The organism is Sphaerisporangium album, from assembly GCF_003323745.1.
Lineage (GTDB): Bacteria > Actinomycetota > Actinomycetes > Streptosporangiales > Streptosporangiaceae > Sphaerisporangium > Sphaerisporangium album.
The window spans coordinates 213,424-328,766 of sequence record NZ_QOIL01000002.1; the positions used below are offsets into that span (position 1 = coordinate 213,424).

84 protein-coding genes (2 of these 84 only partly in view) are annotated in these 115,343 nt (G+C 70.8%); 31 read left to right on the forward strand and 53 right to left on the reverse strand.

The features are described from left to right. From DQ384_RS03585 to DQ384_RS03600, 4 genes are all read left to right on the forward strand, one after another. Positions 1-293 carry the final stretch of an amidohydrolase family protein gene (locus DQ384_RS03585; RefSeq protein WP_114027225.1) on the forward strand. Its footprint begins 916 nt before the window's first position, so only the last 293 of its 1,209 coding nucleotides appear in the window; its start codon lies off the left edge, out of view; the stop codon is at positions 291-293. A gap of 119 nt (positions 294-412) precedes the next feature. Further along, complete coding sequence (locus DQ384_RS03590; protein WP_114027226.1) at positions 413-1,315, forward strand: DegV family protein; 903 nt, start codon at positions 413-415, stop codon at positions 1,313-1,315. A gap of 960 nt (positions 1,316-2,275) precedes the next feature. Further along, positions 2,276-3,004, forward strand: coding sequence for a ComEA family DNA-binding protein (locus DQ384_RS40920; RefSeq protein ID WP_181870999.1), 729 nt, complete (start codon positions 2,276-2,278; stop codon positions 3,002-3,004). Between the two features lie 434 nt (positions 3,005-3,438). Next, positions 3,439-5,520, forward strand: coding sequence for a ComEC/Rec2 family competence protein (locus DQ384_RS03600; RefSeq protein WP_245966230.1), 2,082 nt, complete (start codon positions 3,439-3,441; stop codon positions 5,518-5,520). A 172-nt stretch (positions 5,521-5,692) separates the two neighbouring features. Here DQ384_RS03600 and DQ384_RS03605 read toward each other — a convergent pair whose 3' ends face one another. Further along, positions 5,693-7,078, reverse strand: coding sequence for a glycoside hydrolase family 6 protein (locus DQ384_RS03605; RefSeq protein WP_114027229.1), 1,386 nt, complete (start codon positions 7,076-7,078; stop codon positions 5,693-5,695). A gap of 390 nt (positions 7,079-7,468) precedes the next feature. Continuing rightward, entirely contained in the window at positions 7,469-7,627 is a 159-nt protein-coding gene (locus DQ384_RS40925; protein ID WP_181871000.1) for a hypothetical protein, read from the reverse strand. A 186-nt stretch (positions 7,628-7,813) separates the two neighbouring features. Between DQ384_RS40925 and holA the strand changes: the two genes are divergently transcribed. After that, complete coding sequence (holA, locus tag DQ384_RS03610) at positions 7,814-8,782, forward strand: DNA polymerase III subunit delta (protein ID WP_114027230.1); 969 nt, start codon at positions 7,814-7,816, stop codon at positions 8,780-8,782. 120 nt (positions 8,783-8,902) lie between these two features. Here the strand turns inward: holA and DQ384_RS03615 are convergent, their stop codons facing one another. The 10 genes from DQ384_RS03615 to DQ384_RS03655 form a co-directional block, all read right to left on the reverse strand. Continuing rightward, positions 8,903-9,313: a type II toxin-antitoxin system VapC family toxin gene (locus DQ384_RS03615; protein WP_114027231.1), complete on the reverse strand. Its 411-nt coding sequence runs from the start codon at positions 9,311-9,313 to the stop codon at positions 8,903-8,905. Beyond that, entirely contained in the window at positions 9,310-9,630 is a 321-nt protein-coding gene (locus DQ384_RS03620) for a type II toxin-antitoxin system Phd/YefM family antitoxin (RefSeq protein WP_114027232.1), read from the reverse strand. Before DQ384_RS03620 ends, DQ384_RS03615 begins: the two co-directional genes overlap by 4 nt. A 202-nt stretch (positions 9,631-9,832) precedes the next feature. Then, entirely contained in the window at positions 9,833-10,618 is a 786-nt protein-coding gene (locus tag DQ384_RS03625; RefSeq protein ID WP_245966231.1) for an ABC transporter ATP-binding protein, read from the reverse strand. Further along, positions 10,615-11,562: an ABC transporter ATP-binding protein gene (locus DQ384_RS03630; RefSeq protein WP_114027233.1), complete on the reverse strand. Its 948-nt coding sequence runs from the start codon at positions 11,560-11,562 to the stop codon at positions 10,615-10,617. Before DQ384_RS03630 ends, DQ384_RS03625 begins: the two co-directional genes overlap by 4 nt. A 15-nt stretch (positions 11,563-11,577) precedes the next feature. Beyond that, positions 11,578-14,298 (reverse strand): FtsX-like permease family protein, encoded by a 2,721-nt coding sequence (locus tag DQ384_RS03635; RefSeq protein ID WP_114027234.1) that lies wholly within the window; start codon positions 14,296-14,298, stop codon positions 11,578-11,580. Then, the gene (locus tag DQ384_RS03640) at positions 14,295-17,630 is read right to left on the reverse strand and encodes an ABC transporter permease (RefSeq protein WP_181871001.1); all 3,336 of its coding nucleotides are present in this window, start codon (positions 17,628-17,630) and stop codon (positions 14,295-14,297) included. The genes DQ384_RS03635 and DQ384_RS03640 overlap by 4 nt, the downstream gene beginning before the upstream one ends. A gap of 455 nt (positions 17,631-18,085) precedes the next feature. Beyond that, on the reverse strand, positions 18,086-18,274 hold the full coding sequence (locus DQ384_RS40235) for a hypothetical protein (protein ID WP_147268614.1): 189 nt from the start codon (positions 18,272-18,274) through the stop codon (positions 18,086-18,088). Between the two features lie 65 nt (positions 18,275-18,339). Beyond that, entirely contained in the window at positions 18,340-18,711 is a 372-nt protein-coding gene (locus DQ384_RS03645; protein ID WP_114027236.1) for a DUF6247 family protein, read from the reverse strand. 152 nt (positions 18,712-18,863) lie between these two features. Then, positions 18,864-19,271, reverse strand: a complete 408-nt coding sequence (locus DQ384_RS03650) for a hypothetical protein (RefSeq protein WP_114027237.1) — start codon at positions 19,269-19,271, stop codon at positions 18,864-18,866. 240 nt (positions 19,272-19,511) lie between these two features. After that, positions 19,512-19,973 (reverse strand): hypothetical protein, encoded by a 462-nt coding sequence (locus DQ384_RS03655; RefSeq protein ID WP_147268615.1) that lies wholly within the window; start codon positions 19,971-19,973, stop codon positions 19,512-19,514. A 59-nt stretch (positions 19,974-20,032) separates the two neighbouring features. Between DQ384_RS03655 and DQ384_RS03660 the strand changes: the two genes are divergently transcribed. The 3 genes from DQ384_RS03660 to DQ384_RS03670 all read left to right on the forward strand — a co-directional run bounded on the left by DQ384_RS03660 (position 20,033) and on the right by DQ384_RS03670 (position 23,216). Beyond that, complete coding sequence (locus DQ384_RS03660) at positions 20,033-20,941, forward strand: helix-turn-helix domain-containing protein (RefSeq protein ID WP_147268616.1); 909 nt, start codon at positions 20,033-20,035, stop codon at positions 20,939-20,941. After that, positions 20,929-21,132, forward strand: a complete 204-nt coding sequence (locus DQ384_RS03665) for a DUF397 domain-containing protein (RefSeq protein WP_114027240.1) — start codon at positions 20,929-20,931, stop codon at positions 21,130-21,132. Before DQ384_RS03660 ends, DQ384_RS03665 begins: the two co-directional genes overlap by 13 nt. Before the next feature lie 374 nt (positions 21,133-21,506). Then, positions 21,507-23,216: an ArnT family glycosyltransferase gene (locus tag DQ384_RS03670; RefSeq protein ID WP_114027241.1), complete on the forward strand. Its 1,710-nt coding sequence runs from the start codon at positions 21,507-21,509 to the stop codon at positions 23,214-23,216. A gap of 613 nt (positions 23,217-23,829) precedes the next feature. On the opposite strand, the gene DQ384_RS03675 is transcribed toward DQ384_RS03670, so the two are convergent. The 3 genes from DQ384_RS03675 to DQ384_RS40930 form a co-directional block, all read right to left on the reverse strand. Then, entirely contained in the window at positions 23,830-28,665 is a 4,836-nt protein-coding gene (locus DQ384_RS03675; protein WP_114027242.1) for a DNRLRE domain-containing protein, read from the reverse strand. Between the two features lie 146 nt (positions 28,666-28,811). Continuing rightward, positions 28,812-32,039, reverse strand: coding sequence for a tetratricopeptide repeat protein (locus tag DQ384_RS03680; RefSeq protein ID WP_181871002.1), 3,228 nt, complete (start codon positions 32,037-32,039; stop codon positions 28,812-28,814). A 230-nt stretch (positions 32,040-32,269) separates the two neighbouring features. After that, on the reverse strand, positions 32,270-32,407 hold the full coding sequence (locus tag DQ384_RS40930) for a hypothetical protein (RefSeq protein WP_181871003.1): 138 nt from the start codon (positions 32,405-32,407) through the stop codon (positions 32,270-32,272). 197 nt (positions 32,408-32,604) lie between these two features. Here DQ384_RS40930 and DQ384_RS03685 point away from each other — a divergent pair, with 197 nt between their 5' ends. Then, on the forward strand, positions 32,605-33,273 hold the full coding sequence (locus DQ384_RS03685) for an endonuclease V (protein ID WP_114027244.1): 669 nt from the start codon (positions 32,605-32,607) through the stop codon (positions 33,271-33,273). A 648-nt stretch (positions 33,274-33,921) separates the two neighbouring features. On the opposite strand, the gene DQ384_RS03690 is transcribed toward DQ384_RS03685, so the two are convergent. From DQ384_RS03690 to DQ384_RS03710, 6 genes are all read right to left on the reverse strand, one after another. Continuing rightward, a complete protein-coding gene (locus tag DQ384_RS03690; protein ID WP_114027245.1) occupies positions 33,922-34,266 on the reverse strand; it encodes an ankyrin repeat domain-containing protein in 345 nt (114 codons plus the stop codon). Between the two features lie 6 nt (positions 34,267-34,272). After that, the gene (locus DQ384_RS44070) at positions 34,273-34,389 is read right to left on the reverse strand and encodes a deaminase domain-containing protein (RefSeq protein ID WP_114027246.1); all 117 of its coding nucleotides are present in this window, start codon (positions 34,387-34,389) and stop codon (positions 34,273-34,275) included. A 492-nt stretch (positions 34,390-34,881) separates the two neighbouring features. After that, the gene (locus DQ384_RS03700) at positions 34,882-35,376 is read right to left on the reverse strand and encodes a hypothetical protein (protein ID WP_147268617.1); all 495 of its coding nucleotides are present in this window, start codon (positions 35,374-35,376) and stop codon (positions 34,882-34,884) included. Positions 35,377-36,597: 1,221 nt separating this feature from the next. Beyond that, positions 36,598-36,894 (reverse strand): hypothetical protein, encoded by a 297-nt coding sequence (locus tag DQ384_RS40240; protein ID WP_147268618.1) that lies wholly within the window; start codon positions 36,892-36,894, stop codon positions 36,598-36,600. A gap of 189 nt (positions 36,895-37,083) precedes the next feature. Next, positions 37,084-37,614, reverse strand: a complete 531-nt coding sequence (locus DQ384_RS03705) for a S1 RNA-binding domain-containing protein (protein WP_114027248.1) — start codon at positions 37,612-37,614, stop codon at positions 37,084-37,086. A 228-nt stretch (positions 37,615-37,842) separates the two neighbouring features. Then, complete coding sequence (locus DQ384_RS03710; RefSeq protein WP_147268619.1) at positions 37,843-46,203, reverse strand: DNRLRE domain-containing protein; 8,361 nt, start codon at positions 46,201-46,203, stop codon at positions 37,843-37,845. 1,443 nt (positions 46,204-47,646) lie between these two features. On the opposite strand from DQ384_RS03710, the gene DQ384_RS03715 reads away from it, so the two are divergent. Beyond that, complete coding sequence (locus DQ384_RS03715) at positions 47,647-48,978, forward strand: serine hydroxymethyltransferase (RefSeq protein ID WP_220182778.1); 1,332 nt, start codon at positions 47,647-47,649, stop codon at positions 48,976-48,978. After that, positions 48,975-52,775 (forward strand): non-ribosomal peptide synthetase, encoded by a 3,801-nt coding sequence (locus DQ384_RS03720; protein WP_114027250.1) that lies wholly within the window; start codon positions 48,975-48,977, stop codon positions 52,773-52,775. The genes DQ384_RS03715 and DQ384_RS03720 overlap by 4 nt, the downstream gene beginning before the upstream one ends. 85 nt (positions 52,776-52,860) lie before the next feature. On the opposite strand, the gene DQ384_RS03725 is transcribed toward DQ384_RS03720, so the two are convergent. Then, positions 52,861-54,282 carry a hypothetical protein gene (locus DQ384_RS03725; protein WP_114027251.1) on the reverse strand — a complete coding sequence of 474 codons (1,422 nt, stop codon included), beginning with the start codon at positions 54,280-54,282 and terminating at the stop codon, positions 52,861-52,863. 237 nt (positions 54,283-54,519) lie between these two features. Continuing rightward, the gene (gene rpsT / locus DQ384_RS03730; protein ID WP_114027252.1) at positions 54,520-54,792 is read right to left on the reverse strand and encodes a 30S ribosomal protein S20; all 273 of its coding nucleotides are present in this window, start codon (positions 54,790-54,792) and stop codon (positions 54,520-54,522) included. A gap of 370 nt (positions 54,793-55,162) precedes the next feature. Here rpsT and lepA point away from each other — a divergent pair, with 370 nt between their 5' ends. After that, positions 55,163-56,992 (forward strand): translation elongation factor 4, encoded by a 1,830-nt coding sequence (lepA, locus tag DQ384_RS03735; protein WP_114027253.1) that lies wholly within the window; start codon positions 55,163-55,165, stop codon positions 56,990-56,992. Then, positions 56,993-58,210, forward strand: coding sequence for a radical SAM family heme chaperone HemW (gene hemW / locus DQ384_RS03740; protein WP_114027254.1), 1,218 nt, complete (start codon positions 56,993-56,995; stop codon positions 58,208-58,210). Positions 58,211-58,285: 75 nt separating this feature from the next. On the opposite strand, the gene DQ384_RS03745 is transcribed toward hemW, so the two are convergent. Next, on the reverse strand, positions 58,286-58,585 hold the full coding sequence (locus DQ384_RS03745; RefSeq protein WP_114027491.1) for a DUF4870 domain-containing protein: 300 nt from the start codon (positions 58,583-58,585) through the stop codon (positions 58,286-58,288). Between the two features lie 251 nt (positions 58,586-58,836). Between DQ384_RS03745 and DQ384_RS43525 the strand changes: the two genes are divergently transcribed. Continuing rightward, entirely contained in the window at positions 58,837-59,208 is a 372-nt protein-coding gene (locus DQ384_RS43525; protein WP_181871005.1) for a hypothetical protein, read from the forward strand. 5 nt (positions 59,209-59,213) lie between these two features. Here DQ384_RS43525 and DQ384_RS03750 read toward each other — a convergent pair whose 3' ends face one another. Further along, positions 59,214-60,038 (reverse strand): DUF3097 domain-containing protein, encoded by an 825-nt coding sequence (locus tag DQ384_RS03750; RefSeq protein ID WP_114027255.1) that lies wholly within the window; start codon positions 60,036-60,038, stop codon positions 59,214-59,216. A gap of 21 nt (positions 60,039-60,059) precedes the next feature. Next, on the reverse strand, positions 60,060-61,043 hold the full coding sequence (locus tag DQ384_RS40940; RefSeq protein WP_181871006.1) for a hypothetical protein: 984 nt from the start codon (positions 61,041-61,043) through the stop codon (positions 60,060-60,062). 183 nt (positions 61,044-61,226) lie between these two features. On the opposite strand from DQ384_RS40940, the gene hrcA reads away from it, so the two are divergent. The 3 genes from hrcA to DQ384_RS03775 all read left to right on the forward strand — a co-directional run bounded on the left by hrcA (position 61,227) and on the right by DQ384_RS03775 (position 64,200). Then, positions 61,227-62,237, forward strand: coding sequence for a heat-inducible transcriptional repressor HrcA (gene hrcA / locus DQ384_RS03765; protein WP_114027492.1), 1,011 nt, complete (start codon positions 61,227-61,229; stop codon positions 62,235-62,237). Beyond that, entirely contained in the window at positions 62,238-63,377 is a 1,140-nt protein-coding gene (dnaJ, locus tag DQ384_RS03770; protein WP_114027257.1) for a molecular chaperone DnaJ, read from the forward strand. A gap of 85 nt (positions 63,378-63,462) precedes the next feature. Beyond that, on the forward strand, positions 63,463-64,200 hold the full coding sequence (locus DQ384_RS03775; protein WP_114027258.1) for a 16S rRNA (uracil(1498)-N(3))-methyltransferase: 738 nt from the start codon (positions 63,463-63,465) through the stop codon (positions 64,198-64,200). A 79-nt stretch (positions 64,201-64,279) separates the two neighbouring features. On the opposite strand, the gene DQ384_RS40245 is transcribed toward DQ384_RS03775, so the two are convergent. Together DQ384_RS40245 and DQ384_RS03785 are read right to left on the reverse strand one after the other, a co-directional pair. Further along, on the reverse strand, positions 64,280-65,032 hold the full coding sequence (locus DQ384_RS40245; protein ID WP_147268620.1) for a hypothetical protein: 753 nt from the start codon (positions 65,030-65,032) through the stop codon (positions 64,280-64,282). Continuing rightward, positions 65,029-65,508, reverse strand: coding sequence for a SigE family RNA polymerase sigma factor (locus DQ384_RS03785; RefSeq protein WP_114027493.1), 480 nt, complete (start codon positions 65,506-65,508; stop codon positions 65,029-65,031). The genes DQ384_RS40245 and DQ384_RS03785 overlap by 4 nt, the downstream gene beginning before the upstream one ends. Before the next feature lie 273 nt (positions 65,509-65,781). Between DQ384_RS03785 and DQ384_RS03790 the strand changes: the two genes are divergently transcribed. From DQ384_RS03790 to DQ384_RS03805, 4 genes are all read left to right on the forward strand, one after another. Beyond that, positions 65,782-66,126 (forward strand): histidine triad nucleotide-binding protein, encoded by a 345-nt coding sequence (locus tag DQ384_RS03790; protein ID WP_114027260.1) that lies wholly within the window; start codon positions 65,782-65,784, stop codon positions 66,124-66,126. 313 nt (positions 66,127-66,439) lie between these two features. Then, a complete protein-coding gene (locus DQ384_RS03795; protein WP_245966260.1) occupies positions 66,440-67,396 on the forward strand; it encodes a PhoH family protein in 957 nt (318 codons plus the stop codon). A gap of 6 nt (positions 67,397-67,402) precedes the next feature. Continuing rightward, a complete protein-coding gene (gene ybeY, locus DQ384_RS03800; protein ID WP_114027262.1) occupies positions 67,403-67,882 on the forward strand; it encodes an rRNA maturation RNase YbeY in 480 nt (159 codons plus the stop codon). Beyond that, a complete protein-coding gene (locus DQ384_RS03805) occupies positions 67,879-69,201 on the forward strand; it encodes a hemolysin family protein (protein ID WP_114027494.1) in 1,323 nt (440 codons plus the stop codon). Before ybeY ends, DQ384_RS03805 begins: the two co-directional genes overlap by 4 nt. A gap of 372 nt (positions 69,202-69,573) precedes the next feature. Here the strand turns inward: DQ384_RS03805 and DQ384_RS03810 are convergent, their stop codons facing one another. The 5 genes from DQ384_RS03810 to eccB form a co-directional block, all read right to left on the reverse strand. Continuing rightward, positions 69,574-70,956 carry a WXG100-like domain-containing protein gene (locus DQ384_RS03810; protein ID WP_114027263.1) on the reverse strand — a complete coding sequence of 461 codons (1,383 nt, stop codon included), beginning with the start codon at positions 70,954-70,956 and terminating at the stop codon, positions 69,574-69,576. A 54-nt stretch (positions 70,957-71,010) separates the two neighbouring features. Then, positions 71,011-71,397 carry a hypothetical protein gene (locus tag DQ384_RS03815; protein ID WP_114027264.1) on the reverse strand — a complete coding sequence of 129 codons (387 nt, stop codon included), beginning with the start codon at positions 71,395-71,397 and terminating at the stop codon, positions 71,011-71,013. 74 nt (positions 71,398-71,471) lie between these two features. After that, positions 71,472-71,786: a WXG100 family type VII secretion target gene (locus DQ384_RS03820; RefSeq protein ID WP_114027265.1), complete on the reverse strand. Its 315-nt coding sequence runs from the start codon at positions 71,784-71,786 to the stop codon at positions 71,472-71,474. A 53-nt stretch (positions 71,787-71,839) separates the two neighbouring features. Then, positions 71,840-72,154: a WXG100 family type VII secretion target gene (locus tag DQ384_RS03825; protein ID WP_181871007.1), complete on the reverse strand. Its 315-nt coding sequence runs from the start codon at positions 72,152-72,154 to the stop codon at positions 71,840-71,842. Positions 72,155-72,349: 195 nt separating this feature from the next. Next, positions 72,350-73,786 (reverse strand): type VII secretion protein EccB, encoded by a 1,437-nt coding sequence (gene eccB, locus DQ384_RS03830; protein WP_114027267.1) that lies wholly within the window; start codon positions 73,784-73,786, stop codon positions 72,350-72,352. 126 nt (positions 73,787-73,912) lie between these two features. Here eccB and DQ384_RS03835 point away from each other — a divergent pair, with 126 nt between their 5' ends. Continuing rightward, positions 73,913-75,199, forward strand: coding sequence for a hypothetical protein (locus tag DQ384_RS03835; protein WP_114027268.1), 1,287 nt, complete (start codon positions 73,913-73,915; stop codon positions 75,197-75,199). 31 nt (positions 75,200-75,230) lie between these two features. Continuing rightward, positions 75,231-75,980: a WXG100 family type VII secretion target gene (locus tag DQ384_RS03840; RefSeq protein ID WP_114027269.1), complete on the forward strand. Its 750-nt coding sequence runs from the start codon at positions 75,231-75,233 to the stop codon at positions 75,978-75,980. Positions 75,981-76,004: 24 nt separating this feature from the next. Here the strand turns inward: DQ384_RS03840 and DQ384_RS03845 are convergent, their stop codons facing one another. Further along, the gene (locus tag DQ384_RS03845; RefSeq protein WP_114027270.1) at positions 76,005-76,448 is read right to left on the reverse strand and encodes a YbaB/EbfC family nucleoid-associated protein; all 444 of its coding nucleotides are present in this window, start codon (positions 76,446-76,448) and stop codon (positions 76,005-76,007) included. A 201-nt stretch (positions 76,449-76,649) separates the two neighbouring features. Between DQ384_RS03845 and DQ384_RS03850 the strand changes: the two genes are divergently transcribed. The 3 genes from DQ384_RS03850 to DQ384_RS03860 all read left to right on the forward strand — a co-directional run bounded on the left by DQ384_RS03850 (position 76,650) and on the right by DQ384_RS03860 (position 78,353). Then, positions 76,650-76,952: a hypothetical protein gene (locus tag DQ384_RS03850; RefSeq protein WP_114027271.1), complete on the forward strand. Its 303-nt coding sequence runs from the start codon at positions 76,650-76,652 to the stop codon at positions 76,950-76,952. A 125-nt stretch (positions 76,953-77,077) separates the two neighbouring features. Then, a complete protein-coding gene (locus tag DQ384_RS03855) occupies positions 77,078-77,869 on the forward strand; it encodes a hypothetical protein (protein WP_147268622.1) in 792 nt (263 codons plus the stop codon). A gap of 85 nt (positions 77,870-77,954) precedes the next feature. Then, the gene (locus DQ384_RS03860; RefSeq protein ID WP_114027273.1) at positions 77,955-78,353 is read left to right on the forward strand and encodes a YbaB/EbfC family nucleoid-associated protein; all 399 of its coding nucleotides are present in this window, start codon (positions 77,955-77,957) and stop codon (positions 78,351-78,353) included. A gap of 86 nt (positions 78,354-78,439) precedes the next feature. On the opposite strand, the gene eccD is transcribed toward DQ384_RS03860, so the two are convergent. Then, entirely contained in the window at positions 78,440-79,957 is a 1,518-nt protein-coding gene (eccD, locus tag DQ384_RS03865; protein ID WP_245966232.1) for a type VII secretion integral membrane protein EccD, read from the reverse strand. Positions 79,958-80,186: 229 nt separating this feature from the next. Here eccD and eccCa point away from each other — a divergent pair, with 229 nt between their 5' ends. The 3 genes from eccCa (at position 80,187) to DQ384_RS03880 (ending at position 85,937) form a co-directional block, all read left to right on the forward strand. Then, positions 80,187-84,170: a type VII secretion protein EccCa gene (gene eccCa / locus DQ384_RS03870; protein ID WP_114027274.1), complete on the forward strand. Its 3,984-nt coding sequence runs from the start codon at positions 80,187-80,189 to the stop codon at positions 84,168-84,170. 332 nt (positions 84,171-84,502) lie between these two features. Continuing rightward, on the forward strand, positions 84,503-84,820 hold the full coding sequence (locus DQ384_RS03875; protein ID WP_147268623.1) for a hypothetical protein: 318 nt from the start codon (positions 84,503-84,505) through the stop codon (positions 84,818-84,820). A gap of 40 nt (positions 84,821-84,860) precedes the next feature. After that, a complete protein-coding gene (locus DQ384_RS03880) occupies positions 84,861-85,937 on the forward strand; it encodes a transglycosylase SLT domain-containing protein (RefSeq protein ID WP_245966261.1) in 1,077 nt (358 codons plus the stop codon). A 149-nt stretch (positions 85,938-86,086) separates the two neighbouring features. Here DQ384_RS03880 and DQ384_RS03885 read toward each other — a convergent pair whose 3' ends face one another. From DQ384_RS03885 to DQ384_RS03940, 12 genes are all read right to left on the reverse strand, one after another. Next, a complete protein-coding gene (locus DQ384_RS03885) occupies positions 86,087-86,848 on the reverse strand; it encodes a hypothetical protein (RefSeq protein ID WP_147268624.1) in 762 nt (253 codons plus the stop codon). Between the two features lie 136 nt (positions 86,849-86,984). Further along, positions 86,985-87,590: a hypothetical protein gene (locus DQ384_RS03890; RefSeq protein ID WP_114027278.1), complete on the reverse strand. Its 606-nt coding sequence runs from the start codon at positions 87,588-87,590 to the stop codon at positions 86,985-86,987. Between the two features lie 297 nt (positions 87,591-87,887). After that, complete coding sequence (locus DQ384_RS03895) at positions 87,888-88,412, reverse strand: hypothetical protein (protein WP_114027279.1); 525 nt, start codon at positions 88,410-88,412, stop codon at positions 87,888-87,890. A gap of 150 nt (positions 88,413-88,562) precedes the next feature. Further along, the gene (locus tag DQ384_RS03900; protein WP_114027280.1) at positions 88,563-97,511 is read right to left on the reverse strand and encodes a WXG100-like domain-containing protein; all 8,949 of its coding nucleotides are present in this window, start codon (positions 97,509-97,511) and stop codon (positions 88,563-88,565) included. Positions 97,512-97,625: 114 nt separating this feature from the next. Further along, on the reverse strand, positions 97,626-97,985 hold the full coding sequence (locus DQ384_RS03905; RefSeq protein ID WP_147268625.1) for a hypothetical protein: 360 nt from the start codon (positions 97,983-97,985) through the stop codon (positions 97,626-97,628). A 5-nt stretch (positions 97,986-97,990) separates the two neighbouring features. Further along, entirely contained in the window at positions 97,991-98,404 is a 414-nt protein-coding gene (locus tag DQ384_RS03910; RefSeq protein ID WP_114027282.1) for a YbaB/EbfC family nucleoid-associated protein, read from the reverse strand. 186 nt (positions 98,405-98,590) lie between these two features. Continuing rightward, positions 98,591-99,109 (reverse strand): hypothetical protein, encoded by a 519-nt coding sequence (locus DQ384_RS40945; RefSeq protein ID WP_181871008.1) that lies wholly within the window; start codon positions 99,107-99,109, stop codon positions 98,591-98,593. Further along, entirely contained in the window at positions 99,106-100,146 is a 1,041-nt protein-coding gene (locus DQ384_RS03920) for an SseB family protein (RefSeq protein ID WP_114027496.1), read from the reverse strand. The genes DQ384_RS40945 and DQ384_RS03920 overlap by 4 nt, the downstream gene beginning before the upstream one ends. Positions 100,147-100,255: 109 nt before the next feature. Further along, complete coding sequence (locus DQ384_RS03925) at positions 100,256-102,787, reverse strand: serine/threonine protein kinase (RefSeq protein WP_181871009.1); 2,532 nt, start codon at positions 102,785-102,787, stop codon at positions 100,256-100,258. Between the two features lie 271 nt (positions 102,788-103,058). Continuing rightward, positions 103,059-103,970 (reverse strand): GTPase Era, encoded by a 912-nt coding sequence (gene era / locus DQ384_RS03930; protein ID WP_245966233.1) that lies wholly within the window; start codon positions 103,968-103,970, stop codon positions 103,059-103,061. 17 nt (positions 103,971-103,987) lie between these two features. Further along, positions 103,988-104,326: a cytidine/deoxycytidylate deaminase family protein gene (locus tag DQ384_RS03935; protein WP_114027497.1), complete on the reverse strand. Its 339-nt coding sequence runs from the start codon at positions 104,324-104,326 to the stop codon at positions 103,988-103,990. Between the two features lie 10 nt (positions 104,327-104,336). After that, positions 104,337-104,963 (reverse strand): hypothetical protein, encoded by a 627-nt coding sequence (locus tag DQ384_RS03940; protein ID WP_147268626.1) that lies wholly within the window; start codon positions 104,961-104,963, stop codon positions 104,337-104,339. 201 nt (positions 104,964-105,164) lie between these two features. Here DQ384_RS03940 and mycP point away from each other — a divergent pair, with 201 nt between their 5' ends. Next, the gene (gene mycP / locus DQ384_RS03945; protein WP_114027286.1) at positions 105,165-106,322 is read left to right on the forward strand and encodes a type VII secretion-associated serine protease mycosin; all 1,158 of its coding nucleotides are present in this window, start codon (positions 105,165-105,167) and stop codon (positions 106,320-106,322) included. Between the two features lie 204 nt (positions 106,323-106,526). Here the strand turns inward: mycP and DQ384_RS03950 are convergent, their stop codons facing one another. Further along, a complete protein-coding gene (locus DQ384_RS03950; protein ID WP_181871010.1) occupies positions 106,527-107,261 on the reverse strand; it encodes an RICIN domain-containing protein in 735 nt (244 codons plus the stop codon). Positions 107,262-107,755: 494 nt separating this feature from the next. After that, the gene (locus DQ384_RS03960) at positions 107,756-108,316 is read right to left on the reverse strand and encodes a hypothetical protein (protein WP_147268627.1); all 561 of its coding nucleotides are present in this window, start codon (positions 108,314-108,316) and stop codon (positions 107,756-107,758) included. A gap of 83 nt (positions 108,317-108,399) precedes the next feature. Here DQ384_RS03960 and DQ384_RS03965 point away from each other — a divergent pair, with 83 nt between their 5' ends. Beyond that, on the forward strand, positions 108,400-111,405 hold the full coding sequence (locus tag DQ384_RS03965) for an AfsR/SARP family transcriptional regulator (protein WP_181871011.1): 3,006 nt from the start codon (positions 108,400-108,402) through the stop codon (positions 111,403-111,405). A gap of 100 nt (positions 111,406-111,505) precedes the next feature. On the opposite strand, the gene DQ384_RS03970 is transcribed toward DQ384_RS03965, so the two are convergent. The 4 genes in view from DQ384_RS03970 to DQ384_RS03985 are tightly spaced (at most 55 nt apart) and all read right to left on the reverse strand, a layout consistent with a single transcriptional unit that may run on beyond the window. Next, positions 111,506-112,306 carry an urease accessory protein UreD gene (locus DQ384_RS03970; protein WP_245966234.1) on the reverse strand — a complete coding sequence of 267 codons (801 nt, stop codon included), beginning with the start codon at positions 112,304-112,306 and terminating at the stop codon, positions 111,506-111,508. A gap of 55 nt (positions 112,307-112,361) precedes the next feature. Further along, the gene (gene ureG / locus DQ384_RS03975) at positions 112,362-113,063 is read right to left on the reverse strand and encodes an urease accessory protein UreG (protein ID WP_114027291.1); all 702 of its coding nucleotides are present in this window, start codon (positions 113,061-113,063) and stop codon (positions 112,362-112,364) included. Next, positions 113,053-113,754, reverse strand: coding sequence for an urease accessory protein UreF (locus DQ384_RS03980; protein ID WP_114027292.1), 702 nt, complete (start codon positions 113,752-113,754; stop codon positions 113,053-113,055). The genes ureG and DQ384_RS03980 overlap by 11 nt, the downstream gene beginning before the upstream one ends. Before the next feature lie 39 nt (positions 113,755-113,793). Next, positions 113,794-115,343: the 3' portion of an urease subunit alpha gene (locus DQ384_RS03985; protein ID WP_114027293.1), read on the reverse strand. It continues 175 nt past the right edge of the window; 1,550 of the gene's 1,725 nt are visible here — the last part of the coding sequence; its start codon lies beyond the right edge, outside the window; it ends in the stop codon at positions 113,794-113,796.

Genomic DNA, 115,343 nt, shown 5'->3' on the forward strand with positions numbered 1-115,343 from the left:
AGGGCGTCACGGTCGCCCTCGGCAGCGACCACAACCCCGGCCACTGCGGCATCACCTCGATGTCGCTGGTCATCAGCCTCGCGGTCGCCGCGTTCGGCATCAGCGTCGGCGACGCCCTCCGGGCCGCCACCCTCGGCGGCGCCACCGTCCTCGGCGCTCCGGACCGCGGCGTCCTCGCCCCGGGCCGCCTGGCCGACATCGTCCAGTGGGACGCCGACCACGAGGGCGCCTTCGCCTGGGGCTTCGGCCTGAAGCCCCGCCGCGTCTGGCGCGGCGGCACCCCCGTCCAGTAGCAAGGTCTTCAAGCACGACAACGGGAGGATCGCCTCCCCCTCCGACGCAGTGCTCGTCTCCGATCGGCGCCGACGCGCAGCCCCGGCTCAGGCGTGACACTGCCGGGTACCCTTCGCTCATGTCGCATGCGGTCGCCGTGGTCACCGATTCCACCGCCTACCTCGACCCGGCGGAGACCGAGCGGCTCGGGATCACCGTGGTTCCCCTCCAGGTCGTCGTCGGCGGGCGCACCCTGGACGATGTCGTCCAGATCGACGCCGAGGCGGTCGCCAAGGCCCTGCGGGCGTGGTCGCCGGTTTCCACCTCCGGCCCATCCCCGCAGCGCTTCATGGACGCCTACGAACGCGCCGCCGCGCGCGGGGCCACGGACGTGGTGTCCGTCCACCTTTCCGGGAAGATGTCCGGCACGGCCGACTCGGCGCGCATCGCCGCGCGGGAGTCCGTCATCCCCGTCGAGATCGTGGACAGCGGGTCTCTCGCGATGGGCCTCGGCTTCCCTGTGCTGGCCGCCGTGGACGCCGCGCGCCGGGGAGCCCGGCGTACGGAGGTCGCCGCCGCCGCGCGCGCCTGCGCCCAGGCGACGAAAACCTTCTTCTACGTGGACACGCTCGAACACCTGCGGCGCAGCGGGCGCCTCGGGTCGGCGGCCGGGCTGCTCGGGTCCGCGCTCTCCGTCAAACCGCTGCTGCACATCTCCGACGGGACGATCGTGCCCCTGGAGAAGGTACGGACGTCCGGGCGGGCGATCGCCCGGCTGGAGGAGCTCGCCGTACGGGCGGCGGGCGACGCGCCGGTCGACGTCGCGGTGCACCACCTCGTCGCGCCCGGCCGCGCGGCGACGCTCGCGGAGCACCTCGCCGAGCGCATTCCCGGCCTGGTGAGGCTCCGTGTGGCCCAGGTCGGCGCGGTCGTCGGCGTCCACGCCGGCCCCGGCATGCTGGGGGTCACGATCACCCCTTCCTTGCCGGAGATGCCCCTTGACGCCCAGTCCGAGCCCGGTTCCGCACCCCGGGCCCACTGACCTGAGCGCCCCACCGCATGTCTCCCGGACGTGCCGGTCCCTCGGCGGCGAACGTGCGGCAGATAGGGCGTGAATAGAAAGGGGTTTCCATCCCCGTGCGGAAAGGGGCTCTGACCCCGCGCCGCCTCGTACGCGACGAAGCCGGCAGGGACGCTCGTTTCCCGCCCCTACCCAGGCATATCGCGGAATGCGATCACCCCTGGTCCGCCGGACCCGCCCCCTAGTACCCCTGACGCCCCCACCACTCACCCCAACGCCCGCCCCCCCAGAGCCCCCAGACGCCGCTCCCCGGACATGCCGCCTTCCGAATGGATCAACGCGATACAGATAGCCCGGGGATAGAAGCCGGACGTCCGCCAAACGGGTGTTATGCACGCTGAGTAGCCAAAAGCGAGGTATTGGCACTTCTCAACCGCTGTCATCAAGTCTCAGGTGAAGTGTCAAGGTATGCCCGGCCTCGCGCCGACTACCCCCATCCCTCTGGCGCTGTCCCAACCATCAGCCCACCGGCCGCCGTCCCAGCGCTGTGCAGGCCGATTCGGTTATCCACAGAATGGCGTTCGGCGCGTCGGGCCACCTGTCCGCCCGCATAACGTCCCGCTCGTGCGAACAGCCGGCAGGCCCTCCGAACGCGAATCCGGTGAGACCCGGCTCCGCGCGCTGACCCCTCTCGACCGGCCATGGCGACCACGTCCGCATGCCAGTGCAGACCATCCATCACCTGCGGGGGAGGACATGGGACACCCATCCGGCGCACCCGCCACGAACCTGGCCGGGGCGGGCGAATACGTCCGCATACGTCGAGCAGACCTGTGGCCAGGCCATGACGATGCCGTCTCGGAAGACGGCGGATGGGCCGGGAGGAGCGAGGAGAGCTCGGGAGATCCGAGTGACCCGGCGACCCCGGGAAATCATGCCCCATCAAGTCGCCTGCGTTCTGAGCCGCTGCCATTCCGGTCCTTGCGCATCCGGGTGAGCGACGCGCTGGCCCAGTGCGCGCCGCTGCTCGATCCGGGCCGTCCGGGCCTGCGGGTGCTGGCGGCTCTGGGGTTGCTGGCAGCGCTCGTCGGCGGTATCTACGCATGGCGCTCACGCCCGTCCGCCGAGCCGGTGATCCCGCCGCTCCCCGTCGCCGGTTCCACCGTCTCCACGAATAGATCAGACCTCGCCGCTGGATCAGGTCTCCCGGCGGGAACCACAGCACCCGTCCCGCCGGGAGCACCCGCTCCGCCTGGCCCGCTCGCCACGCCGCAACCCACCGCACAGGTCATCGTCCATGTCACCGGGAAGGTCAGGAGGCCCGGCGTCGTGATGCTCCCGAGTGGCTCGCGGGTCGCCGACGCGGTCAAGGCGGCCGGGGGCGCCAAGTCCGGCGAGGCGGGGCAGCTCAACCTGGCCCGGAAGGTCATCGACGGCGAGCAGATCGTCGTCGGTGCTCCGCGCGGCGCCACGGTCGTGACGGCTCCGGTTCCGATCCCGGGCTCCGAGACTCCGGCCGAGGTACTCGACCTCAACGCCGCCACTCCAAGCCAACTGGAAACCCTCCCCGGCGTCGGTGAAGTCCTCGCCGCCCGCATCGTGGAGTACCGCCAGTCCCACGCCGGCTTCCGCACCGTGGCCCAACTGCGCGAGGTGACGGGCATAGGCGAAAGAAAATTCGCAGGCCTACGCGACAGGGTCCGCGTATGAGCCGCGCTCCTTCTCCCGTAACGCCAGGTCGGCGCCCAGGTATGGACTCCGCTCAGACCGGGAAGGTGCCGCATCCTTCCGCGGCCTCGGAGCAGGAAACCGGAGCGCGCCGGATCGGTGACCTGCGACTGGCGGCGCCGGCCCTCGCCGTCTGGGCCACATCGCTTTCCCTCCTCACCTGCTCCGCGCGTACGAGCCTGATCACGGCGCTCTGCGCCGCGACGGCCATGGCCGTGATCGCACTCCGGCACCGAATCGCCCGAATCCTGCGGTCCGCCAAGCTCAACCAGGCCCTCACCGCGGCCGGGAGGGGGGAGTCCGACCGGGCTGGTGGCTGTCGGGGGTGGGGCAATACGGCAGTTGCCGTTCTGGGGTGTGTCGTCGCGGCGGCGGGGGCCGTGGGGGTGCGCGTCCATGCGGTCGCCACTGGACCGGTGGCCGAACTCGCCGGCAGACGCGCGCCGGTGACGGTGGAGGTCGCGATCACCGACGATCCGAAGATCCTGCCCGGTCACCGGGGGACGGTCCGGCGTGATCGGGTGATCGTGGAGGGCTCGGTCGAAGTACTGGAGGACGCTTCCGGGGCGAGGTTCAGGACGAAGGCCCCCATCGTCATGTTCGCCAACGGGCCGGGATGGAGCACGCTTCTACCGAGCCAGCGCGTCCGAGTCCAGGGCAGGCTCGGCCCGGCCGAGCCGGGCACCCTCACGACCGCCGTGCTCCTGGCGGCGACCACGCCGAAGGTCCTGAGCGGGCCGTCCACACCTCAGCGCCTCGCGGCCGGCCTGCGCGCGGGGCTGAGACAGGCGGCGGGCGTACTCCCACCGGCCGAACGCGGGCTGCTTCCGGGCTTGGTGGTCGGCGACCTCTCGCTCATGGACGAGCAGGTGAAACGCGACCTCACCACAGCGGGACTGAGCCACCTGACGGCCGTCTCGGGGGCGAACCTGGCGGTCATCGCCGGGGCGGTGATCGCGCTGGGCAGGGTGGCCGGGCTGCCGCTCGCCGGCAGGGCCGCCCTCGCGATCATCGGCATGCTGTGCTTCGCCGTGGTCGCCCGGCCCTCGCCGAGCGTCCTGCGCGCCTTGGTCATGGGCTCGGTGGCGGCCGTGGCACTCGGAACGGGGCGATCGCGGGACGGCCTGGCGGCTCTCTCCGCGACGGTGCTCGCGCTGATCCTCTTCGACCCCGGACTGGCGCGAGAGTACGGCTTCGCGCTGTCGGTGTTCGCCACCGGGGGCATCCTCGTGCTGGCTCCACGCTGGCGTGACCGTATGGCCCGGCGGATTCCCTTCATGGCCGCCGAGGCGATAGCCGTGCCGTGCGCGGCCCAGGCGGCGGTGACGCCGTTGCTCGTCCTGATGTCCGGCGCGCTCGAGCCGGTGGCGGTCCCGGCCAACCTCCTCGCCGGTCCGGCCGTGCCGCCGGCGACGGTCCTGGGCTTCGCCGCCGCGGTGGTGGCACCGGTCAGCGACGAGGCGGCGAGCTGGTTGGTCCGGCCCGCCGGGTACGCCGTGGGCTGGATCATCCTGGTGGCACGCCAGGCCGCCGGCCTCCCCGCGGCGACCGTGTCGTGGCCCGGGGGGGCGATAGGCCTGCTCCTGCTCGTCGTCGCGGCTCTGACGTGCTGGTTCGTTCTCCGGCGCGCGGCGTGGCGTCTGGTGGTGGTGGCCGTCGCGGCCGGTGTGCTGGTCGCCGCGCTGGTGGTGCGCCCCGTCGTGGCCTCGTGGCCGCCCAAGGGGTGGTTGCTCGTGTCCTGCGACGTCGGCCAGGGGGACGCGCTCGTCCTCGCCGCGGGGGCGGCGCGGGCGATCGTGATCGACACAGGACCGGACCCGGCGCTCGTGGACAGATGTCTTCGGGACCTAGGCGTCGAGCAGGTGCCGTTGCTGATCCTCACGCATCCCCACTTCGATCACGTCGGCGGGCTCGACGGGGTGTTCCGAGGACGCAAGGTGGGCGCCGTGCTGGTCAGCCCGGGGGAGCGGCCACGCCAGGAAAGCGCACGGGTCTCCGCCGACCTGCGAGGCCGACGCGTACCCGAATGGGTCGCCTCTCCGGGCATGACGTGGAGCCTCGGCCCGGTCGCGCTGACCGTCCTCGGCCCGTCGGATGGGGCGGTCTCGGCAGGCCCGGGGGAGGGATCGATGGCCAACAACGCCAGCGTCGTCCTGCACGCCCGCTGGGCCGCCGGCTCCGCCCTGCTCTGCGGTGACGTCGAGACCGAAGCCCAGGACGCGCTGCTACGGCAGGGCATCCCGAGCGCTCAGATAATCAAGGTCCCCCACCACGGCTCCGCGAGGCAGGACCCGTCCTTCCTGGCAGCCCCCGGAGCCGGCGCCGCCCTGATCAGCGTAGGAAAGGACAACGACTACGGCCACCCCGCCCCTCTCACGCTCACCCGCCTACGCGCCCTGGGCATCCGCGTCTACCGCACCGACACCCAAGGCGACCTGGCCGTCATCTCCGACAAGGACCACCTGTTCGTCGTCCCCCGATCGTCGGGGCCGCCCTAGGGATCGGGGTGATTCGGGCTCCAGGGCCGGCTTTCAAGGGACGGGCCGATCCCACCGGCTACATCCGCGCGGTCGCGGCCCGCCCGGGGGTGATATCCCCGAGCGGTGCCTTGCCTTGGATGTAGCCGGTGGGGTCAGCGGCGGTGGGTCGGGAAGAGGTGCAGGTGATCGGTCAGGAAGAGGTGCAGGTGAGGGATGCCGGGTTCGTGTTCGTTGAGGGGGCGGTGGCGAGGAAGCCGAAGGTCGCCGTCGCGTTGGAGGCGAGGGTGCCGTTCCAGCTCAGGTTGGTGACGGTGATGTTGCTGCCGCTGGCCGACAGGGTGCCGTTCCACAGTTGAGAGATCGTCTGGCCGCTGGGGAAGGTCCACTGGACTCTCCACCCGTTCGTGGTGGCACTGCCGACGTTCTTCACGGTGACCTCGCCCTGGAAGCCGCCCTGCCACTGGCTGACCACCTTGTAGGTCGCCGTGCAGCCCGAACCGGTGGGGGTCGGTGTGGGAGTCGGCGTCGGTGTAGGCGTGGGGGTGGGGGTCGGGGTCGGCGTGGGAGTCGGGGTGGGAGTGGGCGTCGGGGTCGGGTTGGGGCCGCCGGTGGGCGGCGGGGCGGCGACGGCCAGGTCGTAGGCGCGCTGGGGGACGAACTGGCCGGCGGGGCCGATGCAGCCGTCGGACTCGCCCGGAGGCTTCACCCACAGGTACGCGTCGATCGCCGCGTCGCCGGTGTTCGTCGTGCTCCAGAAGCCGGTCGCGCGTCCCGCCGGGTCGCACCACTCGCTGCCGGACGGGCCGTTGCCGTTGCGGCTGGTGTCGATGACCGCGTGCAGCCTGGACACGCCGGTCGCGGCGATGACGCTCTTCGCGTACGACACCAGGCCGGGGGTGGCGCGGTAGTTCGAGGTGTTGACGGCGATGCCGTCGGCGCTGTTGGCGACGTCCGCGCCGTTCAGCCGGGACGCGGCCTCGGACGCGGAGAGCCATGCGTCGTGGCCGATGTCGAAGTACACCTTGACCTGGGAAGACGTCGCCTTGAACTTCTTCCCGGCGTACGCCATGGAGGCCTTCACCTCGGCCTGCTGGGACGAGTTCATGCAGTTGGTCATGATCGCCAGCGCGTCCGGCTCAAGGATGATGGTCGCCGGCCGGCCGCCGAGACCGGCCGCGATCTGGTCGATCCAGGCCCGGTAGGACGGGTGGTCGGGCGCGCCGCCCGCGCTCGCGCCGCCGCAGTCACGGTTCGGCATGTCATAGACCACCACGATCGGGATCTTCCCGGCGCTCGCCGCCGCACCGACGTACGCGTCGACCTGGGCGCGCACGGTCGTGGGGTTGTAGCTGGCGTACCATCGGCCCTGGGGGACAGCGGCGATACGGTCTCTGATCACGGCGGCGCGACTGTCGCCGGGGTTGGCGGCAACCCACTTGGCGGCGTTGGTCTGCGGATCCACGTAGAAGGCGGAATCGGCGGCTTGGGCGGCGGACGAGCTGAAGACGACCGCCCCTGTTGCCGCAGTGGCGGCCGCCATGATGACGGCCGCGATCAACGGCCTCTTTCGCGACATGTGATACTCCGTCCGGGGGAATGGGAGCGCTCCCACCAATTCCTTGGATCGTAGGTATCCGCCGCCTGTCTCAGAAGGGCACCGGTCGGCCGGAAGCCCTGCGAAGTCCATAACCGCAGGCGAAGGCGGGTCGGCAACCCTCCTCGCCGGTGAAACTTTCACGCAGGGACGTCCGGGCGCGTGAGATCAGCGCCTCGTCCGCGGGGCGCCCGTGGTGGGATCACCGGCCGGCGTTCGTCGAGCGGTGTGCTGTACGCCTGCCGAGCGACAGTGGCGCGCGCCGCCTGACAGGGGCGGTCACGTTCGCTGAGCGGTGGGTGGTGCGCGCCCGAACCAGATAGGCGTCAGGGCGGTCGGGCCTCAGGGCGGTGCGGAGGCCGTCGGTCGTCGTCAGCGCGTGGCGGTGACGGGGCGGCGGGCGTGGAACTCGGTGTCCAGGTCGGCGGCGTAGACCGAACGGCAGCACTCGGCGCAGCGGAAGAGGATGGGGCCGTCGTCGAGAGTCGCCCCGCAGCGGGGGCAGTCGTGGCGCCGCGGGTAGTTCGTCATAGTGGGTTTCACCTCCTGTTTCGTCCTCATGGCTTAAGACTTCCCGAGCATACCTGCAGTTGGATTGCCGGTTACTTGCAATCTGACTTCCAGTAACCTCCTGTGACAACTGCGCAGAACGGGGCCAAAGGGATTGTCCGGTGCACGGATTGCCGTCCGGGCGCGTGGACGTGGCATGCTGCTCGCATGGCGACCGACCCAGCCCCTGTGACGCTCGTGATCGGCGACGAGGAACTCCTCGCCGATCGCGCGGTGAGCGAGGTGATCGCGGCGGCGCGCGCGTCCGATCCGGAGACCAAGGTGCACGATCTGTTCGGCGCCAAGGTGGAGCCGGGCGAGCTGACCCGCCTGACGTCCCCGTCCCTGTTCGGTGACCGCTCGGTCGTGGTGTTCCGCTCCGCGCAGGATCTCGGCAAGGACGTCGTGGCCGAGGTCGTCGCCTACACCAAATCGCCATCCGAGGACGCCGTCGTGGTCCTGGTGCATCCCGGCGGCGTCAAGGGCAAGGCCCTGGTGGACGGCGTCAAGAAGGCCGGGGCCGCGGTCGTGACGGTCTCCAAGCTGACCAAGATGGGTGAGCGGCTGGACTTCATCAAGCGCGAGATGCGGGCCGCCGGCCGTTCGATCGGCTCGGACGCGGCCCAGGCGCTGCTGGACGCCGTGGGCAACGACCTTCGCGAGCTGGCGGCCGCGTGCGGCCAGCTCGCCTTCGACACCCCGGGCAAGGCGGTCGACGAGGCGGCGGTAGCCCGCTACTACCGGGGCCGTGCGGAGGTCAACGGCTTCGCGGTCGCCGACAGCGCGTTGGAGGGGCGGCTCGCCGAGGCCCTCGAACAGCTCCGGTGGGCGCTGTCGACGGGCGTCGCGCCCGTGCTGATCGTCAGCGCGCTCGCCGGTGGCGTCCGGTCGCTGGCCAAGGTCGGCAGCGCGCCCCGCGGCCTGCGCGGCGGCCGTCTGGCGAGCCACGTCGGCATGCCCCCGTGGAAGGTCGACCGCGTGTCGCGCCAGCTCAACGGCTGGGGGCCCGAGGGCATCGCCCGCGCCATGCAGGCCGTCGCGGTGGCCGACGAGCAGGTCAAGGGCGGCGGCACCGACCCCGCGTACGCCCTGGAGCGCACGGTCCAGCTGATCATCGCCAACCGAACGGGCCGCTGACCGTCCAGCGGGACAGGTGACTCGCGGAGCACGGAATCGATCCGCCCAAGTGATCAATTCTCCTGGGCGTTCAGCCGGTGTGCCCGCCCCTGTCGGAGGCCGGCATCCTCCACGGCTGCCTCATCGCGGCCGTGTGACAGGGACCACGGTGAGCATATGGTCCAGGCCTTTGAAATCCTTGGGGTTGCAGGTGTAAAGGGGAAGCCGGTTCGCGATGGCCACACAGGCGATCATCAGGTCCGCGGTTCGGGGGCGGGGTTTCCGGCCGGAGGAGATGACGGCGGTCCACAACTGGCCATACTCGCGGGCGGCGGTGTCGTCGAAGGGCAGGGGGTCGAACTCTGCCTCGGCGGTCTGAAGGATCTTCATCCGCTGGGCGAGCTCGTGTGCCCCCGTGGCCACCAGCACGCCGACCGACAGCTCTGCGGTGGTGATGGCACTGATCATCATCTCGTCGGGCAGCTCGTCAGGGTCGATTCCGGCGCGCAGGATGAGGATGTTGGTATCGAGCAACCCTTGAGTGGGGGTCATTCCCCGTCCTCTGCGAACTCGCCTCTGCCGTAGGCGCGATCGTAAGGGTCGTAGAGGTCGTCATTGACATGGTGGTCCATGTCCTCGCGGTACTTCCGGTCGTCCAGGCGCGGCATGCCGCGGGACACGGCGGCGAACTCGGCCCGCGAGACGGCCCGGCGCCGACGGCGGATGGGGACCAGATCGCCGATGTGGTGGCCGTTACGTGTGACGGCGTACCGCTCTCCGCGTTCCAGTCCGTCCATGATCTCCGCTGACCGGTTGCGCAGGTCGCGCTGGGAGATTTGGTGGGAGTCGTCGGGTTCAGGAGTGCTCACCTAACGACTCTACCTCTCCGTGCTACCTGGTGCTACCCGGTAGCACGCACTGTCTGGTGCGCTCTCCACGACGTGCATCGGGCGAGCCACCGTACGGCGGCGCCGGATTCGCCGTACCGCTTCCCTCCACCCGGGCGCCAGACGAGAAGGAGTTAGGCGAGCGGGGGAGAAGGGGACGCGGCGATCGTGAGTGGACAGCGCGCTAGGCAGGAGCGGGGGCCGGGGTCGCCGAGGTGGTGGTGAGGGTGCCGTCGTGGAGTTCGAGGACGGTGTCGGCCAGGGAGATCAGGTTGGGGTCGTGGGTGGCCACCAGGGCTGTGACGCCCTCGCTGCGCACGACCGCCCGGATCAGTTCCATGATCTGCCGGCCGGTGCCCGAGTCGAGCTGCCCGGTCGGCTCGTCGGCGATCAGCAGCCGGGGCCGGTTGGCCAGCGCCCGCGCCACCGCGACGCGCTGCTGCTGACCTCCCGACAGCTCGTACGGGCGCTGGTTGACGTGCTTCTCCAGCCCGACCATGGCCAGGAGCATGCGGATGCGCTGCTCGCGTTCGGCGACGGGGGTGCGGGTGAGGCGCATGGGCACGCCGACGTTCTCGGCCGCCGAGAGCACGGGGATGAGCCCGAACGACTGGAAGATGAACCCGATCACGTCGCGCCGCAGCTCCAGCAGCCCCGCCTCCGGCAGATCGGTCACCACGCGCCCGTCCACGAGCACCCGTCCGGCGTCGGGACGGTCCAGCCCGCCGATCTGGTTGAGCAGGGTGGTCTTGCCCGAGCCCGAGCGTCCCCTGATCGCGATCAGCTGCCCGGGGTACGCCGCGAACGAGACGTCGCGCAGGGCCACGACCTCCTTGGGCCCGGTCCGGTAGACCTTGCGAAGCCCCTCGACCACGACCAGCGGCTCACCCGCGAAGGCGGCGTCCTCCGCCACGTCGGTCATACCGCGTTCGTCGGGCCCCTCCAGGGGGCCGGTCTCGTGCTCGTTCACTCCGCGTCCTCCGACGACCGTGGCTTGTCCGGCCATACCCCGATATGGTCGCGCTCCAGTTCCAGCCGGACGCGGCGTTCCATGTTCAGCGCGCTGGTGAAGTCCCGGGGAAGCTGCAGGCGGCCCACGCGGTCGAGCACGGCGTACTCTTCGGCGATGATCCCGCCGTCGGTGCCCTCGCGGCGCAGGGTCTCGCTGCTCGTACGCCCGTCGCGGATGCCGACCGTCCGGTCCACCTGCTCCGACACCAGCGGGTCGTGCGTGACGACCACGGCCGTGACGCCGAGCTCGCGGTTGGCGCTGCGCAGCGCGGCGAAGACCTGCTCGGAGTTCTCGCTGTCCAGCTCGCCGGTCGGCTCGTCGGCGAGGATGACCTCCGGGGAGTTGGCGAGCGCGACGGCGATGGCGACGCGCTGCTGCTCGCCGCCGGACATCTGGCCGGGCCTGCGGTCGGCGCAGTTCGCCACGCCGAGCAGTTCCAGCAGCTCGTCCGCGTCGGCCGCCTGGTCGCGGTTGCCGGCCAGCTTGACGGGCAGCCGTACGTTCTCGCGGGCGGTGAGGTACGGCAGCAGGTTGCGCGCGGTCTGCTGCCAGATGAACCCCACGACCTGGCGCCGGTAGCGCAGCCGGTCCTTGGCGGTCATGGACAGCAGGTCGGTCCCGGCGACGCGCGCGAGCCCGGCGGTCGGCACGTCCAGCCCGGACAGCACGTTGAGCAGCGTGGACTTGCCCGACCCCGAGGCGCCGACGATGGCGATCAGCTCACCCTTGTCGATCAGCAGGTCGAGGCCCTGGAGGGCGACGACCTCGACGCCCTCGGTCTTGTAGATGCGAACGAGGTTGTCGCACAGGATGTGCGCGTGCTCACCGAAGACGGGCTGCCCCTTGCCGGCGCGCGCCTCCAGCTCCGAGAGCGTCGGTGTGTTCGCGGTCGATGTGTTCACAGTCGGCGTGTTCAATCAGTCACCCACTCGCAGGATCGAGCCGAGGGATCGGCGTCGGCCGGCCACGGCATGGACGAACGCCCCGGCGAGGGCTACGGCGGCGAGGCCGGTGGCCAGCAGGATCGGCGTGGTCGGATCGAGCCGGTACTCGCCCATGGCGATGTCGCCGGCGTAGGCGCGCAGGTCGATGCCGGGGCCGAGAGCCGAAGGGAGGGCGAGGCCGAGGACGAGCCCGGCGCACGCGGTGATCAGGATCAGCGGGGCGATCTCCAGGACGGTCAGGTTGGCCGCCTGGCGTTCGGACAGGCCGAGTGTGCGCAGGAAGGAGAGCGCGCGGGTGCGCTCGGCGGCGCCGACGACCAGCGCGATGATGACGGTGAGCAGCGCGTACACGGTCATCGCGATCGTGACGACCAGGAAGCCGGCCTTGATCGTGCCGGTCAGCGGCGTCTTGGTCACGTGGTCCAAGGCCCGCTCGAACGTCTCGACGTAGATCTGGGGGACGTTCCCCGTCGCGTTCAGCAGCGCGGTCGCGTCGATTCCGCCGCCGCCGGGCTTGTCCGCGCCGAGCAGCAGCATGTTCGTGTACGTACGGGCCCCGGCCCGCTGGGAGGCGTCGTACGGGACGATGATCAGGTTGCTCTCGGCGAAGCTGACGCCGGGCAGCCCTCCGGTGATCACGCCCTTCTTGACGATCTTCATCCGGACGTGCCAGCCGATCTCGAACGTGCTCAGGTTCGCCAGATCGGGGGAGACGAGCGCGGGGATGGCCGGGCCGGCCGCGCCCCCGGCCAGGTGAGGCACGGTGAGCGGGGTGTCGGTGACGATCTCGCGGTAGGCGTCGAGGTCCACGGCCACGACGGTCGCGGTCCGACCGCCGAACCCGATCTGCGCCGTCCCCTTGTCCGCCGGCACCACGGCCCGCACCCCCGGGGTGCGGCGCACCTTCTCGATCACGCCGGCGGGCAGCTCGGCCGCGCTTTCGATCCGGGCGTCCGCGCCCGCGGACTGCCAGGCGGCCACCCGCTGCGTGGTGTCCAGCGTCCCGCCGACCACCGCCCCGTACACGGACACGGCGAGCGCGGGCAGCAGGATCACGACGGGCAGCGCGGTCACCGAACGGGCGCGGGCGGCCAGCGTGAGCCCGACGAACGGGACGGCGGGGCGCGCCCGGGCGGCCAGCCACACCACCGCGCGCAGCGGGTACGGGTAGCAGCGCAGGGTCAGGAGCGCGGCGGCCAGGGTGAGCGCGGCCGGCACCAGCATGAGGAACGGGTCGGCCCCGAGCGTGTTCACCTCGGTCGTCAGGCCGCGCGTCCGCAGCAGGTAGGCCCCGACCAGGGCGAGGACGATCACGAGTAGTTCGAGCATCGTCCTGCGGGGCGACCGGCGGCGGGCGACCACGTCCTCGCGGCGCTCCCGCAGCGGCGTGCGGTGGGCGAGGGCGACGCGGACCGCGGCGAACCCGACGGCGAAGGCGCCGATGAGCAGCGGGCCGAGGTGGACGGTCAGCGTGACCGGGCCGGGCAGCAGGTAGGACAGCCCGTAGCCGACGACGATCGCCGGGAAGGTGGCGAGCGCGACGGTCCCGGCCGTCGTCCGCACCACCTGCCCGAGCGAGGCGCCGCGGGCCCGCATCAGGGACAGGGCGGGGCGCATCCGCTCGGTCAGCAACTGGACGGACAGCGCCATGACCCCGGCCGCGACGACCAGCAGCCCGCCCATGACGAGGATCATCAGCGTCTGCGCGGTGGCGAGCCGCTTGAGGAATTCCCGCAGCAGCTCGCGCAGCCCGCTGTCGAGCTGGAACGGCGCGAACCCGGCGACCTGCGCGTAGCTGTTGATCGAACGTCCGACCAGGCCGCGGATGGCCTGTTCGTACTCGTCCACGCCCCTGATCAGGTCCGGCGCGTTGCGCGCGTTGATGGCCGTGGGGGACAGGCCGATGATCCAGTTGTACCGGAGGTCGCGGTCGCTGCCGCTGAGCCGTTCCATCGAGCTGACGTCGAGGAGCGCGGTGATGTGGTGTTCCTCGACGTCCGACCCGGCCACGCGCCGGACGGTGACCTGCACCGCGTCGAGGTTGTGGTCCCAGTACCGGTCGGTCGGCACCACCGGCTCGAACAGCGCGGTGACGCGGGCGAGCGAGGGATGGCTGTTGCCCAGTATCAGGGTGGTGCCCACGGGGATGCGCATCATGTCGGACGCGCGCTTGGCCAGGGCGATGTCGAACCGCGTGACGTCGACCAGATCGGGGTGGCCGGGGACGGACGCCAGGGTGTCGGGCGGGCCGGGCGGCGTGCCCTCCACGTACCGGATGCGCCGGTCCGCCCCGGACAACCAGCCCACGTCGACGAACTGCAGCGGAACCGGATCGGACCCGATGCGGCCGGCCACCGGCGTCCCGACCGTCTTCGCCGAGTAGTGGCTGTCGTTGCCGGGGCTCGTGTCGAGGACGGGCGTGAGCGACGGGGGGATGATCGCCCGCCACTGCGCGTCCCTGCCGCGGAAGTCGCCCTCGCGCGCCAGGCGCTGGCTGTGCAAGCGCGGTATCAGCCGGATGGCCAGGTCGGTCTGGTTCGCGGAGGCGTCGTCGATGACCAGGTGCAGCGCGTCGTCGTACGCGAGCTCGAACCCGCGCGGCAGCCCCGCGACGAGCAGCGCGGTGCCCAGGGACAGCAGCGCCAGCACGGCCGCCGCGCCCCGGTAGACCTTGAGCGGGAGCAGTGGGCTCATCGATCCTCCCCGATGCGTAGGGCGCGGCCGAGGCCCTGGCGGCGCAGCGACCGGGCCAGGCCCGCGACGATCCCGAACAGGACCGCGCCGAGCGCGACCAGCATCGCCAGCGTCGCCGGCCAGGGGATGTCGAGCAGCACGCCCGGGGTCACCGCCGCCGCCTGGCCGGTGAGCACGATGTGCGGGACGACCAGCGCCGCGACGCCGACGGCCAGCAGCGTGCCGCCCACGAGCGAGAGGCCGATGAGGAACGCCTGCTCGACGGCCAGCAGGCCGAAGATCTGCCGGAAGCTCAGGCCGAGCGCCCGCAGGATCGCGAACTCCGAGATCCGCTCCCGCGCCGCGACGGCCGCGTTCACCAGGAAGCCGAGCGCCGCGAAGATCAACGCGGCGACGAAGCCCAGGATCAGCGCGCCCTGGAGCCCGCTGGCGAGGGGATCGTCCCGGAACCGCCGGGTCAGCGAGTCCAGGTCCACGACGGTCTGGTCCCATTCGGGATGGTGGGAAAGCTCGGTCACGGCCGCCGCCGGGTCGCCGTCGCGGGCGGACATCCACCACTCGCCGGGCGTGCGGGGCTCGCGCGCGGAGGCGAGGTCCCGGGCGAGCAGGCTGGGCAGGTCGGCGAGGACCGCGGGCGCGCCGGGCGCGGTTCCGGGCATGGCCTGGACGATCGCGGCGACGCCGACCGTGACGGGCTGGCCGTCCAGCGTCAGCACCCCGTTCCTGCCCGCGGTCAGCTTCTCCTTGGCCGCGATGTCAGCGGTGACCACCACCGGCAGGGGCTTGAAGACGGACGCGGCCTGCGCGGGGGACGGTTCGTCCATCGCGGTGACCGGCTGGAACAGGTCGTGGTTGGCGACCCCCTCCGGCGCCGCGAGCAGGGCCACGAACTTCTGGTCCGGCGCCGGGTCCTGCGTCGTCGGCTTGGGCACGGTCAGCGTGAAGAGCGTGCCGCCCGTGGTGACCTGCTCCCCCGTGGTCGCGTCCTCGCCCTCGCTGCCGCGCACGCCGTGGCCCCACTGCACGCCGCCGGGCATCGCGACCGTGGCGCCGGAGTCGGTGACCGGCGGCGCGACGGCGAGCGTGAAGCCGTCCTGGACGGCGACCGGCACCCGCAGCACGAACCCGCGGATCGCCAGCGGGTGGCTCAGCTCGCCGGCGCGGCCCGCGAGCGCGCTCAGGTCGGCGGCGACCTGGTGCGGACGCCCGTCCGGCACGAGCGGCGCCAGCGTCACCTGGCGCTGCGCGCCGAGCGCGTCCGACACGACCATGCCCAGGTGGAAGTCGTCGCCGGGCCGGAGGGTCGTGGTGGCGCCCAGACTCAGGGTCGCGTCCATCGTGAGCTTGGCCGGGGTGCCGGGCAGCGGGACGGCGCGCACGTCCGGGCGTCCGGCCGCCACCCGCTCCGCCAGCGTGTTCAGCGGGTCGGTCGTCAGGTCGGGGCGGAGCATGAGCACCTGGGACAGCTTGCTCGCGTCGGTGGCCAGCAGCGTGCCGGTGCCGCCGGAGAACGTCGCCGAGCCGCGGTACACGGGGCTGATCGCGGTGATCCCCGGCAGGGCGGCGTACGTCGCGCCCCGGCCGAGCGGGCCCAGCTCGCCGGACTCGACCGGCCCCGAAACGCGCAGGTCGGCCGCCGCCTGGTGACGGGCCTGGTCGAGCTGGGACGCGCGCCACGTCGACGCGGTGGCCATCGAGACCACGCCGATCGCCACCGCCATCGTGAGCAGCAGGGCCGGGCCGGAGTAGCGCATCGGACGCCGGCTGACCTGCCACGCTCCTAGCGCGGGGGCGAGACCGGGCCGGCGCGAGGTGTACCGCTCGGCGATCCGTGAGACGCGCGGCACCAGGCGCAGGCCCAGCATGCCGCCGCACAGCAGCGCCAGCGCGGGGCCCGTGACGATCAGCGGGTCGATGCCGAGGTCGCCCCCCGCCGTCGCCGTCACCGGCGCGCCGTAGTGCTGGAGCTGCCAGATCGCCAGCGCCGCCACCACCAGCAGCCCGATGTCGCCGCCCGCCCGTTGCAGCAGGCCCTGCTTCTCGCCCCGGCCGCGCGCCGACTGCTCCTCGACGTACGTCCTTCGCCCGCCGCGCAGCGCGGGCAGCGCGAGCAGGACGGCGCAGGCCAGCGCCACCGAACCCGACACGGCGAAGGTCGTGAGGCCGGGCTCGGGCGCGATGCGCACCCCGGCGGCCTGGATCCAGGGCAGCGCGTTGATCAGCGACAGCAGGGGAGGCGCGAGGAACGGCGCGACCAGCGCGCAGGGCACGGCCACCAGCAGCGCCTCGGTCGCCGTCAGCATGGCCAGCCGCAGGCTGCCCGCGCCGCGCGAGCGCAGCAGCGCGACCTCCATGCGGCGGTGGTCGGCCAGCAGGCGCGCGGTCAGGATCAGCGCGTACGCGGCCAGCAGCAGCAGTTGCAGCACCGGGACCAGCATCGTCGAGCGGGCGACCAGCGCCGCCTGGTCGAGCTGGGTCAGCATGTCCGGCAGGCGGCTGAAGGTGCCGCAGGACGGGCAGTCGCGCTTCAGATCGTCCCCGAGGGCGGCCACCGACGCGGCGAACGGGCGCAGGCGCTCCTGCCGCAGGTCGCGAAGGTCCGGGACGGACGTCCAGCTCACCGTGACGCTCGTCGAGGCGAACCGGGCGAGGAACGTCTCCTTGGGCACCATCAGCGGGCCGTACGTCGTGTAGTCTCCGCGCTCCACGCCCCGGCGCAGCAGCTCCTCGCCCTCCCAGCGATCGGCGTACGGGTCGTCGAGCTGGAAGATCCCGGTGAGGACCGCCTGGACGGGCTTGTGGTCGAGGCGCCCGATCATGGTGAACGGCCGGCCCGGGGTGAGGCCCATCGTCTGGGCGACGGACTGGGACGCGGTGAACTCCACCGTCCCTGTCGTCGCCGCCTGGGGCCACCGGCCGGTGACGAGATGCGCCTGGCCGTCCAGCCCCTTGTAGGTGCCGAAGCGGGTGAGCTCGGGATGGCCCAGCCGTTCCTGCCCGGGCAGCGCGTAGGAGTCCGAACGGGCGCTCAGCGTCACGGTGTTCGGCACGACTTGGCCGCCGCTCTTCCCGAGCGCGTCGAGCCTGGTCAGGACCGCCTTCTCGATGCCGCCGAAGGTGTCCTTCTGGATCGGCACGGTGATCTTCGTGGCGGTGGCCGAGGTGGGCGCGGTCTCCATCGCCCGCCGCACGCCCACGTCGGCGACCGAGGACGCGTACATGGTGAGCGCGACGAGCGTGGTGGTCGCGAGGAGAATCGATCCCAACGCGGCGAGCAGCAGAAGGGGCTCGCTGAACGCACGCCGCAGCACCAGAGGTGTCCGCCCCCGCATGGCTCGCCTCCCCGCCGCCTATCCCGTTTCGGCCACCCTAGTTAGCGGCACCGACAATGGAAGAGCCCGGGAATCACGGTGATGCAGCCGATACGCAGCGGAAACTGACGTGTGATATCGAAATCGTGACATTTCCGCTTTGTGTGATCGGGTGTTACCGGCTGTCATGAGCGGCGGGTGGATCCCCCGTCGCGCCGCGCTACCGCGAGTGGCGCGCGATCGCAGGTTCCGTCACCCCCGGCCTGGTCACCGGCCTCCTCGCAGGGGCATCGGCCGTTTGTCCGGCAACGCTGTTGAGGCGGGGCGGTTGCCCCCTGTGACCCTTCCGATGCGCGAGGGGCCAGGTCAGTGCCGACGTGGAGTGGGCGCTGCGACGCGTAGGAAAATAGTCGGGGCAACGCGAATATCGGCTGGTGTCCGCACAAGTCGTTTCGCCGGAAACCGGGTGACGGCGGTTAGCCGTACCACGCCACTTGAATGATTTCCACCTGACGCCGGTACTCCACGATCAGATATGTGACCATCCCCGCTCCGGCATCGCCGAACGTGCGTGTGCGCATGGGGGCATCGGGGCGTTCGCGCACGAAAGGGTGACCGTTCCACGGGGCGACCTGAAGAAACACCGTTACTTCGTGGAACGCCACGAGTCCTCGGCTGGGAGAGCCGCGATCTGATCTTCTACCTGCTTGCCATGACCGACCGTGTACATCTACCGGTCCAGCCTCACGCCGAGTTCAGCCGCGCGCTCGTCGATGACGTCCCGCAGTGGCCTGCCTGGGATGTACTCGCCGCTCTCGATCTGATCCTGGAGACGGGCCGCCTGATCCAAGAGGTCTTCATACTCCCCGCTCGCCTTCATTCTGGCCATATGCCACCAGTGAGCGAGCAGCTCGTTGACGGGACCAAGGTCCAGCTCTTCGGTGGCCTTGGCCATCGCCTGCCTGAAGTCCTTGTCGAAGTAGGTCCGATCAGCGTGAGGCAGGCACGCGCGGATGTTACGCGGGCTTCGATCGCTGTCCAGGGACTTCACGATCTGCTCGGGCGTCCGCGTGACGGAGGACTCGTAGTGCTCGGCGTTCATCTGTCACCCTCCTTGCTCTGCGGTCGGCCTCCCGCTGCCGGGGGTAGGGCAGAGGTACGTCATCACCCGAGCTTAGCGGTCCGTCATGCGCCTATCAGAGCGTACGCGGCTCTGATAGGGACGGGCGGCGGCGATTGGGGTGGGACGCCACATCATCCGGACTCGAGAGGGGGGCGTCGTGGGCGTTCGGGCCGGGTCGCGTGACGCGGTTCTGATTCGCTCCGGGTCAGCAGGGTGAGCCAGTGGATCACCTCGGAGATCTGGGAGATCGGGAACTGGAAGATCGGTCGGTCGCCGGAGGGGGTGACCAGGAAGGCCGTGCCCCAGAACCTCACGCGTATGGTGACCTTGGCCTGGCCTCTGCCGTTCGCGTCGTAGACGATCAGTTCGGTGGGGGCGTACGCGCGGCTGGGCGGGATGGTCTGGGTGCCGATGGCCAGCCGCATTCTTTTGTAGATGCGGCTGCGGATGCCGTCGCCGGCCAGGTGACGGTGCAGGACGCCGAGGAGCTTGGCGTCCTCGTCGGCGCGCTTTTCCGAGACGGCGTCAGGGGTGTTCATCGATGTCGGCCCATTCTTGGTCGGTGAGTGGGGATAGTCCGAGCGCCTCTGCCGTTTCGCTGAGTTCCTCACGGTCCAGGCCTCTGGCGCGCATCGCGCGGGCGGCGCGCCTCCACGCCTGCTCGAACTCCGCCTCCCGGCGTGCTTTCTCGTGGGAAGCGCCTCGGCGGTGAATTTCCGCGTCCGGGAACGGGCGCCGGACGGCCCGGCGGAAAGGCGGCGGACAATGGCGAGAGCGCATCATGCGGGCCCGGCGACGCCCTGATTTCCGGGAACGGTGGCACTCAGGGTGGGCGGAAGCTCCCAGCCGTCGCGGACCGTCGAGAGCATGCGCAGGATCGCCGCCGAGTGCGGGTGACCGTGGAAGGTCTCGGCGAACCGGCAGGCCACCCGGCGTGCGACGGACACCGGGTCCCGCACCGGGCCCCAGGCGTAGAGCTTGCGCCCGGGGGAGGAGTATCGCCCGGACCACCACCAGTACCCGAGTTCGCCGTCCGTCCAGACGATGAGGTCGGCCCATACCGATACCAGGGCGACGCCCTTTCCCGCGTTGACGTCCGTGCGGATATGAAAGGCCGCCAGCGTCCGCTGAAGCGTTTCCGCCGCTTCAAAAGAAAAATCACCCCTTTCGGTGGGATGTCCGGATTTTCGGGCTTGCGTGATGGTCGTGGATGCGATTACCTGTGGCATGCGGGACACCATTTCCTTGCCGGTTCTTGATTCGCCTCTCCAAGAGTGCTCCCGGGCCCTACTGTCCGTAAGTGAAAAGGGGCGTCCTCGTTGTCATCGCGAGGTTGCCGCAGGTTGTTTTCCGTTGCATTCCGTTGCGTGGAGGGAGCAAGGTGCCGCGACCGCAGACGACCAACCCCGAGACCTCGCCGGCCGCCCGTTTCGGCTACGAGCTGCGCAGACTCCGCATGGAGGTGCGCATGACCCAGTCCCAGCTCGGCCGCAAACTCGGCTACACGGGAGCCGCGATGGGCGCGATAGAAAGGGGGCTACGACTGCCGCAGCAACGAGAACTCGTCGAACAATGCGACGAGGCCCTCGGCGTCAACGGCGCCCTGATCCAGGTCTGGGAACAGTGCCGCATGGACGGCAACCAGCGCTGGTTCTACCCATGGCTGGAGGTGGAGCAGCAGGCGCAGGTGTTGCGGGCCTGGCAGCCGACCCTCGTACTGGGACTACTTCAGACGGAGGATTACGCGAGAGCCGTGTTCCGTGGAGAGCCGGGGATCACGAAAGACAAGATCGATAGGAGCGTCGCGGCTAGACTTGAGCGACAAACCCTCTTTGAGGGCGAGAACCCGCCCATGTTTTGGGCTGTGCTGGACGAGGCGGTTCTCCAGCGGCCTGTCGGGGGTTATGCCGTCATGCGAGCGCAATTAGCGCACCTCTTGGCTATGGCCGATCGTCCATGTATCACGATCCAGATAGTGCCAATAGCGGCAGACTGCACCGCAGGATTGGGGGGAGGCTTCTTCCTCGCGCAGCTACGTGACGGTCGTGAGGTCGCCTACCTCGAGTCTGTCACTAAAGGCCAAGTGGTCGCCCAGACCAAGGAAGTCCGCGGCATCCAAGCCCGGTACGAAGAGATTCGAGCCACCGCACTTCCACGCGACGGCTCGCTTAAAATGATCAAGGAGTGGATGGAGCGATGGACGACCTGATGAAGGTGAAGTGGGTCAAGTCCTCCTATTCAACCAGTAGCGGTGGTGAATGCCTGGAGTTGGCTGTGCTGCACGGCGATGGCGTGGCGATCCGTGACAGCAAGCGCTCGAACGGTCCGGTGCTGCGCGTCCCTGCTACCGCGTGGGCCGCGTTCCGTACCAGCCTCAAGGCCGATGAGCTGAACGTCTGACCTGGTGACGAGTGGGACCCGCGCTCCCGGTTCGGGTCCCGCCGACAACCGGAAGCGCCGGCCTACGCAGGCCGGACCGGTTCTCGCTGGTCTGGCCTGCTCCGCCGGGATCACGTGATGATCAGTGCGAGATCAAGGCGTGCAGTACACGTGTGTCGCGGGCGGCCCCTGCCACAAGGTCAGGTCCGGGACCACTTCTGGTTACTGCCACCGTGGCAGCTCCACGAGATCCACAATCGGCGACGCCACAGAGCCAGGGATGCGGACCCCGGTCGAATACGAGATGCTTCACCAGAACTCCCAGCTGGCAGGAGAGCCAACCAAGCCGACTCCACGAAACCCGAGGCACATCAGATGGAGATAGAACAGCCTTGATGGAGCCTGAGATCACAACCCCGGACTTCGGCACCGGACGCAGTCTCCCGCAGCGGTTCGGGGACGAGCTGCAGGTGAGCCGCTCGTCGATCCAGGAGGCCCCGCGCGGGCTGGGGGGCATGGGGGCGTCGCTCGACGACACGCCTGCCGACGTCGCACCCGATGCCACCAGGGCCGATCGCCGACGTGCCTGGGTGTGCCGAGCCGTCCTCGGCCTCATCATGGTGGTGCAGGCACTGCTGTCGACGCGGCTGCACAACACCGCGTTCATGGACGAGGCGCTGTACATCTACGCCGGCCACGCGGAGTTCGCGCACCTCTTGCACGGGGCTTCGGTGAACTCCTCGTATAGCAGCACCTTCTCGGGTTCACCCGTGCTGTATCCCCTGCTCGCGGGGGCCATGGACTCTCTGGGCGGCCTGACCGGGGCACGCGCCCTGAGCCTGGTCTTCATGCTCGGCTGCACAGGCTTGCTCTATTCGCTGACCCGCCGCCTCTTCAACGAGCGCGTGGGCCTGTTCGCGGCCGTCCTCTTCGTGGCCTCTCAGTCCACGATCGTGCTGGGTTGGTTCGCGACCTTCGACTCCGCGGCCCTGTTCCTGCTGGCTTTCGCCGCGTGGGTCGTGGTACGCACCGACCGGGCCAATCCGTTCACGGTCCTTTTCGCCGCACCGATCCTGGTCCTCGCCTTCTGCACCAAGTACGCCGCCGGACTCTTCATCCCCACGGTCGTCGTCCTGGCCGTCATCGTCGCCTGGCCCCATCGGGGCGCCCGCGCGCTCTGGCGCGGGGTGTTGCTGTCAGCCGCCGTGGCAGCCATCGGTGGCACGTTGCTGTACGGCAGTTCCCTCCTGTCGGGCATCCAGTTCACCACCACCTCCCGGGCTCACGGCACCAGCTCCACGAGCGCGCTGATCGACGTGTCCGCCGACTGGATAGGATTGGCCTTCGCCCTGGCGTGCTGGGGGGCGCTGTCCTACGTGTGGCGCGGCCGGATCGGCGAGGTCACCTCCGCGGCCCGGAAGGCCACCGGCGAAGAGCCGGGCAGGGTCTGGCGTGCGATGCTGAGCCTCCTGCTCTGTGGAACGGGTCTGCTGGCCCCGGCCTACCAGATGCACTTGTCGACCTCCGTGTCCCTCCACAAGCACGTCGGGTTCGGCCTCTTCTTCTTCGCACCGCTGGCCGGGCTGGGTCTCTCCAGGATCGTCGGCCCGTATTTCCACCGCACCGCGATCGGCGTCGGCCTCCTGATCGTCCGCACCGCGATCGGCCTGCTGTTCATCGTGCTCGCGCTCTCCAATGGCATAGAGCAGTCCCAGTGGCGCTACGCGACCTGGCCGGACTCGACGCGCCTCGTCAACCTGCTCCGCCCGCACGTGAACAGCCAGGGCCGGTACCTCTCGGACATCGCGCAGGTGCCCACCTACTACTTCCGGGACATCACCAAATGGAATCAGTGGACGGGCACCTACCACCTCAACTACACCGACACCAAGGGCGTGAAGCACACCGGTGCAGGCGCCTTCGCGGCAGCCATCGACGACGGCCGCTACAACTTCGTGGTGCTGCAGAAGCCCGGAGTCTCGAAGTTCGATCCGGCCATCGCGAAGGCCCTGGCGACTAGCGCCAAGTACCGCCTCTACGCGGAGCTGCCCTTCACCACCACCTTCGGGGATGGCTCCTACCAGGTCTGGACGAGGACGTCCTGAGCCCGGCTTATGGGCGGGAGGCTCGTTCGTAGCCGCCGACGCCGACCACCAGTCCCCGCTCAAGACGCTCGACGCTCTCGGCCTGGACCCATGCGACCTGCGATACCTCCGCCCCGCACACGTGTAGATCATGACGCGCAGGTCGCTGCCCGCCACGGTCAGCACGTCGCAGTCCAGCGCCAGGGGCCGACCTGTGGATGATCGATGCTCCCCCGGGAGGCTCCACATCAGGGGAGGCATCGCTGGTTCGCCCAGGTGTCCGGCCGCCCCCACCGACCTGGTGGGGGCGGATCCGCCGCTGGCTGGCCGCCAGTCGAAGCAGGCCGGAACAGTCCCCACTGTTCCGGCCTGTTCCGCGTTGACCACCTGGAAGCACAGGTAGTTGTTTCCGCCCCGAGTGGATGGCGTTCTGCCGGAGTCTCAAGTCCGGTGAGCTGACCGCCTGACCTCGAATGTCGGCGGGACCGGTGCCCCTGTGACGGGTCCCGCCGACAACCATCGACCACCGCTTTACGCCGTCTCACCGGAACCCCCTGCAAGGCGGGCGCTGGTCGGTCGATGCTCCGATCGGGTGCCGGCCCGGATCCGACCGAAGATCCGGGCCGGCGGCCATCTATTGGAGATTGACCCAGAACCTGTCGGTTCTCAGCATTCTGTTGTTCGAGAGCCAGACCCTCAGCACGTCGCCGAAGCCCCCGTTCTGGTCAGGGTCGATGGGCTTCACCGAGAAGTTGTGACGAGGATTCGCCAGGTGTGCCCCTTCGCCTGTCAATGCGAAAGGAAATTCGTCGCACTCACGGCCCGCCCTCTTTGCCTTAGAATATTCCGCTACGCACACCGCTTTCGCCACTCCTCGATTGCCCTCTGGATCGGAAGAGTATTTGGCGCGGGAGAGCGGACGTGCCGGACTTCCGCCGGGGATGTTCTTGGGCTCCGTTATGTCTGGGAATGAGCGACCGCCGGGGCGGGGGGCGGTCGAGTTCCCGCCGTTGGTGAGCGCCTCGTTCACGTGGTCGTAGACTTCGTTGACACGAACGTTCTTGGCGTTGATGTCGTTCTTGCCGAAGGTCAACGCGGGAATGGCGTTCATGACGACGCATCCTCCCTCACCGGGCGCACCGTTGACCTTGTTGTGGTAGTTGATGAGGGGTGACCTGTCGCACCGGACCGTCCAGGTCTTAGTGCCAGAGCTCGACGACGTCTTTCCTCTGAGGTCGACGAAGGTCAGCCTGTTGGTGAAGTCGCAGCTACCGATCTTGTTCGCGCCGTCGGCGCGTGAGGTGGTGTACTTCTCGGTGAAGTGCCAATCCTGTGTGCTGGTCTCCCAGGTGATCAGATTGAACATGCCCGTCATCCCGGTGCTGGAAGTCTTTCTGCACTCTCCCATGCCTCCGGTGGCAGGGTCGACCACTGTGGGGTTGGAGAACTTGAACTGGGCGTTGAACAGTTCTCCTGAACGCTGGGTCACGAAGATGTGGGCTGACACTTCTATGGTCCGAGTGTTCTGGTCGGTGATTATTCGCACCAGCTTGGTGCCGGCCGCGTGACCCTTGTTCTGGCCGTCTACTTCCACGTCGGCGACCCAGCCTCCGCGATAGCAGTACGCGAAGCGGTTCCTCATGTATTCGTTCCGCTTGACGTTCGCGAGGCATTCGCTGTAACTCACGCGCTTCGCGTTGTCCGCCCCCAGCGGAAGTACTCTCCTGAGTCGCTGGGCGACACTCTCGGACTCGGCGGCCGACGCGGGCGAGGCGACCGCGTCCCTCTCGCCCGAACCGACGGTCAGGGACCGCCACTCCGACCATGCTCCGGAGGAGGCACCGACGGTGGCACGGGCACGCCAGCGGGTCGTCCACCCCTTCTTGAGCTTGCCCGCGGGGACTCGCACGTCGGTCGCGGATCCCGAGGGAACGCCGCTGACGGTCGTGGTCCAGATGACGCCTGTTCCCGCGGAGTTCTTCCCGGGCGCATGGGCCACTTCGATCCGCACCGCGGACGGGCGTCCCAGCTTGTCGTCGACGTTGACGATCAGGTGCGGCTCCGTGGTGGAGGTGACCGTCTGCCCGTCGCGGACGTCCTCGCCGCGTACGCGGAGCCTGCTCACGCCAGGCGTCGCGTCGGCGACCTCTTGGGAGACCGTCGCCGGCTGGGACGCGGCGCCGGTGAACGCGCCCCCGAAGGACCAGGAGTAGGGCGTCATGGTGTTTCCGGTGGCGTCCTTCGCGCCACTGACCTGAGCCTGGTACCACGACCACAGCGACGCGGAGGCCGTGAAGGTCAGCACCGTGCCATCGGCGCTCATCGTCGTGGTGCCGGTGACCGGCGTTCCCATCAACATGTCGGTCAGGGTCAGCCGGGCTCCGGTCACCGGCTCGCTGAAGCGTGCCGTCACCACGCGGCTGGAACCGGTCGTCCCGCCGTTGGGCGGGTTCACCGTGACCACCGTGGGGGGTGTGGTGTCCCCTGCCGGAGGGGTGGGACTCGGCGTGGGTGACGGGCTCGGGGGGGTGGTCGTTCCGGGCTCGGTGTAGGTCACCGTCAGGACCGGCCGTTGCGCTGTGACGGTGCTGCGGGAGGAGGTGAAGCCGCGTTCGTACTCGGGGGCCGAATTCGACTCGTCGACGCCGCGCAGCAGCAGACCCTGGTTGGCCTCTCCACCGGCCCAGGCCTGGGCGATGCCGGTCATCGTCCAGTTCCACATCACGTCGGGTCCGCCGCAGCCGGCGGGGTCGGTGGCGACGGCCTCGCCGGCGGCCGTGGCGGTGGGCTGGTTGGACCAGCGGAGGGTTCCCGCGCTCCAGGCCGTGGTGAGCCGCTGTGCCTTGATCCCTGAGTTGCCGGCGCCGCAGCCGTAGCTCTCGTTGTTCCACAGCTGCAGCTTGGCCTCGGTGATGTTCTTGCCCGCCAGCGCGCTGGTGTCGAACTTCAGGTAGGCCCGCTCAAGGACCGGAGGGTCGTAGTCCCAGGCACCTGCCCAGAGCGTGTCGCCTGTGGAGTTCAACGAACCCATGTTGTCGAGCCACAGGTCGGTCTGCGCGGGCAGTGAGACCGTGCGCGTCACCGGTGGCGTGCTCGGGCTCGGGCTGGGAGTCGGTGTCGGGCTGAGAGTGGGGGTCGGTGTCGGGGTCGGGGTCGGGGTGATCGTGGGGCTGGGCGTGGGAGTGGGGCTTGGGCTGGGTCCCGCCCCTAGGTCGGGCCCGAGGAGCTTCAGTTCGTCGGCGTGCAGGGTGACCGGGGCGGCGGGGTCGGCCGGGAACGTCAACCGGAGCCGTGCCGTCGTGGCTTCGTAGGGCGGGAACTCCTGGACCTCGACGGAACTCCACGTATCGCGTGCCAGGGTTTGGCTTGACATGTCGGAGCTGATCAGCGTGCCCGAGCCGTCGAACCAGTCGATCCCGTACTGGACGCCCACGTCCGCCCCGACGGGGTAGAACCAGCCGGTCGCTCCGTGGAGGTAATTCGGGTTCACCGCTATGCCCTGCTCGGACAGCACGGTGACTTCCGTCGCGTCGGCCGCGGGGACGACCTTCGCCGAGGACACCCCGCTCGTCTCGTGCGCCCTCTCGGACGATGTGTCGAGCGTTCCCCCGTTCACCGTCCAAGGGCCGGTCGTGCTCTCGAAGAAGGGATTCTCGTTGAGGATCTTGTCGGGTGTCTTGTAGGTGGGCACGGGATTCGGAACCGGAGGTGGTTCCGTCGAGTCGTCGAACTCCGGTTCGAACCCTGCCTCGATCTCCTCGTCGGTCAGCCCTTCGGGAAGGTAGGCGTCCATCAGGGGAAGGTCGACGGACGTACCGTCGGCCATCGCCTGCGCCAGCGCCTGCTCGGGGGTGACCGAACGCCCGGGAACCGCTGCTTCGTCCGAATAGGTGTTCTGGGCCGCCCAGGCCTTGGCCTCCGCATGGGGCAGGGGCGGCGGCACAGGTTGGTCGGCGGGGAACTCGCGAATCGTCGCGATCACTTCGGCGGGCTCGTACTGGACGAACAGGATCGGCTCGTGATCCGGCATGTTGCGGTCGTGCGAGCCGCCTTCCTGGGAGCGGAACTGCCGCCAGTTGATGATCGTGGTCTCGCTGGGGGCCATGAGGACGAGACCGTGATCCGGCTCGCCGTTCGCCCAGGACTGGACGATCTGCTCGATGGAGTAAATCAGTTCACCGGTGCTGCACCCGGTCGTGTCGCTGTAGGCGGCCTTGTTCGCGTCCTGACCGGTCGTCGTCCACGTGGGCTGCCGGGTCCACGACAACATGGTGGGGTCCCAGCTGGAGGTGAGCTTCCTGGCCACGGTACCCGAGCCGACCTCCAGACCGCAGTTCTTGGCGCTGCCCGCCGGGGCGCCCGAGCGGTAGTTCCACAGCATCAGATCCGAGTTGAGGATCTTCGCCTGGTCCAGCGTCGGCGTGCCGGTGACGTTGAAGCGAAGGTAGATGCGCGCGATGTCGGCACTGGTCTGCGTGGTACCGACCCGCAACCAGGTGTCGGTGAGGTGGTTCAGCCCCGGGTCGTTCTTGTTCACCCACGCGTCGTTGGCGAGGCCCGCGCCGACGTACTCACTGGCGACCGCCATGGTCACCGGGTAGGTCACCGAAGGATCGGCCAGAAACGCGGCGTCCGGCTGGAGGACGAGTCTGGTCGCGCCGTCCGTGTGCTCGACGGTGGCGTCGACCGTACCGGTCTTCCCGGAATCCGGAGACCTTTCGGCCATCGCGTCGACGGCCCGCACGGTGATCGGGCCCGACTCCGGCTTTCCCGATCGCGACAGCAGTTGCTGCTCGCCGTCGCTGCCCTTGCCGTACTTCATCCCCTTGGGCAACAGCATGGGAAGCTCGACCCGCAGGCGCCCCTCGGGGCGTTCGCGGAGTACGACCTTCTGGGTGAACCCGTCGGCCTCGGCGTGGACGACCAGGTCGGCGCCCTTGGCCACGGCGTCGCGATACACCGCCTGGTCACCGGACAGAACTGGCGCGGGCAACTTCTTGCCCCAGGCGAACCCGGCCGTCGAGTCTTCGTCCTTGGCCGAGACCAGGGTCCTCGACCCCTTGCCCCCGAACTCCAGCGGAGATTTGACCCGTTTGGCCACCAGCTTTCCGTCCTGGGAGACGATCGTGGTGTCGATCGGCTCCCAGACGTCGGCGCCGTCCTTCCCCACCGACTTCACCTGGATGGGCGTGGTGTGGAGTTCGGCGTGCAGCGTCCTGCCGTCAGTGTTGGCCCAGACCTTCGCGTTCTCGGTGAACAGCGAGGGAACCTCGACCCGCTGACCTGTCGCGCGGGCCCTCTTCCTCGCGGCCTCCAGTGGCGTGTCCGTGCCCGGTCGCTGCTTCTCCGGCACCTCAGGGGCGCTGGACGGCCGCGTCGGCGCCGGTTCGGCGTCGGCGGCGGTACCGGGCTGGAAGACGGCGGATGTCACCAGAGCCGCCGCGAGAACCCGGGCGAGCCGTCTACGCATGGATCTTCCCGCGAGGACCGGTGGTGCGGTCTTTCATTCGTGCCTCTTTCTCGATTCACGTCCCAATCGCCGCGCAGAGGCGACGACCTCAATGTCGGGGACGCCGGTGGAAACCGAGTGGAAGCCGCGTCATCGGCGGGCGGAGGTCAGTGGGGCGGTGCCCCAGGAGCGTCCTCGGCCGGCTGTGACAGCCCGCGCAGCTTCGCGCGGACCTCCTCGGCGTCGGAGTGACCGAGATCGTCAAGGATGACCAGCGCGTCCCGCCATGCCTGGGAAGCCGCGTCGGGCGCGCCGGCCGCGTGGTGCGCGTCGCCCAGGTGGATCAGCGTCTCCGCCTCGCCGTACCGGTCGCCGCCCTGACGGTAGTGCTCCAGGCTGCGGCGATAGCAGGTGACGGCCTCGTCATGGTCGCCGAGGTGGTGGTGGGCGTAGCCGAGGCTGTCCCAGGCGCGGGCCTCGCCGGGGCTGTTCCCGAGCGCCTGGTGCAGGGTCAGCGCCTCCTGGCAGTGGGCGATCGCGATCTCGTACCGTCCCAGCCGGACGTAGTCCCAGCCCACGGCGTTGAGGGCCCGGCCCTGCCCGCTCTTGTGGCCGGCCGCGCGGAACAGCTCCAGTGCGCGCAGGTCGTGCTCCAACGCCTGGTCGCGCCGGTCGAGGCACTCGCAGACCCAGCCGAGGTTGATGTGGGTGTGCGCCTGGCCCACCGGATCGCCCAGTTCCCGGTACAGGGCGAGCGCGCGCGTCAGGTGCGCGTACGCCGCGTCGTGCTCGCCGACCTGGGTGAGCGCGATGGCCAGATCCCGCCCGCTCTGCGCCTTCGCACGCGGGTCGTCGAGCCGCTCCGCTGCGTCGTGGGCCGCCACCTGGGTGGTCACGAGGTCGCGCCAGCGTCCCTGCCGGTTGAGGAAGGTGGTGAGCGTCCAGGCGAGCTGCCAGGTGTGGGTTTCCAGGCCGATGGACGAGGCCCAGGGCACGGCGGCCAGAAGCGTGGCGTGCTCGGTGGTGAACCACGCGAGCGCCTCGTGTTCGTCCGTGATCCGCGTGGGGGTGACGCCCGCGGCGGGCGGGGCGAGCTCGATCGGGTCGCGGTGCGGCCACAGCAGACGCTCGGCACTGTGGGCGGTGTGCAGGTAGTGGTCGAGCAGTCGGCGCCGGGCGGCTCGCCGCTCCTGATCGGGGTCGGTCCTGGCCAGCTCGCCGGCGTAGGCCCGCAGCAGGTCGTGGAGCGCGTACCGTCCGGGACGGTGTTCGCTGACGAGGTGGAACCTGGCCAGCTCGGCCAGCAGGGGACGGATCCGCGCGATCGGCGCACCGGCGAGGCCGGCGGCGACGTCGGCGTCGACATCGGTGCCGAGATGCAGGCCGAGTAAGCGGAACAGGCGCGCGGCATCCGCGCTGACGGCTCGGTACGACCAGGAGAACACCGCGCGGATGTCGGCCGGGTCGTCCCCCGCGCTGAGGGCCCCGAGGTCGGCCTCGATGTCGCGCAGCTCGTCGGCAAAGGTGCGCAGGAGGAAGGTGGGGTGTACGGCGGCGCGGGCGGCGACGATGGACAGCGCCAGCGGCAGCCGGGCGCACCGGGCGATGATCTCCCCGACCGCGTCCGGCTCGGCCCGCACCCGGTCCCCGCCGAGCCGGTGGACGACCAGTTCCTCCGCCTCGGCGGGCGACAGCAGGTCGAGCGTGAGCGGATGCGCGCCCTGGGTGACGATCAGGCTGGGCAACTGGTTGCGGCTCGTCACGATCACCGCGCACCCCGGCGCGCCGGGCAGCAGCGCACGGACGTGACCGTCATCGCGGGCGTTGTCCAGCACGACCAGGACCCGGCGGCCGGTCAGCCGTTCGCGGTACTGGGCGCGCTGCGCCGGCACGCTGTCGGGGATCCGCTCCGGCGGCACGCCCAGCGCCTCCAAAATGGTGCGAAGCGCCTCCTCGGGCGTCATCACCGTGCCGGAGGGGTCGAAGCCCCGCAGGTCGATGTGAATCTGCCCGTCCGGGAAACGATCGGCGACGGCGTGCGCCACCCGGAGGGCGAAGCTCGTCTTCCCCACGCCCGGCAGGCCGGTCACCACCAGCACCCCGCGCCGCGACTGGTCAGGGCCGCACAGCCGGCGCACGGCCTCGCGTATGGCGTCAGCACGGCCGACGAACCAGAGCGGGTTGGGCGGGGGTGGCAGGGGCGGCAGCGGTGACCTGGCGGCCATGCGCGCACTCCCGGTGGGCATCTCCCTGCGCAGCACAAGCCGCTGCAACTCGCGCAGCTCCGGCGAGTCGATGCCGCGCCGGCCGAGCAGGGACAGCCCGTCCCGGCACACCTCGGCCCCCTCGACGACTCGTCCCTGCGCGTACAGGGCCCGGACCAGCCCGGCCCGCAGTCCCTCGTCGTACGGCTCCGCGGCCACGGCGGACGCCAGACCGGCCGCCGCCTCGACGTGGCGGCCGAGGTCCGACAGCGCCTCGGCGTGGGCGAGCCAGGCCGCCCGGCGCAGCATCTCCAGCCGTGCCCGTTGCGGCAGCGCGTACGCGCGATCCGCCACGTCGGCGAAGGCCGGGCCGCGCCACAGGGCCAGCCCCTCGGTCAGGATGTCCGCCGCGCGCCGCGCGTCCCTCTCGCCACTCGCATCCAGCAGCCTCCGGGCCTCGGCGCAGGCCCGTTCGAAGCGGCGCGCGTCGATCGCGTCGTCGTCCACGTCCAGCCGGTACCCGATGCCGGGTCCGCCGCCCACCGAGACGATCACCCGGTCCGCGCCGTCCGGTTCCAGCGCCCGGCGCAGGTGGGACACGTGGCTGCGCAGGGTGGCCGGCGATCTCTCGGGCCTCGGAGAGGAGCCCAGCAGTTCCGCCAGCCGCGACGCCGGCACCGCCCTCCCGCTCTCCAGCAACAGCAGTGTGAGGAGCTCCACCAGCCGGGGCCCGAGCCGTATCGGTCGCCCGTCGCGCTCGACCCGCAACGGGCCCAGGACGGCGAACCGCAGGGCGGAGAGGCGCCGCGGGACGACGGGCGGTTCGTGTGGCGGGACGCGGGGGCCGTGCCGGGCGTGGTCCTCATCCCGGGGCACCCGCCTGGCGTCCGCGTCCTGCGGTCCGGCCGCCGCTGGTGAGCCGGCGCCGTCGTCCGTACGCGGCTGCCGACCGGCGCGGTTGGCCCAGAACAGTGCCCGGCCCGCGGCGGTGAACTGCTCCCGTTCTTCGCCCGCGAGCCCCAGGGCCGTCGCGAGCCGCTCGACGGTGCCAGGGCGGGGGCCGCGTCCCCGGTCGCGCTCCATCTCGCCGACCGTGCGGGAGCTGATGCCCGCGAGCTCGGCCAGAGCCTGCTGCGTGAGCTGGCGGCGAAGCCTGTGAGCACGTAACAACGCGCCGTAAGCAGCCCTCACGGGCCGCCACCTCCCCGTGATCATCCCGCGAGACGGCACATTACGGCCGCCTCAACGTCAGGGTCAACGTCCGGTCCGGCATCCGGACGAGCTTCCTGATCCGGCGCCGGTCGCGGGGTTTCGGGCGCGAGGGGCCGAAACCGGTCACGGTTATGTCCCGCGGACGGGCAGGCGCCGGAAAGGTCACGGCCGGCTCGGTTGTGACAGACAGGCCACGGGTGCCGCGGGGGTCAGTCGCGGCCGGGGAAGGCCTTGGGTGCGGCTGTGGCGGTAATGTGGATCTCCTCGCGCAGAGCGCGGTCGGCTCCCGCTGGGATGCCGTCGGCGACGTCCAGGCCGCACCGCGGAGCGCATGGAGTGCGCTTCATTCCTGGATCGTCTGAGTGATCCCGTTCGAAAGCATGATCCGGCCTCAGGTCACGAAGATCCACCTCCGCGAGGCTAAGGCCCTCCTCTCGGGGAGATCAACGCGATTTCCGCTCCGTCCGTGGGCGGGTGCGGCCTGAGCCCGGTCCACGGCGGCGTCCTGAGCCGGCCCACGGGGGAGGCTCGTTATGCTCCCCGGGTGCGAGTGCGGCGGCTTCATGACTGGCCCGCGACGGTTCCGGAGGCGCGGGCCGTGCAGGAGGAGTTGCGGGGGCTGGTGGATCTCGCCGGGCCGGGGCCGGAGGAGCCGGAGCTCGTGGCGGGGGTGGACGTCGGGTACTCGCCCGAGGACGACCGGCTGGTCGCGGCCGTGGTGGTGCTGCGGGCCGGGACGCTCGACGTGGTGGAAGAGGTCGCCGTCTCGGGGCGGGTGCGGTTCCCGTACGTACCGGGGCTTTTCGCGTTCCGGGAGCTTCCCACGCTCGTCGAGGCCCTGGAGCGGCTCACGGTGACCCCGGACCTGCTCGTCTGCGATGGGTACGGGCTCGCGCACCCGTACAGGTTCGGGCTCGCCTGCCATCTCGGAATCCTGACGGACCTGCCGACGATCGGCGTCGGGAAGACGGCCTTCGTCGGCGCCTGCGAGCCGCCCGGGCCGGAGCGTGGCGCGTGGTCCGCCATTACCGATGGCGGCGAAACAATAGGCAGAGCCCTCAGAACGCGGCGGGACACCAAGCCGGTCCACGTCTCCCAGGGGCATCGGATCAGCCTTTCCAACGCCTGCCGTCAAGTGTTGGAACTGGCTCCGCGCTACCGAATCCCCGAGCCGATCCGGCAGGCCGACCGGCTCTCCCGCCGCGATATTTGAGAGGCGACGGGGGCGGCCGTACCGGGTCGCGGCGAACCCGTGGCGACCGCGCGGAGCCCTGTCGCCATCGGGCCCGGCGGGTGCCCTGTGCCTGGGGCAGGAGAAAACGCGTGCCATTTCCGCCCTGGTTTGTCCTAGTTCGACCAGGTCGAGACGCTCGGCGATCGAGCCGGCCAAGGAGATCTTCGGCGCGCGGTACGCGAACGTGCAGTCGCTTCATCCATTCCTCACCCCCGTTTCGCGTCCAAATGTAAAACGACCTGGGCTTCTCCGATGGTTGCCTGGCTTCGTGGTCTCCTCGCCGGCGTCACGGCTCGGTACTCGGCGTCTCCTGCCGGAAACCGGCGTGGAGCCCTCCGCCGAGCGGTGCCGGAACGCGCACCGCCATGGCCGGAAGGCTCCACATCGGGGACTCATCACTGGTTCGCCCGGGCATCCGGCAGGTCCTCCCGCCGGCCGTGCGTCAGAGCGTCACGAAGTTCCCAAGGCTGGAGAGCTTTTCGCCTTCGCGGGACCGACTATTCCGCAGTCCGTCCAAGCTCCGCGGCCCTGGTGAGGGGGGTACCACGCATCTGGCGTGGTACCGTCGGCCGCTGAGACGACCGCAAGCCGAAGGCGGCAACTATGTCTGCTGTCTCCCGGCTACGATCAAGCGCCGATCGGCCCTTCCGGGTGACTGCGAAGCCACTGCTCGATCAGGCTGGTAGCCAACCAATGCCGTCGCACGAAGGCCATGTGTTCGGCGGTAACGCCACGCCCCCCTTCAGATCGGCGCCTTGGATCGGCCCCTCGGGCGAGCAGATATGCCGTCGTATCGACGTGAAGCGGATCTCCGGATTGATTGTGGCCATCGATTTCGACGTCGATCGCGTGATGTAGCAAGGTCAGACCATGGTGCTCCTCGTGGATGTCGGCTCCGGCATCGAGCAGCTCACGCAGAGCATCGAGATCCGACAGCTCGACTGCTAGATGTGCGGGACTCATGTCTGTCATGGAGTACTACCTACCATGTGTCACGATCAGGTTGATGTTGGAAAAGGCGTCTCTGAACTGCCAGATCACGAATTTGCATGAGTCGCAGGGCGTCCGCTCCGTGTGTAGCGTGATGGTTCCCAATTATCGCCGAAAATGGCCCCAGTTGGTTTGCAATGTAGTTCAGTAACTAAACTCGGGTACCGTAAACTCGATTTTCCCACCCATAGCACAGGGGATGAATCGATATGGGTTCCCGTGCGTACCTACTTCCAGGACGGCGCCCGGACGAATGAAACGATCCTGGTCTGATGGAGACTCGATCTCCTGAGATGATCGAGTCATGGCACGTCCGCCCCCCGAACCTGCTGAGCGTCGCGAGCGTCTCTAGCCGGTACAGGGAGACGAGTCGTTGCATCAAGCGCAACACCGCGCACTCTCGCCCTTCGTCCGCTGTGGAAGAGCCAGGGCTGCCCACGGCTCACCAATGAGCTATCCATATCGAACTCAAAACCTACCCGTCTGCACTTCCGACAGCGAAACATGGATGTGCCGCGAGCGTAGACGTCCTCGTACGTCCACGAACGAGCCGACGTCGTTTACGAGTGGTTTGCGTGGACGATCCAACTGACCATCTCATGGGATCAAACGCGCTCTCAGCCGTTCGCCGGCGTACACCCGGCTTTCGGAAACCCAGTCCGCAGACGCCAGCCAGGCGACCACACGCACCTCCAGGCATTGCACAAGATTCTCGTCGCCATGCCGCAGAAGGTCTTCCAGAACGGCGTAGCAGCGCTCGACCTCCTTCTCGTCCCTTCGTTCGAGGGCCGGATGAAAAACCCCCCACCAGTAAACCCGCGAGACGAGTTCGTACGTTCCGGCTTCAACTTCTTTCAGGGGAACTTCAAGCTCGGCCGCCTCCTCAGTCTCTTCTTCTGCGATCGTCTGGAGTAGCCCCCTTGCCTCAGGCAGGTGGTCCCAGAGATATGTGCGGAAGCTGTCGAACGCAACGATCGGCACTTGCCCCTCGATTCGCTTGGCGTGATGGCGAACAGCTCCGGGGGCCGGGAAGATGTGATCACCCCGGCCCCGGAGGCAGCGCACGTGAATCTCGGTGGTATAACGCTGCATCGGGGGTGGCGGTGTGCACGGCGCGGGCGCCGGTGACCACCAGTACGGTCGGGACCCATAACAACGGCGGTTCCCAACAGCAGCGCGCAGGCGTGCACCCCCGGTCAGTGTGGAAGTGGCCTTTGGACCATGTGCCACACGGTGCGACGTTCTTGGACATCCCGATTCGCAATGTCAAGGCTCACTGCCCCCCAAGGTGAATCATGTCCTGTCAAGGCAACCGTAGACCCCACCGGGGGTCCCGGCGGAGTCTGGGGATCGCGGCCATCTGCCAACTCGGCATACTTGTCGAATTGGCGACAAGTCAAATATGCATCATTCGTCCTGATTTCTTGCATGAGCGTCGATAGTCGACCTCCATCGCACCTGAGATCATCGCGCGAACCTGCGCCACGACGCTTTCCACTTATGCCCCTACCTTGAGAAGAGCACCTGCACGTTAGTATATGCTCCCGGACTCCCGACTGCTTTCGTTACGATCACGTTAGTGAACCCGTATCGAGTCGCCATCTTACCGGTGAAGGTGCTTGCGGCTGCCTGGTAAGCGACATGCCTGAATGAATACTGTTGTACTCTTTGTTCTCTGCGAAACCGCTGCCCCCCCGGACGTAATCCGGCGGGGCCGTTGGCTATCCTCTAATGATCAGGACGGACTCCTGCTGTGGAACGCCCGACACGTCGTATTGAGGATCTCTGGGGTGCAACCAGATACTGTAGCTGAGGCACGCCACGAGGCCGTCGCCACTATCTGACTTTAGCGCCAAGCAACGAACCCGTGAAGCATGAGATTCCTGCACTTCCGAGAATATCAACATCTCCTCAGTCTGTGCGGGTTCTGCGTTGGTGATGGTTAGCGACCGATATACCGCTTTAGCTTCATTCCGACGACGCCATAGAATATCACCTCCAGAACGTCGCTCGCGGAGGCTTGGTCGACACTTCGCAGGTTAAGCTCCGAATGGGTCACAGTGTATCGCCACGGTCGGAACTTTCGATTGAACGAGATGGGTAGGCTCGCTGTTGGCTGTGGCCCTTCCTCGGGGAGCGAATGGGTTCGCAACGGGACGTCCGTTTCTATAGAAGGTCACGCGTGACCAAGCGCTTGGGGTTGTCCTGGATGAAGCTTAGCTCCCAATCTCAGGACGAACTAGGGGTTATATGATAAATCGAGATCAAGCAAGGCGGTCGGCGGAGGAGTTCATGAGGCTAAATATCGAGCCATCAGCAGGTAACGTCAACTATTTCGTCTTTCCTAAGCTCGATATCTGAGTATTCGTCGTCCTCAGGAGCGTAACCACAGTGCTCACACCCCTGGCTGATCCCTTCCGTGAAAACATGGGGAAGTCCAAGGGTCCCGATCTCGGGGTAACCCGGCACGCCCCACTCGACCGTGGATCCGATTTCGTATCGCGCCATGGTCGATGAGGCGTACTTGAACTGAATCCACCAGTAATCCTCTACCCCACACCGAGGGCAGACGGTTTTTGTCTTCGGTCGTACGAGGTTGAACAGACCCATCGGTGATCCTCGCGGTTACGACAACAGTGCGTGCTCGACAGGATGACAGGTCCGCCCCGACGGTGGACGCCTGTGGGCTCCAGTAGCCCTGGCAGGGCAGAAAGGCCGTCGACTGCCCGAAGCGCTGGCCCAGACATCACCAATCTGAGCCTGCCCTAGCCGGCCATCTTTTGAACGGGGATATTTGTCTCACGGAAATTGCAACCCAACCCTGCGTTTGTCGACGTTGATGCCAGCGACCCGGACAATGATCTCGTCACCTATCTTCGGTGCTTGTCTTGGCATTCCGGCACCATCTCTTGTGAATTCGGATGCGGGAATCAAGCCTTCCACATCTTTGTCGACTCTGACGAAAACGCCGATCGGGGTCAGTTTGGTGACGTGGCCATGGAGAATGTTGCCAAGCTGAGTGCGAGCGAACACCTGAAACGGATCCGGCTGCAGACTTTTAAGCGATAGCCAGATCTGGGCGCGCTCCAGGTCTATATTCAAAATGGTGACGGTAACCTCCTGCCCCACATGCACGACTTCGGAAGGGTGGTCTATGCGACTCCAGGATAGTTGCGGAACACTTATCAGCCCTTCTGCGGCGCCGAGATCCACGAACGCACCGAAGTCTGCTATCGAGGAGACCACGCCCTTGATCACCTGGCCGGCATCCAGCTTTTCCAGGAAGTCTCTCTCGGTACCACTATTTCCCTCTACATCCATGGAGCTCATCCTCGCTTCCTGTCCGCATCGGCGTTACATCAACGGATGATCCTGGCATGAGGCATGGCGATCGCCAAGATCTCTTATATCGTACGCCGCATGTGACGGTCACCGCATGACCTGGGACGCATACTGTGCAACCCGCTACCATGCGGCGACCGTCGGCGTTTGTTTCGAACTATGACCTCAGCTTGCCGGAGACAACGAATGCCTCAAGAATCGTTGTACACAGCCGTCCTACCAGGTGTATCCTTCATAGTAATTTATCCATCTCGATCTGGCGATATATGAGTTGAAGCGAAGTATTTCACTTCGAGGAATGATCCACTGATATTCGCCCGGCTTGTTGTCGTGCGTGGTCCGATATATCGCGGGAGGGAACGCCTTCAGGAATCCCGGCTTCATGGTATATTCATAGTAGCCATCTTCATAACGCGCCTGACCCGCATATTGCTGTACGACTTTCTCGCTGTCGCCCAGATATGCGGTTCCCGGATGGCGTCCATTGTCCGGGTGATTGCCTGGATTCAGCCCCATTGCCTCCTGCGCCTTATTTCCCTTATGCGGCGCTCGGTAGATTTTGTATTCGCCGTCATCATCTTCATCGTTGACGACCTTGGGAGATTCTGGGGCGGACTCACAACCGGTCGCGGTAGGCGTATCGCCACATGTCATCGTCAGAATGGTGAGGAGCGATCCGGCGAAGCCCAGAATCGAGCCGAGGATACGCCCAGCCGGCCCGGGTTCTACCGGTGCAGGTACTGGCGCTGTTACCGGATTGGGTAGCTTCGGGGCTACAACCGGAGGTTGGGCGTAACCGTTCGCAGGTCCCCGGCTAGGGACGGCTTGGTAAGTACCGCCGTAGCCGTTCTTGTCGCGGGACGGCAGGCCGGCCTGCTTGCGGGCGATCGCGTTGTTCTTACTGACGCAGTCAGGCGATGTTGGTGAACATCCGTAGGGGTCGTGGCCGTCGAGTTCGATGCCGGTGATGGGGTTGCCGCCGGTGAAGGCGTAGCGGTTGGCGGTCCAGGGGTCGAGGCCGAGGGAGAGGTCGTTGAGGGCGCCGTTGTAGGTGTCGAGGGTGAGGAAGCGGTTGAGGGTTGGGCTGTAGTCGCGGAAGCCCATGTCGTAGGTGGCGGTGGAGTTGTCCCAGCGTTTGGCGTTGAACCGGTAGGGGTTGTATTCGTCTTTGGCGGTGGGGTCGATGGGGTCGGGTTTGTCGACGCCGGTGAAGAGTTTGTCGTCGTTGGTGCCGTAGGCGGTGTAGCCGTAGGTGGCGCGGGTGTCGCCGTTTTCCTTGGTGACCTGTTCGACGTCGGTGTGGGGGTTGTAGCCGTAGTAGGACGACTCTTCGGTGTTGTCGGCGTTGACCTTCACCTGGGAGAGGCGTTCGCCCCAGGCGCTGTACTGGAAGGACTTGGTGAGTTTGCCGGCGACCTCTTCGTCCAGGACCTCGCCGGACAGGCCGAGGTAGGAGTAGGTGGTGGTCTTGGCTGCGGCGGTGCCGTCTTTTTCGGTTTTGCTGGTGGTGCGGTCCAGCGGGTCGTAGGTGTATTTGGTGACCGTGCTGGTGGCGCCGTCGGAGTTGAGCTTGTCGTGCCGGATGATGTGGTCGAAGCCGTCGTAGGTGTACTTTTCGAGGGCTTTGCCGCCGCCGGTGATCTGGCGCAGCCGGCCGTAGGGGTCGTAGGTGTAGGTCGCCGTGGCGCCGCCGGCGATCGAGGTCATCAGGCGGTTGCGGTCGAAGGTGAACTGGGTGCGGACGCCCTTGACGGTCTGGTCGTAGACGTTGCTGTTGGGGTCGTGGCTGTAGGTTTCGGTCTCCGCGGCGCCGCCGCCCACCGGGGTCTTGACCGTCTTCGAGATGCGGTCGCGGGGGTCGTAGGTGTAGTCGTAGATGTTCTCCAGGTAGGCGCCGGGGTTGTCGGCGTTCTGGAGTTTGGCCTGGTCGCGGGAGCGGTTGAGGTTGCCCTGGTAGTTGATGGTGTGTTCGGAGACCACCGTGGCGTTGGGCTTCTTCTCGATGGAGTGGCGCAGCAGGCCGTCGAGGAAGTAGTCGTAGGTGACGGTGTTGCCGTTGGCCTTGGTCTCGGTGAGTCGTTCGGCCTTGGGCGTGTAGCTGTAGCCGGTGGTCTTGGGGTTGGCGTCGGTGGCCGACTTGGCGTTGGTGACGGTGTCGACCAGGTCACGTACGTCGTAGCCGTAGGTGGCAACGGTCTTGTCGTGGGTGCGCTTGGTGGGTGCGCTGTTTTCGTTGTAGTCGTAGGTTGTGGTGTTCTTGACGACCGCGTTGAGCTTTTCGAGGATCTTCTGGACCTGGTTGAGGCCGGTGTAGGAGATGTCCCAGGTGTCGATCTTCGCGTTGGGTGAGTGGTCGAGGATCTGGGTGAGGTTGGCGTTGGGGTCGTAGGAGTACTCGAAGTCCTTCTTCTCGGTGTCGGTGTCGGCGCTGTTGTCGCGGACCAGCTTGACGCTGTCGGCCGCCACGGTGCCGTTGGCCTGGTCGGTCAACGTGATGCTGTGGGTGTTGCCCTCGGCGAAGGTGTAGCTGCCCAGTTCGACCCACTGGCCGGCGTTCTTGGTCTGGTCCACGGTGGCGGTGGACTGCCCGCCGTCGTAGGTGACGGTGTACTTGGCGTCGGTGGCGTTCGCCCCGGAGGAATAGCGGACGTAGGCCTTGTAGGTGCCCGCCCGCGGTGTGGTGAGCGTCCAGGTGGCGGCTGAGGTGCCGGTGCCCGCGGGGGCGGTGGCGTAGTCGTAGCCGGTGTAGCCCGACCCGGTGGAGGCGGTGGCCCAGGTGCCGGTGAAGGTGACCTGCCCGGTGTCGGAGTTGTCGCCCAGGACGACGTCCAGGCCGAGCGGGGTGCCGTTGTCGGCGTGGGTCTTGAGTTTCCCGTCGGGGTAGTAGGACCAGATCAGCGCCCGCTGGGAGGATCCGCCCGCGGAGGTGATGGTGCGGTTGGTCTGCTGGCCGAGCGGGTTGTAGTCGTAGCTGGTGGAGATGTCCCACGGGTCGGTGGTGGTCTTGGACCAGCCGTTGTCCCAGTACGACATCGTCGTCACGTTGCGGACGGTCTGGCCGTGGGAGGGCGGCTGCGAGATCTGCTTCAGCCGGGACACCGGGTCGTAGGTGTAGGTGACCTTGTCGGGGGTGTTGTAGACCGGGTCGTCGGGGTCGAAGGGGTGGATCTGCTCGATCTGCCGGTTGAGCTTGTCGTACTTGGTCTCGGCGATGAAGTCGGCCGGGTCGTCGGTGGTCTCCACACCGCGCGGGGTGATGACCTTGGTGCGGTTGCCCACCTGGTCGTAGACGAACTGGGTGGTGGTGTACTTGACCACCCCGCCGGTCTCCGAGTGGGGCACCTGGGTCTGGACCACGGCGCCGCGCTTGTCGAGCCCGATCAGGGTCTTGTTGCCGTCCTGATCAGTGGCGCCCTCCACGAGGCCGTCCAGGTCGTAGTCGGTGACCGTCTGGTATCCGGCGGCGTCCTTGACGTGGGTGAGGCGGTGGTCGCGGTCGTAGGTGTAGATCGCGGTGTAGTCGGCGGTGTCGGCGGTGGCGTTCTTACGCGGGTCGACGACCTTGACGGTGTTGCCGACGTTGTCGTAGCTGTAGGTGATCTTCTTCTGGTCGGCGTTGACGACGTCGGTCAGCTGGTAGATCGGGTCGTACACATACGAGGTGACGAAGTCGGCCGGGTCGGAGGCGGTGAGGTTGCCCTTGGGCTCGGTCTGCGTCTTGAGGTTGCCGGCCAGGTCGTAGGTGAAGGACGCCTTGCGCTCGGGCCCGCCGGGGGTGTCCTTGGGCAGCAGCGACCAGGTGAGCTGATCGGCCTGGTCGTAGAGCGCCGTGGAGACGGCCCCGTTGGGGGCGGTCATCTGGGTGATGTTGTCGTTGGCGTCGTAGACCGGTGGCGGGGTGGTGATGAAGACGCCGGCGGCCTGGTCCTTGGGGACCTTGTTCTCCAGCGGCCGTTTGAAGATGTCGTAGCTCTGGGTGGCCTTCTTCCCCAGCGCGTCGGTGACCGACAGCACGTCGCCGCGCACGTCGTAGGCGGTGGTGGTGATGTTGTCGTAGGCGTCGGTGATCGTCTGCGGATACCCCGTGGGGTGGTAACCGCCGTACTTGGTGGGGTTGCCGTTGGCGTCGGTCGACTTGGTGAGCTGGCCGAAGCCGTCGTAGTCGTAGGAGGTTGTGTAGTCCCCGGCGGCGGGTGAGGCGACGCCGAGCGGGTCGGTGACCGTCTTGAGGTTCCCGGCCGCGTCGTAGCCGAACTGCCAGGCACGACCCTCCGGGCTGCTCTTGCCGGTGAGATCGGCGACGTACCCGTTGAGGAAGCTCTGGTACGTCAGCGTGGTGGGAGCGGTGCCGTTGGCGTTGGCCTCGGCGTCCTTCAGTTCCAGCGGGTAACCGGTCTTCTGGTCGAAATTCCAGGTCGCATACGCGCCGTTGGCCTCGGTCAGCTTGGTGACGTTGTGGTCGGGGTCCCACTCCAGCGCCGTGGTCTCGTTCTTTGCGTTGGTGATCGACTCGGGGCGGCCGTAGGCGTCCAGCACGTACTTGGTGGCGTGCTGCAACGGGTCGGTGACCGTCGCCTCGATCTTGCCGCCCTGCGGGCCGTCGGGGTCGACGTAGTCGAAGTGGGTGACCCCCGACAGCCGGTCGGTCAGGTCCTGGATCTTCCACTTGTCCTTGGGATCGACCGGCGCCTCGTAGTACTTCAGCGCGGTGGCGTTGCCGCGCGGGTCGGTGACCTTGACCAGTTTGACGTTCTTGTTGCCCTGGGTGGCGTCATAGGCGAATTTGAACGTCTTGGCCTGCGCGTCGCCCGCGCCGTCGACCATCCTGGCCATCAGGCCCTTCACGGTGTACGCGAAGGTCATCTTCCGGCCTGCGATGTCGGTGACGGACTCGACCTGGTCGATGATGTGCGGGTTGGTCAGCTTGGTGTCGTCGACCGGGTCCCAGGTGTTGTCGTCGATGTAGGTGTAGTCCTGGCCCTTCTGGTAATAGGTCAGGCTCAACGTCCTGCGGCCGGCCGCGTCGGTGATGTACTGCAGGAACTTGGTCGGCTTGTTGCTGGACTTGCGGCGTTCGTAGGTGAACGACATGGTGTTGCCGTTGTTGTCCACGATCGCCGACTGGAAGCCCTCGTCGTCGAAGAAGAACTGCGTGCGGTCGGGCTTGGTGAACACCCACTGCCGCGAGGGATCGCGCGAGATTCGGCCCGCGTTACCCGGGTCGGCGACCCGCTGCAGGTACAGGTGCACCCCACGCGGGTGGGTGTAGTCGCAGGTGGCCGGGGTGCAGTCCTGGGCCGATCCACCGTCCGGAGTGTGCAGCGTCCACACGTGCGTTGTGCCGTCCCCGTCGGTCAGCCGCACCTGGGACGGCCAGGTCTGGCCCGGCGGGTGGAAGTACACCTGCGAACCCAGCCGCTGCAACGTCGAGGTCTGCAACGACCAGCCGTACCCCATCGAGGAGGCCGAGGTGTCCAGGCTGTTGTAGGTGGTGCGGACGAAGGTCTGCGCGCCGCGGGAGGGGTTGGAGTAGGCGTTGTACCCCCACACCACGTTGCCCGCGTACGGGTTCACCAGCGCGGTGGAGCCGGCGCCGGTGTTCTTGCCGGTGTAGGAGTAGAACTTCTCCGACCCCAGCAGGTCGGAGGTGGGGGAATCGAGGCGGATCTGCTGGGGCAGCTGCGGCAACTGGTGGGTGGCGGACTTCCAGTTGTTGGTGGAGGTGTCCTGTACGTCCCATACCAGATCGACGGCCTCGGCCCTGTTGCCCGCGTTGGACAGGGTGGCGGGGGCCTTGATCTGCGCGGTGACCGCGACCGTCTCGCCCGGGGCCAGGTTGGCGGGCAGCATCGTCTTGACCTGGTTGGAGCTGGTCGACACATCGGTGCCGTCGGGCAGCTTCCAGAAGTACGACAGCGCGGTGGAGGCGGCCGACCAGGTCTGGGTCGTGGTGTTGGTCACCGCCACCGTCACCGTCCCAGTGGCGCCGACCTCCAGCCGATCGGGTGTTCCCGGCGCGTAGAAGGACGAGGAACCGGAGGTCTTCTCGGCGTACGTCACCCGCAGCCGGGGCCGCAGCACGCTCTCACCGTCGGCCTCCGTCGCCAGGAACTGGGCCGACTGCTTGGCCGTGCCGGCCTCGTTGGCCACCTTCACCAGCAGGCCGAAGTTGGACGCCGGGGTGGTGGTCCACGCCTTGGCCGCGCCGGTCACCGTCCACTTGCGCCAGCCCGGCTGCGCGCTCACCCCGCTCACCGACCCGAGCACGGCGGTGTCGAAATCGCCGCCGGCGGTGGTCCACGAGGCGGTACCGTCGGACTTGGCCCAGGTGGCGGCCTCGGTGAACGCCCTGGTCAGCTTGTGGGCATTGAACGTGGCCCCTGAGCCGGAGGCGTTCACCCCCCACAGCGACAGCGTCGCCTCGCTGATCTGCGCATCCGCCGGTACCTGGGTGGCGTAGTCGTCGAACTTCACCACAGCGCGGGTGTTGGCCAGCGTGGTGGCGGTGTTGCCCACCTGCACCCACTTCTGCCCGGTCACCACGTCATGCGCCGCCGAAGGCTCACCGGACGACAGCGTGGTGTCGGCCGAACCGTACAAAATCGTGGAGATCTGGCCAGGCCGGGGCAGGATGACCCGCTGGGACTGGGAGACCACCTCCCGGCCGTCCTTCAGCTTCACCACGATCCAGTAGGTCGCCTCGTGAACGTAGGACGGGTCGGCCACCGCCTCGGGGTCGCCACCACCGGTGGTGTCGGTGTAGGAGGTCACCTGCGGCGCCAGCGGCGCCACCAGCGTGTCCACCACACCGCCGGTCGCCGGCACCTGACACCCGGTCGGGCATTCACGGTGCACCTGGTATTCGACGATGTCGTCCGAGGCGTCATTGGGAGTGGGGTCGACGTACGGGGTCCACGACAGCCGGCCGCCGGTCGCGGTGGCGGTGGTGACCGGCTTGAGCACCACGCCCGGGTTGCCGTAGGTGATCACCAGTTTCGGGATGTTGACCGTCTCGCCGGTCATCCCGTCCCCGCCGTACACATCCTGGGACGCCTCGTACACCGGACCCGCGATCGCCCCGGCCGAGCCCTCGTCGGCGGCCTTGAGCAAGATGCCGTTCATCGGCGCCTCGATCGAGGACATCCACCCGTTGACGATGGCCGTGACGTCGAAGGAGTGCCACCGCGACAGCTCCCCTGGCCGGCGGACCACCGAGGAGGCCACCGTGGGAGAGAACGCTGGCTGGGTGTTCCAGTTCACCAGCCACGAATCCCACGGCGCGGTGATCTCATGGGCCTCGACCGTCACGGGGCCGGCCTCACCCAGCGCCTGATCGAAGTAGGTCTCAAGCCGTGCCTGATCCACCACGGTGCCGATCGGCACCTCGTCATTGCCGATGTTGAAGTACAGCAACGCCCGGTTGACCCCGGTGGCCGAGATCTTCCCGACCGGGAGCTTCCAGGAGGAGTCGTAGTTGGTCGTCTTGGCGGCCGAGTTCACATAGGTGTCCGACGCCTCCAGCTCTTCGGGCTGGATCCTGATCGTCGGGTCGACCACCACCGGCCACTTTCGGTCCGCGGCGGCCAGCCAGCCCGCGTCCGGGGTCAGCGTGACCGTGACCTCGGCGCCCTTCTGCTCCACCTTCTGCACGACCGCGTCGGAGTATTTCCTGCCGTACGGAGAGGTGGCGTCGGCCGTCGCGTCGACCATGAACGGCTTGGGCATGGTGAACGCCGGGCGATCCGCACCATGCGGGACGAACGCGATCGATCCATCGGCCTGGGCCTGCGCGCTCACGCCACCGGTGCCGACCGTGAAGGCGTACGACGTCCCGGCCGCCGGGGGCTTGGACAGCACCAGGTACTCCTTCACCCCCTCCGAGGTGAGCTTGTACACCACATCGACGCCGTCCCACACGCCGTGATAGGTCACCGTCGACCCGGCCACCTCGGGCGTGACCTGCCGGGCCTGTCCGGCCACTCCCAGCGTCAGCCGCCGGTCACCGGCCCTGACCTCGGCCAGCCTGCCGGTGCTGTCACCGAACCGGGAGGAGAACCCCGTCCTGTCGTTACCGAGGCCGAACCCCTCGTCGGCGACCGTGTCGATCCGGGTGTCGATGTCCTGCCACTTACCGGCGGAATCCCGGTAGTACATCGGCGTGGAGGACACCTCGGCCTGCAGCCGGCCGTCCTCGAGCTCGAACACCCGGCGCTGCGCCGAGCGTTTGCCCGTCAGCTCTTTAACCCGCTTACCCGGCGGCCTGGCTTTCTGCGGGGTGGGCGAGCCGCCGCGTCCGGGCAGGACGATGGCGGCGTCGCCCGGGCGTATCTCGCCCTTGGGGTCGCCGGTGAACAGTCCGGTGAGCCCGTCGGACAGCCAGCGGGCCAGCCGGGTCACGATCCCCGGCTCTTGCGCGGAGCCGGTGTTCTGGGCGTAGGCGGGGACGGCCGGGGCCATGGAGGCCAGCAGCATCAAGCTGACGGTGATCGCGACGGCCCGGCCCGCCTTGAGGCGTTTACGGACCGGACGCGGCGGGGGCTGGGGTAGAGGGCTGCGTTCAGGGAGAGACTCGCGCACGGGCACTCCGCTCACAGAGAGGCGAAAGACGGCAAATCGCCCCAATCACGCCAGAGGCCGCACCCACGGTCAAGATCAACGCAGCGTGATCATGGCCCCATTCGAACACGTGATCCCATGGCGGCCGAGTCGCCTGCTAGCTGTGCACCCTCACGGGAGTAACTAGAGTCGATAACAGTGAGTCAAAATCACCGTCAGTTATATCCGCTGCTCGCACGTGTTGTGTCGTTACTGAATTGTGATCCGTTGTGGAGCGTCCTTGTCATCGGCAATGAGAATTCAACTCCACGGAACCACGATTTTCGCGCCGAATCACGGGAGTTCTCGGCCTTGACGGCAGGGGTTTTTCGTCTCCCTCCTTTCGGCGGATCCGCAGGGCCGTCGAACGGAACGTCACATTCCCGATCCGCAGAGTACGTGAAGGGTGCGGGTCCGGGTGTTACCGCCATGCCACAGCGCCGCGCCGAGGAGGGCGACCGTGAATCGTGAATGCGGCCGATATGTTTCGCGAGAACGCGAAGCCCTCGCCCGGGCGCGGAATGTCACGTACCCGATGCATCGGGTGTTGGGAGACCACACCCGTCAGTCGTGAGACGAGAATTCACGGGTCGGACACCGCCTTCGTGGTGGTCTCTCAGAGTGCGGCGGCTCCGTCCTCCGATCCCGCCGAGGTTTCGCCCGCCTCGGCCGGGAGCAGTTGCGGGGTTCGGAGATCAGGCCGCCGGTGAACGGTGTGCATACTAATCAACGGATGTCGCAGGCGGGTTTACCTTGCCGCCGTTGAACACGGTGGGAGGCCTGGCGGTCCACGTCTCGCTGGGCGTCGAATCGGCCTTTCCAATGCCTGCGCTCAAGTGCTGGAACCGGCTCCATGCCATCGAATCCCCGAGCCGATCCGGCCGGTTGACCGGCTCTCCCGTCGCGATATTGGGGAGGGCGGACGGTCCTGCGGTGCCGGGTCGCGGCGGACCCGTGGCGGGCCGCGCGGGGCCCTGTCGTCCTAGGGCTCGGCGGATACCGTGTGCCCAGACCGAGAGAGAACCGCACGTCAGCGCGACTCGCTGGAGCCGGGACCCGCGCCGCGGTGGTGTGGCAGGGCGGAGGCGTGTCCGAGGTCGTCCGGGTGGGGACTCAAAGGCGACCGGCGTATTACAAAAAAACACCGCATTCCAACCGCCCGTTCTGGCGTCCGCCGCGTAGTCTTTTCTCATGGCCGTGGACCGAAACTCATTTCGTTTCCACCGCCGACGCTGTCAATACAAGAGACGATTAATTGTCAGTGCGAGAAATGATGAGGTGCAGGAGATGGCCGGTCAGTTGAACACCGCCGCCGTGGAAACGGCGCGTACGCGTGCCGTTTCCGCCGACGCTGTGGACGCGGGGAACGCGCCGGACGTGTTACCCGGGTCGGTGAGCGAGCAGGCGGAGCTGCTGCGGATCGGCATGGACTCCTTACGCCACGAAGACCCCGCGCTCGCCGTGCTGCTGGACGCCGAGGTCGGCCAGCAGGCGACCACGCTCGCCATGATCGCCTCGGCGAGCGTCGCGGACCTGTCGGTCCTCGCCGCCGGTGGGGCGGTGTTGTCGAACCTGACCGTCGAGGGGTACCCGGGTGCGCGTTATCACCCTGGTTCGTCCCAGTTCGACCAGGTCGAGACGCTGGCGATCGAGCGGGCCAAGGAGCTCTTCGGCGCGCGGTACGCGAACGTGCAGCCGCACTCCTGCTCGTCGGCCAACCTCGCCGTCCTCGCCGCGCTGCTGCCGCCGGGCGGCACGCTGCTCGCCCTCGACCTCGACTCCGGCGGCCATCTCACCCACGGGTCGCGGGCGTCGGTGACCGGGCGTCACTACAACGCCGTGCACTACGGCCTCGCCCCCTCCGGATACATCGACTATGACCAGGTCGCGGAGCTGGCCCTCGAACACCGGCCGACGGTCCTGATCGCCGGCGCCAGCGCCTACCCGCGCACGCTGGACTACGCCCGGTTCCGTGAGATCGCCGACTCCGTCGGGGCGTACCTGCTGGCGGACATCTCGCACATCGCGGGCCTGGTGGTCGCCGGAGAGCACCCGAGCCCGATCGACCTCGCCCACGTCACGACGACGAGCACGTACAAGCAGCTCGCGGGGCCACGCGGCGGCCTGATCCTCAGCGGCAGGGACGCCGGCTCGCCGGGCCCAGACGGCCGCACGCCGCTGGGACGGCTGATGCAGCGGGCCATCTTCCCACAGTCCCAGGGCACGCCCAGCCCGGCGACGATCGCCGCGATGGCCCGGGCCTTCGCCCTCGCCTCCGGCCCCGACTTCCGGCGGACGGCGCGGCTGATCGTCCAGGACGCCCAGGCGCTCGCCGCCGAGCTGTCCAGGCTCGGCTACAGCGTCCTGACCGGCGGCACCGACAACCACATGGTGGTGATCGACCTCGTCGAGCGCGGGCTGACCGGGGTGATCGCCGAGCGCGCCCTGGAGGAGTGCGGGATCCTCGCCAACCGCAACCGCGTCCCCGGCGACGTCAAGCCGCCGCTGGTCACCAGCGGCCTGCGGCTCGGCACCAACATCCTCGCCCAGCGCGGCATGGGGCCGGACGAGATGCGCGACTGCGCCCGCCTCCTGCACGCCGTGCTGACGGCCACTGACGCCCTGTCCGACAGCGCGTACCGCATCGACCCCGCGCGGGCCGCCGAGGTCCGCGCGGAGGTCAGGAGGCTGTGCGTCCGGTATCCCCTGCCCTTCGACGGCCGCGCCGACGCCTACACCCCGGGAGCCGCCAAGTGAGCCTCGATTTCCACGCCGACATCCTGGACACCCAGGACACCGCCCCCTCGGACTGGCCGCCGGTGTTGGTGCCGGCGGACCGGCCGCGCCGCCCGGCCGCGTCGTCCCGCCGCACGGCCGTGGAGCACGCCGGCCTCGGCGTACGGACGCCGTACGGGGGAGCGATCGGGGAAGACGTGCTGGTCGCGGGGTTCGCGGCGCTGTTGTACCGCTACACGGGCCAGGACCGCGTGAGCATGGACCGTGTCACGGACAAGGGCGGTGCGGAGCGGCTGCGTTTCCGGGTCTCCGGCGCGTCCACGCTTCGGGAGCTGGCGGACGGCGGCGAGGCCGTGTACGTCCCCGAGGGCGAGGCCGGCCCCGTAGGCTTCGCCGCCTCCGGGGAGCCGTCCGACCGGTCCTACGAGCTCCAGCTGGTCGTACACCCCGGCGAGGACCGGCTGGAGCTCCACTACGACACCGCGCTCTTCGACCAGGCCACGGCCGCGCGGCTACTCGGCCACTACCGGACGCTCGTCCAGGACGCCACCGCGTCCCCGGACCGCCCCGTCGCCCGGCTGCGGCTGCTCACCGACGCCGAGCTGCGGCGCACGCTCGTGGAATGGAACGCCACGCGGACGGACCTGCCGTACGACGTCTGCCTGCACGAGGTGTTCGAGACGCAGGCGGCGAGGGCGCCCGGCGCCGTCGCGGTCGTGAGCGGCGTGGAGCGGTGGACGTACGGGCAGGTCAACGCCGCGGCCAACCGCCTCGCCCACCACCTGCGCGCGCTGGGCGTCGGCCCGGACGTGCGGGTGGGCCTGTGCCTGGACCGCTCGCCCGGCCTCCTGGTGGCGGTGCTCGGCATCCTGAAGGCGGGCGGCGCGTACGTCCCGCTCGATCCTGACTACCCCACTCTGCGCATCGCGACCATGGTCGCCGGCACCTCGTGCGCCGTGATGATCAGCCGCGAGGCGCTGACCGCGAACCTCCCCGGCGCGGGCGAAGGGGACGGCACCCGGCTGGTGCTGCTCGACCGTGACGCCGAGGCCCTGGCGGCTCGGCCCGACCACGACCCGGCCCCGATCGCCGGGCCCGAGAACCTGTGCTACATCATCCACACCTCCGGATCGACCGGCGAGCCCAAGCCGATCGCGCTGCGCCACCGCGGAGTGATGAACAACATCGCCGACCTCAACACCCGGTTCCAGGTCGGCCCGGGGGACTCGGTGCTGGCCCTGTCCTCGCCGAGCTTCGACATGTCCGTGTACGAGTTCCTCGGGATGACCGCGGCGGGCGGCACCGTCGTGATCCCCGACCCGGGACGCACCAAGGACCCCGCGCACTGGGCCGAACTGCTCGCCTCCGAGAACGTCACCGTCTGGAACTCCGCCCCCGCCCTGCTGGTGCTGCTGGCCGACCAGATGGAGCAGACCCGTGCCGAGCCGCTGCCGCGCCTGCGGCTGGCCCTGCTCGGCGGCGACTGGGTGCCGGTGCCGCTCTTCGACCGGGTGCGCGCCTTCGCGCCCGCGCTGCGCTTCATCGTGATGGGCGGCGCCACCGAGGCGTCCATCCACTCGACGATCTACGAGGTGGAGGCGACCGGCCCGGACTGGACGAGCATCCCGTACGGGCGGCCGATGGCCAACCAGCGCACGTACATCCTCGACGATGCCCTGCAGCCGGTGCCGCCGGGAGTGCCGGGGGAGTTGTACCTGGCCGGGATCGGCCTCGCCCGCGGCTACCTGGACCAGCCCGAGCGCACCGCCGAGCGGTTCACCGAGTGGTCGTACGGCGAGGTGACCGGCGAGCGTCTCTACCGCACCGGGGACCTGGCCAGGTTCGGCGCGGACGGCCTCATCGAGCTGCTCGGCCGGGTGGACTTCCAGGTCAAGATCAACGGTCTGCGCGTGGAGCTCGGCGAGATCGAGGCCGTCCTGCGCTCCCACCCATGGGTGCGGCAGACGGCGGTGGCCGCCCGCGAGGGGCGGCTCGTCGCCTACATCGTCCCCGAAGACCAGCCCCCCGGTACGGACGAACTACGCGATCTCGTGGCGGAACGGCTGCCGGACTACATGGTCCCCACGGCGTTCGTGACGATGGAGCGCCTGCCGCTCACACCCAACGGCAAGCTGGACCGCAAGGGGCTGCCCGAGCCGGAGGTCACCGGCGCCGCGTACCGGGAGCCGCGCTCCCCCCAGGAGAAGATCCTCGCCGGCGTCTACGCGGACGTCCTCGGCGTGGACCGGGTCGGCCTCGACGACGACTTCGTGGCGTTGGGCGGCGACAGCATCCGCTCCATCCAGGTCGTGACGCGGGCCCGGGCACTCGGCGTCGAGGTGAGCGCCCGGCAGGTCCTCCAGGCCCGGACCGTCGCCGAACTCGCCCTCGCCGCGACCGGCGCGGACGCCACCCTGGACGCCCCCGGAGACGCCTCGCAGCCGCTGATCACGGTCAGCGAGGAGGACATGGAGTACTGGAGCCAGGACCACCCGCGCATCTCGGACGTGTGGCCGCTGACCCCGCTGCAGACCGGCATGCTCTTCGAATCGACGCTCAACGACACCGGCCACGACGCCTACCTGCTGCAGTCGATCTACCACCTCTCCGGCGAGGTGGACGCGGCCCGGATGCGGGCGGCGGGTCAGGCCCTGCTGGAGCGGCACCCCAACCTGCGCGCGGCCTTCGTCGCCGACGAGATCGGCGACACGGTGGCGATCGTGGTGGACGGTGTCGCGCTGCCCTGGCGGGAGGTCGACCTCGGCCACCTCCCCGAGGGCGACCGCGACGAGGCGTTCCGGCGGTTCCTCGCCGAGGACCAGACCGTGCGCTTCGACCCGGAGACCCCGCCGCTGCTGCGCATGACCCTGGTCACGCTCGGCCCCGGGCGGGCGGAACTCGTCCTCACCATCCACCACGTGCTCATCGACGGCTGGTCGGAGCAGGTGGTGGGGCGTGACCTGCTGCGCCTGTACGCGGCCGGCGGGGACGCCTCCGCGCTGCCGCCCGCCCGCGGATACCGGGACTTCCTGGTGTGGCTGTCCCGGCAGGATCGCGAGGGGAGCGCCCGGGTCTGGGCCGGCGAGCTCGCGGGCCTGGACGGGCCCACGATCCTGGTCCCGGCGGGCGCGTCCCCCGGAGCGGGCGAGGGCATCGGGGAGGTCTTCCTGACACTGTCGCCGGAGGAGTCCAAGCTCCTGGCAGGGTGCTGCGCGGAGCTGGGCGTCACGGCGAACACCGTGGTGCAGGGGGCGTGGGCCGTCCTGCTCTCGGCGCTGACCGGCCGCGAGGACGTCGTGTTCGGCGCCGTCGTCTCCGGCAGGCCGGGGGCGCTGGCGGGCGTGGAGTCGATGGTCGGGCTGTTCATCAACACCATCCCGGTACGGGTGCGTCTCGGGCCGGACGGCACGGTCGCCCAGCTGCTGACCGGCCTACGGGATCGGCAGACCGCGCTCCTCGACCATCACCACCACAGCCTGAGCGAGATCTACCAGGCCGCGCGGGTCGAGGCGCTGTTCGACACGCTGGTCGCCTTCCAGTCCTACCTGTGGAACCGCGACGGCGACGCCGAGGCCACCGGGGCGGCGGGGATCGAGCTCACCGGCCCCGAATCGGTCGGCGGCAACAGCTACCCGGTGACCCTGGTCGCGGAGGCGGACCGGGTGATCCTGCAGTACCAGCGCCACCTGCTCGACCGGGCCACGGCCGAGGACATCGCGGCCGGGTTCCACGCGGTCCTGGCCCAGATGGTCTCCGACCCCGGCGGGCGTGTCGGGGGGGTGCCCGAGCAGGCGGGCGTGAAGGCCAGGGAGGCATAGGGCCGGTGACCCTCGGGCCGTCACGGTCTCACGCGGCGCCGGACGAGCCACCGGAGGTGATGCGGGCCCGATGTCCAGGCCCGTATCACCTCGGTGGCGTCTCAGCCTGGACGGGCACGTCCCCACCACGGGCACGCCTCGGCACCTTGATCACGGCGAGGACGCCCGCCGAGGCCGTCATGATCCCCAGGACGATGGACAGGCCCGTCGCCACGGAGTAATAGTCCAGCCGTCCGGCGCTCCACGCGTAGAAGGGGATCATGATGGCGTAGTAGGAGACGAACGCGGAGGCCGTCCCGATCGCCCACACCCGCAAAGGTGTCCGGTCTCGCAGGGTGCTCAGAATCACGCCGCTCACGCCGGCGGGGATCAGGATCACGGCGAAGAGCACGGCGAACGGGTTGAAGAGGAGCGGCGTGTCCGTCCCCTGGCAGAACGACCAGACTCCTGCCCACAGCGTCGTCGCGGCCAGGGCGAAGCCGACCCTTCGCACACCGCAGGTGAGCGCCACCAGCCCCGCCGCGAGTGCCGCGAGCAGGGCCGTCAGGGGGATGGAGCGGTCATATCTCCCCGGCGCGAGGGGCACCGCGGCCGAGGAGTCGAACCCCGCCGCCGCCCAGCCCAGCCGGTGCCAGGCACCCGCGGTGTCGCGCAGGGCGATCCCGTCCGCGCCGTTGGCGACGACCACGACGTACCCGCCTGAGATCTTTCCGGTCGCGATGCCCAACGATGCGACGACCTCGGCGTCCTCGGGGTGCTCAGGGTGCTCAGATTCGTGAGCCTTCACCAGCCGGTCCTGGTCGCCGGGAGAGACCTCCCACGCCGTCACCCAACGGCCCTCCCGGGACTCCTCGACCTTGAGCCTGCCGGGGACGATCCGGTAACAGAGGTCCGGCCGGCCGGGCACGCAGGCCGCCGTCCTCGCGATACGCGGCACCGGGACGGGCCAGGCCGACCACGACTTCCCGCCGTCGTTGGAGGCGTACCCCGCCCCGCCGCGGGTCGCCACGATGATCGTGCCGTCGAGCACGTCGGCCGCGTAGGTGCTGTTCGGTTTGTAGGGGTCCATCTGACCGGTCGCCGTCACGGCCAGCACGATGAAGGGGATCACGACCACGGCCCGGGTCCGCCGCGCCGCCCGCGGGTCGGGATGGGTGAAGATCCACCAGGCCGCGTACAGGGCGGGCAGGGCGAGGAGGTCGGTCGGATCGGCCAGGACCTGGGAGGGGCCCCAGGCGAGGGTCCAGGCCTGCGAGGCGAGGGCGGCGCTGGTCACGGTGGTCTTGACGAGCGTGAACGCCGCGCCGGTGACCAGAATGGACGTGCGGGGGAGGCGGATCAGCAGATTGAGCAGGGGCGGGGCGGCGATCAGCCCGGCGACGTCGCTGAGCTTCCCGGTCACCACGCCCGGCCACATCGGCTTGAACAGGTGGTCGTTGACCAGCAGGACCAGGGCGGCGACGACGGTCAGGGGGTGACCGATCCAGGCCAGGGCCGAATACCTCATATCCACAGAGATGAGGGGAGATCACACCTTGTTCGTGCCGATTCGCGTTCGTGATGAATCCGCTGTGCGGCTTCACCTGGGCACGGCCGGTGGGGGCTCCGGACGTCACCCGCGGCCCGCGTCACCTGTCGCGCCAGGGGCTGACCCTCTGTACGCGGGCTCGTCGGGGCTTTGGTGCTGAGGGCGGCATGGCAAAACGCCGCGTCCTCGGAGGGCGCGGCGTTTGTGCGTCTGAAACTACTTGGCGGCCGTGAGGCCGGCGGCGCGCTTGGCGATGGCGGACTTGCGGTTGGCCGCCTGGTTCTTGTGGATGACGCCCTTGCTGACGGCCTTGTCGAGCTGACGCGAGGCGGCGCGCATGAGCACGGCGGCCTCTTCCACGTTGCCCTGCTCGGCGGCCTGGCGGAACTTGCGGACCGCCGTCTTGAGGGACGACTTTACGGCCTTGTTACGCAGCCGGGCCTTCTCGTTCTGCCGGTTGCGCTTGATCTGGGACTTGATGTTCGCCACGAAGAAGCCTCGGTAATGTCGGTCGGTTGGTGGGCGCGCGGGCAGAGAGGGCGCGCCACACGCAGAGGAACAGGCTACCAACATGCCAGGTGCGCCCTCAAATCGGAGATCCGGGGGAGCATGGCACACGCCTGCACCATTATCTTAACCCCAGCGACGAGCTTGTCGCTCTTGATGGCCGGTAAACTGGGGAGGAAGCGCGGTTCGTACGAGCATGCCGTCGAGGCCAGGTGGCCCACATGGTATGCGTCCGCGCTGCTCTGTTGTCCGGGGTGACGCTCCCAGGGTGAACCGCCTGGGCGTGTCGCGACGGACATCGGCTGGCCCGCCAGCCGCCTGATCATCGTCAACCCTGCCGAAACGGACACCGGTGCGCACCCAGCCTGGCCAGACCGACCCCGCGTTGATCCGCAACTTCTGCATCATCGCGCACATCGACCACGGCAAGTCCACGCTTGCCGACCGGATGTTGCAGCTCACCGGTGTGGTCGACGCCCGGCAGATGCGCGCGCAGTACCTCGACCGCATGGACATCGAGCGTGAGCGCGGCATCACCATCAAGTCCCAGGCCGTGCGGCTGCCGTGGGACGGCCACGTCCTCAACATGATCGACACGCCCGGCCACGTCGACTTCACCTACGAGGTCTCCCGGTCGCTGGAGGCCTGCGAGGGCGCCGTCCTGCTGGTGGACGCGGCGCAGGGCATCGAGGCGCAGACCCTGGCGAACCTGTACCTCGCCATGAACGCCGACCTGACCATCATCCCGGTGCTCAACAAGATCGACCTGCCCGCCGCCCAGCCGGACAAGTACGCCGAGGAGCTCGCCCACCTGATCGGCTGCGAGCCCTCAGACGTCCTGCGCGTGTCGGGCAAGACCGGCGAGGGCGTCGGCGCCCTGCTCGACCAGGTCGTCAAGCTGATCCCGGCCCCCGTCGGAAACGCCGACGCCCCCGCCCGGGCTCTGATCTTCGACTCGGTGTACGACACCTACCGGGGCGTGGTCACCTACGTCCGTGTGGTGGACGGGCAGCTTTCCAAGCGCGAGCGCACGATCATGATGTCCACCGGCGCGGCGCACGAGACGCTGGAGATCGGCGTCATCTCGCCCGAGCCGGTGCCCTCCCCCTCGCTCGGGGTCGGCGAGGTCGGCTACCTGATCACCGGTGTGAAGGACGTCCGCCAGGCCCGCGTGGGCGACACGGTCACCTCGGTCGTCCGCCCGGCGCGGGAGGCGCTCGGCGGCTACGACCACCCGAGGCCGATGGTGTACTCCGGTCTGTATCCGATCGACGGCGACGACTATCCCGAGCTGCGCGAGGCCCTGGACAAGCTGCGCCTCAACGACGCGGCCCTGGTGTACGAGCCGGAGACGTCGGCGGCGCTCGGCTTCGGCTTCCGCTGTGGCTTCCTCGGCCTGCTGCACATGGAGATCGTCCGCGAGCGGCTGGAGCGCGAGTTCAACCTGTCGCTCATCTCCACCGCCCCCAACGTCATCTACCGGGTCGTCATGGAGGACGGCAAGGAGATCGTCGTCACCAACCCCTCCGAGTTCCCGGCCGGCAAGATCGCCGAGATCCACGAGCCGGTGGTGAAGGCGACGCTGCTGTCCCCGTCCGACCACATCGGCGCGATCATGGAGCTGTGCCAGGGCCGCCGCGGCTCGCTGCTCGGCATGGACTACCTGTCGGAGGACCGGGTCGAGATCCGCTACACCCTGCCGCTCGCCGAGATCATCTTCGACTTCTTCGACCAGCTCAAGTCGCGCACCCGCGGGTACGCCTCGCTGGACTACGAGCCCGCGGGCGAGCAGGACGCGGACCTGGTCAAGGTCGACATCCTGCTCCAGGGCGAGGCCGTCGACGCGTTCAGCGCGATCGTCCACCGCGAGAAGGCGTACGCCTACGGCGTCGAGATGGCCAAGAAGCTCAAGGAGCTGATTCCCCGGCAGCAGTTCGAGGTGCCGATCCAGGCGGCGATCGGCGCGCGGGTCATCGCCCGCGAGAACATCCGCGCCATGCGCAAGGACGTCCTCGCCAAGTGCTACGGCGGTGACATCAGCCGTAAGCGCAAGCTGCTGGAGAAGCAGAAGGAGGGCAAGAAGCGGATGAAGATGGTGGGACGCGTGGAGGTCCCCCAAGAGGCCTTCGTCGCCGCCCTGTCGACGGAGAACTCCAGCGCCGACAAGCCCACGAAGAAATAGATGCCTTCAGTACTTCTTGACGGCGATCCCGTTCCCGCGTCGGGTGAGTTGCCCGCGAGCGCCCTCGAGGGGCTCGGGACGCGGCCGTTCGGGTTCTACGTCCACGTGCCCTTCTGCGCGACGCGGTGCGGGTACTGCGACTTCAACACCTACACCGCCGCCGAGCTCGGCCCCGGCGCCTCGCGCGCCGACTACGCCCGCACGGCCGTCGAGGAGGTACGGCTCGCGCGCCGCGTGCTCGGGGACGCCGAGCTGCCCGTCCAGACCGTCTTCTTCGGCGGGGGCACGCCCACCCTGCTGGAGGCGGGCGACCTGGTGAGCGTCCTGCGCGCCATCGACTCCGAGTTCGGGCTCGCCCCGGGCGCCGAGGTCACCACCGAGGCCAACCCCGAGTCCGTCGACCCGGCCTCCCTGGAACGGCTGCGCGCCGGGGGATTCACCCGCGTCAGCTTCGGCATGCAAAGCGCCAGCGCGCACGTGCTGGCCGTCCTCGACCGGCGCCACACCCCCGGCCGCCCCGCCGAGGCCGTACGGGAGGCCCGCGCGGCCGGGTTCGGCCACGTCAACCTGGACCTGATCTACAGCACGCCGGGGGAGACCGACGACGACTGGCGGGCCTCGCTGGCGGCGGCGATCGAGGCCGGCCCCGACCACGTGTCGGCCTACTCGCTCATCGTCGAGGACGGCACCCGGCTGGCCGCGCGGATCCGCAGGGGCGAGCTGCCCATGCCGGACGACGATGTGGCCGCCGACCGTTACCTCATCGCCGACGCCATGCTGGCCGAGGCGGGGTTCTCCTGGTACGAGGTCTCGAACTGGGCGGTCTCCGAGGACGCGCGCTGCCGTCACAACCTGCTCTACTGGACCGGCGGCGACTGGTGGGGCGTCGGCCCCGGCGCGCACGGCCACGTGGGCGGCACCCGCTGGTGGAACGTCAAGCACCCCGCCGCGTACGCCGCGCGCCTGAGCGAGGGGGTCTCGCCCGCCCACGCCCGCGAGGTCCTGACCGCCGAGGACCGGCACGTCGAGCGGCTGATGCTGCAGCTGCGGCTCGACACGGGGTTCCCGCTGGACGAGATCCACCGGGACGCCCGCCCGGCCGTGGCCCGCGCCCTCGGCGACGGCCTGCTCGACCCCGGCCCGTTCAGGGGGGGCCGCGCCGTGCTCACGCTCAAGGGACGCCTGCTGGCGGACGCGCTGATCCGCGACCTGACCTGACGGGCCTGCCCTGGCGGGGCTGACCGGATCGGCCCTGGACAGGTCCCGGATCGGCCGCGGTCGGCCCGCCGGCGTTCAGCTGACGAAACGGATGTTCAGGGCGTAGCGGAAGTTCGCGCCCTGGTTGGCGGCGACCGCGCCCATGATCGTCATGATCAGCGAGCCGACCCACAGCAGCGGAATCAGCACGAACCCGATCATCGCCAAGGCCAGCACCAGGCACACGAAGTAGGCGATGATCAGGGTGAGCTGGAAGTTCAGCGCCTCGGCGGCCTGGTCGCGCACGTACGGGGCCTCGTCCTTCTTGACCATGTACAGCACCAGAGGGCCGATGAACGAGGTCAGCAGGCCCAGCAGGTGGGCGAGCATCGCCATGGTGGTGTCGTCGGATCCGGGCCGGGGGCCGAACCGCCCGCGCACGTGGACCGGGGCGGGGTAGCCCGGCCGCCCGTAACCGCCGGGGCCGTATCCGGGGCTGTATCCGGAGCCGGGGCCGTATCCGGGCTGTCCGTATCCGGGCGCCTGTCCGGGGTGCCGGCGCCGTAGCCAGGGTGCCCGAACTGCGGCCCGTGCCCGGCCTTGCCGTACGCGGGGCCGTATCCGGGCTCCCCGTATCCGGCCTGCCCATGCCCCGCCTGCCCGTGGCCGGGACCGTAACCGGCATCCCCGTACCCCTGCGGCCCGTACTCGGGTTGCCCCTGTCCCTGCCGCGCGTGACCCTGCTGCCCGTACCCCGATGGCCCCTGCCCCGGCTGCCCGTACGGCGCCTGTCCGTACGACGCCTGCCCGTACCCGCCCTGGCCCGCGTCGCCAGGGGGCGCGTCCTGCGGGCGGCCGTACTGGTCGTACGCGCCGTACCGCCCCTGCCAAGCCTGCCCACCGTAGTGGCCCTGCTCCCCGTACTGCCCCTGCGGGGAAGACGGCCCCTGGCTCCCGTACTGCTGCCGTTGTCCCCGCCCCTGGTCGCCGGGAGCGCCGGAGGGACGGTCGTACGGTGACTCGGTCATGGGAGCTCCTCGGTGGTCACGAAGTCGATGAGTTCCTCGACGCGCCCGAGGAGCTCGGGCTCGAGGTCGGTGTAGCTGTGGACGGAGCCCAGGATGCGCCGCCACGCCTCCGAGGGCTCCACGCGCCAGCCGAGGGCGTCGATCACGCCCTCCTTCCACGGGACGCCGCGCGGCACCACCGGCCAGGCCGGGATGCCGACGGCCGACGGCTTCACGGCCTGCCAGATGTCCACGAAGGGGTGCCCGACGACGAGCACGTGCGGCGAGGTCACCTGGGCGGCGATGCGGCTCTCCTTGGACCCGGCGACCAGGTGGTCGACCAGCACACCGAGCCGGCGGCCCGGGCCGGGGCCGAACTCGCCGGCGATCGCGGGCAGGTCGTCGACGCCTTCGAGGTACTCGACGACGACCCCCTCCACGCGCAGGTCGTGGCCCCAGATCTTCTCGACGAGGGCCGCGTCGTGGACGCCCTCGACGTAGATGCGGCTCTCCTTGGCGACCCGCGCCTTCAGCCCGGCGACGGCGATCGACCCGGACGCGCTGCGCGCCGGCCCCTTGGCGGCGGAGGCGGGGGCCGGGCGTACGAGCGTGACCGCCTTGCCCTCCAGCAGGAAGGCCGCGGGGGCGAGCGGGAACACCCGGCGCCGCCCGAAGCGGTCCTCCAGCGTCACGGCCTCCTTGTCACAGGCGACCACCGCGCCGCAGAAGCCCTCGTCCGCGTCCTCGACCACGAGCCCGGGGTCGGCGGGGATCTGAGGGATCTTCCCGCGCAGGGGCCTGCGCCAGTCTCCGGCGAGCACGTCGCGTCCGTAGTCCCGCATACCTGGGCACGCTAGCAAAGTTCACACGCCGTACGGCGTGCCCTGGGACCACGTGCCGCCCTGGGTACTCGCCGCGAGATGCCTGCGGGCACGGCGGCGGCGCACGAACACCACGATCGTGACGACGAACGCGAGCAGGAAGCCCGCGGTCGGGATCAGGAACGCCATCAGCGCGCCTCCGGCAACGGTGCCGACGCTGGCGACGAGACCCTTGCCGACGCCGAAGACGACCTGGCCCCCCTGCGACCGGCAACTGATCTCATAAGTCCCCGCCGCGGGGACGGCGATGTCGAACATGCCCTCCCAGGTGCGCCCGTTGGCCGTGACGGTCTGGTGGAGGCTCACGTTGGAGAGCTTCACCGGCTGCCCCGAGGAGTCCTGGGCGAGGCAGGTCACGTTGGCCGGGCCGGAGGACGAGGCGTACAGCACGGGCTTGTCGGCCGGGTCGAGGGGGGCGGTGACCTTGCCGCCGCTCGGGAAGACGTGCGCGGGCGCGGCCTGGTCGATGGTCTTGGTCAGGGTGCCGAAGCCGATGGCGATGCCCGCGACGAGGCTCGCGATCGCGACGAGCCAGGCGAACAGGATCCACCGGCGGCGCGGCCGGATGTCGGAGGAGGGGAGACGGGAGGGACCCCCGCCCGCGCCCGGCGCCCCGTACGCGGGACCGCCCTGCGGCGGGCCGTACGGGGGACCGCCCTGCGGTGGGCTGTACCCGGGACCACCCGGCGGTGTGCCATGTCCGGGACCAGGTGCGCCAGGTCCGGGACCAGGTGGGCGATGTCCGGGACCGCCGGCCGGAGAGCCGTAGCCCGGGCCGCCCGGGGGAGGCCCGTACCCGGGGCCGCCCTGCGGCGGGCCGCCGTGCCCCGGTCCGCCCAGAGGAGGGCTTCCCGGGGGGCCGTACGCGCCGGGCGGCGGGCCAGGGGGTGGCCCCGGTCGTTCTGGGGTGCCCTGGCGCGGGACCCAGGGGTTCGGCTCGCTTGGGCGGGGGTCGTTCTGGCTCATGATCCCAGTGTGGACGACGGGGCTTGTCATCAGATAGCAAGTGGCTTGTCGCTGACCGGGTGAGGTCGTGGCGCGGAGTTATCGCACGCCGACGGCAGGAGCCGTACACTTGGCACTCAGGAACATAGAGTGCCAGCCAACCCGTTTGCGCGGGCACCCACGCGAGGCAGGGAGGTGAGCACGTTGCTCGATGAGCGTAAGCTGGCCGTCCTGCGCGCCGTCGTCGAGGACTACGTGTCCACCAACGAGCCGGTCGGGTCGAAGGCGTTGGCCGAGCGCCACAATCTGGGCGTCTCCCCGGCCACCGTCCGCAACGACATGGCCGTGCTCGAAGAGCAGGGGTACATCACGCAGCCGCACACCAGCGCGGGCCGCGTGCCGACCGACAAGGGCTACCGGCTGTTCGTCGACCGGCTGTCGCAGATCAAACCACTCTCGGCCGCCGAGCGGCGGGCGATCGAGACGTTCCTGGCGGGCGCCGTCGACCTGGACGACGTGGTGACCCGCACGGTGCGCCTGCTGGCCCAGCTCACGCGCCAGGTGGCCGTGGTGCAATACCCCTCGCTCACGCGCTCGACGGTCCGCCACGTCGAGCTGGTGCCGCTCGCCGAGCGGCGCATCATGCTCGTCCTGATCACCAACACCGGGCGGGTGGAGCAGAGGGTCGTCGAGCTCCCGGAGGTCGTCGGGGACGACCGCATCGCGCATCTGCGGGCGCTTCTCAACGCCTCGCTCGACGGGTGCGGGCTCGGCCGCGTGCCGGAGACGGTGGCCGATCTCCCCGATCGCCTTCCCGAGGAAGACCGACCGGTTGCGGCCACTATCCTGTCGGTGTTGCTGGAGACTCTGGTCGACCGCCACGACGAGAAGGTGATCTTCGCCGGGGCCGCCAACCTCGCGGGCGACTTCAGTGTCGGCCTGCGCGAGGTGCTGGAGGCCCTGGAGGAGCAGGTCGTGCTCATGCGGCTGCTCGGCGAGGCGGGCGATCACTCCGCGCTGATGGTGCGCATCGGCTCGGAGAACCCGTACTCGGGTCTTCACGGCACCTCGATCGTCGCCGCCGGTTACGGTTCGGGCGACAACGAACTGGCTCGGCTCGGAGTGCTGGGCCCGACGCGAATGGACTACCCCGTGACAATGGGAGCGGTGCGCGCGGTGGCGCGCTATGTCGGCCAGATCCTGGCGGGGTCCTAGGTGGCCCGCGACTATTACGGCATCCTCGGGGTCCGCCGTGACGCCAGCCAGGACGAGATCAAGAAGGCCTATCGCCGGCTCGCCCGGGAGCTCCACCCGGACATAAACCCCGACCCCGAGACGCAGGAGCGGTTCAAGGAGATCAACCAGGCGTACGAGGTCCTGTCGGACCCGAACAAGCGCCAGATGTTCGATCTCGGGGCCGATCCGATCGGCGCGGGCGCGGGCGCCGGGGCCGCGGGCGCCGGGTTCGGTGCGGGGTTCCCGTTCAGCGACATCATGGACGCGTTCTTCGGGGGCGCGGGCGGGTCGCGGGGCCCGCGGTCCCGGGCCAGGCGCGGGCGCAACGCGACGATCCGCGTCGAGCTCGACCTGTCGGAGTCCGCGTTCGGCACCACGCGCGAGCTGGTGGTCGACACCGCCGTGCTGTGCACCGTCTGCCAGGGGTCGGGCGCCGCGCCGGGCACCCACCCCGACACGTGCGACATGTGCCACGGGCGTGGCGAGGTCTCGCAGGTCACCCGGTCGTTCCTCGGCCAGGTGATGACCGCGCGGCCGTGCCCCCAGTGCGGCGGCTTCGGCTCGATCATCCAGCACCCTTGCCAGGAGTGCTCCGGCGACGGGCGCGTGCGCACCCGCCGGACGATCAAGGTCCGCATCCCGGCCGGCGTCGAGGACGGCACGCACATCCAGCTCGCCGGCGAGGGCGAGGTCGGTCCCGGCGGCGGCCCGCCCGGCGACCTTTTCCTGGAGATCGTCGAGCGCCCCCACCAGATCTTCGAGCGCCACGGCGACGACCTGCACTGCACGGTGCAGATCCCGATGACGGCGGCCGCCCTCGGCACGATCCTCACGGTCGAGACGCTGGACGGCGCCGAAGAGATCGACGTGCGGCCCGGCACCCAGTCCGGGCAGGTCATCCCGCTGTACAACCGGGGCGTCCAGCGGCTCAACGAGACCGGCAGGGGAGACCTGCTGATCCACGTGAACGTCGAGACCCCCACGCGTCTCGACCCCGCCCAGGAGGAGCTGCTCCGCGAGCTGTCCAAGCTGCGCGGCGAGGAACGTCCCCCCGGCAAGTTCGCCCCGGGGCAGCAGGGCTTCTTCTCCCGGCTGAGGGACGCGTTCAACGGCCGCTGACCGCGCCTGACGAGGTGGCCTCCGCCGCGCGCGGAGGCCCCGCGAGCGGTTCGCCAAGGCGGGGGCGCCTGGCTAAGGTTTCCGGGTGAGCGTCCCCGTCTTCCTCGCCGACGATCTGCCCGGCCTGTCCGGTGATCAGATCACGCTGGCCGGCCCCGAGGGGCGCCATGCCGCGACCGTGCGCAGGCTGCGCGCCGGGGAGCGCGTCGACCTGACCGACGGCAGGGGAGCGGTCGCCGAGTGCGTCGTGCGCGAGGTCGTCGGCAAGGACGCGCTGCGGCTGGACGTGCTGGCGCGCCGGGCCGTCCCGCCGCCCGAGCCGCGCCTGATCGTCGTCCAGGGCCTGCCCAAGGGCGACCGGGGCGAGCTGGCGGTCGAGATGATGACCGAGGCCGGGGTGGACGTGATCGTCCCCTGGGCCGCGGCGCGCTGCGTGACGCAGTGGAAGGGCGAGCGCGCGGGCAAGGCGCTGGCCCGCTGGAGGGCGACGGCCAGGGAGGCCGGCAAGCAGGCCAGGCGCTTTCACCTGCCGGAGGTCGCCGAGCAGGCCACCACCGCCGGCGTCGTGCGGCTGATCAAGGAGGCCGCCGCCGCGGCCGTGCTGCACGAGGAGGCCGCCGAGCCTCTGGCACGGCTGGACCTGCCGGCGTCAGGGGACATCGTGACGGTCGTCGGCCCCGAGGGCGGCATCACGGACCAGGAGATCGCCCTGTTCAGGGACGCGGGCGCCACCGCGGCGCTACTCGGCCCGACCGTCCTGCGCACTTCGACGGCCGGAGTCGCCGCCGCCGCGGTCCTGCTGGCCCGCACCGGCCGCTGGTAGACCGCCCCCGCGCCTCCGTACGGGGCCCAGGAGGGCCGTACGGAGGCACACGGGTTGATCGGACCGCGTTCGAGTCCGCTTAAGCCGTCGGGCTCTGGGTCGTCGGCACCTCGGCGGAGCTCTCCTGAGTCGACTGCGGGGTGGCCGTCGGAGGAGGGCTCGCGGTCGGGGTCGGCGTGCAGCCCGAGCAGGGGTCCGGGGTCGTGCTGGCCGTCGGTGTGGGCTGCGGGTTGGGCTGCGTCTTGGTCGGCGTGGGCGTCGGGGTGGGCGTGGGCGTGGGCTTCTGCGACGGCTTCGGTCCGGTGCTCTCGTCCGGCGCCGAACCGGTCGGGGACGCGGACGGGACGCACGGGGTGCCCGACTCCGCCGCCTCCGGCTGGGAGGGGCTCGGGACCGTAGTCGCGCAGTCGTTGCCGGGAGTCGGCTGCGGCGTCGTCTTCGCCGTCGTGGACGACGCCGCCGAGGGCGTCGTCCCAGGCACGGCGTTCTGCACGCCGCCGGGCGTCGTGCGGGCGGGTGTCCCCGGCCGCTGGGTGCTCGAGTCGTCGGGCGGCGCGGTGCTGTCCCCCACCTGGACGATGGGGTGCTGGTCAGGGGTGAACTGCGCGCGCAGGTTCGGCACGACCATCACCACGGTGGCGGCCACCAGGACCGCGCCGAGCGCGGACGCGCCGGCTCGCCACCAAAAGACACCTCGCAGGCCTCGCATGCCGCCGTGCTCGATGCGGGTGCGAATGATGCCCAGTCCTTCTGCGGACGGGACGACAGACTCCGCCTCCGCGCGCAAGACACGGCGCAGAAGCTCGCCGTACTCGTCGGGGGCCTCGGTCATGACAATTGCTCCAGTACAGTGCGTAGTGCGGCCATTCCGCGGGCTGTGTGGCTTTTCACCGCACCCTTGCTGATGCGCATGGCATCAGCGATCTCCGCCTCCGAGAGGTCGCCGTAATAACGCAGCACCAGGGCTTCACGCTGCCTGGTCGGCAGCCCGCGCAGCGCCTCGATCACGGCGGTCCGCTCGAGGGCGCCGATGGCGCCGTTCTCCGCGCTCGGCGCGTCGGGCATGCCCTTGGGGGCGTACTTCTCCACGACGGCACGGTGGCGCAGCACGGAACGCGATCGGTTGACGACCGATTGGCGCAGGTAGGCGAGTGCCTTGTCGGGGTCGCGCAGGCGACGCCACGCCCCATGAAGGGCGACGAAGGCGTCCTGCACGACTTCCTCCGCGGTCGCGGTATCGCGTACCAACAGCACGGCAAGACGCACGAGCGACCGATAGTGGGCGCTGTAAAGCGCCGTAACGGCCATGTCGGCGTCCCACCCGACGGGCACCGCCCCCAGCGACCTTTCGGCCACGAGGGTCTCGGTGGTCACATCAGTTGGACGCACGGCCTTCCCAGAGGGTTTACGCTCTGCCGGTTCTTTAGGGGGCATGACCCAGTTGTGTCCTCGCCGGTGGCCTCGCCGACATTGAACGCTGTCTGCGGCTGAAGTGTCGCACACCAACCCTAGCCGGGAGGATCTTTTGACGGGGCCTCGTCGGTATTACCGATTGGCAACAGAGGTGACTACCATTCCGGCGTGACAGACTGCCTGTTCTGCAAGATCGTGAGCGGGGACATCCCGGCCACGATCGTCCACCAGACCGACCGCACGGTGGCCTTCAGGGACGTGAACCCGCAGGCCCCGACCCATGTGCTCGTGATCCCCAAGGGGCACTACGAGAACGCGGCGGCCCTCGCGGCGGCGGACGACGGGCTCGCCGACGAGGTCCTGAAGGCGGCCCACGCGGTCGCCGTCCAGGAGGGCGTCGCCGAGGACGGCTACCGCCTGGTCTTCAACACCGGGCCCCAGGCCGGCCAGACGGTGTTCCATGTGCACGGGCACGTGCTGGGGGGCCGTTCGATGCACTGGCCTCCGGGCTGATCCGCGCGAGGTGGGTGGGCGCGCACCTGTCCTGCGGGAAGGGCGCGTCCCGGATACCATAGGTGTGGTCGGCGGCGCGGTCGGGCCGGGTAGGAGACGGCATCACGGTCATCCGGGCGCGGCGGGCACACCATTTCGACCCGCGACACAAGCACATCCAGACCGGGAGGCGAGCAGGCCGTAAGGGCCGCCCATGTCCGAGTCACATGAAAACCGCAGCGCCACTCGTAACGGCGCACAGACCAGCGAACCGCCGCGAAGCAAGGGCCCGTCCCGTACGCAGGCCAAAGTCGTGATCCCGGACGAGCAGTCCATGGTGACCATCCTCGGCTCCCGCGATGAGCTGCTGCGGGTCATCGAGGGCGCCTTCCGGGCGGACGTCCACGTACGCGGCAACGAGATCACCATCAGCGGAAGCCCCGAAGAGAGCAGCCTGGTCGTACGGCTGTTCGAAGAGATGGTCGAGCTCGTCCGGTCGGGAGCCCAGCTCACCACCGACGCGGTCGAGCGCAGCATCGCGATGCTGCGCATGAGCTCGGGCCGTCCCGCCGACGTGCTCTCCCTCGACATCCTGTCCTCGCGCGGGCGCACGATCCGCCCGAAGACGGTGAACCAGAAGCGCTACGTCGACGCGATCGACAAGCACACCATCGTGTTCGGCATCGGCCCCGCGGGCACGGGCAAGACCTACCTGGCCATGGCCAAGGCCGTGAAGGCCCTGCAGGCCAAGGAGGTCAACCGCATCATCCTGACCCGGCCGGCGGTCGAGGCGGGTGAGCGGCTCGGCTTCCTGCCCGGCACGCTGTACGAGAAGATCGACCCCTACCTGCGCCCGCTCTACGACGCCCTGCACGACATGCTCGACCCCGACTCGATCCCGCGCCTGATGGCGGCGGGCACGATCGAGGTGGCCCCGCTCGCCTACATGCGCGGGCGCACGCTCAACGACGCCTTCATCATCCTGGACGAGGCCCAGAACACCTCGCCCGAGCAGATGAAGATGTTCCTCACGCGCCTGGGCTTCGGGGCGAAGATCGTCGTCACCGGCGACGTCACGCAGATCGACCTTCCGGGCGGGACACAAAGCGGTCTTAAGGTCGTCCAGGATATCCTGGAGGGCATTCCGGACATTCACTTCAGCAGGCTGACGAGCGCGGACGTCGTCCGGCACAAGCTGGTGAGCGACATCATCGACGCCTACAGCCGTCACGATCTCGCGAACGCCGAGCCTCACGCCATCAAGGGCGGCAAACGCCCACGGGAGAGATAGAACACGATGAGTATAGAGGTGGCCAACGAGTCGGGCGTCGAGGTCGACGAGTCCTCGCTCGCCAAGCTGGCCGGTCATGTGCTCGGGCGCATGGGCATCCACCCCCTGGCCGAGCTCTCCATCCTCATCGTGGACGAGGCGGCGATGTCCCAGTTGCACGAGAAGTGGATGGGCGAGCCCGGACCGACGGACGTGCTCGCCTTCCCGATGGACGAGTTGCGGCCGAGCCCCGGCGGCTCCCGCCAGGAGGGCGACGCCCAGCTCGACCCCGCGCTCCTCGGCGACGTGGTGCTCTGCCCGCAGGTCGCGGCCAAGCAGGCCACGGAGGCCGGCCACAGCACCCGCGAGGAGCTCGAACTTCTCTGCACCCACGGCATCCTGCACCTCCTCGGCTACGACCACGCCGAGCCGGAGGAGCACGCGGAGATGTTCGGTCTTCAGGGCGAGTTGCTGGACGCGTGGCGGGAGGTGCGGCGGGAGCCGTGAGTTCCCCCAGCGGGTGGCTGCTGTCGGCCGCCCTTCTGATCGTCATCGGCGGCCTGCTGGCCAGCGCGGAGACGGCCCTGGCGCGCATCTCGCGGGTGCGCGCCGAGGAGTTCGCGCGTAAGGGACGGCGCGGTGCGCAGCGCCTCCAGGCGATCGTCGCCGATCCGCCCCGCTACCTCAACCTGCTGCTGCTGCTCAGGCTGAGCTGCGAGCTGATCGCCACGGTGATCGCCACGCTGCTGTTCATCGACTGGCTCGGCGACGAGGGCCAGGCGTACGCGGTGGCGGCCGGCGTCATGATCGTGATCAGCTACGTCATCGTCGGCGTCTCGCCGCGCACCCTCGGCCGCCAGCACGCCGAGCCCATCGCGCTGGCCAGCGCGCCCATCGTTTACGGCCTGACGCGCATCTTCGGGCCGCTTCCCAAGCTGCTGATCCTGCTCGGCAACGCGCTGACGCCCGGCAGGGGCTTCCGCGACGGCCCGTTCACCTCCGAGGCCGAGCTACGCGACCTGGTGGACCTGGCCGAGGAGCGCCGGGTCATCGAGCCCGACGAGCGGCAGATGATCCACTCGGTGTTCGAGCTGGGCGACACGCTGGTCCGCGAGGTGATGGTCCCGCGCACCGACATGGTGTTCATCGAGCGCGGGAAGACCCTGTCGCAGGCGCTCTCGCTGGCCCTGCGCAGTGGCTTCTCGCGCATCCCGGTGGTCGGCGAGAACGAGGACGACGTGGTGGGCATCGCCTACCTCAAGGACATCGTCCGCCGCGTCCACGAGGCCAACGGCGGCGGCGACACCGAGAGCGAGAAGGTCGGCTCGCTCATGCGCCCGGCCACGTACGTGCCGGAGAGCAAGCCGATCGACGAGCTGATGCGCGAGATGCAGGCGCGGCAGATCCACCTCGCGATCGTCATCGACGAGTACGGCGGCACGGCCGGGCTGGTCACGATCGAGGACGTCCTGGAGGAGATCGTCGGCGAGATCGCCGACGAGTACGACCAGGAGGCCCCGCGCGTGGAGTGGCTCGGTGACGGCGGCGTCCGGGTGACCGCCCGGCTCTCCGTCGACGAGCTGGGCGAGCTGTTCGACGTCGAGCTGGACGTCGAGGACGTCGACACGGTCGGCGGCCTGCTGGCCCACGCCCTCGGCCGGGTGCCCATCGCCGGCTCCCGCGCCACCGTGGACGGCCTCAGCCTGACCGCCGAGAGCACCGCGGGCCGCCGCAACCGCATCAGCACGGTCGTGGTCCACCGGGTGCCCTCGGAGGAGGAGCTCGCGGAGGCGTCGGAGAACGTCTCCGAGACCTCCGGCACCTAGTCCATCCGCGCCCATCCGCTTGCCGACACCCGCCGCGCCCTGCGGCGGGTGTCGTCGTTATTGATGCGTTGTCGCCCTCTATCGGCGTCTATGGGGATATATGGCAAGCGTTCTTTAAGTGGCTTGCAAGTGAGGGGTGGCACCTTTGTCTCAGGCGCCCACCGGCTCGGGGCGCCGGTAAGGGGAGGGTCGGTTCGCCGGGGAGGGGTTCGCGGCGGGCCGGCTAGGGCCGGGGGGATGCGTGACGGGCCCTGGTCGGTGGGGGACCGGCCGGGGCGCGCCACGCTAAAAGGGTGCCTCACCCTCGCTGGGCGGGTGAGGCACCCTTTTGGGCTTTCTGCCCGGTTCGCGCTACGGCGCGTCGCGGGACGGTCAGGCGATCACTCCGGGGGCGACGGGGCCGTCGCCGCCCCAGACGCTCTCGTCCTCGGTCAGCCAGGTGGAGCGTTCGCGTTCCTGGTTGCCGTCGGCGCCGCCGCCGCCCATCGGCATGAACGGCATGCCGCCCATGGGACCGGCCCCGGGGGCGCGACCGGCCAGGGCCTGGCCCGCGGCTCCGAGCCCGCCCGCGCCCCCGTACGACGTGCCGCCGCCGAGGCCCGAGCCGGGCCCTGTCCCGAGCGGCCCCGTCCCGAGCGGCCCCGTGCCGTAGGGACCCGTGTAGCCCGAGGTCGGGACGTTCACCCCCGGCGGTGTGGTCAGGCCGTTCGGGAGCCCGGTGGGGTTGCCGAGCCCCGGAGGAGTGTTGAGCTGGGTGGTGCCGGGCGGCAGGTTCGCCGGGTTGTTCATGCCCGCCAGGTCGGTGCCCCGCGGGTCGCCCGGGTTGAGCCCGGGAGGTTGCCCGGTGTTCGTGCCCGACCCCGGCGGGAGGCCGCCGCCGGGGAGGTCCGTCCCGCCGGTGCCCGTCCCCGGCGGCGGGCCGGAGCCGTCGCCGGGCGGCTGTCCGATGCCGCCCGGTCCCGTCCCGCCCGGCCCGGTGCCGGGGTCCGAGGAGCCGGGAACGCCCGACCCACCCGGGTACAGGACGTTGCCGTTCTTCCCGCCGCCGGTCAGGTCGCCGCCCGGGTACTTGTCGCCGAACGACGAGCCGTCGCCGTTGTATCCGCCTCCGCTGAACGGCGAGCCCGTGTACGGGTCGCCCTTCGGGTAGTTGACCGGGTCGATGGGAGGCGGAACGGGTGGCCCCGGAGCGGGCAGGACCGTCGTGACCTCCACCGGCAGCCCGTTGTAGACCGTCGTGATGTGCTTGTTCAGCTCTTCGAGGTGCTTGCGGGCCTTCTCGTTGTCGGTCTCGGTCTCGCCCGTGAAGGCCCCGACGATCATGGTCACCGGCGAGATCGTCTTGACGTTCTCGGGGATGTCGTCGTCGAAGGTGAAGGTGCCGCTGTCGGGCAGGTTCGCCTTGGCCTTGCGCAGCTCGTCGGCGTAGAGGTTGTGGGCCGCGCCGACCTGCCGCGCGCGCTCCGAGAGCTCGCGGGCGGACGCGTGCAGCAGCCGCAGCGCCTCCTGGGCCTGCTTGGACGACGCGTCCTTCCAGTCCCCGGCCATCGAACCGGCGACGGACTCGATCAGGTTCACGGTGTCGCCCAGCACTTCGGCCGCCCGGATGTAGGCGCCGCCCGCCGTGGAGATCCCGTCCGGCTCGGTGTTCTCCAGCTTCTTGCGCACGCTCTCGACGCCGCCGTAGGTGCCCGAGTCCCCGCGCGGCGACGTTGTTCCGGCCTTCACCGGCTGGATGTCGCTGATTCGCTCCATTTCGACCTATCGCCTCGCTGTCGATCGCGTCGTCCGGCCGCCGGTCGCGGCGGCTCACACGTCGGTGGTGCTCGCCTGCTCGGCCTTGCCGATGTTGGCGAAGGCCGCTTTGGTGGCCTCCACCGCGGCCTCGTACTGCAGTATCAGCTTGTCGTAGCTCGTCGTGATCGCCGAGTGTCCCTTGCCGAAGACGACGGCGAGCTGCTGCGCCGCGTCCCATTCCCCGACGTGCTGGGCCGTGACCTGCCCGTACGCCTTGAGATGCACGGACGTCCCGGCCTCGCGGCCCTTGAGCCGCTGGACGTCGTCCTCGAGCGCCTTGATCAGGTTCTTCACCCGGGGGTGGTGGACGTCGACCCCGTCCTTGACGTCCAGCCCGGGCCACTTCGGATCGATCTCGAACCCGTTGTAGACGAAGCCGCTCTCTCCATGGCCGCTCATCTGGATCCCCTTGGGTTCCGCGACCGCCCCCGTGCGGGGCGGTCCTGGGCGTGCGATTACGTCGGGTGCCCGCGTCACTTGCCGTCGAACATGGCGACGTTGGCCCTCTCGGCCAGCGAGAAGTTCTCGTGGCCCTGCTCGATCACGGCGCCGAGCTGCTGGAGCAGGGCGGCCATGCGTCCCGAGGCGGCGTCCCACTGGGCGCGAGCCGCCCAGTACGCGCTGCGCGCGTCGCCCTCCCACTCGCCGAGCAGGCGGTCGAGGTCGCCCTCGAGATCCTGGAGGGTGCCTTCCATGGCCTGCCACTGGCGGGCGAAGTCCTGGCGCCCGGTGGTCATGGTTCCGAAATTGACCAGCGTGCGGTCGATGTCGTTGTTGATGCCAGCCATGATGTTCTCCGTTCGTGGAGGACCGGTTCGGGTCGGAGGTTCCGTCGGGCGGCTCAGACGTTGATGTTGGCGGTGAGCCGGTGGGCGGCCGCGGCCCCCGCGTCTTCCGTCACGCGGTACCTGGCCTCCGTCGCGTGGAGCTTCCTGGCGAGCTCCTGCAGCTCGCGCAGCACGACGCCGAGCTCGGTGTTCCACTGGTTGTACACGGTCTCGAACGCCATGCCGGACTGGCCGCCCCAGCCCGCGCGCAGGTCCGCCACGTGGCCCTGGAGCTGGGACTGGATGCTGCCGATGAGCGTGTGCGCCGCCTCGGTCTTCTTGGCGGACTCGACGATCTGGGGGAGATTCGCTGCGGTCTGCGGGGCCATGGTTACCTCCATGGAGTACGGCCTGGCCATGGTCGCGGCGGCCCGCAATGCGGCAGACGCATCGTCGTGCCCCCGCGATGCTGATCAGTTGAAACATTAGGATCAAACACCACACAGTGGCCATTGGTCGCGTTGCGAGTCAGTAACGGTTTTCCGTACGCCTGCCTCACAATCGTCCGCATTATGTACGCGGCGTCAGGGCTTCACCGCGTCCACCTGGGTGACCGGCACGGGCGTCCGCGCGGCGGCCGGGTCGAGGACGGGACCCTCCGGGATCAGATGCAGCAGGTGGGCCGGCAGCGGCGCGACCACGCCGGCGTCGTAGCCGAGCTTGGGCAGCAGGTCGGCCGACGCCAGGGCGAACCTGCGCCCCTGGTCGGTGACCAGCGAGTAGTTCTGGACGGCGCCGAGCTGGCCCTCCCCTGGTAGCAGCCCCGCGAGGACCGCGCCGCCCGGCGGCAGCAGCACCTGGTCGAAGTGGTCCTGGTCGGAGCCCGCCGTCGGCGGCATCGGCATCCGCATGCGGCCGCCGATGGTCAGCCGCGCCCGCGTGGAGCCCTTCTGCGTGTCGGAGTAGACCGCGCACAGCGGCGCCGACGGGTCCGGTGTGGCGATCTTCGGCATCGTCGCGGGCAGGCCCGGCCTCGCCAGCGACGTGCGGGAGGGCGCGACCCCGTTGACGTGCGCGGCGTCGGTCTCGATCGCCCGCACGGTCTTCCCGCCGTAGGCGGCCTTGCTGGACGGATCCTGGAGCAGCAGCGTGGCCTGCGCCTCGGAGATCGGGGCCAGCCCGTCGGTGAGCAGCACGTACCAGCGCGACTCCCCGCCGGTGACCCCGCGCACCGTGTAGACCCGGCCGGCCGCCGACGGGGCGCCGTCCGGCCCGCGCACCCTGCGCCCCAGGCCGGGGATCTTCGGCCCGCGGAAGTCGGGGCCGATGGGGAGCGCGTTGAGCCAGCTCGCCGGCACCTGGCGGGGCCGCTCTGCGGTCAGGGCGCGCACCCCCGCGTCCGAGACCCGCATGCGGCGGTCGGCGAGGATCACCCAGGCCTGCTGGCCGTCGTCGGCGATCATCGCGTCACCCCCGAAGGGCCTGCCGCCGACGTCCATGCCGCCCACCAGCGACACGTACGGCCTGCGGGCGCCGCCGGCCTCCGCGGCCTCGGCCACGCAGGCCGACCAGGGCCCGCGGACGAGCTTCTCGGGCGCGGGCAGGGAGGCGGGCGCGCCCGGGATGCCCACCAGCGTCCCCCGCGAGAAGCCCGCCAGCGACGCCGACGACACCGTGCGGACGGTCACGTCCTGGCTGTCCAGCAGAAGACGGGCCGACGTGTAGTTGGCGACCGGGATGAGCTTGGCCTCCTGCGCGCTGTACACGTACGTCGCGCCGGTCTCCTCCTCGACGATCAGCGTCCCCGGCGCGGTGAGCGCGGTGGCGCCGCCCGGCCGCATCAGCCCCCAGATGCCGAACGCGGCCGTCACCAGGACCGCCAGCAGGACGCCGCAGAACATCGCCACGTTGTGGCGCCGCATGGGCGACTCGGGCACGTCGGGCTCGCCCTGGAGCAGCGCCATGCCGAGGCGCTGCATCATCAGCCGGTGCGCCTGGTAGAGATCACGACGGGTCTGCATGCCACCTCTGCCTTGCCTGGCGGATCACGGCCGCCAGCATAGAGCCGTTATGTACGCTCGGAAGAGCGCTGAGCTAGTCTGCACTTCCACCGATCAAGACCTTGCCGGTACGGAACGGGGGACGCTGTGAGCGGCGAACGGAGCATAGAAGCGCTGCTGAACGGGGACGATCCGGCGTCGGCCGCCTCCGGCGGATTCGACGCGGCCACCGCGGGCACCGTCACCGGCGGCCCGTACGCCGTGCAGGCAGACGCAGGTCAGGCCGACCTCGGCGGCGCGGGGCTTCACGGGGGTCCTTTCTCGCCCGGTGGTCCGGGCGGTCCCTTCGGCGGAGGTCCGCAGAGCCTGTCCGACGGGAATCCGGACGGCTCGTTCGGCGGGGGCCTGGTCGTCCCCGTCGATCCGGGGAACCCTCTCGCGACGGGCGGCGACCTCGGCGTTCCGCTCGGCGTGGTCCCGCCCGGCGGCGGGGACGGCGGGCCGCTCTTCCAGGTGACGGGGCCCTCGTTTCCCGAGACGCGTGACCTGACGTTCCCGGACGGGGACGGCTCCGGGCCGGATATCAGCGGTCCTGGGCCGATCGATCCTTTCGTCCCGCAGTGGTCGCAGGTGGGGCAGCCGCACGGGACGGACCCCGGCGATCCGGGTCAGCCGGGCGATCCTGGGCAGCCAGGGGAGCCCTACGTGCCGGGGGAGCCGCACGATCCGCAGATCCCCGACCCGAACGTGCCGGACCCGAACATCCCCGGCGGGCCGGGCATCCCCGACCCCAACCTCCCCGGGCAGCCCGACCCGACCATCCCGGGCGTTCCCGACCCCAACGATCCCGGGCAGTCCGACCCGACGATTCCCCCCATCCCCGACCCGAACGTCCCAGGTCAGACGGACCCCACGATCCCCCAGAGCCAGGATCCGAACCTGCCCGGCGCCCTCGACCCGATGGGCTCCGGCGGCGGCGCGGGGCTCCCGTCCGTCTCGGACCTGCCCGGCGCCGGCGGGATGCCGTCGGGCGGCGGCGCGCCGTCAGGGGGCGGCGGAGGCGGCATGCCCGCGTTCCCGTCGGGTCCCGCGACGCCGGCGGTGCCCGGCCAGGTGCCGGGGGCCCCCAAGAACCCGGGGGAGACCCGCAAGGCCGACCCCGGAGCCCTGCGCGACCTCGGCAACACCATCGACACGAGCGCCGGCGGCAAGATGGACGGCTCGAAGCAGAAGACCAGCCAGATCCACGTCGGGTTCCCCGCGTTCGGGGTGATCGGGCTCGGCATCGCGGGCGCGCACGACCAGGTCCGCGAGAGCGCCACCGGCTACCTCCAGCAGGGCCGCGACACGCTCACCCAGTGGAAGGACATGCTGCACACCTCGGCCAAGTACTGGACCCTGGCCGAGGAAGCCAGCTCGACCAAGGGGAAGTGACCTCAGGTGATCGCATGACGGAGGCCCGTCCATGAGCTACGAGAACGGCACCACGCTGCACACCATCGGGCTCGCCGGGATCGGCGCGTTCTCGGTGCTCAACCCCCGGGGATGGCCGATCTTCCTCATGGCGGGCGCGTCGCTGTCCAACCCCGGCGGCATGGACAAGGCCGCCAAGGACTGGCACAGCGTCGCGTCCGACTTCGACGTCCTCGTCACCGAGCTGACGAACCTCACCAAGAGCGTGCCGGACGACAAGTGGACGGCCGAGGACCGCAAGGCGTTCGAGACCAGCGTCGCCGCCTTCAAGACCGAGCTCAAGAAGAGCGGCGAGGTGCACGACGGCGTCGGCGACAGCATGCAGGGCATGGCCACGCTGTACTACGCGTTCGCCGTGGTCGTGTTCACCGTGGGCGGCATCCTGCTGGCGCTGATGGCCGCCGTGGCCGCCGCGATGGCCACCGGCGTCGGCGCAGCTCCCGCCCAGGCCGCCGCCGGCGCCATCGCCACGGGGCTTCAGAAGGTCGTGGAGCTCGCGCAGAAGAAGAAGCTGCTCGCGCTCGGCGTCGCGTCGGGGCTCATGTACGCCGTCTACATGTGGAACCAGGGCAAGCAGAGCGACCTCCAGCAGAAGGGCATGAACGCCACCGGCGGCGGCCAGCCGATGTTCACGCAGGTCGCGACCCTGAACCTGACCACCGGCGATGGCGGCGTCCCCGGCCTCCCGAACGGCACCGTGCCCGGCTACCCCGGTTACCCCACCGTTCCCGGCCACAAGTAGGCGGGTTGCCGGTCCGTCAGGAGGTCAGAGGTCGAGGCGGCGGCGGACGCGGTTCAGCTCGCCCATGACGTCGTCGAAGACGCGGTTGTAGGCCGCCTCGGCCTCCTTGGCGCCGGCGAGGGCGGCGTCCGGGTCGTTGAGGAGCCTCATGGGGTTCTCCTCCGCGCCGAAGACCTCCTCCATGACCTCGTTGGTGCGGACGCCCAGGTCCTGCGCCGCCAGGCGGGTGACCGTCTTGATCAGTTCGGCGAGGTCGGTGGAGGCCAGGCGCATGGCGCGGGGGTTGAGCTCCAGCTCGCGCAGGCCTTCGGCGCCGTACTCGACCGTGACCAGCCGGTCCTTGTCCTGGGCGCGGCCGACGAGCTCGGGCAGGCGGCGCTGCAACTCCGCCATGCGGGCGAACTGCTGCTGGGCTCCGCTGAGCAGCTTCTCCACATCGATGTTCGCGAAGTCGCCGAACTCGGTCATCTGATCTTCAGCCTCCCCTGGGCCGGGCCTGACATCGAGCGACCCTACAGCCGCACCTGCCGTCAGCGCCGTGCGTGAACGGTGATCATCGGCCGTATTTCCGATCATCTAGATAAAGGTGAACATACGGGACGTAACTCCTGGGGACGCGGCGAATCCTGGTAAGAACTTCACCGCGGGATGTCGGAGCATGGAGGCGGCATGGGGCAGGAGCGGTACGTCACCTCGGCGGCGATCGAGAGCATCATCAAGGAGATCAACGAAGACGTGATCCCCGCCGTCAAGCAGTGGCGTGCCCTGGTCGACACCACCGTCGTCGGCTTTCCCGGCTGGGGGGCGCTGGGCGAGCCGCTGATCGGCCTGCGCTACCGGGACGTCCAGAACGACGTGCGCGAGAAGCTCGGCGAGGCGATCACGGTCCTGGAGACCTGGAACCGGCAGCTCGACACGGCCCGGGGCAACTGGAGGGCCGCCGAGGACGCCTCCACCACCGTTTACGTCTGACCGCGCGCCGGCACGTCACCGCGCGCCGTCGGACCGGCGTCGTAGTCCAGCACCGTCCGGCCGGCACCGTCCCGCCGGCACCCGTCGATTCGGGCACGTCAGCGTCAACAGGGGGAATCCGAGCCATGCCGAGTAGCGCGTACGGCCCGTCTCTGCGGATGGCCGGTGGCAGCGCGGCGTCCGTGCTCAATGACCTGCGCAAGGCCGCCCTGCTGTCGCGCCCGCTCACCGTCGGCGTCGCCATCGCCTCGACCGCCATCGCCAACGTCCCCGGCATGGCCGACGCGTACAACAACTGGGAGTCGATCCACTCCCGCCTGGACACGGCGAACAAGAGCTTCGCCCGCAACCTCGGCGACAAGGGCAAAGAGGGCTGGATCGCCGCCGACCACGACGCGTTCGTCGACGCGGTCGAGCGCTACCAGGAGGCGCTGGAAAGCCTGCGCGGATACGTCAAGAACATCGCGGGCATCGTCGACGAGCTGGGCGACGCCTACCGGGCCTACTGGCTGGCCCTGGCCAGGGTGGTCGCGGTACTGCTCGCCGGCGTCGCCATCGCCGCCGCGATGCTGGCCACGCCGTACGCCGCCGCGGGGTACGCCCGGCTCCAGGCGCTCGGGCAACTCGCCACGCAGGTGATCGCCGTCGCCACGAGCATGCTCGGCAAGGTCGTGTCGGCCGTGGCGGGCGGCATGTCGGTGTACTTCGCCGGCAAGGCGCTGGTCCAGATGTACAACCTCCAGCCCACGGGCGACGCCAAGGTCGACTTCAGCAAGGCGGTGATCGACACCACGGGCCTGCCGCCGTTCCAGCAGCCGCCCGCCACGCCTCCCGGACGTCCTCCCGCTCCGCCGCCGTCGGGCGGTTTCGAGTGGCGGGAGCCCAAGGTCGGCAAGCCCGAGCCCTACCACCCCTGAGACGGCCCGAGATCCCGTGAGATCTCGCGCCGGAGACCCCGTGAGATCCAGCATCCCCCACTGCGCCAGCTAAGGAGCGGCCCGCGTGTTCGACCCCGGCGACTTCCAGCTCGACGACCTCGACCGCGTCGCCGAGCAGAGCAGGCAAGCCGTCCAGCGCCTGAGCGGGGTCCTCGGCGAGCTGAAGACGATCAGGGGCGTCGGCGAGGCGGCCGACGGGCTGATCGCGGCGGTCGTGGACGGGGGCGGGCAGATCCAGGAGGTCACGCTCGACCCGCGCGCCATGCGGCTGGACAGCCGTTCGATCGCGCAGGCCGTCACCGAGGCCGTGCGGGCGGCCCAGCAGGACGCGCGCCGGCGCAACGACGAGCTTCTGCGCGACGCGATGGGCGGGGACCTCGCCTTCGACCCGCAGAACCTCGACGGCGTCCAGTCATGGCTGCAGGACGCCGCCCGCTCGATGAAGGACTCCTGGCCTCACTAGGGCGCCGTCCGCGGACGCGCACCGGGACGGCGCGCGGCTCGCCCGGCGTCACGGCCGCCGGGCGGCCCGCTGAGAAGTCCCGCGCGTCAGCCGGCCAGGCCGCGCACCCAGCTGTAGACGTCCAGTACGCCGAGCGCCAGCGGGAACATGGCCGCGATCAGCACGAACTCCACGATGTCCCCCGCGCGGCCCCAGAAGGGCGTCGGGCGGCGCTGGGGGAGGAACAGGCCCATGCCCGCCCCGATCGCCCCGATCGCCAGCAGTCCGGGCACGACCAGCAGCGCCGCGACCGGGCCGGTGAAGGAGACCGCGACCAGCAGGAGCGCCAGCCCGGCGACCCCCGCGCCGAGCAGCCACAGGCGCTGGCCGACCCCGAGGAAGACCCTGGCGCGCATCAGCAGCGCCAGCGCCAGCGCGACCTGCATCGCCCTGCCGGTCCAGCCCGTCCCGCCCAGCAGGAACAGCTCGGTGGCGACGGCGACCATGGCGACGCCCGAGGCGAGGCCGGTGGCGAACCGCTCGGCCTCCACGGCGCGCCTCTTCACGTCCGGCCCGTCGAGGTTCTGCTCGTCGGTGCGCAGTTCCTCGGCGTTCCTCGGCGCGGACGGCAGGGGCAGGCGTGCCAGGCGGAACGACAGCGTGGGGATCAGCGGCGTGCAGGCCAGCACGATGGCGACCTCCAGTGCCGCGACGCCCGGGACGGGCAGGTGCCACACCATCACCACGGCGGCGCCCGCGGCCCCGGCCAGCGAGGCGAGCATCACGCCGAAGAAGACGGGCAGCCCCTCGGCGACCACCCACCCCGCGACGGTCGCGGCGAGCGCGGTGAGGGCGAGGCCGGCGAGCAGGCTGGGGGCGCCGAACCACAGAAGGCCCGCGTCGCCGCCCGTCGCGAACAGCCCCGCCAGGAAGGCGTACGGCAGCGCGGCGTACCCGATGACGGCCCCGGCTCCGGCGTCCCCGAGCGCCCGGGAGAGCGCGGCGCCCGCCCCGATGAGCAGCAGGGCGAGCGCGCCCGCGACGATGGTGGCGGCCGTCCACGGCGGCCCCGCGACGGTGAGGGCGAGCGCGCCCGCGACCAGGCAGGCCACCGCCGCGCCGAGCCCGGTGGCGCGGGTGTGCCGCGGCTGCCATCGGCCGGAGCGCTCCTTGATGCCGGTGGCGATGGTGTCGGCGACGTCGTCGAAGACGGCCTCGGGCAGCTCGGACGGGCGGGGCAGCAGGTACAGCACCTCGCCGTCGCGCACCCCGAGCGTGCTCAGGCCGGCGTCGAGCTCCAGCGGCCGGCCGCCCACGCGTTGCAGCACCCACCCGGCCGTGGTGAACGCGACCTCGTCGGCGCCCTCGCCGGCGGCGGCCAGCAGGTTCGGCAGCATGTGCGCGAGGGGCAGGTCGGAGGGGACGGCGAGGTCGACCCGCTTGCGGGGGGTGACGATGGTGATCCGGCTCATGGCCACGGCCGACCCGGGCGGGCGCAGGACGGCCGCGCGCGGCCCCCCGTTCGCGCCGCCGCCTCCGTTGACCGGGTTCGCCATCGGCTGCCGGGGCCCCGGCGGCGGCCCGGCCCCCGGCATGGGCGGACCTGCCATCGGGTTCAGCGTCACGCCGACTCCTTCATCACGACGAATACCGTAGCGGGCCGACAAGCCAGGAGAAGGCCGACATTTCATCTTTCGCGGTGATGCGAGCTTTCTCGTGGACCGAGGGAGGCAACTGATCCGGATTCGCTACGGTTAGCCAGATACGGAGTTTTCGGGGCGCCACGGGCTACGGGGCACAGCACGCGCGCGGCGGACCCAGGGACCAGGCTGTTCGCTGAACAGGGGGAGCGACGTGGGCACAGTCGTCGTCCGGCGGCCCGAGCGCCGGCCGCCTCCGGTGCCGCCCCGAGGCGAGATCCTTCTGGAGTCGCCGCCGGAGATTCCCGAGACCACTTCGGGCGGGTTCGGGCAGATCCTCACGTTCATGCCGATGGTCGCCGGCGGCGCCGCCATGGGCCTGATGTTCACCGCGGGCGCCGGTGGCAGCCCCATCATGTACGTCGCCAGCGGCATGTTCGCCCTGTCCATGGTCGGCATGAGCCTCAGCCAGCTCGGCCGGGCCTCCGGCGAGCGCAAGATGCGGCTCAACGGCGCGCGCCGCGACTACTTCCGCTACCTGTCCCAGACTCGTAAGAAGGTGCGCAGGGCCGCCCGTCAGCAGCGCGAGGCACTCCACTGGAACGGCCCCGACCCCGACGCGCTGTGGTCGTTCGTCATGGGGCCACGCCTGTGGGAGCGGCGTCCGCGCGACGGCGACTTCGCCACCGTCCGCGCCGGGACCGGCACCCAGCGGCTCGCCGTCCAGCTCATCCCGCCCGACTCCAAGCCCGTCGAGGACCTCGACGCCATGTCCGCCGGGGCGCTGCGCCGCTTCGTCCGCGCCCACTCCACCGTGGACGACCTGCCGATCGCCCTCGCCCTGCACTCCTTCGCCCGCATCCTGCCCACCGGCGACCCCGCCGCCGCGCGCGACCTCGTCCGGGCGCTGATCGGGCAGCTCGCCGTGTTCCACTCGCCGGAGGACATGCGGGTCGCCGTGTGCGCGGGCAAGGAGTGGATGGCCCAATGGGAGTGGGTCAAATGGCTGCCGCACGCCCTGCACCCCGAGGAGGTCGACGCGGCCGGGCCCGTCCGGCTCATGGCCGAGGACCTGCGCGACCTCGACCGGCTGCTCGGCGGCGAGCTGAAGGACCGCGGCCGGTTCCGGCAGGGCGCGTCCGCCGAGGCGCTGCCGTACCACGTGGTGATCGTGGACGGCGGGTACGTCCCGCAGGACTCCCAGCTCGGCGCCGACGTAATCCAGGGCGTCACCGTCATCGACCTCAGCGGCACGACGTCCCCCGCCGAGGAAGGCGTCACGCTGCGGCTGGAGGTCCTGCCCGACCGGTTCAACCGGATCCAGCTCGACCACGCCGGCAAGGAGGTCGTCACCGGCCTCGGCCGCCCCGACAAGCTGACCTACATGCAGGCCGACGGACTCGCCCGCCAGCTCGCGCCGCTGCGCGCGTCCCCGGCCAAGAGCGGCGACGGCCAGGACGTCCTCGCCGGCAACATGACCCTCACCGACCTGCTCGGCGTCGCCGATCCGACGCGCCTGGAGATCCCCGCGCTGTGGCGGCCCCGGGCGCCGCGCAACCGGCTGCGCGTGCCCATCGGCCTCGGCGCCGACGGACGCGTGGTCGAGCTGGACATCAAGGAGTCCGCGCAGGGGGGCATGGGGCCGCACGGGCTCATCATCGGCGCGACCGGCTCCGGCAAGAGCGAACTGCTGCGCACGCTCGTCCTCGGTCTCGCCGCCACCCACTCCTCCGAGATCCTCAACTTCGTGCTCGTCGACTTCAAGGGCGGCGCGACGTTCCTCGGCCTCGACACACTGCCGCACGTCTCGGCCGTCATTACCAACCTGGAGGACGAGCTCCCGCTGGTCGACCGCATGTACGACGCGCTGAACGGCGAGATGGTGCGCCGCCAGGAACTGCTGCGCGCCGCAGGGAACTACGCCTCTCTGCGCGACTACGAGCGCGCCAGGGAACAGGGCGCCGACCTGCGGCCGATGCCCACGCTGTTCGTCGTCCTCGACGAGTTCAGCGAGCTGCTGTCGGCCAAGCCGGAGTTCATCGACCTGTTCGTCATGATCGGCCGCCTCGGGCGCTCCCTCGGCGTCCACCTGCTGCTCGCCTCGCAGCGCCTGGAGGAGGGCAGGCTGCGCGGCCTGGACACCCACCTGTCGTACCGGATCGGCCTGCGCACCTTCTCGGCCATGGAGAGCCGCGTCGTGCTCGGCGTCGCCGACGCCTACGAACTGCCCTCCGCGCCCGGCAACGGCTACCTGAAGTTCGACACCAGCGGCATGACCCGGTTCAAGGCCGCCTACGTCTCGGGCCCGTTCGCCGCCGAGACGCGCCAGGAGCGCCGCGTCCCCGCCGACCGGCGGCAGATCGTCGCCTACGGGACGTCGTACATCCCCGTCCCCGCGCCGGCCGTCCAGCAGCCCGACCCCGAGCCGCAGCCCGCTGTCGCCGGGCGCGACAGCCTGCTCGACATCATGGTCCGCCAGTTCCAGGGGTACGGCCCGCCCGCCCACCGCATCTGGCTGCCGCCGCTCGCCGAGCCGCTCACCCTCAGCCACCTGCTTCCGCCGCTCAGCATCACCCCCGAGCACGGCCTGTCCACCACGGGCTGGGCCGGGCGCGGCAAGCTGCGCGCCGTCCTCGGCATCGTCGACCGGCCCTTCGAACAGCGGCGCGACCCCCTCGGCGTCGACCTGTCCGGCGCGGCCGGGCATCTCGCCATCGTCGGAGCACCGCAGAGCGGCAAGAGCACGATGCTGCGCACGCTGATCGCCGGGCTCGCGCTCACCCACACCCCGCGCGAGGCCCAGTTCTACTGCCTGGACTTCGGCGGCGGCACGCTCGCGTCCCTGGAGGGCCTCCCGCACGTCGGCGGGGTCGCCAACAGGCTCGACGGCGACCGCGTCCGCCGCACCGTCGCCGAGGTCACCGCGCTCATGCAGCGGCGGGAACGCGAGTTCGCCGAGCGCGGCGTCGACTCGTTCGCCACCTACCGGCGCATGGTCGCCGAGGGAGCGGTCACCGGCAACGAGTTCGGCGACGTCTTCCTCGTCGTGGACGGGTGGCTCACCGTCCGGCAGGAGTTCGAGTCGCTGGAACCCACCATCACCGACCTCGCCGCGCGCGGCCTCGGCTACGGGATCCACGTCGTCGCCGCCACCAACAAGTGGTCGGAGTTCCGGCCCGGCATCCGCGACCTGTTCGGCTCACGGCTGGAGCTGCGCCTCGGCGACGCCTACGAGTCCGAGGTCAACCGCAAGACCGCGCTCGCCGTGCCCGAAGGCGTGCCCGGACGCGGCCTCACCCGCGACGGGTTCCACTTCCTCGGCGCGCTGCCCCGCATCGACGGGGTCCGGCAGACCGACGACCTCAGCGTGGGCGTCCGGGCGCTCGTCGACGGCGTGCGCGAGGCGTGGCAGGGACCTCCCGCGCCGCGCGTCCGGCTGCTGCCCGCCGTCCTGCCCGCCGACGCGCTGCCCGGCCCCGACCAGACGGGGGCGCGCGTTCCCATCGGCATCGACGAGGCCACGCTGTCCCCGGTCGCGGCCGACTTCGAGACCGACCCGCACCTGACGGTCATCGGCGACACCGAGAGCGGCAAGTCCAACCTGCTGCGGCTGGTCGCGGAGGGCATCGTCGCGCGGCACGCCCCCGCGCAGGCGCGGCTCATCGTCATCGACTACCGGCGCTCGCTGCTCGACGCGGCCTACACCGAGCACCGCATCGGCTACGCCGCCTCCTCCACCGCCGCGGCCGAGATGGTGATGGAGGCCCGCGAGGCGCTGACCAAGCGGCTCCCGCCGTCCGACCTGACCCCCGACCAGCTGCGCGCGCGCAACTGGTGGAAGGGCGCCGACCTGTACTTCATCGTGGACGACTACGACCTGGTGGCCACCGGCACCAACCCGCTGGCGCCCCTGCTCGACCTGCTGCCGCAGGCCCGCGACATCGGCCTGCACCTGGTGCTGTCCCGCGCGATGGGCGGCGCCGGGCGCGCGATGTACGACCCGGTGATGCAGCGGCTCAAGGACATGGCCAGCCCCGCGGTCATCCTCTCGGGCGACCGCGACGAGGGCGTCCTGTTCGGCGTCCGCGCCCACCCCCTGCCCCCCGGCCGCGCCTACTACGTGGACCGCCGCTCAGGCTCCCGCCTGATCCAAACCGCCTACCTGGCCACCTCCACTCCCACCACCCCGCAATCCTGAAACCCCGCGAAGCAGGCGAAGACGTGTCGCACCGCGCGTGACGGGCGTGAGATGCGGCGGGATGCGTCAGGGGCGTCCCGCAGGGTTGCCGGTGGCCAGGAACAGGGAGATGGCGGGGGAACGGGACCCGTCCTGCCGGCCAGGTCAGCGGGACGTGCCGTCAAAGCGGTATCCGCCCGCGGGTACCTGGGCTGTTCGTACGGTGGGCGGGGACCTGGGTGGATATGATCGCTTTTGTGGTTCCGGTGGGAGGGCTCAAGACCAGCCGGTCACGGGTCCGCCCGCCGGTGAGCAGGTGATCGGCCGGTGACGTTCGGAGGGAGTCGCCCCCGGTGACAGGTATCGACGTGAACCGCGAGGCGCTGGCCAAGCTCCGCAGCGCGGTCAACACGCAGGCGGGGCGACTGGCCACCGTCGGGGACGGGTTCCCGGCCAAGGATCGGGCCGCGGCGTCCTTGTTCGGGAAGCTCGGCGGCGCCGAGGCGCTCGCCGGCGCGATCGGGCGGGTCGAGGATCACGCCGACCAGGAGTTCGGCACGGTCAAGAGCCGGTTCGACGGGGTCGAACGAGCCATCGACACCATCGAGGAGAACGTCCGCACGGCCGAGCACGACACGCGCGCGGGACTCCCGTCCGTAGAGCCGGTATGAGTGCCGTCAGGGTACGGACGGGGAGTCACGAGTGACCGACATGGGCGCCGTCGGGGCTTTGCCGGGTGGGCAGGAGCTTGTCACGCTGGCGGACAAGACCAAGGGAGACCCGGGGGCCATCCGCGGGATCGCCACCCGGTGGCGCACGGCCGCGGGGGACGGCGTCGAGCCGTTCGAGACGCTGGGCGCGTCCATCACCCGGGTCGACGCCGCCTGGAGAGGCGCCTCGGCCGACGCCTTCGTCGCGTACGTGCGGCGGTACGGGCGCGCCGGGGACGCGCTGCACGACGCGCTCGGCGCCTGCGCCGACTCCCTGGACACCGCCGCGGGTGCGGTCGAGACGGCCAGGACCAACGTCGTCGGCGTCTGCGACGACCTGCTCGCCTGGGTGGCCGACTACCGGAAGCGCAACCCGCACGCCACCGAGGAACAGCTCAAGCCGGGCATCACCGAGCAGGTCGGCCGGGCGGTCACCCTGGCCCAGGGGTACGTCACGACGGCCGAGACGGCGCTGTCCACGGCGCTCGGCGAGATAGACGCGGAGCTCAAGGGCGTCTCGCCCACGTTCGCCTCGATTCCGCCCGCCGGTGACCAGGCGTTCGTTCCCGGGCCGGGGCACACCACGCACTGGATCCCGGTGCCGGCCAAGGAGATCGATCCCGTCCTCTCAGGCGGCGACGGGCCCGGCGGCGGCGGTGGCGGGTTCGGCGGGTACGGTCCGAGCGGTCCTCCGCCTCCCGGCGGCGGGCCGGCGCCCAAGGGGCAGGTGGCGGAGTGGATCCGGCAGGCCATCGAGATCCTCAAGGCGCACGGGTATCCGGTGGAGAAGATGAACCCCAACGACATCTGGATGATCATCCAGCACGAGTCGGGCGGGAACCCGCACGCGATCAACAACTGGGACTCCAACGCGGCCGCGGGCCACCCCTCCAAGGGGCTCATGCAGACCATCGACGGGACGTTCTCCCGGTGGTCGCTCCCCGGCCACAAGAACATCTACGACCCGATCGACAACATCATCGCCGGCGTCCGCTACGCCATCGAGCGTTATGGCTCGGTCTCGAACGTCCCCGGCGTGGTGGGGACGAAGAACGGCTCCGGTTACGTCGGCTACTGACCCCGGGGGCCGGTCACGTCCCTGCCGGGCGGGGCTTTCCCGGCGGTCTCCCGGCTACGGCGTGTGTCACCGTCAGCGTGGCATGGGGCTCGGTCCCGGACTCGTTCTCGGCCCGGATCCGGCGCCGGCGCGGCGGGGGAGCCGAGCCGTCATGGGGGCGGGCCGTGGACTTCGACGAAGCGGTCGAGGTGGTGCTGGTACAGGGCGAGGTCGCTCTGGAGGCCGTCGCGGGTGAAGCGTTCTGGCTCGTCGCGGCGGGTGGTGGCGCCCTCTTCGGTCCAGAACGCCTCTTCGGGGATCTCGTCCGCGCCGTCGGGGAGGAATTTGGCCGCCTCGGCGACCGCGTCCCGGGCGTAGGCCCAGTTGGCGACGACTTCCTGGAAGCGGTCGTGGTCGGTGGGGTTCTCGGCGTACAGGGCGGCCTCGCGCAGCGCGCGGTGGGCGTAGCCCGCGCCCGCGAGCTGCCACTGCCCGGGGTCGATGATGTCCGAGCGGCCCGGGCCGAAGCGCGGCCGGCCGTGGCGGGCGGCGAACTCGGTCTCGTACGGGATCACGATGATGATCCGGTGGCGGGGGCCGGTGTCGGGGCCGTCGAACAGCAACGTCCAGGCCGTCCGCCCCTCGGTCAGGGTCGTCCACCGCTCGTAGTCGATCACCCGGCCACGCGCACGCGGCTCCGCGTGTTCCACCTCGTCCGGCTCGCCGGTGCCTCCGGGTTCGGCGGGCTCCCTGGTGGGCTCGGTGCCGGCGGGCTCTTCGGTTTCGTCCAGGGAGGTGAGGTCGTCGGAGGCGATGACGAGGTTGAGGAACAGGTACGCCTCGGCCAGTGTCCGCGCGTGCAGGATCGGCACCTCGGTCCCCGCCACGGCCGCCCCCTGATCGCTGTCCGTATCGCCCGCATTGCCCGTCATTGTCCGGCACCGCCCGGCACTGCCCGGCTCGCTGGAGGCGCCCCGCGTCCGGTCACGTCCGCACGCCCGCGTGCGCGCCGCGGCTCCTTCGACCATATCCGCCCCGTACGGCGGTCGCGCCGACAGAGCGGGCGCGTCAGCGGTCGCCGTACATGTCGGTGAAGTGCTGGAGGTTCTCCTCGTAGAAGGCGATGTCGTCCTCCAGCCGGGACCGGGTGAAACGTCCGGGATCTTCCTCGTGGACCGCCGTGCCCATGTCGGTCCAGAAGGCGGTGGCCGGGACCTCGTCCGCGCCGCCCGGGAGGAACTTCGCCGCCTCGGCGAGGGCGTCGCGCGCGAACTCCCAGTTCAGGACCACCTCGCGGTAGCGCTCGTCGTCCTCCGGAGTGTCGGCGAAGGACAGGTCGGCGCTCAAGGCGCGCTGGGCGTACTCGTCGGAGACCATCCGCCACTGGCCCGCGTCGACCAGCTCGGACACCCCTGAGCCGAAGCGCAGACGGTCGCGGCGTGCCTCCGCCTCCGTCTCGTAGGGGACGACCACGTCGATGAGGTGGCGCGGGCCGGTGGCGGGCCCGTCGAACCGCAGCGTCCAGGCGTCGGCACCCTCGGTCAGCGTCGTCCACGGGCGGGCCGACAGCCCGGGCTCGTCGGCGGCGCCGAACCCGTCGTCCTCGTCGTCGCCCCCGGCCAACGTGAGATCGATGTAGAGGTACGCCTCCACGAGCGTTCTCGCGCGCAGCATCGACGCCGACCCCCTCCTCCGGCGACACGATGGTCACCGAGTGTGCCGAGCCATGGCGTGTCCTGCCGAGCCATGGCGTGTCCTGCCGTATCCGGCTTGGCGGGCACCGTTCACCTTAGTCCGCCATTCCGCAACGTTCACCGGGTGACCCACCGTACGGTGGCGCCGGTTTCGCCGTACCGCTTCCCGCCGCCTCGGCGCCGAACGAGAGGACCGTAGCGCGAGAGGAGGAAACCCGGCGATCGGAGGAGCTTCACCACCTCCTCCACGGCCGGTGAGCCGGTGAACGTATGCGGTTCAGCGCGTCGCGAGGAGGTCGCGGTAGGTGTCGCGGATCACCAGGAGGCGTTCCAGCTCGAAGCGGCCCGGGTCGGTGGCGCGCATGAGGAAGCCGCGTTCGGACCAGAAGGCGTGTTCGGGGACCTCTGGCTCTCCGGGTGGGATGAACTTCACCACCTCCTCCACGGCCGCCATCGCGATGGCGAGGGCGCGCCGGGCCGCCGCGGGGTCGTCCGCGGGGACGTCGCCCGCGGTCAGGTCGGCGACCCACAGCCATTCGCCGGCGTCCAGCAACTGCGACGGCTCGGGGCCGCCGAAGGAAGGGAACGTGATCGGCGCGGTGTCGCGTTCGGGCACGCCGAACAGGAACTCCCGGCGCGCGCCGCAGCCCTCGCACACCCCGGCGTAGCTGGCCGCGAGCTCGCCGCCGAACTCGGCCAGCGTGGACTCCCACGCCGTTTCCACCGACCCGCAGTCTTCGCAGGGGTTGAGGTCGAGGTACAGATGCGCCTCGTCTCTGGTCCTCGCCACCGAGAATGCCATGACGCTCCTCCACTCCCGATCTTCCACCGAGCCCCGTCCGCCGCACGCGCCGATCCCTCGGCCGCGCCCATCGAAGCCGGTCGCCGCACCTACCGGCGCTCCACTCGTCCGGGCCGAGCCTCGGGCCACCGCTGCGCCGCGCCTGTGGGCTCACGGGCCGCCTGTGCCGCCCTGATATGTGACGCCGGGACCGGACATGGGGTTGTGGCGGCCGACGTCGTGGGTCGTCGGCCACTGGGCGCCGGGCTGCGGGTCCGGCACGCCGAGGCCGCGCAGGACGGACTGGAGCGCTGTGGTGAGGTCAGCGCCGGCCGGCATTCCCGCGAACAGCCGGCGCAGGTCGACCTGGTGCCGGGCCGCCAAGGGGAGCAGACGGTGGGGCAGGGTGTTGAACGCGGCCGTGAAGTCGCCGTCGTCGTTGCTGCGCAGGACGCCGTCGGGTGAGGCGACGTAGCGGTGGGTGGGGAAGCCCGCGTCGCGTACCTCAAGGAACACGTCCGCGCCGAGCTCACGCGCCATCAGCGCGGCGGCGGCCATAGCCGGAACGCCCGGCGCAGTGGAGGCCGTGTTCGGCGTGGTGGTGGCGGCGGACGTGCCCGGCGCATTGGAGTTCGTGGCCGGCGTATTGGACGTGGTGGCGGCGGACATGTTCGGCGTGGCGGGGGCGGTGGCGTTGAGCAGGAGCGGGTGGCGTTCGCCCGGCGCCCGCTCGCGTACCACCTTGGCCATCGCCGGGTAGGGGTCGGCCGGGTCGAACTCGGGAAGGCGTGCGGCGGCGGCGAGCAGATCGTCCAGCGTCGTCGTGTACGCCGGGGAAGGGCCGCCGGACCCGAACGGCCACAGCCTGCGCCATCCGCGGCGCTCCCCGCCGCCGTCCGGCGTCATCAGGCCGCCGGGCTCGGAGGAGGCGGCTGCGCGCCCGGCAGGAGTCGCGGACGTGCCGGGTGTGGTCCCGAGCATGGTGGACGCGTCGCCTTGCGGCATGCTGAGGTCGGCTGTGCCGACCGCGGCTTGGGTGAGGGTGACGGCCTTGGTCGTCCGTTCCCTGCCGTTGTCGTCGTGGGTGACCAGTTCGATCGTGGCGTCCCAGTCCACGCGCGTCGTCACGGTCGCGCCGTCGCCGATGAACGTCTTGGTCTCCTCCATACGGACGCCGTCGCCCGTGCTGATCGTGTCCGAGGCCTGCACGCCGTAGGCGTAGTCGGTGTTGACGGCCCCTTCGCCGGCGGCGTTGAAGTCGGGCCCGGCGTCCCATCCGACCGGCAGCACGCGGCCGACGCCGTTGGACCGCGACCGCATCTCCTGATGCCGCTTGGCCCCGCCGAACTCCACGTCCTCCCGCCCGGAGACGACGACCTCGGCCTGCGTCGGCCGGGCCCGCAGGCGGACGCGCACCTCCTGCCCCGGATGTCCCGGTACGGTCAGCCGTGCGGCCTCGTCCCCGGTGGCGGTCGCGAGGCGCTTGAACTTGGACATCAGGCTCATGGGCGCGAGCTGCTGCTCAAGGGCGACATCCCGGGCGCGCATGCCGTTCTCGCCGAGCAGCACGTCGTCGGCGAGCGCCCCCCGCACCCGTTCCAGCAGGTCGCCGGTGTCCAGGACCTCCACGACATAGTCGGTGGGCAGGGTGAGCACCCGCGGGTCCGGTACGGCGGGCGTCGCCGGGGCCATGCCCGCCGGCCCGACCATGCCCGCCGGCCCGACCATGCCGGTCGACACCAGCCGCTCGGCCTCGCCCTCGAACACCAGCGTGGGGGCGTGCCCGGCCGGTACCAGGCCGGGCAGGTGGTTCACGGCCCCCTCGACCAGACCGCCGAAGGCGTCCGACCACTCCAGGTCGACGGTCAGCCGGAACGGCATGCGGACCGTGTGCCCGCCGGAGAAGGTCGCCATACGGGACAGGTCGGTCAGCTGGTCGCTCTCCGACACCCCGTGCTCCTGCGCGCGGTCGGTCCCGACCCCGCCGTTGAGCGCCCCGAGGTCCGGCCCGCCCGAGGCCTCGCCCCCGACGGAGACCGCGGCCGTCGCGCTGGGGGAGGCAGACTGCTCCTCCTGCTCGTAGTCGTAGATCTGGGTGATCACGTCCTTGTACGGCGTGTGGCCGGTCCACCGGGGAGGGCCGGTGAACTCCCACTTCATCCGCACGGTGAGCTGCTGCGTGAGCTCCGGGCCGACGCGCACGGGGAAGGACAGCACGAGCCCCCGGCGCCCGTAGAGGTTGGGGGCGTTGGCCAGCCAGCGGTCCGCCGCGAAGATCGCCGAGAGGCTGGAGCGCAGCACCGGGTCGCGGCTCATGATCCCCGGCGCCCGCGATTCGGCGGAGCGCAGCATCTCGTCCAGCAGCTCCACCCGCCGTCCGTTCATGGTGAGCGTGACGTGCTCGAACGCGCTCTGGCCCTGGCCTCGCAAGTAGTGGCCGGGCAGCGACACCTCCGGCTCCAGGGCCGCCAGGCTCCGCGCGCCGCTCAGCGCCTTGGCCAGCCGGTGGCGCGACCCCGAGCCGGTGTGCGCGGCCACGGCCGGGTCGCCGAGCAGCGGGCCGAGCGCGCGCAGCAGCTCCCGGCGGCCGTGCCTCTTCGACAGCTCGGGGACGCCGCCGGACCGCTGGGCCTGGTGCAGGTCGGCCAGGTAGCGGCGGACCAGCGGGATCGCCGTGCGCCGGTCGAGCGCCAGGTCGCCGTTGAGGAACCGCTCCATCGCGTCGGCCACGTCCGTCAGCGGCAACCCCCCCACGCCGTCGGCGTACAGCCTGAGGGCGCGGCGCTCGGCCTGCCGGTACAGGATCGCGCCGTCGACGTCCACCCGCACCTGCTCGCCGGCCTCCTGGAAGGTGATCACGAAGCGGACGGGCGCGGCGTGCGCCAGGTCGGTGCCGAGGTCGATGGCCAGCGTCTCCACGCCCCAGATCGACATCTTGGTGTTCGAGTGGTTCACGGCCCTGGACCCGGCGACGCCCGGGGTGGCGGACGGTTTCGGCGCGCTCTCCTGGTGCGTCCCCGCCCCGGCCGAGGCGCCGGCGCCGAACCCGCGGGTGGTGCCGGACGCCGTGCCGTAACTGCCCATCCCGAACAGGATGTCGCCGCTCACCAGCTCGGGCCGGCCGACGAGCGTGGAGGGTCCGACGACGGCGCGGATCGTCACCGGCGAGTGCAGCGCGCCCGGCCCCTGCGGGTGCACGGGCAGCTGGACGCCGTACTCGGAGAACAGCAGCTCACTGTGCGCGAGCAGGTTCTCGGTGCTGAGCAGGGCGGCCAGGTGGAGGAACGCGTCGGTGCCCGGCCGCATCGAGAGCGGCAGGTGCGGCAGCACGGCGCGCAGCATCGGCCCGGTGTCCAGGTGCAGCAGGCCGCCCCGGCGCACCTCCTCCAGGGACGTCGGCCGCGCGGCCGACGGGTCGTACGTCATGCCCAGCGCCGGGTCCGCCGGGGGCAGCAGGTCGACCGGCCACTCCAGGCGCGCCCACATCTCGACGCCCTCGACGAAGGGATCCAGTCGGCCGTCCGGGCGGATCATGAAGACCTGGCCCGTGTGCGGGACGTCCTCGGCGGCGGGCGCGTTCGCCCCCTCGCCGAGCTTGACGTTGTTGGTGGTGTTCCCGGCCTTGCCCGCGGCGGCGGCGTCGCGGCCGGTGTTCACCCCGGCGCCGCCGCCGGTCACCATGTCACCCTGCCCGTGGACGTCCGCCTCCACCGACACCCTGACCACGTCCCTGGCCCGGGACGCGGTCTCGCCGCTGGTCGTCCCGGCGGTGTCGGAGCCGATCTGGAGGTTCACCACCGCGTCCATGGGCGCGACGCCGAGGAATTCCGTGCGGCCCAGGTGCTGGTCCAGCTTCACCAGCAGCGTGAGGTACTCCACCGACCGGTTGAGCCCCGCGCGCACGAGCGGTAGCACGACGCCGTTCTGCACGGCGGTGTTGTACCCGGACTCCAGGCGTTCGGCGGTGAGCTGCTCCTTGATCATCTTGAGGTTGAGCTCCTGGGCGGCGTGCCTGACGGGGTCGAGCGACCACACCGGATCGCCCGCGGCGTTCAGCGGCGGCAGGTGGTCCTCGCCCATCTCGCGCAACCGCTCCTCCAGCGCCCGCCTCAGCTCGGGGACGCCGCGCAGGTCCTGGACCAGCGCGGGCCCGGCTCCCCGCAGCCGCCCGGGGCCCTCGCCGGCCCACACCGGCGGCATCGCCAGCCGCTCGGGCGGGGCGCCGGGCACGACCTGGTCGCGAAGGACGTGGCTGCCGTCGGCGTTCAGCTCCGGCGCGCCGGACGCGGCGCGGACGACCGCGCGCGCGTCCACCGGCCACCCGGACCGGTACGCGTGCCACACCGGCGTCCTGAGCAGGGCGGTCATCTCGCCGGGGACGGCGACCGGCGCGCCCGCGCGTCCCAGCGTGACCGGGCGGACCCGGACCTCCACCTCGAACTCGGCGACGTACGCCTCGCCGTACTTCGCCCGCTGCACGCTCACGTTGTACGTCGCCGTGGTGGCCGAGGCCGACTCCCCGTACGACCGGGACCGCCCGTAGCTGTGAGTGATCTTCGGGGTCAGGCCGTCGTCCAGGCCGGGCAGGTCCTCGGTGGGCAGGGCCTTGGCCCCGACGGTCGCGGTCGTGCCGTGCGAGCGTCCGGACGACTGCGTGACCGACACCCCGTTGGCCTCGATGCGCAGCAGCTCCTGGAAGTGCGTCCCGCTGGCGACGCCGAACGGGGTCACGGCGGGCTCCGGCGCGCCGTTCGCGCCGGTCCGCGTCCTGAGCCGGGCGACCACCTGGACCTCGGCCACGGGCTTCACCCCGTCGGTGACGACCCGCCACGGCAGCCCGTCGGGGCCGGTCGCCTCTCCGAGCCTGGCGGGGAACACCTGGGTCAGCACCTGGCGGACCTCGTCCCGCGCCACGCTGCCGACCGGCGCGCGGCCGCCCAGGGCGCCGGCGGTCCGTTCCACCAGATCGTTCAGGCCGTCGGTGGTGAGCACGACGTGCCGGGGGAACTCCGTGCGGGGCGCGATCGAGGAGGGCAGCCGGACGACGTCCTCGGGCCCGCGCACCGCGTAGGAGTGCGACAGCGCCAGCCGCAGCCGCGCCTGGTCGTCCGCGGCGCCGGTGACCCGCTCGGTAAGCCTGGTCCTCCCGTCCGCGGTGCGGACCTCCGCCTCCCATTCCGCCACGGCCTCGAACACCGACGAGTCACCGCGGTTGTCGTCGACGCCTCCGCCGAGCGCGCGCTGGTACGAAGAGGCGCTCGTCGACTCGTCCCGGCCGAGCTTGTGCGCGACCCCCGCGACGGCGTGGGCGGTGGCCAGCTTGATCGCCGTTCCCGTCGCGTTGTCGGGCAGCATGGCCACGGCCATCTTGATCAGGCGCATGTAGTTCGGCTCGTACGTCTGCCCGAACCGGTGGCCCGCCTTGTGCGCGAACGACGCGCCGCCCTGCGGGAGCCTGCCGCGGATGAACTCACCGGGACGCGCGCCCGGATCGAAGATCTCCAGCAGCTCGCTCAGGTGCAGCTTGAGGCGCACCTCGCCGGGGTGGTCCCGGCCCACGCGCACGGTGTGGCCCTCTTCGGAGGCCACCTGGGCGAACTCCGCGAACAGGTGGCTCTCCAGCGCGGAGGCGGTGAACGTGTGGTCGATGCCGGCCCGCCGGAGCATGTCGTTGAGCGTGCGGGTCAGCGCCGCGAGGTGTGGCAGCGTGCCGAAGGGATGGCCTGCGGCCAGGGCGGTCACGGACGGCAGCGCGGCCTCCAGCGCCGCGTCGTACGCCTCGCGCGCCGTCGTCGCCAGGTCCGAGTACCGCTCGACCTCCTGGCGCAGCCGGGCGATCTCGCGGGGGTCCTGGGCCGCCTCCATCTCCTCCATGGCGAGCGAGAGGACCTCGTGGGCGAGCCGAGCCTGACGGGCCGCGTCCGCCGCGTTCTGGTACGCCTCGGCGACCCGCAGGTTCTTGCTCTCGTCGTCCGCCGCGACGTCCGCGTCGGCGAGGGCCCTGCGCCGGCGTTCCGGCGCGGCCAGGTCCTCGGCCTTGCCCGCCTTCTCCGCCGCTTCGCCCGCCTTGCCGGCCGCCTCCGCCGCCTTGATCGCCGCCTCCAGCTTCGCGGCCGAGCGGACGGTCAGCGCGTCCGCGGCGTCCGCCATCGACCTGGTGAGGTCGCGCGTGCGGGCCAGCTCGGGGGAGGCGGGCGCCGTCGTCAGCCACGGCAGGGACGGCGGCACGTGCCCGCGCCGCTCGATGTCACGCGCGGTGGCCTCGGCCTCGTGCCGGTAGTAGCGCCGTCCCTCGGGGGTCTGCGCGGCATTCCATTTGCGGATGAGATGGGTGATCTCATTCCTGCGCGAGGTCACACACTCGTCCCGGCCCTCGACACGACGCCCGCCCGGGGTGGTCCGGTGGCCACCCGTGGCCGGCAGGGGTGCGCCCGTGGCGGGGAGGTGTCCTCGGATGATGCCCTGCGCGCTGCGGGCGTCGATGGCCGCGCGCCGGCGTAGCGCGTCGCCGGTCTCGTGCAGGAGCACGCGGGCGAGCTGGTCGGGGTGGACGCCGGGGGCGATGCGCACCCTCATCGGGTCGTCCGCGTTCCCGCTCCTGACCTTCGTACGGGCGACCCGGCGCGGGCCGCTCAGCGCGCCGAGCGGGCGCGGCACCCGGCCCACCTCGACGGCGAAGTGGTACACGTGGCGGTCCGCCGTCTCCACCCAGTACCCGGAGCCGTCCGGCAGCGCGCCCAGCCGCCGTACGGCCGTGCCGTGCGCGAAGTCGGTGGCCCGCAGGTCGGCGATGGCGGCGGGCACCTCGCGCACGTCCAGCTTCGGCATCCCCGCCGGACGCCCGTCAGGCCGGAACTCGGAGTCGGCGAGTTCCTCTGCCGTCACCGTCCCGGCCCGCGCGTGCCGCCGCCCGACGTTCGGCCGCCGCCCCCGCGGCTGAGGCGGGCCGTCGCCCCGGAGACCGGGCCGGTCCGAAGCGCGCCCCTTGCCGGGATCGCCGGACGCGGCCGGGGTGGTGCCGGCGGGAGGGCGGGTGGTCGCGGCGGGCGCCGGGTCGCCGTTGAGCGCCGCCATGATGGAGCCCGGCACCGGCTGCTGGTGGAGGGCACCGGGCGCTTGGAGGTTCTGCGGCGCCTGTGAGGTGGCCGGAGCCGTGGTCTGTGGGGATGTTTGCTGTGGCGCGGTGGTCGTCGTCGGCGAGACCGTCGCGGGCGGCGGTGTGGACGGCTGGGGGGAGGGCGCGGGGTGCTGCGGTGCGGGGGTGACCGGGCCGGAGGTGCCGTCCGTAGGTAATCCCGAGTACGCCTGGGCCTGCGCGGAAGGTGTCTGGGCGTAGGCCGGGCGGGCGGGCTGGTTGTTCGCGGACGGCGCGCCGGTGTCCTGCCCGGCGGCGTCTTGGCCGCCCACGACGTGCGACGGATTGGCCGAGGGCGCACCGGCCTGGGGTGTGCTCGGTGGTACGGCCTGCGGCGCCGACTGGGCTGTACGAGCATCGGTGCCGTGCTGTGAGCTGGTGTCGCCCGTGCCGTGGGGCGCCCCCGTCTGGACGGCCGTGCCGTGCTGCGCGGCGGGGCCGCCGGCGTCATGGGGCATCGCCGTCTGGGTGTTCGTGCCGTACTGGGAGGTGGTGCCTCCCGCGCCGTGAGGCGTCACCGTCTGCGGGTTCGGGCTGTTCTGGGGGACGGTGGGCCCGGTGCTCGGTGGTGTCGCCGTTTGGGGGGCTTCGCCATTCTGCGTGGTGTGGGGGATGCCTGGCTGGGTGGACGTGCCCTGCGGCGGGGTCGCGGCCGGGGGGTCTTGGACGGCGGCGGTGTGAGTGACGGGGGGCTTCGGGTCGCCGGGGCGGGGGGTCGTGTCTCCGGCGGGGTCGTCCGGGCTGGTGCCGGGTGGCGTCGTGTTGGCGAGGTGGGACAGGTCCGCCAGGGTGCTCGCGACGGTGGCGTCGTGGAGGGCCGCGCCGGGGTTGAGGACGGCGGCGGGGACCGCGGGGTTGAACGGGCTGATCGTGTTGGTCCGGCCCGCGCCGCCCATCGCCGCGCCGAGCAGCGACTCGCCGTCGGGCAGCGCGAACTGCCCGTACACCAGGCCGTTGGCGAGGATGCTGCCTCCGGGCGAGGCGGCCATGTTGTTCAGCCCGGTCTGCACCGCCCGCCCGGGGAAGCGGGCGAAGGCGGCGGCCACCCCCGGGGCGTCCCCGCCCGCGTGGTTCAGCGTGCGCAGCAGCGGGATCCGGTCGCTGTACCGGTTCAGCGGCCCTGCCATCTTGGTCCCGATGACCGCGCCGCCGCCCGCGCCGACGGCCGAGGCCGAGGTCCTGCGCCAGTCCCAGCTGGTCCGCGACCCCCGGTCCATCTGCTCCTTCTGGGTGTAGGCGTCGATGAAGACCTCTTCGCCGATCTCCTCGAAGAGCTCCCGTCCCAGGTGGCTGCCGAGGATCGTGCGGACGAGGCCCGCCTGCCCGGCCCTGGCGGCGGTGGCGCTCGCCAGCCGGGTGGTCACCGCCGTGCCGAAGTCCCGCCCGGCGACCGCGGCGAGCCGTTGCAGGATGCGCCCGATGGCCGCGCGGGCGGACGCGGCGATGGGCCCGACGGCGGACGTGGTGGCGCCCGCGGTGAAGAACGCGCTGACCAGCGCGATGAACGCCGCCGTGACGGCGACCCAGAACGCCACGTTGATGGAGATCTTGGAGTACTGGGTCTCGCGGGCGAAGTTGTCCGCCTGCATGGCCTTGGTGAGGTTCTTGATCCCCAGCCCGGGAACCCCGGTCTCGGACGTGAAGAGCCGCTCGGCCTGGTCCAGGTAGAGCGGGGTCGCGGGCACGTCCCACCCGGCCAGCACCGTCCGCGCCGCGTTGACGCCCGGCGTGGCCGCCCCGTACAGCCCGGCCCCGAGCGCCTGGTGCTCCTTGGCCAGCTCCCACAGCAGGGTCTCGCTCGCCTCGGGCCAGCTCTGGCCGGAGACGATCAGCGAGATCAGCAAATCGACCCATCCGGGCAGGCTCTCGCCCCAGGCGGGGGTGACGTCGCTGGTGGCGGTCCCGCCGCCGATGATCCCGCTCTGGCCTGGCGGGGTGTTGGGGTTGACGTTGACCGTGGGGTCGACGTTCGTGCCGCTGGCCACGCCCCCCCGTCCCGCTCGTCGACGCCTACCCGGGCGGGCGCCCGGGTGGTCCGGCGGTGGTGCGTTCCGATCTCCGCGTCCGGGTGCCGGCGGGCCGGGGCGGAGGCGCCGGGGTCAGATGCTCCGGGTGGAGTCCGCCTGGCTCTGGTCGGTGTGCCGGGTGGTCGTGACGGCCGTGCGGACGTTCGCCCCCAGGGCGTCGATGTCCTTCATGATCCGGTCCCCGTCCCGGATCATGGCGTCCGTCCCGCCGTCCTTCGTGTACGCCTGAATGAAGGCGGTCCCGGCGGTGTCCCGGCCCCACGGGGCCGCCGCGAGCAGCCGCTGGAGCCGCTCGGTGCCGGACTTCCAGAGGCCCGTCACGTCGGTCGCCGCGGTGTCCCACTGGGACAGCCCGAGGTGCGCGGTCTGGGCGTGGATGTCCACGTGCGGCCCCTGGCCCGCGTACTGGGAGGTACGGACGTTGTCGGTCATGGCGGTCACTTCTTCCCGAGCATCCGCGCGGCCATGTCGTCCAGGACGCGCTGGAGGTCTCCGTCGAGGTGCGCCCGCATCTGGTCGGCGGGGATGATCGGGTCGAACACCTCGACCACCCTGGCCCGTGCCTTGTCGGCGGCCCGGTGGACGGTCTCGGTGATGGCGTCGGCCAGCCGGCGCGAGTCGGGCCGCCGGTACACGCGGGGGTCGATGTCCAGCCGGACGAGGTCGCCGCGGGCGCCGACCGTCGCCGAGATCAGCCCGTCCTCCGACTTCTCGGTGACCTGGACGGCCCGGGCCTTCTCGTGCAGAGCGGGCGCCTCCTCCTGGAGGCGCAGGAAAGAGGCGCGTAGTTCGTCGGCGTAGGCGCGCATCTCCGCGCCGACGGCGTCGTCCACGCCTTCCGCGGACTCCATTCACACCTCCCCGAGCACCTGTCCGGACCGATAGAGCGCTGAGCGGCGCAGTAATCGCGGTCTAACTTCCGGGAAACAGTCGCTGAGCGGAATTGTGGCATTCACGAACATCATCCGGCAAGCATTGTGAACGTCGAATAGCGCAATAGGCGATATGCCAGATATATGGCGATATGGCGGTATTCATCACATGTCGAGCGGGACGACATGCTCGCGCAGGCCGAGCACCTCGTCCCGCCGCACCCAGCCCCGGTAGACCCCGCGCTCGGCGCGCGGCAGCCCCAGCGCGCGCGCCACCGGCGCCAGGCCCCCGGTGTACTCGACGAGCAACTCGCCGCAGTGCCCGCCGAGATGCCCGCCGAGATGCCTGTCCAGATGTCCGCCGGCAGGCTCGCTGACAGGCCCGCCGAGATCCCCGTCGGCGGGCTCGCCGGCGTCCCCGCCGGGCCGCTCGCCGGTGTGCCCGTCACGCGCGTCGTGCACCTGGCAGGGGACCCCGCGCCACGTCCCGACCGTCGTCACGAACACGACGGCCTCGCACTCCTCCGCCGGCACCGGCCGCACGTAGCGGCCCGGCGCGACCTCCTCGAAGCCCTCCGCTGGCGTCGCGCGGCGCAGCCGGATCCACAGCCGCCCGGCCCGGACGTCGGGGCTCGCGTCGTACTCCGCCCCGCGCCACCGCGCCCGGTACGAATGCCACCTCATCGCGGCCCGTACGGATGCTCGCCGAAACCGCGCCCGACCGGGTGCTCGCCGGACCGGTGTCCTGCCGGGTCCATGCCAGGGCCGTGTCCTGCCGGGTCCATGCCAGGGCCATGTCCTGCCGGATCCGGGCCAGGGCCGTGTCCTGCCAGGTCCGCGGCCCGGACCAGCATCCACCGCTCAAGGTCGCCGTCGAACAGCGCGCGGCGGTGCTCGACGCCCGCGGCGGTCAGCTCCCAGATCTCGGCCCCGTGCGGCAGCCCCACCCCGTCGATCTTGTACTCGCGGACCACCTGGTCGACGTTCGGTGCCAGACCCATCCCGGCGAAGGGCGGTTCCTCGATCACCCACCCCGCCACGGCCGCCCGCGTCTCCTCGTCCGTGCCCCCGTACGGGGTGCGGTACAGGGCCGTCCCGACCGCGTGCCACCGCAGGATGTGGACCGACCCCGCGTCGGTGACCACGCCCTCGTCCCCCGAGCGGCCCACCGCGTCGGCGAGGACGACCGGGGTGGCGATGTGCGCGACGTCGAGCGCGTGGTGGCAGTACCCGGAGACCCGCGTACGCCCCTCGGCCAGGTACGCGTACAGGTCGGCGGGAGTCAGCAGCTTCTGCACCACCGGCGGCCCCGCCCCCGGTTCGGCGGCGCGGTCGTCGGCCAGGGAGGGCACCGCCAGCCGCGCGACCGTGCCCGGCTCCAGGAAGAAGTTCACCGGAAGGCCCGGGTTGACGGCCAGCCCCCAGCGCGGGTCGGGCCAGCCGGCGGCCATCTCGGCCAGCGAGACGATCCTGTGGTGCCCGGCGAGCCCGCCGACGCGGGCGCGCATCGCCTCGGCGGAGGTGTAGGCGACGATCCAGGTGCGCTCGGTGTCGGACGCGGTCGGCCACGCGACCGGCGCGCGGCCCGCCGCGGCGTCCGGCCCGATCGGCAGCGCGAGGTCGGCGCGGCGCAGCAGGCCCAGGCAGCGGGCCAGGTCGCCCTCCGCGAAAGCCGCGGCCAGCTCCTCCTCGAATGGCCCCGCCGGCTCCCAGTCCCGCACGCCGACCACTCTAAGGCGCGTCCACTTCCGTGGGCGGGAAACGCTCGTCGCTCGTCGTCATCCGGCTTCCTTCGCTTCGGAAGTCGGCTTCACGACCCCCGTGGGACGTTCACCGGCAGTTGCCGAAGGGCGCGCTGGTGGAACCGCTGCCGGTGGTGCCGCGGAAGCGGACGCACTTGCCCTTCGACTGCATGATCACCGGACCGGCGTAGTACTTCTCGGACCCGCCGTCGGTCAGGGGAGCGCTGCCCTGCACCTCCAGGGTCGCGGACACGGGAGACGCCACGCCGATGTGGTCGGTCTTCATCGTCACCACGCAGCTCGCCCCGGACTGGTTGCTGAAGAGCTGGTAGGTGACGCCGCCGCTGAAGGCACTCGACCGCTGGACGTAGTAGGCCGTGCCCCGGCCCGCCGACTCGCAGACCTGCGCCGGCGTGTACGGGTTGGAGGCCGGCGCCTGCGTGCGGGTCGGCTGGGTGGCGCGCGGGACGACCGTGCCGCCGGTGGGCCGCGGCGCGACGGAGCCGGTCGCGACCGGGACCGGCACGAAGGGCTTGGTGACGGTCGGGCGCGGCCTGGTGACGGTCGGGCGGGGGGTGACGGTCCTGGTGGCCGTCGGCCGGGGCGTGGCCGGGCCGGACGCGGTCGGACGCGGCGACAGCGTGGGAGAAGCCGTGGGCGACGCCGTCGTGCTGGGTACGGGGCTGCCGGTCGGCGACCCGGTGGGAGAGCCCGTGGGAGACCCTGTCGGGGATGCCGTCGGGGATCCGGTCGGCGACGGGCTCGGCGTCCCGGAGGGGACGGGCGTCTCGGACGGCCCGGAGGGGCTCGGCGTCGGCTCGGCGGACGGGCTCACCGTGGGCGTCGCCGTGACCGTCACCGTGGGCTGCGGCGACGGCGACTGCGCCGGAGAGGTCGTCTGGGTGGGGATCGGCGGCGGGGTGAACTGCGGCCACTGGGACGGCGTCGGGATCCCGATCGACGGCGTGGCCGTCGTGATCCGCATCGGGTAGACGCCCTGGTCCTGCGGGGCCGGCGAGGTCGCCCACGGCACCGTGACCTGCGGGCGCGGCGCGGTCGTGCCGCCGACGTCCGAGCCCTGGGCCTGCGTGCCGGCCGACTCGGCCGCGCCGGTCACCTGGCCCTCCGCGGCGACGCGCCCGATCTCCTGCGGGGAGGCGTACTTGCCCGCCCCCCACAGGCCGAGCCCGGCGAGCCCGACCACGATGCCGACGCCCGCCGCGAGCCCGACGGGGAAGTGCGCGCCGGCCTTCTTGCGCGGCGACGCGGCGGCGGACCCGCCCTCGCCGTTCGCGGACGGCCGCGCGGGGTGCTCCGGGCTCTCCTCCGTGGGCAGCGCGGGGGCGCTCCACACCTGCTGCGTGGGCGGCGCCTGCGCCGGGACCTCCCACACGGGCTCCTGGCCGGCCGTACGCGGGGTCACCACGGAGCCGGGCTCGACGACCCCGGCCTCGGGCCGCGGGTCGCCGGAGATGACCGGGCCGGACACGGCCGGGCCGGGGATGACGACCCCGGACCCGCCGGGGGTGACGGCCACGGTGTCCCCGGACGACTCCGGGCCGGACACGAGCTCGCCGGAGATGACCATCCCAGGGGCGGAGCCCGCGGCGGGCGGGAGGACGGCCCCGGGCACGGGGGCGGCGGGGATGGCGCGGGCGGGCGGCGCGGCCTTCTCCTCGCCGAGCAGCCACAGCATCGCGCCCTGCGCGGTGGGACGCTGGGCGGGCGTCTTGGCCAGGCACGCGCCGGCGACGTCGCGCAGCGGCGTGGGAAGGGCGCCGAGGTCGGGCCAGGCGGTGGCGATGGCCTGCGGCCCGCCGGTGAACGGCTCGCCGCCGGTCGCGGCGTAGGCCATGGTGCGGGCCCAGGCGAACACGTCGGCGGCCGGGCCCGCCGGCTCGCCGCGGACCTGCTCGGGGGAGCGGTAGTCGGTCTCGCCGAGCCCGAAGTCGGCGACGCGCGGCCCGTCGGGGCCGAGGAAGACGTTGTCGGCGGTGAGGCCCCGGTGGGCGATTCCGGCGAGGTGGACGGCGGTGAGCGCGGTCAGCGTGCCGACGGCGATCCGCTCCAGGGCGTCGCCGGTCAGGGGTCCGCCGGCCTCGACGGCCTGGCGCAGGGAACGGCCCTCGACGTACTCGCGGACGACGTAGGCGCGGTCGTCCACCCATCCGGCGTCGATCGCGCGCACCGCGTACGCGCTGGAGACCCGCTGGGCGGCGGAGAGGTCGTCCAGGACGCGCGAGCGCGCCTGGTCGTCGGCCTCGGGCCAGCGGGGGAGCAGCTTGACGACGAACCGCGGCTCGTCCCCGGACCCTTCGGCGGCCGGCTCGCCGCTCGCCCGGGGGGACGACGGCTCGGCGACGGTTCCGGCCGTCTCGGATGACCTGGCACCGGTTTCGGATGGCTCGGCGGCGGAGGGCTCGGAGCCGGTTCCCGAAGGCGCCGGCGTGGTCTCCGGAACGGAGGATATGGAGGAGCCCGGCGATGCCGGCGATTGGGGGGCGGACGCGGGACGGGTGTGCTCGGCCAGGTAGGCGGTTCCGCGCGGGCCGTCGCCCAGGCGTCCGAGAAGCGTGTAGTCGCCTACCTGCTGAGGATCCCCCGGTAGCAATGGCTGCATATCCCTCATCGCCTTCCCCTGCGGCTCACCCGTCGCAGATCATGACACCACATGATCAAGCCCCGTAGGGCGTGATTCGTCACGCCTGCATCACTTGTTACGGTTCTGTTGATCATGTACCGAGATAACGGGATATGTCGCAGAAATCCATTCGCGCGCGCGTTCACGTCCGGCCATGGTGAGCCCTCAAGGCGAGGCGGGCAGCCCGGTGGGGAAGGGGCCGCCGGACGTTCCCGGGCCGACGGGCCCCCGTCGTGAAAGCCGCGGCGGATCAGTCGTAGAAGCCGAGGCGGCGGAGCTGCTTGGGGTCGCGCTGCCAGTCCTTGGCGACCTTGATGCGCAGGTCCAGGTAGACGTGGGTGCCGAGCAGCGCCTCGATGTGCTTGCGCGCCCGCGTGCCGACCTCCTTGAGCCGCGCCCCCTTCGGCCCGATGACGATGGCCTTCTGTGAAGGACGCTCGACGTACATCTGCGCGTACACGTCGAGCAGGTCGTCGCGGCCCTGCCGGGGCACCATCTCTTCGACCAGGACGGCGATCGAGTGCGGCAGCTCGTCCCGCACGCCTTCCAGGGCGGCCTCGCGGATCAGCTCGGCGACCAGCACGTGCTCGGGCTCGTCGGTGAGCTCGCCCCCCGCGTACAGCGGCGGCGACTCGGGCAGGCGGTCTACGAGCAGATCGCCGAGGGTGCCGAGCTGCTCCCCGGACTCCGCGGACACCGGGACGATCTCGGCGAAGTCTGCCAGCCTGGACACCGCGAGCAACTGGCCGGCGATCTGCTCGCGGCTCGCGAGGTCGCACTTGGTGACCACGGCGACCACCGGCGTCTTCTTGACGGCCGCGAGCTTCTCGGCGATGAAGCGGTCCCCCTTGCCGATCGGCTCGTTGGCCGGAACGCAGAAGCCGATCACGTCGACCTCGGTCAGCGTCGAGAGCACGAGGCTGTCCAGCCGCTCGCCGAGCAGCGTGCGCGGGCGGTGCAGGCCGGGCGTGTCGACGATCACGAGCTGGGCGTCGGGCCTGGTGACGATGCCGCGGATGGCGCGGCGGGTCGTCTGGGGCTTGCTGGAGGTGATCGCCACCTTGGCGCCCACCAGCGCGTTCATCAGCGTCGACTTGCCGACGTTGGGCCTGCCGACGAAGCAGGCGAACCCGGCACGGAACTCAGCGGCTGAGGAACTCACGCCTTCATTGTCCCCGATCAGATGTACCGCCCCTTCACGGCGCCGTCGGGGGCGGCCAGGAACAGGACGGCGTCCCCGAGATCCTCGATGGCGGCCAGGTCGGCCGCGCCCGGCTCCTCCTCGTCGGTGACGAGCGCGGCGGCCTCCAGCGACACGGCCCCGCTGGACACGGCCATCGCCACCGCCACCTGCACGGCGGAGAGCTTCAGCGACGGCAGGTCGACGTTGGTCGCCGTGTAGGTGCGCCCGGTCTCGTCGCGGACGGCGGCGCCCTCGGCCGTGCCGTTGCGCGCGCGGGCGGCGCGGGCCAACGTGATGATCTTGCTGTCCTCGGGGGCGAGGGAGGTCTCGGTCACGGGCACAAGGCTACTCGGCGGCCTCCCGGACCTTGGCCGCGAGCAGGGTGGCGAGTTCCTCGGTCCGCTGCGGGTCGAGCTTGGCCATGCCGGTGTGCACCAAGGAGATCAGGATGCCCCCCGTGCGCACCACGACCAGGTGCATCTCGTACGGATAGCCGCCGACCCGCCCCTTGTACCGCCGCGCCTCCACGCCGTCCCCGATCGTGCGCACGGGCAGCGGCGAGCCGACCAGCCGGTCCCCGGCCCCGGCGGCCTTCACCGTGGCCACCGGGCAGTCCCGCATGAGGTCGGCGGCCGTGCGCAGCGCCTGGCGCGCGTCCCCCGGGGCGTACGCGGCGAGGACGACGCCCGCCGTCTCGCCGAGGCGGTTGCCCCGGAAGGACGCGGCCTCGGCGACGCCGTCCCCGTGCTTGCCCTCGGCGAGGTCGAACAGCTTGCCGCAGCGCTCGTCCGCCGGGCGGAACGGGGGCTGCCAGCCGGTTCCGGCCCGGTCGGTGAAGTCGACGGACGGGTCGTCGACCTCCGCCAGCGCCTTGCGCGCCCGCGACAGTTCCTCACGGCTCCTCTGCCCGCCGCAGGCCGCCGCCGCCCCGGCGAGCAGGGCGCAGGCGAGGACGACACCGATGACGCGCATCGTCATCCCCCCGATTCGCTCCGATGGGATCCCCCCGGTCCCACCTGCGGGTTTTCTTCCCGATCATCCGAAGGCGCAATCTCGTGAGCTCTTGTCCCGGGCGGAGGCCGGATTGGCTACGCTTCTCGCGCGAACCCAGGCGAACCCGGGCGGGCGCTCGCGCCGGGCGCGCGGGGACACCCGGGGAGATGGAGCTGAGGCATGGTCGGTCGGGGGATCCTCGCCGGCGCGCTGGCGCTGGCGCTCGCGGGAGGTCCGAGCACGGCCGCCGCGGCGGTCAGGGAGCCCCAGCCGTGCGTGCCCAAGCGCGGCGGCATGCAGGTCGGCGAGTCGTGGGCGCAGCGGCGGCTGGCGTTCACCGGGGTGTGGCCGCTCACGCGCGGCGAGGGCGTCACCGTCGCCTTCGTCGACACGGGGGTGGACCCGCGGCACCCGCAGCTCGACATCGCCAAGTCCGTCGACCTGACCGGCACCACCCCGCTGGACTGCGTCGGCCACGGGACGGCGGTGGCGGGCATCATCGCGGGCTCCGACCGCGAGGACGTCCCGTTCGCCGGCGTGGCCCCGAAGGCCCGGCTCATCAGCATCAAGCAGGCGAACGGCGACCGGGGGGACGTGACGCTGCTGGCCGCGGGCATCCGGCGCGCGGCCGACCTCGGCGCCCAGGTGCTGAACGTCTCCATCCAGACCACCGACCAGCCCGACCTGAAGAGCGCCGTCGAGTACGCGCTCGCCAACGACGTGGTGATCGTCGCCGCGGCCGGCAACGTCCAGCAGGAGGACGGCACCGTCGTGCCCGCCTACCCCGCCGCCTACGAGGGCGTGCTGTCGGTCGGCGCCGCCGGGCCGGACGGCAGGCGGACGAACTTCTCCAACGCCGCCACCCCGGTCTCGGTGCTCGCGCCCGGCGAGAACGTCACGAGCACCTGGCCCGGCGCCGCGTACGAGCAGGACCTGGACGGGACGAGCTACGCGGCGCCGTTCGTCGCCGGGGTGGCCGCGCTGGTACGGGCGCGCCACCCGGAGCTGGACAACGTGCGGGTGCGGCGGCGCATCGAGATCACCGCCGACGGCGCCTCGGGCTCGGGGACGGGGGCGGGCATGGTGAACCCGCTGCTCGCGGTGTCGGAGATCCTGCCCTCGGAGGTCGTGGCCCTCGCGCCCCGGCGGCCGGACCCGCTGCCCTCGGGCATCGTGGCCAAGCCCCCGCCTCCCGACCACGAGACCATGGCGCGCGCGGGCGCCATCGCGCTGATCGCGGTCTGCGTGGCGGCGCTGGTGACGGCGGTGAGCCTCGTCATCCCTCTGGGACGGCGGCGCGGGTGGAAACCGGGACGCACGGCCGTTCCCGGAGACTGATTTCACCCGCCGAACGCCCGCCGATACTACGCGTGTCGCTGCAATTGGCCACCAGGGTCGTACAAGGTCGCGCACAAGCCTGCGCTGTTCGCGCACGACGGAGCGCGCCCTCGCCGGGACGATGCGAGCCGCGTGAGTGGCTTCGTCGGTGAGGGCGCGCTGCGGTCGGGTGCTGGTGATATCGCGGAAGAGGAGGTCGGCCGGCTACCAGTTGATGCGCTGGCTTGGCCCCCCGGTGCAGGGGGCTGATATGACGGGTGTTCCGTTGGCGTAGCTGCTCACGTCCACACACGCTCCGCTTGAGCTGACGGTTTCGCGGCTGAAATAGCGAAATTCGGACGCGAAGTTGCACGAGATGAGGAAAAGGTGACCGTCGTCTCCGAGACATTTGTTACTGGCAACATTGCGGATGGCGCCGCCAAGGTCCCACCGGAACCGCTGGCTCGGCTGGCCGGCGCAATCCCACAGGATGACCGGCGTGTAGTCTGCATAGGAGGATACGTCCCAGCACTTGTCTCCGGCGACATGGCGGAAGTTCCAACTGAACTGCTGGCTGGGCTGCCCCAGGCAGTCCGCGAGAATCAATTGCGTTCCTGCGGCGTAGCTACGCACGTCGAGACAGCGGGCACCGGTGGTGCTGCGGAGCACGCCATCCCACCACTCCCAGCGTTGGCTGGCCCGGCCGTGGCAATCCCACAAGACGGCCGGCGTGCCTGCGGCGTAGCTACTGACGTCGAGGCACCGGTTGCCGGCGATCGACCTGATCGTGCCGTCGGTCGCGCGACGAAATTGCTGGCTGTCCCGGCCGTGACAGTCCCACAAGATAACGGGCGTCCCGTTGGCGTAGGAGCTCACATCCAGGCATCGGCCGCCGGCCACGCTGTAGATCGCTTTGGGTGAGAATTCCGCCGCCTGAGCAGCAGAGATGGGCCCTGTCATCGAGAGAAGAGCAGCAACAGCCACTACAACTCGCAGAAGACTGCTTTTCCACCTCATCGCTCCCCCTTTCGTGGTAGACGTAAGTGTTGTCGGAATATAGTTGGTAGAAGCGTCTGGTGCCCCGCGGCCTTCCGGGTGGCGCCCAGACGTAAGGGACTCCGGAGGTAGTGAAAGACGTCGTCCGCGTGCGGATATGACAGCTTTATCCGGGCGCGACGTCCGGCTCATTCACGACCTGGCGAAGGCGATTCTCACGGAGCCCGGGCCGGTGCGCGTGTGGCCGCTGCTCATGGAACGCTGACCACCGACCTGCCGGTGGACCTGGCCGTCCTCATTGACTTGGACTGGCAGGCCGGAACCGGCCATGCCCGACGTGCCGGCCGAGGCGGGACCGATCAGCGGCCCCACGACGACGCAGGGAATCGCGACCAGGACCGCCGGCAGTCCCGCGACAGTGGGACGTGTGCCATGCGAGCCTCCTGTCGCCGCATGGGTCAGGGCCGGCGGAAGACGAGGACGGTGATGTTCTCCTGGCCGCCGTTGTCGTCCCGCTTGGGGTCGTTGACCTGGAACCGTAGGCGACCGCTCGCCGAGCCCCGGTAGATGTAGCAGGGGCTGTTGGACCCGACGGGCCGCCACGCGGTCGTGCTGACCTCGCCGTCGTCGAGCCGGATCGGCCGGTTCGTGACCCGTGAGAACGCCTTCACCATCAGCATGTACGGTGCGAGCGTCGGCGCCGGCCAGCCGGGCCCGGCGATCCGGCCCTCGTCGCCGTCCGGGTCCTTCGTGGTGCCCCACCAGTCGATGCGCAGGATGGAGAAGTTGTCGGTGCGCGCGGAGAAGACGTCGCCGGGGACGAGCGTGGCGACGCTCACTCCCCGCGGGTCCTCCCCGTCGAGAGTGGCGCGCAGGACGCGGTCCGGGGCGTCCCCGCCGTCGCAGTGGTCGAACGGGGTGCGGACGGTCGCGCTCGCCGGCACCGTGGCGAACCCGGCGGCCAGGGGCAGCGCGAGGGCTAGCGCGGCGGCCGCCCCCACCATCTTCGTCGTTTTCATGGTCCCCCTTAAGGAGTGAAGTGATACGACGATGAATGAGAGGCGGGCGAAAAACCTTGAAGAATCCTTGAATGGGGGAACGCGTGGAATTCAGGCTGCTCGGCTGGGTCGGACTGGAAGACGGTGGCCGCGAGATTGACACTGGGCACAGCCGGCAGCGCTGCGTTCTTGCCGCGCTGCTGATCGACGCCCGTGAGCCGGTGATGACCGCCGAACTGGTGTCCCGCGTGTGGGGCAGCGACCCGCCCGACTCGGCGCTCAACGTGCTCTACGGCTACGTCACCCGGCTGCGCAAGGTCCTCGCCCCCTCCGGGATCCGGCTTCTGCGCCGCGGCGGCGGCTACCTCATCGACGTCGAACCCGCCCTCGTCGACGCGCTGCGCTTCAAGCGCCTACAGGCCACGGACCCCGCCGCGGCGCTGGAGGCCTGGCGGGGCAAGCCGCTACCCGGCATCGAAGGCGAGTGGGCGGATCAGGTCCGTGCTGGTCTGATCGCGCTCCACCTGTCGGCGCAGCTCCGGCTCGCCGAGGAGGAGACCGCGCAGGGCCGTCACACCGCCGCCGTGGACAGGCTGAGTGGCGTGCTCGCCGAGCATCCGCTGGAGGAGCGAGTAGTGGCGGTGCTGATGACCGCGCTGTTCCGCGCCGGGAACACGCCGCAGGCCCTGGACTGCTACCTGGCCTTCCGCCGGCGTCTGTCCGACGAGCTCGGCATCGGGCCGGGAGCGCGGTTGCGCCTGCTCCACCAGCGCATACTCGAAGGTGACAGCGCGCTGGACCGGCAGGAGGCCGCGCCCGTTCCGGCCGGCCTGCCGTACGACGTGCCGGGATTCGTCGGGCGCGCCACGGAGCTGGCGGCGATGAACCGGGTGCTGCGCAGCCGGACGCCGCTGGTGATCTCCGCGATCGAGGGCATGGCGGGCGTCGGCAAGTCGGCGCTCGCCGTGCGCTGGGCGCACCGGGTGCGCGAGCGCTTTCCCGACGGCAGCCTCTACGCCGATCTCGGCGGCCACGCACCGACCGGTCCCGCGGACCCGGCCCGCGTGCTCGGCGACTTCCTCGCCGCACTCGGCACCGCGCCAGCCCGCATCCCCGGTGGGCTCGACGCCCGCTCGGCGCTCTTCCGCGCCCTGCTTGACCAGCGCAGGATGCTCATCATCCTCGACAACGCCCGCTCCGAGCAGCAGGTCAGGCCGCTGCTCCCGACGGCGGACAGCTGCGCCACGGTGATCACCAGCCGCGTGCCGCTCCATGGCCTGGTCGTCCGCGAGCGCGCACAACGCATCGTCATCGGCACGCTCACCCCGGCCGAGTCCGAGTCACTGCTGCGAACCTTCGTCCCGTACGGCGACGCCGCATCGTTACGAGAGCTGGCACGGCTGTGCGCCCACCTGCCGGTGGCGCTGTGCGTCGCGGGTGAGAGGGCGGCGCGTGGCGACCGCCCGCTGCCTGACCTGGTGGCCGAGCTCCGATCGGCGAGCAACAGGCTGGACCTGCTCGAGGTCGCGGGCGATCCGCTCAGCAGCGTGCGGGCCGTGTTCTCCTGGTCCTACCGCACGCTGCCAGAGCCGGTGGCCTCGATGTTCCGCCGACTGGGCGCGCACCCGGGTCCCGACATCGAGCCGGGCGCTGCGGCGGTGCTGACAGGCTGCTCGCCCGGCGAGGCCGCCGACCTGCTCGGAGCGCTCGCCGAGGCGCGGCTGATCGAGCCATACCAGCCCGGCCGCTGGCGCATGCACGATCTGCTGCGCGCCTACTCCGTCGAGTGCGGCGGCGAGCAGGACGAGGCTGTAGCGCGGCTGCTCGACCATTACCTCGACCGCCTGTCCTCCGCCATCAGTCTCGCCCTGCCGGGAGAGGTCGTCATCCGGCCCGACGCCGAACCGTTCCCCGACCCGGCGCAGGCGCAGGCATGGATGGAGGCCGAGCGCTCCAACTTGGTGGCAGCCGCCGACATGGCGCTCACCCGGTCACCCGCGCTCGGCAGGGATCTCGGCCGGATGCTGGTGCGGCACCTCGACATGGCCGGGCAGCAGGAGGAGGCCAGGCGTCTCTACCGCAGTGCGGCACGTGCCGCGCACGCCACGGGCGACCTGATGGGACAAGCGTCGGCGCTCACCGCGCTCGGCGTGGCGCTGATCCGCAACGGCGAACTGGAGGAGGCGCACGAGAGCTTCCGCCGTGCCGTGGAGCTCTGGGAGACCCTGGACGATCCACGCAGCCAGGGCGGCGCGCTGGGCAACATCGCGATGATCCAGGTGTTCCGGGGGCAGTACGCCGCCGCGCTGGCGGATCTGGAGCGCGCGGCCGCCCTGTTCGAGCGCAGCGGCCACCTGTCCGGGCAGGCCAACGTGCTCAATCACATCGGCGAGATCCACTGGCGCACCGGCGCCTACCGAATCGCCGTCCCCCTGCACGAGAGGGCGATGGAGATCGCCGCCGAGATCGGAGACCGGGCGGGCGTGGCCGTCTCGCGCGGCGACATCGGCAACGCCCTGTTCAGGCTCGGCGAGTACGGTGAGGCCCTGGAACACCTGGAAGCCTCCCGGGACTTGGCCAGGTCGATCTCCTACGTGTACGCCGAGCTGACCTCCATGGTCAACATTGGCCGCGTGCATGCCGCGACCGGCGACCTCCAGGCGGCCTACGACCTCTACCAGGAGGTGCTCGCCGCGCTACGCGAGACGGAGGACCGTGACATGGAGGCGGAGACGCTCGACTGTCTCGGCGAGATCTACCTGGCCTGGGGGGAACACGAGCGCGCACTCGACCACCATCGACGCGCCCTGGAGCTGTTCCGCGCGTCCGGCAGCCGCACGTTCGAGGCCAGCGCGCTCAACGGGCTCGGCGAGGTGGAGCGCGCGCTTGGGCATCCGAAGGAGGCAGGTGCCCGGCATCAGGAGGCGCTGGAGCTCACGAAGGCCATGGGTGACCGGTTCCAGCAGGCCCGCGCACTGGTCGGCCTGGCCAGGCTCCGCGCCGACCAGGGGCTGCCGGCGGAGGAGTGGGGGGAGGCTCTGCGGCTCATGGACGACATGGAGGTCCCCGAGGCGGCCCAGCTGCGAGGGGAGCTGAACGCCCCGCTCTGAATACGGAGCCTCTCGGGAGCGGCGGCGACTCCGGTGCCGTCGATGCCCGGCGAAGAAGTGGCGCGCTGGCCGGGACCATCGCGGACGAGCACGCGCGGCGTCAGGACCGGCCGGGCTCGCAGAGCGACTCGCCCCAGGTGAGGCGTTCGCGCAGGGTGGGGGCGTCGGGCGCGAGCGCGGACACCAGCGTGCCCGGCCCGGCCAGGGGCAGCACCGCGCAGCCGTCGCCGATCACCGCCTCGGGCGGGGACTTGAGGGCGGGCGGCCTCGGCCCGGCGACGAGCACGCTGCCGACGCAGCGGGCGTCGCCGTACACCGCGGGGCTGCCGTCCACGGCGGGGTCGCCGACGACGAACTCCTGACGCAGCAGCGGCACGCCGGAGGCGGTCGCGTCGAAACGGGCGTGGCAGGTGCCCGGCCGCTCGCCGAAGCGGCCGAACACGATTTCTTCTCGCCAGTACACCGACGCGCCCTCGTCCATCGCCAGCCTCACGATCATGCGGTGCGCGCACCCGGCGGCCAGGACGACCGGCTCGGGGGCGTACCGCAGTGAGGCGCCGGCGCCCACCCGCGCCTCGACGATCGCCACCGATTCGCCGGGACCTGGGAGGACGAGCGTGCTCGCCACCGAGGCGAGCTCCAGCGAGGTGCCCGGCGCCACGTCGAGGTGGAGCTCCAGGCGGTCGCCGCCGAGGGGCCCGGCGGCGGTGGACACGAGATGTACTCTGGCCGGCCCGGTCGCCGGTCCTGTCTGACGCAGGGTCAGCGGCGGATCCGACCGGAGCGTCCGCAGCACGGTGCGGCCGCCGGACAGTTCGGTGACCACCGCGGCACGCGCGTCCAGCGACCTCCGGTCCGGCGGGGACGGTACCGGGGGGCGCGGCGTGGCGGAGGTCGTCACCGTGTTCTCAGCCTTCTCCTCAGCGTTCTCGGTTTCTCTGGCGTTCTCGGCAGGTTCAGGCGTTGGTGGACGGGACGGCGGGACCGTGCGGGTGGTGCGCCCGGGCGTGCGCCCAGGACTCGACCACGCCGTGCACCCATTCGGCGACGGCGTAGACCTCGGGAACCTCCCTGATCGAGGTGAACAGGACGGGCTTGCCGTCGCGCACGGCGGCCGCGTCCCTGGACATCACGGTCAGATCCGCCCCGACGTGCTTGGCCAGGTCGGTCTTGTTGACGACGAGCAGGTCGGCCGTCGTCACGCCGGGGCCGCCCTTGCGCGGCACCTTGTCGCCGCCGGACACGTCCAGCACGAAGATCTGCTGGTCGGCGAGCCCCCGGCTGAAGGTGGCGGTCAGGTTGTCCCCGCCGCTCTCGACGATGACGAGGTCGAGCGGCCCGAAGCGTTCCTCCAGGGTCTCGACCGCGTCGATGTTGGCCGCGATGTCGTCGCGGATGGCGGTGTGCGGGCAGCAGCCGGTCTGCACGGCGACGATGCGCTCGGGATCGAGCACCCCCGCCCGGCGCAGGAAGTCGGCGTCCTCGGTGGTGTAGATGTCGTTGGTGACCACACCCAGGCGGAGCACCGGGCCCAGCGTGCGGCACAGGGCGGCGACGAGCGCGGTCTTGCCGGACCCGACTGGTCCTCCGATGCCCAGGCGCAGCGCGCGGTCCAGGGATGCGGGGGACTGGTGGCGGTCCTCGTGGTTAGCTGACAAAGAGCCGTACCTCCGTGCGTAGGTGCTGTTCGGCCAGCAGATCGAGTGCGGGAGCGGCGTGCGCGGGAAGGTCCTCCCACGCGGTGGTGGCGCATGACGCGCGCGCCACGCGTTCGAGGTCGGGCGCGAGGCCGGCGAGCACGCGGTGCACGTCGACCGGGTCGAGCCCGAGCAGCCGGACGGCGGCCGTGGCCGGCCCGGTGATCGCGTTGTAGGCCGTGGCGAGGGCCGCGTCGTGGGGTGCGCACCCCGCCGCCCGCGCCGCCGCGCCGAGCGCGATCGGGTGGTGCGGCCCTTCGGGCACGGCGCGTGCCAGGGCGTCCAGCGCCGGCGAGGGCCAGATGCGGCGCCCGCTCCTCAGCAGGAGCCTGCCCTGGGTGCGGCTCGCGCCCCGTTGCGCGGGCGAGGCCGTACGGGCGTCCGCCTCGGCGTCCAGCGCCCGCCAGGCGCCGGCCCCCGGTTCCGCGTACGCGCCGCCGTCGTCACCGGCCGCCTCGCCGACCGCGCACGCGGCGGCGGCGAGGGCGGCGGCGACGAGGCCGGTCGTGGCGAGCCGGCCACGGAGGAACCGCGCCAGATCCTCCGGGCCGGTGATCGCCCCGATCCGCACCGCCTCCTCGGCGCCGCCGGAGTGGCCGTGGCCACCGGCGGGGAGCCGGGAGTCGGCGAGCAGCAGCAGCGCCGCGTCCATGTCAGACGTCCGTCAGCATCGTCGAGGGTGCCGGCTCGGTCAGAACAGGAAGTAGCGCTGGGCCATGGGAAGCTCCTCGGCCGGGGCGGGTTCGATCGTCTCGCCCTCCACGCGGACCGCGAACGTGTCGGGGTCCACCTCGATGGCCGGGAGCGCGTCGTTGAGGGGCATCGACTCCTTTCCTCGCCGGCGGACGTCGGCGACGGGGACCAGCCGCCGGGCCACGCGCAGCCGGTCGGCGAGGCCGTCCTCCAGCGCGAGCGGCGCGACGAAGTGCAGGGACGTGGCGGCCGCGGTGACCGGGGCCGCGCCGAACATGGGGCGGGGCAGCACGGGCTGCGGCGTCGGGATCGAGGCGTTCGCGTCGCCCATCTGCGCGTACGCGATGACGCCGCCCTTGACGACCAGATCGGGCTTGACCCCGAAGAACGCCGGCTGCCACAGCACCAGGTCGGCGAGCTTGCCCACCTCGACCGAGCCGACGTGCTCGTCCAGGCCGTGCGCCACCGCCGGGCAGATCGTGTATTTCGCGACATAGCGGCGAGCGCGCAGATTGTCCGCCGCGCCGTCGCCGGGCAGCGCGCCCCGGCGGCGCTTCATCACGTGCGCCGTCTGCCAGGTCCTGATGATCGTCTCGCCGACCCGGCCCATCGCCTGCGAGTCCGACCCGATCATCGAGATCGCGCCGAGGTCGTGCAGCACGTCCTCGGCCGCCATCGTCGAGGGCCGGATGCGCGACTCGGCGAAGGCCAGGTCCTCGGGCACGGAGGGGTTCAGATGGTGGCAGACCGTCAGCATGTCGAGGTGCTCGTCGAGCGTGTTGACGGTGTGCGGGCGCGTCGGGTTGGTCGAGGACGGCAGCACGTTGGCGTACGACGCCACACGGATGATGTCCGGCGCGTGCCCGCCCCCCGCGCCCTCGGTGTGGTAGGCGTGGATCCCCCGGTCGCCGATCGCCTGGAGCGTCGACTCCACGAACCCGGCCTCGTTCAGCGTGTCGGTGTGGATCGCCACCTGAACGCCCGTCGCATCGGCCACCCGCAGGCACGCGTCGATCGCGGCGGGCGTCGTGCCCCAGTCCTCGTGCAGCTTGAACCCCGACGCGCCCGCCCTGAGCTGCTCCATCAGCCCCTCGGCGCCGGTGGTGTTGCCCTTGCCGAGCAGGGCGACGTTGACGGGCATGCCGTCCATCGACTCCAGCATGCGCGCGAGGTACCACGTGCCGGTGACGGTGGTGGCCTTGGTGCCGTCGGCGGGGCCGGTGCCGCCGCCGATCAGCGTGGTCACCCCCGCGCCGAGGGCCTCGTCCACGATCTGCGGGCAGATGAGGTGCACGTGCGAGTCGATCGCGCCCGCCGTGATGATCTTGCCGTTGCCGGCCAGGATCTCGGTGGAGGGGCCGATGACCAGGTCGGGGTGGACGCCGTCCATCGTGTCGGGGTTGCCGGCCTTGCCGATGGCCGAGACGCGCCCGTCCCGCACGCCGATGTCGGCCTTGACGATCCCCCAGTGGTCGAGGATCACCGCGCCGGTGATGACCAGGTCGGGGGCGCCCTCGGCGCGCGTCGTCCGGGCCTGGCCCATCGACT

Coding starts and splice junctions, on each gene's coding strand:
- DQ384_RS03820 (WP_114027265.1), bottom strand. CDS start 71,786: ATGGCTGGCATCAACAACGACATCGACCGCACGCTGGTCAATTTCGGA.
- DQ384_RS03850 (WP_114027271.1), top strand. CDS start 76,650: ATGGGGCAGGAGCGGTACGTCACCTCGGCGGCGATCGAGAGCATCATC.
- DQ384_RS40925 (WP_181871000.1), bottom strand. CDS start 7,627: ATGACGAACTACCCGCGGCGCCACGACTGCCCCCGCTGCGGGGCGACT.
- DQ384_RS03890 (WP_114027278.1), bottom strand. CDS start 87,590: ATGCTGCGCGCGAGAACGCTCGTGGAGGCGTACCTCTACATCGATCTC.
- DQ384_RS03725 (WP_114027251.1), bottom strand. CDS start 54,282: ATGAGGTATTCGGCCCTGGCCTGGATCGGTCACCCCCTGACCGTCGTC.
- DQ384_RS03715 (WP_220182778.1), top strand. CDS start 47,647: ATGGACTCCTTACGCCACGAAGACCCCGCGCTCGCCGTGCTGCTGGAC.
- DQ384_RS03645 (WP_114027236.1), bottom strand. CDS start 18,711: ATGAACGCCGAGCACTACGAGTCCTCCGTCACGCGGACGCCCGAGCAG.
- DQ384_RS03675 (WP_114027242.1), bottom strand. CDS start 28,665: ATGCGTAGACGGCTCGCCCGGGTTCTCGCGGCGGCTCTGGTGACATCC.
- DQ384_RS03785 (WP_114027493.1), bottom strand. CDS start 65,508: ATGGCCGTTACGGCGCTTTACAGCGCCCACTATCGGTCGCTCGTGCGT.
- holA (WP_114027230.1), top strand. CDS start 7,814: ATGGCGACCGACCCAGCCCCTGTGACGCTCGTGATCGGCGACGAGGAA.
- DQ384_RS03670 (WP_114027241.1), top strand. CDS start 21,507: ATGGAGCCTGAGATCACAACCCCGGACTTCGGCACCGGACGCAGTCTC.
- DQ384_RS03640 (WP_181871001.1), bottom strand. CDS start 17,630: ATGCGGGGGCGGACACCTCTGGTGCTGCGGCGTGCGTTCAGCGAGCCC.
- DQ384_RS03840 (WP_114027269.1), top strand. CDS start 75,231: ATGAGCTACGAGAACGGCACCACGCTGCACACCATCGGGCTCGCCGGG.
- DQ384_RS43525 (WP_181871005.1), top strand. CDS start 58,837: ATGCCCCGCCTGCCCGTGGCCGGGACCGTAACCGGCATCCCCGTACCC.
- DQ384_RS03950 (WP_181871010.1), bottom strand. CDS start 107,261: ATGACAGGGCCCATCTCTGCTGCTCAGGCGGCGGAATTCTCACCCAAA.
- DQ384_RS03925 (WP_181871009.1), bottom strand. CDS start 102,787: ATGCAGCCATTGCTACCGGGGGATCCTCAGCAGGTAGGCGACTACACG.
- DQ384_RS03665 (WP_114027240.1), top strand. CDS start 20,929: ATGGACGACCTGATGAAGGTGAAGTGGGTCAAGTCCTCCTATTCAACC.
- DQ384_RS03815 (WP_114027264.1), bottom strand. CDS start 71,397: ATGAGCGGCCATGGAGAGAGCGGCTTCGTCTACAACGGGTTCGAGATC.
- DQ384_RS03590 (WP_114027226.1), top strand. CDS start 413: ATGTCGCATGCGGTCGCCGTGGTCACCGATTCCACCGCCTACCTCGAC.
- DQ384_RS03605 (WP_114027229.1), bottom strand. CDS start 7,078: ATGTCGCGAAAGAGGCCGTTGATCGCGGCCGTCATCATGGCGGCCGCC.
- DQ384_RS03845 (WP_114027270.1), bottom strand. CDS start 76,448: ATGACCGAGTTCGGCGACTTCGCGAACATCGATGTGGAGAAGCTGCTC.
- DQ384_RS03940 (WP_147268626.1), bottom strand. CDS start 104,963: ATGCGCGTCATCGGTGTCGTCCTCGCCTGCGCCCTGCTCGCCGGGGCG.
- DQ384_RS03690 (WP_114027245.1), bottom strand. CDS start 34,266: ATGACAGACATGAGTCCCGCACATCTAGCAGTCGAGCTGTCGGATCTC.
- DQ384_RS03615 (WP_114027231.1), bottom strand. CDS start 9,313: ATGACCCCCACTCAAGGGTTGCTCGATACCAACATCCTCATCCTGCGC.
- DQ384_RS03655 (WP_147268615.1), bottom strand. CDS start 19,973: ATGGTGTCCCGCATGCCACAGGTAATCGCATCCACGACCATCACGCAA.
- DQ384_RS03980 (WP_114027292.1), bottom strand. CDS start 113,754: ATGGACGCGGCGCTGCTGCTGCTCGCCGACTCCCGGCTCCCCGCCGGT.
- DQ384_RS03880 (WP_245966261.1), top strand. CDS start 84,861: ATGGGCGCCGTCGGGGCTTTGCCGGGTGGGCAGGAGCTTGTCACGCTG.
- DQ384_RS03750 (WP_114027255.1), bottom strand. CDS start 60,038: ATGCGGGACTACGGACGCGACGTGCTCGCCGGAGACTGGCGCAGGCCC.
- DQ384_RS40945 (WP_181871008.1), bottom strand. CDS start 99,109: ATGAGGTGGCATTCGTACCGGGCGCGGTGGCGCGGGGCGGAGTACGAC.
- DQ384_RS40240 (WP_147268618.1), bottom strand. CDS start 36,894: ATGGGTCTGTTCAACCTCGTACGACCGAAGACAAAAACCGTCTGCCCT.
- DQ384_RS03650 (WP_114027237.1), bottom strand. CDS start 19,271: ATGAACACCCCTGACGCCGTCTCGGAAAAGCGCGCCGACGAGGACGCC.
- eccB (WP_114027267.1), bottom strand. CDS start 73,786: ATGCAGACCCGTCGTGATCTCTACCAGGCGCACCGGCTGATGATGCAG.
- DQ384_RS03705 (WP_114027248.1), bottom strand. CDS start 37,614: ATGAGCTCCATGGATGTAGAGGGAAATAGTGGTACCGAGAGAGACTTC.
- DQ384_RS40940 (WP_181871006.1), bottom strand. CDS start 61,043: ATGAGCCAGAACGACCCCCGCCCAAGCGAGCCGAACCCCTGGGTCCCG.
- DQ384_RS03825 (WP_181871007.1), bottom strand. CDS start 72,154: ATGGCCCCGCAGACCGCAGCGAATCTCCCCCAGATCGTCGAGTCCGCC.
- DQ384_RS40930 (WP_181871003.1), bottom strand. CDS start 32,407: ATGAAGCGCACTCCATGCGCTCCGCGGTGCGGCCTGGACGTCGCCGAC.
- DQ384_RS03795 (WP_245966260.1), top strand. CDS start 66,440: ATGGTGACCATCCTCGGCTCCCGCGATGAGCTGCTGCGGGTCATCGAG.
- DQ384_RS03855 (WP_147268622.1), top strand. CDS start 77,078: ATGCCGAGTAGCGCGTACGGCCCGTCTCTGCGGATGGCCGGTGGCAGC.
- DQ384_RS03745 (WP_114027491.1), bottom strand. CDS start 58,585: ATGGCGATGCTCGCCCACCTGCTGGGCCTGCTGACCTCGTTCATCGGC.
- ybeY (WP_114027262.1), top strand. CDS start 67,403: ATGAGTATAGAGGTGGCCAACGAGTCGGGCGTCGAGGTCGACGAGTCC.
- DQ384_RS03885 (WP_147268624.1), bottom strand. CDS start 86,848: ATGACGGGCAATGCGGGCGATACGGACAGCGATCAGGGGGCGGCCGTG.
- DQ384_RS03960 (WP_147268627.1), bottom strand. CDS start 108,316: ATGAAAACGACGAAGATGGTGGGGGCGGCCGCCGCGCTAGCCCTCGCG.
- DQ384_RS03910 (WP_114027282.1), bottom strand. CDS start 98,404: ATGGAGTCCGCGGAAGGCGTGGACGACGCCGTCGGCGCGGAGATGCGC.
- DQ384_RS03635 (WP_114027234.1), bottom strand. CDS start 14,298: ATGAGCCCACTGCTCCCGCTCAAGGTCTACCGGGGCGCGGCGGCCGTG.
- DQ384_RS03895 (WP_114027279.1), bottom strand. CDS start 88,412: ATGGCATTCTCGGTGGCGAGGACCAGAGACGAGGCGCATCTGTACCTC.
- DQ384_RS03810 (WP_114027263.1), bottom strand. CDS start 70,956: ATGGAGCGAATCAGCGACATCCAGCCGGTGAAGGCCGGAACAACGTCG.
- DQ384_RS03905 (WP_147268625.1), bottom strand. CDS start 97,985: ATGACCGACAACGTCCGTACCTCCCAGTACGCGGGCCAGGGGCCGCAC.
- hemW (WP_114027254.1), top strand. CDS start 56,993: ATGCCTTCAGTACTTCTTGACGGCGATCCCGTTCCCGCGTCGGGTGAG.
- DQ384_RS03700 (WP_147268617.1), bottom strand. CDS start 35,376: ATGCAGCGTTATACCACCGAGATTCACGTGCGCTGCCTCCGGGGCCGG.
- DQ384_RS40245 (WP_147268620.1), bottom strand. CDS start 65,032: ATGACCGAGGCCCCCGACGAGTACGGCGAGCTTCTGCGCCGTGTCTTG.
- mycP (WP_114027286.1), top strand. CDS start 105,165: ATGGTCGGTCGGGGGATCCTCGCCGGCGCGCTGGCGCTGGCGCTCGCG.